The sequence below is a fragment of the Arsukibacterium sp. UBA3155 genome (assembly GCA_002364615.1).
Classification (GTDB): Bacteria; Pseudomonadota; Gammaproteobacteria; order Enterobacterales; family Alteromonadaceae; genus Alishewanella.
This window is the reverse complement of sequence record DEYP01000025.1, coordinates 287,947-403,289: the sequence shown is the minus strand read 5'-3', so window position 1 is coordinate 403,289 and position 115,343 is coordinate 287,947. Positions and strand designations below refer to the sequence as shown.

The following is a 115,343-nucleotide window of genomic DNA, read 5'->3' as shown; positions in this document are numbered from 1 at the left end:
TGTTCAGCTCGGTAGGTATTGGAAGTGAAGGCCAGTTGCTCAATGTAAACGCGGATTTAGCCGCTGCCGCCATTTGTCAGTTAGTGCAGGGTGAATTGGTCTTACTGACAGATGTTCCGGGTATTCTGGACAGCCAGATGCAGCTTATTGCCGAGCTTAGCCCCGCTGGCGCCGCTGAGCTGGTAGCCAGTGGCGTAATTAAAGGCGGCATGAAAGTAAAACTGGATGCAGCCCTGGAAACTGGCCTGGCGCTGCGGCGCAATATCATTGTTGCGGGCTGGCAACAGCCAGAGAATTTATTAAAGCTGATGCAGAACGAGCCGGTTGGCACCTGCATTTTATATTAAACCTGCCGCAGTGTGACAGTGTACTGATGGCATAACCTGGGAAACCGCCTGGCGGATAACAGCGTGTTTTATGAGTAAATTAAGTCAGCTATTGTGCTTAGCGGATTTGGACCGGACCCAACTTAGTCAGATGTTGACGTTAGCCGTAAAAATCAAGCAGAACCCGGCGCAGTATAGCTCGGCGTTGGCCGGCAAAAGCATCGCCCTGCTGTTTGAAAAGCCTTCGTTGCGTACCCGGGTTAGCTTTGATGTGGGAATTAATAAGCTGGGCGGGCACAGTGTTTATCTCGATTTACAAAATGGTGCCATGGGCGTACGTGAGTCGGTGCAGGATTTCGGCAGTAATCTGGCGTGCTGGACCGATGCGATCGTCGCCCGGGTCTTCAGCCAGAAAACGTTGATAGAGCTGGCACACAGCAGTAAAAAGCCGGTAATTAATGCCCTGAGTGATTTATATCACCCTTGCCAGGCTCTGGCGGATTTACTGACGTTACATGAGCAATTTGGTGAGCTGGACAAGGTGCATGTAGCCTTTGTTGGAGACGGCAATAATGTTTGCCATTCTTTAATGCTGGGCGCGGCAATCATGGGCATGGATTTAACCGTGATTACCCCTCCGGGTTATGGCCCTGATGCCCACGTTTTACTTAAAGCACAGCAACTGGCAGCGAAAAGTGGCGCTAAACTGATTCTGAGTCAGCATTTATCTTCTGCCGCAGGGGTAGATGCCATTTATACCGACACCTGGTTGTCGATGGGCGCTAAAGCGGATCCCAAGCAAGTTGGCCAGTTATTCGCCGATTATCAGATTAATACTGCGGTAATGCAGCGTTTAGCAGTAAAACATTTTATGCATTGTCTGCCGGCGCATCGGGGCCAGGAAGTGACCAGCGAAGTGCTCGACAGTGATTATTCACTGGTATTGCAACAGGCCGAGAATCGGATGCATGCCCAGAATGCAGTTTTAGTCAGTTTATTTAGTTGAGGTAATAATGAGTATAAAAAAAGTGGTATTGGCCTATTCAGGTGGCCTGGATACATCAGCTATTGTACCGTGGTTAAAAGATAACTATGACTGTGAAGTTATTGCCTTTGTCGCCAATGTTGGTCAGGGCGAAGAAGAGCTGGCCGGAGTTGAGCAAAAAGCCATTAACTCAGGAGCCAGTAGCTGTTATGTGGTGGATCTGCAGCATGAACTGGTCAATGAAGTTATTTATCCAACGTTAAAAACCGGTGCCGTTTATGAAGGCCAGTACTTACTGGGGACCTCAATGGCCCGCCCGGTGATTGCCAGAGCTCAGGTAAAACTGGCGCTGGAGTTGGGTGCTGATGCGCTTTGCCACGGTTGTACCGGTAAAGGTAATGATCAGGTGCGTTTTGAAAGCTGTTTTGCGGCGCTGGCACCGCAGTTAAAAGTTATCGCGCCATGGCGTGAATGGCAGTTTAACTCCAGGCAGTCGCTGCTTGATTATCTGGCTGAAAAAAAGGTGCCGACAACCGCTTCTGCCACCAAGATTTATAGTCGTGATGCCAATCTGTGGCACATATCACATGAAGGCGGCGAGTTGGAAGACCCATGGTGCGAGCCGTCTGAGCAAGTGTGGATGTGGACAAAATCACCCGAGCAGGCGCCAGACCATCCGGCTTATGTTGAGCTGGCATTTGAGCGTGGCCTGTTAACCCGGGTTAATGGTCAGCAACTTGATGGGGTGGCCGCCATTCAATTTTTAAATGAGCTGGGCTCTGAACATGGCATAGGCAGAATTGATATCGTTGAAAACCGGCTGGTGGGTATGAAGTCCCGGGGTTGCTATGAAACACCAGGCGGAACCATTCTGCTGGCGGGCTTAAAAGGGTTGGAAGCACTGGTTTATGATCGAAGCTCACTGAAGTATCGCGAAGAAATCGGTCTGGAGTTTGCTCAGCTGGTATACGATGGCCGTTGGTTTACCCCGCTTAAAGACGCGTTACTGGCCGCGGCGACATCGCTGGCAGAACAGTTAACCGGGGATATCGTTATTAAACTGTACAAAGGTAATGTTACTGTTGCGAAACGTCGGTCGGTTAACACTCTGTATTCAGAGGCTTTTGCTACCTTTGAGGGTGACGAAGTGTATGATCAGAAAGATGCTGCTGGTTTTATCCGGTTATACAGTCTGGCCAGCCGGATCCGGGCAATGCATCAACAAAAGGATTAAGTACTATGGCGATGTGGGGAGGACGATTTACTGAAGCCACCCTGAGCGAGTTTCGTGATTTTAACGACTCTCTTAGTTTTGATTATTTGCTGGCCCAGCAGGATATTGCCGCATCCAGAGCCTGGACCAAAGGCCTGCAACACGCCGGCATTATAAGTGCTGATGAAGCCAGCCAACTTGATCAGGGGTTGGCCGATCTGGCGATCGCGATAGAAGCTGATCCCCGTTTGCCATTGCAGACAACCGAAGAAGATATCCATAGCTGGGTGGAAAGCCAGCTTACCGCCAAGCTGGGGAGCGTAGCGAAAAAGTTGCATACTGGCCGCAGTCGCAACGATCTAGTCGCAACCGACTTGCGGTTATGGACTCGTTTGCAAACAGGCACGGTACGAAAATCGTTGTTGGCGGCACTGGCAGCATTGCTTGAATTTGCCGAAAAAGCTGAGCACGCGGTAATGCCGGGCTTTACCCATTTGCAGCGTGCCCAACCGGTGTTGGTTGCTCACTGGGCCCTGGCTTATGTCGAAATGTTTAAGCGTGACCTGGGCAGACTGGACGATGCGCTGGTGAGAATGGACAGTTGTCCGCTCGGTTGCGGTGCATTGGCCGGGACCGGCATAAATATCGATCGTCAGGTTCTGGCATCTGAGCTGGGCTTTGGTAACGCGGCCTTAAATAGCTTAGATGCGGTATCGGACCGGGACTATCTGGTCGAACTCTCCGCAACGGCCAGCTTGTGCATGACGCATTTATCGCGGTTGTCAGAGGATGTTATTTTCTTCTGCTCTGGTGAAGCTGGCTTTTTTAAGTTAGGTGATGCCATCAGTTCTGGTTCTTCACTAATGCCGCAAAAGAAGAACCCAGACGTATTTGAGCTATTGCGTGGTAAAACCGGCAGGGTGCTGGGTCACCTGGTAGCCATTTTACATGTTCTCAAAGGTTTGCCGTTGGCTTATAACAAAGATATGCAGGAAGATAAGCAGGGCTTTTTTGATCTGATGCACAGTTGGCAACAATCATTACTGGTATTGGCGACCGTGTTGCCTCATTTAACGGTGAACCAGCAACAATGTCGTAAAGCTGCTGAGCTTGGTTACAGCAATGCCACCGATCTGGCTGATTATCTGGTAAGCAAAGGTATGCCATTTCGGGATGCACATGAATGTGCCGGTGAGCTGGTGTTAGTGGCGTCAAAGCAACAGCTGCCGCTGGAAGCATTGAGCCTTGCTGAGTTGCAACAGGTGAGTACGTTAATAAGTGATGATGTTTATCCTGCCCTGACACTGGAAGCTGGTATGGCGCGACGGTGCGCCTTGGGCGGAACGGCATCAGAGCAGGTTATGCAGGCACTGGCGAGTGCTAAAGTCTGGTTTGAAAAAGCGGCTAATAGTCACTAGCAGGGTTAATACGAGGTAATGAAAAGCATAAAAGGCCAGCGTTATTGCTGGCCTTTTTATTGGATAGATAAACCGTAATTCTGGTGTCAGTTAATCGTGTGTAAGGTACGTATCAAAAAAGTTCAGATTCGTCCGGTTCAGCTTTCTTATCATTATCGAAATGAATTTGCTGTACGCTATTCTGACTATACTGTGTAGGTTCAGTACCAATTTTAAAAAATTCAAACGTGCTGGTATGGTCGGTACTGCGACTCAGTAAGCCACTGGCTAAATCAATCCGTACCGACGCCAGGCCAGTAGGGGGCTGTATGGGTTCTTCCGGATAACCAGGTAGCACCATTGCCATATAATCAAGCCAGGCAGGTAACGCGGTTCGGGCACCTGACTCGGTGCCGGCACTCTGATCCTGCCCCATATTGGCATGCCACTGCGCCCGGCCAAGACTGCGGTTGGCATCATCAAAGCCGACCCAGGTAGTCACTGCCGTTGCGGCGGTAAAACCGGAGAACCAGGTATCTTTAGAATCATTGGTAGTACCGGTTTTTGCAGAAATGTCACGTCGTTTTAATCGTTGAATGCGCCAGGCCGTGCCATTCCAACCGGTACCCTGACGCCAGTCGCCACCGCCCCAGACACTGCTGGTCAGTGCATCAGCAATTAAGTACGCATTCTGACTACTGACTACCTGCTCCGCTACTTGCGGTTCTACCGGATCAACCGGTTCAACCAGTTCGGCTTCAGCTGCTGGCTCCGCTGCTTCAGACTGTTGCATGGCGTTAAACAGTTCCTGTAACTGTTGCTCACTGTCAGCAGTAAGTTCTGGCGCAGCCGTCTCTGCTGTATCTGGTAGCAATTCGTTTGGAGTCTGAGCCTGGGCCAGACAATCACGACAGGCAATTTCTGGATAATGTTGAAAAATAACTTCATTCTGTTCATTCAGTACCCGGTCAACAACAAACGGCGTGACCAGAAAACCACCATTTGCAAACGCCGCGTAGCCAGTGACTACTTCGAGCGGTGTTAATGATGCAGAACCTAATGACAGGGTTTCGTTGCGAGGCAAATCATTCGCGGCAAAGCCAAATCGCTGTAAATGACGAATACTTTGGTCGATACCGACACCACGTAGCAAACGAACTGACACCACGTTTTTCGATTTAGCCAAGGCTTCCCGGATCCGGATTGGTCCATCATATACCGGGGGCGAATTACGTGGTCGCCAGGCAATACCTGCGTTATCATCCCATTGATGAATGGGCGCATCATTCATTATCGAAGCCAATGTATAGCCGTGCTCCAACGCAGCAGAGTAAATGAAAGGTTTGATATTTGAACCGACCTGGCGTTTTGCCTGTGTTGCCCGGTTAAATTGACTCTGACTGAAACTATAGCCACCAACTAACGCCTGTATGGCCCCATTTTCAGGATTAACGGCGACTAGCGCGCTACTTGCAGCCGGTATCTGGCTCAAACGCCATTGCTGCTCTTGTTGCCGCACCATAACATGCATACCTGGCGCCAGAATAGCCGCAGCACTTTTGGGTGCCACACCCTGACGCTCATCAGTTATAAAGGCTCTGGCCCACTTTAACCCATCCCATTCCAGCGTTATTATCTGATCACTGGCCAGCAACACTTCAGCGCTTTTGTCGTTCACCGTAAGTACCACAGCCGGAAATAAATCCTCAATACCTTGCTGCTCACTTAAATAGGACAATATGTCGTTATGTTCGGGGCGGTTAGTTTCGTTAAACAATGGTCTATCGGTGCTTTGTGCCGGTTCCGCCGGAGCTGTTGTTTCTGCATTTTCGGATGAGTTGATTGCTGCTAGCTCTGCTTGCCATAAAGTTGCTACTGGCCCGCGGTAACCATGGCGCTCATCATATTGATACAAGTTTTGTTGTAAGGCTTGCTTTGCCGCCTGCTGTTCGTTGCTCTGGATAGTAGTGTATACCCGGTAGCCTTCAGAATAAGCCGCTTCTTCCCCAAAGCGTTCGATCATCTGCTGACGAACCATTTCAGCAATATATGGCGCTGAAGCCGTGATCTGAGCACCATGCAATTTACTGGTAATAGGGGCTGCTAACGCAGTTCGGTATTCTTGTTCATTGATAACATCGATAGCACGCATTCGGGTAAGTACCGTATCCCGCCGTTTTTTTGCGTTTGCGGGAGAACGGATAGGATTCAGTATAGAGGGCGCTTTGGGTAAGCCAGCTATAATAGCAATTTCATCAAGGGTTAATTCGGTAACGGTTTTGCCAAAATAAACTTGCGCAGCGGCACCAACACCAAAAGAACGATGACCTAATTCAATTTTATTCAGGTAAAGCTCAAGAATTTCATCTTTTTCCAGAAGGTTCTCAATTCGGAACGCCAGGAACACTTCTTTAATTTTGCGCATGATCTTTTTCTCCCGGCTCAGGAAGAAATTACGCGCTAACTGTTGGGTAATAGTACTGGCACCCTGACTAAAGTCGCCTGAGGACGCAACCACGGTAAGGGCGCGCATTATGCCAATAACATCTATACCAGGATGTTCATAAAACCTTGTATCTTCAATAGCTAAGAAAGCCTGAATCAGCAAAGGTGGCATTTCATCCAGTTTTAAAGGGATACGCCGTTTCTCACCAAATTGTGAAATAAGCTGGCCGTCAGCAGTATAAACCTGCATCGGCGTTTGTAGCTTTACTTCCTTCAAGGTTGCCACATCTGGCAGATCATTTCGGACATAAAAGTACATCGCAACGATCGTCAGGATCCCGGCGAAAAAACCAACCAGGCAGACTATTAAAAGTTTTTTAACCCAAGACACTGAATAACCCCAATTTTTACTCCCAATTCCTTTACAACGCTGCTAGTATATATTTATTGAGTGTCGATGAAACGCTTTTTCTTGCTAAAAAATAGCGTCTGAGCTAAGAATACGACAATAATAAACATAACTATAAAATGGCCGCAGGAAGCTATGATAAAAAGCCTGTTCAGTAAACAAACACCTATGATGGTTGGCATTGATATCGGTGCTCACTCTGTCAAGGCTGTGCTGTTAAGTCAGCACGGTAACCAGTACAAGGTCGAGGCCTTTGCTGTCGAGCCGATGATCAAAGGCGCAATGTCAGATCGTGAGATCCAGGACATTGAAGCCGTCGGCAATGTGATCGGCAAGATCCGTAAGAAGATCCCAAGGTCGATCAAATTCGCCGCTGCTGCGGTTTCTGGATCCACCGTGATCAGCAAAGTGATCTTCATGGATGTGTCATTAACTGATGCTGAATTGGAAAGCCAGATAGAAGTTGAAGCGGATACCTTAATTCCTTACCCATTAAATGAAGTTAGTCTTGATTTCGAAAAGCTGGATGTGAATGAGTCCGATCCGTCCAAAGTCAATGTGTTGCTAAGCGCCGCACGGACCGAGAGTGTTGAAGCAAGAGTAGCCGCATTAGAGAATGGTGGTTTTAGTTCCAAGCTGGTTGATGTTGAAAGTTATGCCTTGAGCCGGGCTGCTGAATTATGTCTTAAACAGTTGCCAGATGATGCGGCTGGTAAGGTTGTGGCACTGGTTGATATTGGCGCCACTATGACCTTACTGAGTATTGTTGAAAAAGGTAAGACACTGTATACGCGGGACCAGGCCTTCGGTGGTGAGCAATACACCCGCAGTATTTTGTCTTATTACAATAAAAGTTATGACGAAGCTGAACTGGCTAAAGTGAGTGGTGATTTACCGCCAAACTATACCTTCGAAGTGTTGGCGCCGTTTCAGACCATGTTATTGCAACAAATACGGCGCGGCATCCAGATGTATCTTACCAGTAGTGGCCGCGATGCCGTTGACTACCTTATTGTCTCTGGAGGTACCGCGTTAATTGAAGGCATAGACAGGCTACTGATTGACGAACTTGGCATCCACACTGTGGTGGCCAATCCATTTAAAACAATCGATGTTGCCACTTCAGTTGATCGTGAACAATTAAATAAAAGTGCCCCGCAATTAATGGTTGCCAGTGGCCTTGCCTTACGGAGTTTTTCATCATGGCATATATAAATTTACTGCCCTGGCGTGAAGCTGCGCGCAAAGAAAAGCAAAAACAATATGTAACCGTACTGGCGATGACTGCAGTAATGAGTTTTCTGGTGTTTTTCCTGATTAACATGGTCTACAGCAGTATGATTGATGGCCAGTATCAGCGAAATCGCTATCTGGAAAATGAAATTAAAGTGCTCGATCAGAAAATTGCTGAAATTCGCACTTTGAATGAAACAAAACGTAGTTTACAGCAGCGAATGAGCCTGATTGAACAGCTACAGGGCAGCCGAAACCTGGGTACAGAAATTATGTCTGAAATTGCCCGGGTAGTACCATCGGGTATTTATTTGACGCAATTAGAGAAAAAAGGCTCTAATTTATTATTGATTGGTCGTAGTGAGTCAAATAACCGGCTGTCAACGATGTTGCGCGATGCTGAACAGTCAGAATTACTGGATAGTCCGCTACTTGAGTTTATTGAAGCGGGTAAAGATGAATCTCGGTTACTCAGTAACTTTAAAATGCATCTTACCGTGAAAGGCTATGAAGCGGTGCAGGATAGTGAGCCGGTTACACCCAGTGCGAGAGGTGGTGCACGATGAGCCTGAATTTCAATTTATCTGAAATCGATATTAATGATCTTGATATTGAAAACATGGGCTCCTGGCCCGTTGCAGCTAAAGTCATTTTCACCATTATTTTGGCGGCTTTAGTTGGGACTCTGAGTTATTTCTTATTAATTGACAGCAAAATTGATGAATTAAACAGTGCTGAGCGAAAAGAGACGGAATTGCGTCAAGTTTACCGTACTCGCTATGCTTCAGCAGTTAATCTCGATTTGTATAAGCAGCAGATGATTGAAATGGAAAATACGTTTTCATTCTTACTGAAGCAGCTGCCAACCACTCACGAAACCCCAGGCTTACTGGACGACATAACCTATGTTGGTACCACAAGCGGTTTAACCTTTCTGAGGATTAACTGGGAGCCGGAAATTGAAAAAGAATTTTATACTGAACTGCCGATTAAAATAGACGTGGTAGGCGACTACCATCAATTCGGTAACTTTGTGAGTGAAGTTGCCAAATTACCGCGGATAGTCAGTTTGCACGATTTCTCCATTCAAACAGAAAAAGACGAACGCTTACGTTTTAATGTTACCGCGAAAACGTACCGCTATAAGGAGACTGCGCAATGAGAAAACTCATCTTAGCAGTTTCTGTTGCAACCTTACTGTCAGGTTGCTTTGACGACTTAAGTGAAGTTCAGGCCCATATGGACTCTGTTAAAGCCAGTACTCAGCCACGAGTAGAGCCGCTGCCAGAGGTTAAAGAGTTTGAGCATATTGCTTATTTATCTCAAAATAGCCGGAGTCCGTTTTCAGAGCCACGGCCTGAAGCTGTTCAGGATCGATTCTTGCAGGTACAGGATTGTCTGCATCCGGATCCGAGACGGCGCAAGGAACCGCTGGAGAAGTATGCACTTGATAACCTGAAAATGCGTGGGACCTTAGGTGATACCGGTAATATCTGGGCGTTGATCGAAGCGTCAGATAAAACCCTACACCGGATAACGTTAAATAATTATGTTGGTTTATTTCATGGGCGGGTAATTAGTGTCGAGCCAACCCATGTAGAATTGTTAGAGTTAATCCCAGACGGGGCAGGTTGCTGGAAAGAGCGGACGACCATGGTTCAAATGGTTGAAACTACAGCAATGACGAGTAATTGATAGGTGTGCGAGTATATCATGGATAAAATAATCAAAAGAATTTCCCGAGGAATCACCGGCACCCGGCTGGCTGTGACAGCGTTATTGTTGTTCGCATTGCCTGCAGCAGCAGTCCCATTGCTGTACGATGTCAGGTATAACCCCTTGCTCACCGGCGAAACAGAGATCGAGTTTATATTCGATGAAGATCTGTACACAGATCCGAGTATTCAGGTGTTTAATGAACCAGCCAGGATAGAGCTGTATTTCGATAACTCTGACTACGAAGAAAAACTTGAACAAGTGATGATCGATAAGGCCGGAGTAAAAAGAATAAAGTCTGAATTCCTCGGCGAAGGTTTTAAATCAACAATTTATCTTGATTATCTGAAAATATACCGGACCCGGGTGCGCGGTAATGTGTTTTATATGCACATTTCTGATAATCCGACTGCTGAGCAGGTAGGTCAGGCCGCAGACGTAACACCGACCTATATTAACCGGGTGCAGGCTATAGATTTTCGTCGTGGCGAGAAAGGTGAAGGCCGGGTGTTAGTGTTCCTGCGCGAAAATACTGCAGCAGTAGATGTCAGTGAGCGTGCTGGAAAGTTAATTGTTGAATTCCATAATACTGACATTTTAGATGAGTTGTTGTATCAGCTGGATGTCATGGATTTTGGTACTATCGTTACCGGAATAGAAACTTTTAAGGAGGGCGCATCAGCCCGCTTAGAAATTGCGACCAGCGACGCCTTCACTTACACCTATCAGCAGATAGATAATATTTTCACGCTTAACATTGAGCGCGATACCACCAATCGTAGTATTCTGGGCGGCGGTCGTGAGTATAAAGGTCGTCCTATATCACTGAATTTTCAGGATATTCCGATCCGTACAGTATTGCAGATTATCGCAGATTATAACGGTTTTAACCTGGTCACCAGTGATTCGGTTACCGGCAACATTACCTTGCGTTTAGATGGTACGCCGTGGGATCAGGCGCTTGATATCGTATTGCGTGTTAAAGGCCTCGATAAGCGGATGGATGGTAATATTCTGATGGTAGCGCCAACTGAGGAATTATCAGCCAGGGAAGCCCGCGAGTTAGAAGCGAAGCAGCAGGTTGAACAACTTGAGCCACTTTATTCAGATTATTTGACCATTAATTATGCCAAAGCAGCTGATCTGGCTGGTTTACTAGCCAACCGCGAAGCCACGTTGTTGTCCAGTCGTGGCAGTGTGGTTGTAGATGAGCGTACTAACACCATTTTAATTAAAGACACGGCCAAGAATATTGAAAGCGTCCGTAAATTGATCGAGCGGTTAGATGTGCCGGTTCGTCAGGTATTGATTGAATCAAGAATGGTAACGGTACGCGACAGTGTTACCGATGAGTTGGGTATTCGCTGGGGCTTTAGTGACCAGCAGAGTACCAGTGGTGGCAACCGGGGCGTATCGGGTAATGCTTCAGGCTCAAACGCTATTTCTACTGGCCAGTTCCCGGCACTGGATGACCGCTGGAACGTTAACCTGCCTATCCAGAATCCGGCAGGCAGTATTGCATTCCATGTTGCACGTTTAGCTGATGGTACCTTGCTTGATTTAGAGCTTTCAGCACTCGAGCAGGAAAACAAAGGTGAAATTATCGCCAGTCCGCGGATCACTACCTCGAATCAGAAAGAAGCTCGAATTGAGCAAGGTGTAGAGATCCCTTATGTACAGGCGGCATCCAGTGGTGCCACCACCGTTGAATTTAAAAAAGCGGTACTAAGCCTGACAGTAACGCCACAAATAACGCCGGATAATAAAATTATTCTGGACCTGGTAATTACCCAGAATACCCGCGGTGAAACGGTTCAAACTCCAACAGGACCAGCAACCGCGATAGACACACAACAAATTCAGACCCAGGTACTGGTGGATAACGGCGAGACTATCGTGCTTGGTGGTATCTATCAGCAGCAAATACTATCGACAGTGTCGAAAGTACCTATGTTTGGTGATATCCCTTATGTTGGTGCTTTATTCCGGTCAAAACGTGATGTTAATGAGAAAAACGAGTTACTTATTTTCGTCACTCCTAAGATCCTGACTGAAGGCCAGTAAAGGCGGTTTGATTCGGGAGCTGCGCAGCAGCTTCCCGAATCAAGTCAGATTTAACTTGCCAACGAAAGGCCATTCCTGACATAATTCAGCGCTTCAAATTTTCGCGGGAGCCTTTTGGTCCTTCAATTCAACTTTTCATTGAGTAAGCTGATTTAGCACTACGACATATGGCAGAAAAACGTAATATCTTCCTTGTGGGCCCGATGGGCGCAGGCAAAAGCACTATCGGACGTCATTTAGCAGACATGCTTCATCTTGACTTCTTCGATTCAGATCAGGAAATTGAGCGCCGCACTGGTGCTGATATCGCCTGGGTATTTGATTTGGAAGGTGAAGAGGGCTTCAGAGTGCGTGAAGAAACGGTCATTTCCGATTTAACCGAATTGCAGGGTATCGTTTTGGCGACGGGTGGTGGTTCGGTGATGAGTAAAGAGACTCGCAACCGCTTATCAGCACGGGGTATTGTGGTTTATCTGGAAACCCCTATAGAAAAGCAGGTAGCTCGGACTCAACGTGATAAACGCCGTCCTTTGCTGCAAACTGAAGAAGCGCCGCGTGAAGTGTTAGAACGCCTTGCTGCGGATCGGAATCCTTTATATGAAGAGATTGCCGACTTTACCGTGCGCACAGACGAACAAAGCGCCCGCGCAGTCGCAAACCAAATTATTGAACAGTTGGGTTTTTAACGAAAAAGGGAGCTGCAAATGCAAAAAGTTGAAGTCCAACTTGGTCAGCGCAGCTACCCGATAGATATCAATACCGGCTTTAGTTCTCTTGTCGCTTCGCTGGCCGATACCCGGCAAGTCGTCATCGTTTCAAATCCTACCGTGGCGCCGCTATATTTAGCAAAAGTTAATGCCCTGTTTAGTCATTCCCCTGTGCACATCCTGATTGAAGATGGTGAAGCTTTTAAAAGTCTGGCGTCTTTTGAAAAGATTTTATCATTTTTGCTGCAACAAGGCGTCTCCAGAGACGTGTTACTGGTTGCACTGGGTGGCGGTGTTATTGGTGATCTTACTGGTTTTGTTGCCGCGAGTTATCAGCGGGGCGTTCGTTTTCTGCAAATACCCACAAGTTTATTGTCTCAGGTCGACTCTTCAGTTGGTGGGAAAACAGCAGTAAATCATCCTCTTGGCAAGAATATGATTGGTGCTTTTAAGCAGCCTGAGCAAGTTATTATCAGTACTGAAACTCTGAAGACGTTGCCTCAGCGCGAATTTGCGGCTGGTATGGCAGAAGTCGTTAAGTATGCCTTGCTGGGTGACAACAGGTTTTTAGACTGGCTATTGCAGCATAGTGAGCAGATCCTGCAGCAGCAACCCGATATTCTGGCCCAGATGATTAAACATTGTTGTCAGATGAAAGCGGATATTGTTAGCCGGGATGAAACCGAACAAGGCGAGCGTGCTTTGCTAAATCTTGGACATACCTTTGGCCATGCTATTGAAGCCTTTATGGGCTATGGCAACTGGTTGCATGGCGAAGCAGTTGCCGTGGGTATGATGATGGCAGCAACATTGTCGGCGCATCGTGGCTGGCTGAGCCAGCATGATGTGGCTCTTGTTAGCAGAGCATTGCAATGTTTCAGCTTACCGGTAGCTGTGCCTGACTCGATGCAGATTGCCGATTTTCTACCTTATATGAAAACAGACAAAAAAGTAAAAAACGGTCAAATGCGTTTTGTGCTGTTGCCTGCTCTGGGCCAAGCCAGACTGGTCGCTGATGTGACTGAAGCTGAATTAGTGCAGGTTTTTGGGTAATGGATACCTCGGTATTACAGCAAAAACTGGCTGAGCTGAATCATTTGCTGCCATCACAACATGAACTACTAAACCGATTATTGTTTCAACTGGCGTTTAATGACTTCCAGAATATTGGTCTGGTAGGGACCAAAGGCAGCGGTAAATCGACAATTAGCTTAGCTCTGGCTGAGCTTTTCTCAGATCAGGCTAACGTTGCTCTGTTAACCGGGCCGCTAGCGCCAACTGAAATAGAGGCGTTACTGCAGCAACACTGGTTTGGTCGGCAAACTGCAACAGTCTCCTTATCTGACTTGATGGCTGAACCGGTAGCAGGTGCGCAACCTTTATTATTAATCGTTGATAATTTTGACCAGCTGACTGTTCAAAGCCAACAAAAATTATTGCAGCTTGATTGCCTCGGTTTTTTTCTGATTGCTGAACCCTCAGTCGAGATGGCACTGAATTTAAGTATTAATATTCCAACGCTGCAAGATGCAAGTCAGGTACTTAAAGACCAACCCCTTGACCCACTGGCCATTGCTGAACGATTCGCAAGCAGCGCTGGTAACATGCACCTTTTGCACTCCGAGGTGATTAAAGCTGAAGAACGAAAGCCCCATTCTGTGGTGTTCTGGTTGCTGCCTGCGGTGATAGTTGTACTGTTGCTCACCGGGTTAATTAGTTGGTTACAACCAGAAACCAAAGAACAAGCAGTAGCAGACCCCATGACCAGGCGAGAAATACTGCAAGACAGTTCTGCAGCAAACAGCCCTGAGCGGATAAGCAACCCTGAGCCGATAAGCAGCCTTGAGCTGACAGCTAGCCCTGAGCCGATAAGCAGCCCTGAGCTGACAGCTAGCTCTGAGCCGACCAAAAGCATCATTGATGAGTCGGCAGGCAGCCCTGAGCTTGAAGACAGCTCTGCCACGCCAGCAAGCCGTGAGCTTAACTCTGCCCCTGAAGTTTTAAATGCTCAGCCAGAGGTAATGACTAAACCCGCAGAACCTGAAACAAGCGACATACCTGTTTCAAATGATGTTGCCAACGAAGCGGAAGTCGACGTAACCAATGAGCCCGTTCCCGACTCGACTATTGCTAGTGCGATTGACAGCAGCAGTGTTGCTGCGGCCGCAATCGATTTTCGCTATCAAGAGCTGCAATTGCTGGCATTGCCGGCAGAGTTCAGAGTATTGCAGCTAGCCGTATTGTCTTCTGAAGAAGCGTTGGCACGTTTTATCCGCACCTACCCTGACACAGACATCGTGCTGTATCAGCGCAGCTGGCAAGGACAACTACAGTGGGTATTGTTGGCTGAGGGGCATTATTCAGATGTGAGTAGCGCCCGCCAGGCAAGAACATTGTTGGCAGAACCTTTGCGCGCGGCAGGCCCGTTTATAAAGCCAGTTGGTCAGGTACAGCAAGAAATTAAGGCGTTGGCTCGATTGCGTGCTGAGTCAGAAGTGCAGGAATAACATGGTGAATGTAAAGCGTAACCGGGCTTTTCTCAAGTGGGCCGGTGGCAAATATAGCTTGGTACCTGAACTGGTTAAACATTTGCCTAAGGGGCCAGAGCTGGTCGAGCCATTTGTCGGTGCCGGCTCCGTGTTTTTGAATACCGATTATCCACGTTATTTGCTCAATGATATCAATGCAGACCTGATCCAGCTGTATCAAATTGTTCAGCATAAAGCAGACGCTTTCGTCGCTGATGCCCGCAGCCTGTTTTGTGCCAGTGCAAATCTTCGTGATAGCTATCTTGGCATGCGGCGACAATTTAACGAAAGCGTTGATCCGTATCAACGGGCAATTTTATTTCTATACCTGAACCGGCATGGTTACAATGGTTTATGCCGGTATAACTTGTCAGGAAAATTTAACGTGCCGTTTGGCAGTTATAAAAAGCCATATTTTCCAGAGGCAGAGTTGTATTATTTTGCTGAAAAAGCACAAAAAGCCCGATTCAGTTGCAGTAGCTACCAACAGGTGTTTGCCACTCTGACGCCTGGCTCAGTCGTATATTGTGACCCACCATATGTCCCTCTGAGTAAGACGGCCAGCTTTACCAGTTACGCCCGCCAGGGTTTTAATCTTGATGATCAGGCACAACTGGCCAATCTGGCAGAGCAGGCGCAGCAAAAAGGCCACAGTGTTCTGATCAGCAACCACGATACGACCTGGACCCGGAAAATTTATCAGCAAGCAGCACTTCATAGTTTAAAGGTCGGTCGGTCGATTAGTCAGAATGGCGCTGGCAGGGGGAAGGTGGCAGAATTATTTGCACTATATGACGCTACGCCAGTACCAGTGATACCGTCAGTAGCAAAGCTGCAACAAATAGCAGTGCGGCGATAATGCCCGCTATAATGTAAGGTACAATGCTTTTCGTTTGAAAATCCAGCTGGCGTTGTTTCTCTGACTGCACACCTGCAAATGCACCCAGCACGGCTTTAATTACCTGCCATATGCTGGTATTGCTTGCGGTCATTAGTTCGATTTACTACTGGCAGGCGTCAATCTGTTTAGTAGTTCAAGAAAGTCTACAAAGTGAAATTGGGTAGAACGACTGTCGCCTTTAATCCAGCTTAGCCAATTCTGTTGAACGTTATGGCATAGTTCAGTTGCTGTTGCACTGGTACCATCCTGGCACAAAGGGCTTATTTTCGCATAGCTAATGGCGGCAATGGCAAGTATCAACGCTGTTCCAATCGCTAACGCTTTACTGCTAATGGTAATTTTCATGTTAAATCCAGTTAACGCTTTAATCACTAACTGCAGAGTGTAATGGATCTGCATAGGGGTTACAAGTTGCTTATTTACTGTACGCGGACGTATCTGAACAGATCAGTTGCTCAGGTGGCCCCGAGCAACTTTTTTACTAACTACACTCAGAAGCCTTTAGAAACGGTGAAAATAACCCGGCTATCACACAGATTGCAGTCATCAATGTCCGTATCAACATAGGCGAGGCTTAACCCCGCGCCTAACACCTCTGTACTTAAACCAATACTCCAGTCCAGATAACTTGCTACACTGTCGTCGTATTCGTTGTGTCCCACATGTAAATCCAGTGCCAGATTATCGGTAAGTGCATAACTATAACCGCCATACAAGTAAAAGTAGGTTCCGGCATTGGCATAGTAATCATCGCTATAAGCAAGACCAAAGGTAAAATCCTGATAGGACAGCGAGCCATAAAGCTCATAAAAATTAGAACCGGCAAATTCTGTATTGGGGTAGCCATACCGCATTACGCCGACATCTGCGGTCCAGTCATCGTTTAACGCACCGCTCCAGCCGAGCATCACATCAAACTCAAGTGTTCCCTGACCACCAAAATCAACGCTGGAACCCCATACCGATACGTAGAAACCAGATTCGTCACTAAGGGTTAAGCCGCCCTGGATTGCTGGCGCTTCGTCTGTTTGTGAAATACCACGAAAGGCATAATCAGAGGTAAAGGTGATATCACCACTCAGTTCAACGGCGTGGCTCTGCGTACTGGTGCTGGCCAGGCCTAATAATAAACTGGCGGTAACTAAGCTGGAAAGTGTCGTTGTCATTTTCATTGGTATTGCCCTTATGTTTATTCCCTGATTAATTCATTCCAATAAGCATGCCAAATAAAAATATTGTATAAATACAGTTATTTAAGTCGTTTTTCTTTTTTCGTTAAAAAGCTAATGCGCTTTGCTGGTGCGCAACTGCTTGCTTTTTGTGCAACTTACAGCACGTGCTTTTTGCCGGTTAATTCAGTAAAGTCTCCCTTTGAAATTTATGGAGCTGTCTAATGTTGCCGTATTTAATTGCCCCCTCTATTTTATCTGCTGATTTTGCCAGGCTTGGTGCTGAGGTTGATAATGTGTTAACCGCCGGTGCCGATGTGGTGCACTTTGATGTGATGGATAACCATTATGTGCCAAACCTGACAATAGGCCCGATGGTCTGTAAATCGTTACGAAATTACGGCATAACAGCGCCCATCGATGTGCATTTGATGGTAGAACCGGTAGATAGCCTGATCCCACAATTTGCTGAAGCGGGTGCCAGCATTATTACGTTTCATCCGGAAGCATCCCGCCATATCGATCGCACCTTGCAACTTATAAAAAGCTATGGTTGTCAGGCAGGTTTAGTGTTTAATCCGGCGACACCATTGAGTTACCTGGACTATGTAATTGATAAGCTGGATGTCATTTTACTAATGTCGGTAAACCCGGGCTTTGGTGGCCAGAAATTTATTCCTGGCACACTGGATAAACTGTCTCAGGTTCGCAAAATGATTGACGCTAGTGGTTTACCCATCCGTTTAGAAGTGGACGGCGGTGTTACGCTGGATAATATTGGTGACATCGCCAAAGCAGGGGCTGATATGTTTGTCGCCGGTTCGGCCATTTTTAACACTGCGGATTACCAGCAGACGATAAACACCATGCGCCAGACCCTGGCCGCAGTGCGCAGCAAATAATTTACTGCGGGAAGTGGTCTCTTGCGGCTATAATGTCGCTCTTTTTGTATGTTTTAACCGGTTAAGGACAGTGAACCCATCATGAGTAGTAAACCAATAGTATTAAGTGGCGCTCAACCTTCAGGACAACTCACCATTGGTAACTATTTGGGCGCACTGCGGCAGTGGGATCAAATGCAGGATGACTATGACTGTCTGTATTGTATCGTCGATTTACATGCCATCACGGTGCGTCAGGATCCGGTAGCACTGCGCAGCGCGTCACTGGACAGTCTGGCGCTTTATCTGGCTTGTGGTATCGACCCGGCACGTTCAGCTGTTTTTATGCAATCGCATGTACCTGAGCATAGCCAGTTAGCCTGGGTGTTAAACTGCTATACCCAGTTTGGCGAGCTTGGCCGGATGACTCAGTTTAAAGATAAGTCAGAGCGCCACAATAACAACGTAAATGCTGGTTTATTTACTTACCCGGTATTAATGGCCGCCGACATTCTGCTGTATCAGGCTAATCAAATTCCGGTGGGTCATGATCAGAAGCAACATTTGGAATTGGCCCGCGATGTCGCGACGCGCTTTAATGCAAGCCATGGCCCTGTGTTTACCGTGCCTGAGCCCTATATTCCGCCGGTAGCTGCCCGGGTAATGAGTTTGCAGGATCCGAGCAAAAAAATGTCGAAATCGGATGAGAACCCCTGGAATTTTGTTGGCTTGCTGGAAGATCCGAAAATGATCAGTAAGAAATTTAAAAAAGCCATGACTGATTCTGAAGATCCGCCACGGGTTCGGTTTGATATTGAGACCAAACCGGGCGTCGCTAATTTGTTAAGTATTCTAAGTGGCGTGACCGGTAAAGCGGTCGCTACCCTGGAGACGGAATACGAAGGCAAAATGTATGGCCACCTGAAAGGCGATGTTGCCGATGCAGTAATCAACTTGCTGGAGCCGGTGCAAAAAGACTTTACACAGCTTCGTGCAGATCTACCGACCCTGCAAAATGTTATGCGTGCCGGTGCAGAAAAAGCCCGTAGCCGTGCTGCAGTAACCCTGGCCAAAGTAAACGATGCAGTAGGTTTCGTTGCTCCCTGATAACGCAGTTCATTCTGATACCATAATGCAGCTGGATTAGCGGAGTCAGGCATGTTGTTAATGATCGACAATTACGACTCGTTTACCTGGAATCTGGTGCAGTATTTTGCTGAACTTGGTCAACAGGTGCTGGTGAAACGTAATGACGAGATTAGTGTGGCCCAGATGGCTGCGCTGGCGCCGGATTACCTGGTTATTTCGCCCGGCCCGGGTACGCCCGATGACGCTGGAGTGAGTCTGGCTGCTATTGAATATTTTGCCGGCAAGGTACCATTACTGGGCGTGTGTCTTGGTCATCAGGCGATTGCCCAGGTTTTTGGTGGTAAGGTGTGTCGGGCGACAAAAGTCATGCATGGTAAAAACTCTGAGATCTATCATCAGGGACAGTCAGTTTTTGCCGGATTGCCCAGCCCATTAGCGGTAACCCGCTACCATTCTCTGCTGGTTGCAGCGAACAGCTTGCCAGCGGACTTGGTGACCACGGCATGGACTAATGCGCCAGGTGAGCCAGCCGAGATAATGGGCTTAATGCATAAGCACATGGCGTTACATGGGGTGCAGTTTCATCCTGAAGCTATTTTAAGCGATGAAGGCAAAGCGATGCTGAATAATTTTCTCCAGCAGCCTGGTGCTGCTGCCTGTGATAGTTAGGTTAATAGCAAATGAGCAAACAGACCGAGCCATTGAATCAGCAATTCTGGGACGACTTTATCGGGGTTAACCCTGAAGTTGCCCGACTGCAGTATCAAGTAAAAACGGGTTTGCCCACCACCCGTAAATTGCTAGCGGTCGATGCACAAGCGATGCAACAACGTTTGGCCGGGCAGCAAGCCAGGCAACAGTTTATTGAATTTGCTCAGGCCCATATGCATGACCAGGTTGCTGATCAACTTTTTCAACGACTGGGCAACATATCGCTGGTGAGCGCATCGATCTTTGACTTGGGTGAAAGTTATCATCAGGTGCTTGATATACTGGCCCACAAAGCGGTTACCATCAATCAGCTGGACCCGTTAATAAGCCAGGTGGACTGGTTAACGGAAGATTTGCTTAAACTGGTTAATCAACCGCAATACCGTAATCGCACAGCCTCAGGTTCAATGATCAAAGACGTCAGAACGGCATTACGTTTTCTTGGGGTAGAAAGTCTGCAACTGATTATACCGGTCTATGGCATGCGTCGTTGTTTACCACACGCCACCGATCCTTTTGTTGGGTTTAAAACCCGGCTGTGGGATTATACCCTGGCATGCGCTATCGCTGCCCGCAGGCTGGCTGAAGACAGCGCCGAGCTGCCGTATGCGGCGTTTTGTATTGGCTTGTTTCACCCACTGGGGCATATTGTCGTAACCCGTAATTATCTGCGAACCTATCAGCAAACCAAGCAAGAAGAGCTGCTAAAAGCCAGAGACGAGCGCAATAACGAGTTGACCGATGCGCTGGATGGACTGGAACCTGATGCCAGCTTCTTAAGTAATAGTTTACTGGAGTTTGCTGATATTCTCAGTGCTGACATTATTTCCCGCTGGTCGCTGCAACACTTGCCGTTGTGTCAGACCTTAGATCAGCTTGCTGAAGGCGTCGGTTTTAATGGTATTAGTCCGTTGGGCCGTCTGGTGCAGCAGGCGCAGGTATATGTGCAGTGGCAGCAGTTAAAGGCGGCTGGCAAAGCCAATGAGCAAGATGCGGCAGCCTGGTTTTCCGCCGTCAAGTTGACAGACGAGCAACTTAACACCCTGGCAAAAACCGATCTGAAGCGTTTAAACATCGATTTATAAACATTTTTTTTGACCATATTCATGCAAACCAGAAATGCTGTTGGCGAAGCAACATCCGGCCAGCTTCAGCTTGGCCGTAGGTCCTGACTTATTCTGACGAGCTTAATTCGCTTTGATTAGTTATTCAGTTCAGTTGCAAATCTATCTGTACCCCTTGATTTTTCTGGCTTTAGCGATTTTCACCAACAAGACAACCGCCCTAAAACCTGCAATAATGGCCGGATAATAATTGGTAGTGGCTGGGTAATTCAGCGCCGCAAACCCACCCGCTCAATATAGAGGAATGTAACATGACAACAGACATTGCAGTAAACCGGGCCTTATTTGATGAAGTGATGGTACCTAACTACGCTCCGGCAAGTGTCATCCCGGTACGCGGCCAGGGCTCACGGGTGTGGGACCAGGACGATCGCGAGTATATTGATTTTGCTGGTGGTATTGCCGTCAGTAGCCTGGGTCACTGCCATCCGGCACTTGTCGGGGCTATAAAACAACAAGCCGATAAACTGTGGCATTTAAGCAACGTGCTGACGAATGAGCCCGCACTGCGTCTGGCCAAAAAACTGGTTGATGCCACTTTTGCAGATAAAGTGTATTTTGCTAATTCAGGGGCAGAAGCCAATGAAGCCGCGTTCAAACTGGCCCGTCGTTGGGCGCTCGATAAGTTTGGTGAGCAAAAACAACAAATTATTTCTTTTGGTAAAAGTTTTCATGGACGCACCTTTTTTACCGTAACCGTGGGTGGTCAGGCATCTTATTCTGATGGATTTGGTCCAAAGCCTGGTGCAGTAACGCATGCCGAGTTTAACAACCTGGACAGTGTTAAAGCGCTGATCTCTGACAACACCTGTGCCATTGTCGTTGAGCCAATTCAGGGCGAAGGTGGCATTATTCCGGCTAAGCCTGAATTCTTGCAAGGGCTACGTGATTTATGTGATCAGCACAATGCCCTGCTGGTATTTGATGAAGTGCAAACCGGGGTAGGGCGTACTGGTAAATTGTATGCCTACATGAATTATGGTGTTACCCCGGATATTTTAACTACGGCTAAATCGTTAGGTGGAGGTTTTCCGATTGGCGCCATGCTAACTACTACTGCTATTGCCAGCCATTTAAAAGTAGGCACCCACGGCAGCACTTATGGCGGTAATCCGCTGGCGTGTGCCGTTGCAGAAGCCGTTATTGATACCATTAATACCCCGCAAATTCTGGCAGAAGTGCTGCGCAACGAGCAAATCTTCCGTGAGTGTCTGCACGAGATTAATAATCAGTATCAGATATGCACTGAAGTGCGTGGCCAGGGTATGCTGCTTGGCGTAGTGTTAAATGAAAAATACCGTGGCAGAGCACGTGATTTTTTCCTTGCTGCAGCTGATCAAGGGCTAATGGCTTTGGTTGCTGGCCCGGATGTTATCCGGTTTGCACCCTCGCTGGTGATTACTGAGCAGGACATTCGCGAAGGGATGAAGCGCTTTGCTGCGGCCGTTAAGCAGGTTGTAACAGCGTAACAACGGTCAGACCGATCATAGTATATTTATTAAAGCGGCATAAAGACCGCATCGAAATGAAGCACCGCGGGACACAATAGTGTGTCCCGTCAGGTTATAAAGCAAAAATGGAGTAAGCGACGATGATGGTGATTCGCCCAATCCGAGCGGATGATTACCCGGCGCTCTATCAGATGGCCGTTGAGTCGGGGCATGGTTTTACCTCGCTGCCGGTCAATGATGAGCTGCTGATGCGCAAAATCAGCCGTTCAGAGCAGTCGTTACAAAAAAAGGTTAGCAGCCCTGGTGATGAAGGCTATTTATTTGTGCTGGAAGACACCAACACGGGTGATGTTTGTGGTACCAGCGCACTGGAAGCCGCGGTTGGCCTGGACGATGCGTTTTATCATTATCATCTGGGCAAGGTGGTGCATAGCTCACGGTCGCTAGGTGTTTATAAAACGGTTGATATTCTGACACTGTGTAACGACTACACCGGCGTCAGTGAACTATGCACCTTATTTTTGCGGGAAAACCGCCGTGAAAAAAATAATGGCCGCTTGTTATCTAAAGCTCGTTTTTTATTTATGGCTGAATTTGCCGAACGCTTTGCTGACCGGGTTATTGCTGAAATGCGTGGTGTGTCTGATCAGAATGGTCATTCGCCTTTCTGGCGGTGGTTGCAGGAGCATTTTTTCTCGGTTGACTTCCCTACAGCAGATTACCTGACTGGTATTGGCCAGAAAGTGTTTATTGCTGAATTAATGCCAAAATATCCGATATATGTCAGCCTGTTAAGCAAAGAGGCGCAGCAGGTAATAGGCAAAGTGCATGATAAAACCCGGCCAGCGCTGTCGTTGTTGCAATCTGAAGGTTTTTCAAACCGCGGTTATGTCGACATTTTTGATGCAGGCCCGACTGTGGAAGCGAGAGTAGAGCATATTCGCTCAATTCGGTATAGTCGCAAACTACAGGTGCAGATTGGTACGCCGGGTCCAGATAGTCAGCCTTATTTAATCTGCAATACCAACTTAGAACACTTTCGCGCAACCTGGCTGCCGCTTACGGTAACGGAGCATAGCGATCAGGTTGTATTGCCGCAGGACTGCGCCGACGCTTTGGGCGTAACGGCCGGTGAGCACATCAGATTAACCAGAATATAAGCAGGGGTATAACATGAGCCACGCAGCACAATTTATCAATGGCCAATGGTTGGCAGGTGAGGGCAAGTCGTTTTCATCGCTTGACCCGGCCAAAAACCAGCAGGTCTGGCAGGGTGAAGCCGCCACTGCAGAGCAAGTCGATGCCGCCATTAGTGCTGCCCGCGCCGCTCAGTACAGCTGGGGCGATCTTAGTTTTGACAGCCGGGTAGAAGTTGTAAAGCGATTTGCTGAACAACTGGCTGCCAATAAAGAAGAACTGGCTTTGTGCATTGCCAGAGATACCGGGAAGGCGCTGTGGGAAAGCCGTACTGAAGTGGCAGCAATGATTGGCAAGGTGGATATCTCAGTCCGTGCGCACGAAGAACGTACCGGTACTAAAGAGAACCCTATGCCGCAGGGCCGGGCTTTTGTCCGGCATAAGCCTCATGGGGTAGTCGCGGTATTTGGTCCTTACAACTTCCCGGGGCACTTACCTAATGGCCATATTGTGCCCGCGTTGTTAGCAGGCAATACCGTGGTATTTAAGCCGTCAGAATTGACGCCAATGGTAGCCGAGCATGCCGTAAAATTGTGGGAAAAAGCTGGCTTGCCAGCCGGGGTGCTTAATTTATTGCAAGGTGAAGTTGATACCGGTAAGGCAATTGCCAGCCATGAAGGTATTGATGGGTTGTTTTTTACCGGCAGCTCTCGCACCGGTCATTATTTGCACCAGCAATTTGCTGGGCGGCCGGAGAAAATTCTGGCACTGGAAATGGGCGGGAACAACCCGCTAATCGTGCAGGATGTCAGCGATGTTGATGCCGTAGTGCATGATATTGTGCAGTCAGCCTTTATTTCAGCTGGCCAGCGTTGTACTTGCGCCCGCAAACTGTTTTTACCGGCGAATGCACAGGGTGATGCTATTCTGACCCGCTTAATTGAAGTAACCCGCAATATTAAAACCGGCCTGTATGACGCAGACCCTCAGCCATTTATTGGCGCGATGATTTCGGTAGCTGCTGCCAAAGGTATGCGTGCTGCCCAGCAACACCTGATTGAGTTAGGTGGTGAAGTTCTGGTTGAGCTGCAACATTTGCAGAGCGATACGGGGTTAGTGTCGCCCGGTATTATTGAATGTAGCAATGTCAAAAACTTTCCCGATGAAGAGCATTTCGGGCCACTGCTAAAAGTGTTCCGCTTTACTGACTTCGATACCGCTATTGATGCCGCCAATAACACCAGTTTCGGTTTGTCTGCCGGTTTACTCAGTGACAGTCAGGAGCTGTATCAGCACTTTTACCGGCGGATCAGAGCCGGAATTGTTAACTGGAACCGGCCCATCACTGGTGCCAGCTCAGCAGCACCTTTTGGTGGTATTGGGGGGAGTGGTAATCATCGCGCCAGTGCATATTATGCGGCAGATTACTGTGCTTACCCGGTTGCTTCAGTAGAATTAGATCAGGTGTCCATGCCTGAACAATTGTCACCAGGTCTGAGCTTTTAAGCCATAAAATCGGGGCTGCGGCCCCGATTTGTTTTCTTGCCGACATTTTGCTTAAATTACGCTATTGTAATGTTTTTAACCGCAATCAATTCAGGTAACCCATTCGTATGGTGACTGATCAACCTGGCTACGAGCATCTCATTCAGTTTTTGACGGAGCACTTGGTGCTGTTTACCGAAGAGGGAACCGTGCTGGCCAATGGTAAAACCATAGGCGTTGTGCTGGAAGAGCGAATTGCCGAACAAATTATCACCTTATGTACGCAGCATACCGAGTTGGAAATAAACCATCGCAGCATGATCATTCGTGAAGTTGACGGCATTATGTATGATTTTCAGGAAGTACTGAGCAGCGTTCTGGAAAAAAAAGCCACCCGAGAGCAAGCTGAACTGATAAACGAAATTGCATTGTTAATCAAAAACCTGTTTGACAGTGCCATCGCCAGGTTTATGGATTAGCAGCTTCGCATCAGGATTAATGCTGGCTACCCGCCCTATATTTCCGTAGAATATCCAGCCTGAAATTTCATGCCGGAGCCGGATATGCAAGCAAAAGTCAGTTGGGTTGATAACCTGAGTTTTATTGGTCGCTCAGCCAGCGGTCATGCCGTGGTATTTGATGCAAATGGTTCTGATAGCAGCGCGCCAAGCCCAATGGAAATGGTGCTGATGTCGGCCGGTGCCTGTTCGTCTGTAGATGTGGTCAGCATTTTAAGGAAAGCGCGTCAGCACGTGCTTGGCTGTGAGGTTGAGCTAAGCGCAGAGCGTGCTGAGGACGTGCCACGGGTATTCACCAAAATTCACCTGCATTTTGTGGTTTCCGGCCATGATCTTAGCGAGAAACAAGTTGCACGGGCAGTTGATTTATCTGCGGATAAATATTGTTCCGTGTCGATTATGCTGGCCAGCAGTGTTGCTGTAAGCCATTCCTATAGTGTTAACAATGCAAGTCAGACTGTCGGGTCTGAGTAATTGCCTGATAAACAATACAGCGAAAGCTGTAGTGGAGAGCGCAGAAATTGGTAAAGCCTTTCGAAAAATTGAAACTGCATGGGTTTAACAACCTGACTAAAAGCTTAAGTTTTAGCTTATATGATATTTGTTATGCCAAGACCGAGCAGCATCGTCAGGAATATATTGAATATATTGACGAGCAATATAATGCTGATCGTCTGACAGATATATTAACTGAAGTGGTTGATATCATTGGTGCTAATGTGCTTAATATTGCCCGTCAGGATTATGATCCGCAGGGCGCCAGTGTCACGATACTGGTCAGCGAAGAGCCAGTTCTGGTTGATCCTGATAATTCAGAGAATCCCGGGCCGCTGCCGGAAGCTGTGGTGGCGCATCTGGATAAAAGCCATATTTGCGTTCACACCTATCCGGAAGTTCATCCGCACGACGGTATCTGTACCTTCAGAGCGGATATTGAAGTGTCTACCTGTGGCATTATTTCACCGTTAAAAGCACTGAATTTTTTGATCCATAGTTTTGAGTCAGACGTGGTAACCATTGACTACCGGGTGCGTGGTTTTACCCGCGATATCAGTGGTACCAAGCATTATATCGATCATCCGATCAGCTCTATCCAGAATTTTATGGAAGTGGATACCAAGCAGGCGTTTCAGATGATTGACGTGAATGTTTATCAGGAAAACCTGTTTCATACCAAGATGATGTTAAAAGAGGCTGACTTAAACAATTATCTGTTCGGCATGGGCACCGACAGTATGACTGCAGATGAGCAGAAACTGATCAGTAAGAAAGTATTTAAAGAAATCAGGGAAATTTTCTACGGCCGTAACTTGCCTGAAATGAAATAATGCAAAGCACGGCCAGGCCATGGCAGCCTGCCAGGTAAACCGGTTATTTACCTAACCAGTCTGCCTGGCCTCTGGCCTGGCGTCGTTTTTGAATTATCGCTTCAATCAACGGGGTTAAAATCAGCTCCATCGCCAGTCCCATCTTACCTCCCGGCACTACCAGGGTATTGACCCGCGACATAAAAGAACCGTGAATCATTCTTAGATAATACGGAAAATCAACGTGTTTAATGCCGCGAAAACGGATCACCACAAAGCTTTCGTCCAGCGAAGGAATATCTTTGGCACTAAAGGGGTTTGAAGTATCTACGGTCGGCACTCGCTGAAAGTTAATATGGGTCCGGGAAAACTGTGGTGTAATATGATTAATGTAGTCATCCATACTGCGCACGATACTGGCCTGCACTGCCTCCCGGCTATGGCCACGCTCAGAGGTGTCGCGGATGATTTTCTGGATCCATTCCAGGTTGACTATCGGCACCATACCTATCAGTAAATCGACATGTTGCGCGACGTTATGCTGCTCGGTAACCGCGCCGCCATGCAAACCCTCATAAAACAGTAAGTCGGTGTTAGCACGCAAGTCCTGCCATGGGGTAAAGGTGCCGGGCAACTGGTTATAAGGCACGGCTTCATCGAAGGTATGCAGGTAATGTCGAATACGGCCGGTACCCGTTTCAGCGTAACTGGCAAAAAAAGTTTCTAACGCGCCAAAATCGTTGGCTTCAGCCCCAAAATAACTGATGTAGCGTCCTTGTTCTTTGGCTTTGCGCACCGCCAGATCCATTTCTGGCCGGCTGAAGCGATGAAAACAATCGCCTTCAACAAACGCGGCATCAATGCCCAATGTGCGGAATATATGCTGAAAGGCGATTGTCGTCGTGGTAGTGCCGGCGCCAGAGGAGCCGGTGATCGCAATGATCGGGTTTTTATGAGACATAGGCTGCGCCGGTAAAAAATTCTGGAGTTACCATAAAGCAACACCGCTACCGGCTGCAACCGTTATCTGGTTTATTGAAAGCGGAACGTTACAATAACCGGGTCATGATCTGAAGATCGGTAAGGCGTAGCACCGTACAGCCGCTGTTGTGCTTCTGCCGATTTATAGCGGCTGCTATAATCGAGCAACACGGGTTCAGCGGCATTGATTGACCAGTGTTCAATTGTGTGTAAATAGCCAGCCAGCTCCGGACTTGCCAGAGCATGGTCAAGGGAGCCACTGCGACCACGAAAGGCGTAAGAAAACCCGGAGTGTTGTGGATCATGTAAATACTGCCACCCGGCTTGTTCCAGGGCCCGCACCGGATCTTCCATACGGTAGGCATTTAAATCTCCCATAATTAACTGATGCGCGCTGGAGGTGCCGGTTGGGTTGGTCGCCAGCCACTGGGTCAGGGCTTTGCTTGCCTCAACCCGGGCTGCGTTCCAGCATGCCTGGCCATCGTTCTGATCTGCCTGGAGCTCATACTGCGGGCTATCATTGCGCGGGCAACTTCCTTTAGATTTAAAATGGTTCACCGCGACGGTCAGCTTGTTACCACTGGCAAGGTGCTGGAAGGTCTGAGCAACAGGTGCCCGGTTCAAACGGGTGAAGGGTGCTGCAGTTTGGGTAGCCGCTCCGCCCGCTTCGCTGATTGCTGATGGCCGGTAAATAAGCGCAACTTTGATGGCATCAGTGCCAGGTGTCTCAGCCGTTTCAACGATGGCGTAAGGTTCAGCAACAACGTTATTTAAGGCCGCCACCAGCGTAGCAATGGCACTACCACTGCCGTAACCGTTATTTTCCAGCTCCAGCAGACCAATAATGTCGGCATCCATAGTAGATAGAGCACTAATCAATTTCGCTTGCTGACGGGCTAAATCTGCCGGGGTGCGGGCACCGCGGCGGGTAGGGAACGGCTCTGCCTGACCATGACCGGTAAAAAAATTCAGCACGTTAAACACCGCTACCCGTAAGTCAGCGGGGTGTTTTGGCAAAGGTGCAGCAGGGCGTGGGTTAGTACTGATAAATTCCGGCGTGCTGGTCGGAATTAGTCGGTAACCCCGCTCATCCTGAAACAGAAAACCACTGACACCGCGTACGGTGTCACCTAAGCGCAAACTGTTGTTGGCGGTTAAACCACGTGGCGGATACGGCGTCGGCTCTGGGTTTTCCTGCCAGCGACCATCGTCCAGCACCAGCATACGACGCTGTTGCTGCTGGTCATATTGATTTGCCTCGGTACCTGGCAATTTAATTTCTGTCGGCACGATTAAGCGCTGATCCGCCAATATCAGCTCACCATAGCGGCCTAGTTGATAGCTGTCGGTTACTATCAGATCCTGTGGGAAATGCACCCACATACCTTCCAGTGCTTCCATGTTCAGCTCTTCGCTCAGTGGTAAGCTGACGACGGTGCTGCTCAGTTGCTGCCCGCTGGCACAGCGTGAGATATGGCTCAGGTCGGTTAGTGAGGTTAAGTCGTTTATCTCAGCAACGGTTCCCTGTAACAACAGCAACTCACCCTGCTGATATTCACCTGGCTCAGCCAGCTGAATGAACAGGCCCTCAGAGGTAAGCGGATCAGCATCAGCGTTAAGGCTTTGCAGCATCAGACCAGGCAGCGGTGAGTCAGGGTAAACGCTGGCAATAACCACGCCGCGAGTCACGACTTGCTGACCCAGTAACGGGCTTTGATCTGACTTGCCCTGAATAAGCGCAATGGGTTGATATGTCCCATCGCAGCTTAATGGTTCTGATTTGCTGCAAGCACCAAGGCTAAGCAGCACCGCCAATAGCGGTATTAACATTACGACGCGCATGCTTTCGCCTTATTTTTTTTGTTCACGGGCAACCGCACGATAACCAATGTCGCTGCGGTAAAACATACCGTCCCAGCTGATATGGCTGGCAAGCTCATAAGCTGCCTGCTGCGCGTCACTAACATTTGCGCCCAGGGCTGTAGCACACAGTACCCGGCCACCGTTAGTCAGTACTTTATCATCTACAAGCGCCGTACCGGCATGAAATACTTTGGCGTTGCTGGTATCAATGCCATCTAAGCCTTTAATTTCAATGCCTTTGGCGTAGCTATCCGGGTATCCACCTGCTGCCAGCACCACACCCACGGCAGCCTGCTCCGTGAACCTGATGCTGATTTGGTCCAGCTTGCCAGTAACCGCTGCCTGGCATAACGCAACCAGATCAGATTCCAGTCGCAGCATAATAGGCTGCGTTTCCGGATCGCCAAACCGGCAGTTAAATTCCAGTACCTTGGCAGAACCATCCGGCGCAATCATCAGGCCTGCATACAAAAAGCCGGTAAACACATTACCCTCTGCGGCCATGCCGCGAACTGTGGGGTAAATAACTTGCTGCATTACCCAATCATGCACGGCAGGCGTTACCACTGGTGCTGGAGAATATGCTCCCATACCGCCGGTATTAGGGCCTTTGTCGCCGTTATCCCGCGCTTTGTGATCCTGCGATGAGGCAAATGCCAGTGCATGTTCGCCATCGACCATCACAATAAAGGAAGCTTCTTCGCCATGTAAAAACTCTTCAACGACAACCCGGCTACCTGCGTCGCCAAACTTGTTACCGGACAGCATATCGTCAATAGCCGCAAATGCTTCGGCTTCTGTCTGAGCAATAATTACCCCTTTGCCGGCGGCGAGGCCGTCGGCTTTAATCACAATGGGCATGCCCAATTGCTTAACAAAAGCCTTGGCTGGGGCAACTTCGGTGAAGTTTTGGTAAGCGGCGGTGGGGATGTGGTGTCGTGCCAGAAAGTCTTTGGCAAACGCTTTTGAGCTTTCCAGTTGTGCCGCCGCCTGAGTTGGGCCAAAAATAGCCATACCCTTTTCGCGAAACACATCAACTACCCCTTTTGCCAGTGGCGCTTCCGGGCCAACGATAGTGAGCTGAATATGTTGCTCAGTAGCAAATGCCAGTAACGCCGGCACATCATCGGCAGCAATGTCGACATTGTGCAGGTTTGTTTCCAGTGCTGTGCCAGCATTGCCAGGAGCCACGAATACCTGACTAACCAGAGGAGATTGCGCGGCTTTCCAGGCCAGAGCATGTTCGCGGCCGCCGCCGCCGATTACCAATACTTTCATCGGGGTTTCCGTTTTCTATTGTGCTACAGGTTTACGAAATTTTAAGGTCATACGATCGCTCTCACCAATCGCCTGATATTTCGCTTTGTCTTCTTCACCAAGCCGCATTACTGGTGGCAGTGTCCACACGCCTTTTGGGTGATCAGCGTTGTCTTTGGGATTCGCATTTATCTCGCTGCTATCTTCCAGTACAAAACCTGCCTGTTCGGCCAGAGTGATGGTCAGCTGCTGCGGAAAATATCCACTTCTGGTCCATTCACCGTTCGCTTTTTCCGCAGGTAAACGGTGCTCAACCACTCCCAGCACACCACCCGGCTTTAACGCTTTATAAAAATCTTTAAAAATGGCTACCATACCCTCGTCACCACCCTGACCATACCAGTTATGCAGGTTCCGAAAGGTCAACACGACATCAGCACTGCCGGCTGGCGCAATGTCACTGCTGTTGCCAGGGGCAAACGCGGTCAGTTCTACCCGACTGTAGATGGGATTAGCGGCAAGCTTTTCTTTAAAGGCTGCCAGGTTTCTTTTGTAATAATCGGAACTGCTATCGGCAGGAAAATGCGCAGCATAATATTTACCATGGGCTGCCAGTAACGGGGCCAGAATTTCAGTGTACCAACCACCGCCGGGAGATATTTCCACCACAGTGCTTTTGGGGGTCACTTCAAAAAATGCCAGAGTTTGCACCGGGTTACGGTATTGGTCACGGTTTTTGTTTTGTTCGCTGCGAACATGATGGTCTGCCGCTTGTTGCAATGCATCGGTGTTGCTATCTGCCAGTACCGGCAGGGCCAAGAGTATTGCTGATAACGTTATAACTTTGCTAAGTGTTTTCATCTTCAGGCTCTCTTTGTTAAAAGTCGCGCTAGTTTAGCAAAGCAGTCGCGTAATTGCAGTGATTATCGACAAGGGGCAGTTGGCGCATTTAGATGGCCAGACTGCTAAATTTCAATCAACAAATGGCAAGGCCTATGCTAGAATGCCAGCCTTTTCGATGAAGTGTTATCGGGTTTTCCGTATGGACAGTAATGTGGTGTCTGCCTTAGACAATATAAAAGTGGTGCTGGTAGGAACGACTCATACTGGCAATATAGGCTCGGTTGCACGGGCGATGAAAACCATGGGCCTGTCGCAGCTATGTCTGGTGGCACCAAAAACTGTCCCGGATGGCCAGGCTTATGCGTTGGCAGCCGGCGCCAGTGAGATCCTGGCCGCGGCCAAGACCTTTGAGACGCTGGCTGAAGCCGTGGCTGACTGTGCATTAGTGGTTGGTAGTAGTGCCCGCTCCCGCACATTGAGCTGGCCAATGCTGGATCCGCGGCAATGTGCCAAGCTCGCCATTGCCCAGAGTGACAAGCCGGTGGCTGTAGTGTTTGGCCGGGAATCCAGTGGCCTTAGTAATGAAGAGCTACAGCTGTGTCATTACCATGTCTGTATTGCGGCTAACCCACAGTACAGCTCACTGAATCTGGCAATGGCAGTGCAAATTGTTTGCTATGAGCTAAGAATGGCCTACCTGGAGCATGAGCCCGTACCTACCGATACCGAGTTAGCAGCCTATCCGAGTTCAGAGCAAATGGAAAATTTTTATCAGCATCTGGAAACGGCGTTGCAGCACACCGGATTTATCATTAAACAGCACCCGGGTGTGGTGATGACCAAATTAAAGCGGTTGTTTAACCGGGCCCGGCCAGAAGAGGCTGAATACAACATTCTGCGGGGCATTTTAACCTCAATGCAGCGTCTGGAAAAGGTTGATAGCAATACTCAGAAGGAGTAAGGCGATGTTCGCGGGTATCAGAGAAGATATAAAAAGTGTGTTTGACCGGGATCCGGCGGCACGCAGTACCTTTGAGGTACTGACTAACTACCCGGGGTTGCATGCCATCTGGTGGCACCGGCTCAACCATAAACTGTGGCGGGCAAACCTTAAATGGCTGGCCCGCTTTTTAAGTACAATTGCCCGCTGGCTCACCGGGGTGGAAATTCATCCGGGCGCGAAGATTGGCCGGCGTTTTTTTATTGACCATGGTATGGGCGTGGTGATTGGCGAAACGGCTGAAATTGGTGATGACTGCACGCTGTATCATGGGGTGACACTGGGCGGTACCAGTTGGAACCCGGGTAAGCGCCATCCTACGCTGGCTAACGGCGTAGTAATTGGTGCTGGCGCTAAAGTGCTGGGGCCGTTACTGGTTGGCGAAAATGCCCGTATTGGCTCAAATGCCGTGGTCGTGCGGGACGTACCGGCCGGGGCGACCGTGGTGGGCATTCCGGGACGAGTCGTCGCCAAGGTCGCAGCAAAAGTGAGCGAACAGCGCCAACATCTGGCGAAGAAGTTTGGCTTTGATGCCTATGCTGTTTCTGCTGAAAACCCTGATCCGGTCGCCAGTGCAATTGGTACCTTGCTGGACCATATTCATCTGCTGGATAACAAAGTGGCCGAGCTGTGCAGCAGTGTTAACAGCCTGGGGGGCAACGTTTGTGCTGAAATGCCCGAACTGGATTTGCCGGAAGAAGATTTTAAGCGGGCTGAACAGCATGCTGCAGAGCAGCGTCGCAAAGAAGTTGAAGCCTTTGATCCCGGTATCTAGCCGCATCGTGTTACGTAATACCTGACCAGGTTACTAGGATATATACTTGACTAAAACAGTCAGGATTGTACAATAGCGCCTATGTAGTCAGGGAGCTTGATATGAGACTAACCTCGAAAGGTCGCTATGCCGTTACTGCCATGCTTGACGTGGCATTGCACGCTGGACAAGGTCCGGTGCCGCTGGCCGATATTTCTGAGCGGCAGGGTATTTCGTTATCTTATCTTGAACAATTATTCGCTCGCTTGCGTAAACAGGGTTTAGTCAGCAGTGTGCGTGGTCCGGGTGGTGGTTACCAGTTGGGTCTGGCTCCTGAGGCTATTTCTATCTCCGCTGTCATTGCGGCAGTAGACGAGTCAGTAGACGCCACGCGCTGTCAGGGTAAATCTGATTGCCAGAGCGGTGCTAAGTGTCTGACTCACACCTTGTGGCATGATTTAAGTCATCGAATAGAAGACTTTCTGACCAATATCAGCCTGGCAGCTTTGGTTAGCCAGCAAGATGTGCAAACGATTGCACAGCGGCAGAATAGTCGCAACGTTAAAAATCCTGCAACTGATATTAAAGTCAGTTGCCAGCTGTAAGCGCAATACGGAGCCAACAATGAAGCTACCTATTTATCTGGACTATGCGGCGACCACCCCGGTTGATCCGCGTGTGGCCGAAAAAATGATGCAATACCTGACGATGGATGGCGAGTTTGGTAACCCTGCCTCACGTTCGCACCGGTTTGGCTGGCAAGCAGAAGAGTCTGTGGAAATAGCCCGTAGCCAGATCGCAGAACTGGTTAACGCTGATCCGCGTGAAATTGTGTTTACCTCTGGCGCTACCGAATCAAATAATCTGGCCATTAAAGGCGCAGCTCAGTTTTACAAGAAAAAGGGTAAGCATTTAATTACTGCCAAAACCGAACATAAAGCGGTACTTGACACCATGCGTCAGCTTGAGCGTGAAGGTTTTGAAGTGACGTATCTTGAAGTCGAAAGTAATGGTCTGGTTGATCTTACCAAGTTAGAAGCGGCCATGCGTCCGGAAACTTCCGTCGTAAGTATTATGTTTGTGAATAACGAAATTGGCGTTATTCAGGATATTGCGGCCATTGGTGAACTGTGCCGTAGTAAAGGCATTGTATTTCATGTCGACGCGGCTCAGGCTACCGGTAAAGTGGATATCGATCTGCAAAGTCTTAAAGTCGACTTAATGTCGTTCTCCGGCCACAAAACCTATGGCCCTAAAGGGATTGGCGCGTTATATGTGCGTCGCAAACCGCGTATCCGTTTAGAAGCACAAACCCATGGTGGTGGCCATGAACGTGGTATGCGTTCAGGCACCCTGGCGCCGCACCAAATCGCGGCTATGGGTGAGGCATTCCGGTTAGCCAAGGAAGAAATGGCGGCTGAGCGTGAACGTATTACTACACTGCGTGATCGCCTATGGGATGGCATTAAAGATATTGAGCAAGTGTACTTAAATGGTGACAGCGCCCCACGAGTGCCGGGTATTACCAATATCAGCTTTAATTTCGTTGAAGGCGAATCGCTGATAATGGCGTTAAAAGACATTGCGGTATCGTCAGGTTCAGCCTGTACGTCGGCCAGTTTAGAGCCTTCCTATGTATTGCGGGCGCTGGGCTTAAATGACGAGCTGGCTCACAGTTCTATCCGTTTTAGTATTGGCCGGTTTACTACTGAAGCGCAAATTGACCATACCATTAAAATCGTCCACCAGGCGATTGATAAACTACGTGAAATGTCACCGTTATGGGACATGTTCAAAGACGGTATTGATTTAAACACTGTGGCATGGGTAGCGCACTAAGCGCCATCCGGCCCAACGAGGTAACAGATCATGGCTTACAGTAACAAAGTAATCGATCATTATGAAAATCCACGGAATGTGGGTTCTTTCGCCAAAGACGACCCTAGCATTGCAACGGGTATGGTTGGTGCACCGGCTTGTGGTGACGTAATGAAACTGCAAATTAAAGTGAATGAGCAGGGCATTATTGAAGATGCAAAGTTTAAAACCTATGGCTGCGGCAGCGCTATCGCCTCAAGCTCACTGGTAACAGAGTGGGTTAAAGGTAAAAGCCTGGATGAAGCTCAGCAGATTAAAAATACCGACATCGCACATGAACTGGCGTTGCCTCCGGTAAAAATTCACTGCTCTATTCTGGCAGAAGATGCCATTAAGGCGGCGATTGCCGATTATAAGCAAAAGCGCGGGAGTTAACACGGTATGGCAATATCGATGACCACAGCGGCAGCTGAAAGAGTGCAAAACTTTCTGCAAAATCGTGGCAAAGGTTTGGGCTTGCGGGTTGGCGTAAAAACCACTGGCTGCTCCGGCCTGGCTTATGTGCTGGAGTTTGTCGATGAGCTGCATGATGATGATCAGGTATTTGAAGAGCACGGTCTGAAACTGATTGTTGATGGCAAAAGCCTGGTGTATATCGATGGCACCCAACTGGATTTTGTTAAAGAAGGCCTGAACGAAGGTTTTCAGTTTAACAATCCGAATGTTAATGGCGAATGTGGCTGCGGCGAAAGCTTTACCGTTTAATAACTCCGACTGCTGTAAGGCCAATATTGCATGAATTATTTTCAGTTGTTTGATTTGCCAGCAACCTTTGAGCTGGACTTAACTGAATTAGGCTCTCGTTATCTGGCTTTGCAGCGCAAATTTCATCCCGACAAACACGCGGCCGCATCTCATCGTGACCGCTTAATGTCGGTGCAGCAAACCGCTAACATTAATGATGCCTACCATAGCCTGAAGCAACCGCTGCTGCGTGCGGAACATTTACTGGCGCTGCGTGGTTTAAAAATAAGCCACGAGCAGCGCAGTTTTACCGATCCGGTGTTTTTAATGCAGCAGATGGAACTGCGAGAGCAGCTGGAAGAGATTAGCAGTAGCGTCGACCCTGACAACGCCATTATGGCGGTAGAACAGCAGTTGCAGCAGCAGCGCAAAGTGTTGTTAAAGGAACTGGCCGCAACATTGGAAGCCAACACGGCTGAGCAAAACCAGCAGGCAGCGGAACTGGTGCGTAAACTCAAATTTTTCTTTAAACTGCAGCACGAGCTGGAGTTAATAGAACAGCAATTACAAGACTAAATTAAGCTATGGCGTTATTACAGATTGCAGAGCCCGGCCAGAGTGCCGCGCCCCACCATCATAAACTGGCAGCGGGTATCGATTTAGGTACTACCAATTCTTTAGTTGCAGCGGTTCGCAGCGGCCAGGCAAGTACTCTAAGCAATGCCGATGGCAGTGATATGATCCCATCGGTGGTGCGCTATGGTCCGGCTAAAACCGAGGTTGGCCAGCAGGCTGTTGCGTCTGCAGCAGAAGATGCCAGCAACACCATATTCTCCATTAAACGCCTGATGGGCAAAGGCTATGCCGAAACCCAACCGCTGGCAGAGTTATTACCCTATCAGTTAGTCGACCAGGGCGGTCTGGCTGCCGTTGACACCCGCGATGGGGTGAAAAACCCGGTAGAAGTTTCTGCTGAAATTCTGGCCACCCTGGCGGATACTGCCAGCCAGGTACTGGGCGGTGAACTGAATGGCGTAGTCATTACCGTGCCGGCCTATTTTGACGATGCCCAGCGCCAGGCCACTAAAGATGCGGCTAAACTGGCCGGTCTTACTGTTCTGCGACTGTTAAACGAGCCAACCGCTGCGGCGCTGGCTTATGGCCTCGACTCTGGCCAGGAAGGGATCATCGCCGTTTACGATTTAGGCGGTGGCACCTTCGATATTTCTATTTTACGCCTTAAGCGCGGTGTGTTTGAAGTACTGGCCACCGGCGGTGATTCTGCGCTGGGTGGAGATGATTTTGACCAGACTATCGTTGGCTGGATGCAGCAACAAAGTGGTCAGCAAACATTAAGCCATACTGCCAGACGCCAGTATTTAACCGTTGCCCGTAACTTAAAAGAACAGCTAACCGACAGCGCTGAAGCTGATTACGCTTTTAGTGCAGATAATCAGCAGGTATCAGGCAGCCTTAGCCGTGATAAATTTGAGCAGCTTGCTGGCCCGTTGGTGAAAAAAACCATTCGCAGTTGCCGTCAGGTATTACGTGATGCCGGTTTAACCCCGGATGAAGTGGCTAATGTTGTGATGGTGGGCGGCTCTACCCGGGTACCACTGGTACGCAGCGAAGTAGGTCAGTTTTTTGCCTCAGAGCCATTGACCTCCATTGACCCGGATAAAGTCGTAGCGCTGGGCGCCGCTATTCAGGCTAACGTGCTGGTGGGCAATAAAGCTGAACACGAGACCTTGCTACTGGATGTTATTCCTTTGTCGCTGGGTCTGGAAACCATGGGCGGCCTGACTGAGAAAGTGATACCACGCAATACCGTGATCCCGGTAAGTCGCGCTCAGGAATTTACTACTTTTAAAGACGGTCAGACCGCGATGGCTATTCACGTGTTGCAAGGTGAGCGCGAATTGGTTGAAGACTGTCGCTCACTGGCACGTTTTGAATTACGTGGAATTCCGCCGATGCCAGCTGGTGGTGCGCATATCCGGGTAACCTTTCAGGTTGATGCCGACGGCTTGCTCAGCGTCAGCGCAGAAGAGAAGTCAACCGGCGTTGCTGCAGGTATTCAGGTTAAGCCGTCTTATGGTTTAACGGATGAGCAGGTAGCCGGGATGATCAGTGGTTCAATGCAGCATGCCCGGCAGGACATGCAACGGCGACTGCTGCGTGAACAACAGGTAGAAGCTGACCGGGTGCTTGAAGCCGTTACTGCCGCAGTACAACATGACGGTGCCCTGCTTGACGCTGACGAATTAGCCGACATTAATGCAGCGCTGGCAACATTAGCCGAAGTGCGGCAGCAAGACGATACGGCAGCAATAAAAGCCGCCATTGAACATACCAACACTTTAACAGATGACTTTGCTGCCCGGCGTATGGATCAATCAATCCGGCAGGCCTTGCAGGGCCATAAAGTCGACGAGGTTTAACCATGCCAAAGATAGTATTTTTACCCCATGCTGAATTATGCCCGCAAGGTGCCGCGCTGGACGCCAGCGTGGGTGACACGGTGCTGGATGTCGCATTAAAAAATGGCATAGCTATTGAGCATGCCTGTGAAAAGTCCTGTGCCTGCACAACCTGCCATGTCATTGTCCGTGAAGGTTTTTTCTCGTTGAACGAAAGCGATGAGCTGGAAGACGATATGCTTGATAAAGCCTGGGGCCTGGAGCCCGAGTCGCGCCTGGGTTGTCAGGCCCGGATTGCCGACGAAGATCTGGTGGTGGAAATTCCGAAGTATACCGTTAATATGGTCAGTGAAGGTCACTAGGGTGAAATGATTGGCACGGTATGTTTTTTTTGGTAATTAGCGTATAATTTGCCGCCTTAAAATTTTAACCCTTTAATTGCAGGAGCCTGACATGGCCTTAGAACGTACTTTTTCAATCGTTAAACCCGACGCTGTAGCAAAGAACCTGATCGGTGCTATCTATCACCGTTTTGAATCTGCCGGCCTTAAGATTGTTGCTTCTAAAATGCTACACTTAAGCCAGGAACAAGCTGAAGGTTTCTACGGCGAGCACAAAGAGCGTCCATTTTTTAAAGCGCTGGTAAGCTTCATGACGTCTGGCCCGGTAATGGTTCAGGTATTAGAGGGTGAAGACGCTGTGCGTAAGAACCGTGAAATTATGGGTGCTACTAACCCGAAAGATGCATTAGCCGGTACTTTACGTGCTGATTATGCAGACAGCATTGACGAAAACGCGGTACACGGCTCTGATGCAGCAGCATCTGCGGCACGTGAAATTGCGTTTTTCTTCACTGAAGCTGAACTGTGCAGCCGTACCCGTTAATATCGGGTAGGTGTTAGCTGTGTAAGCTAAAAGGAAAGGGGGCGTCAGCCCCTTTTCTGCCTTTATCCATCGTCTTTCGAAATTCTTTGGATATATAAAGCGGTAATAGTGAGTTATTGATAGGTGTCAGCAGGAGTCATCAGGGTATGAACAAGCCGGTAAATCAGGTAAATTTGTTAGATTTTACCCGTCCACAAATGCAGGAATTTTTTGTGTCATTAGGTGAAAAACCATTTCGTGCCGATCAGGTAATGAAATGGATTTACCACTACTGCGTTGATGACTTCGACAAAATGACCAATATCAATAAAACATTGCGCGATAAGTTAAAAACAATAGCTGTGATAGCGGCACCCGTGGTGGTGACCCGGCAAGACAGCACCGACGGTACCATCAAATTTGTGATGGGCTTAGCCGGTGGCCAGGAAGTGGAAACTGTCTGGATCCCGGAAAAAGACCGGCGCACGCTGTGTGTATCTTCACAAGTGGGTTGTGCCCTGGATTGTACCTTTTGCTCGACAGCGCAGCAGGGGTTTAACCGAAATCTTAGCGTCAGTGAAATTATCGGCCAGGTGTGGCGGGTAGCACAGATTATTGGCAGTTACGGTGATACCGGTGAAAAGCCTGTTACCAACGTGGTGATGATGGGCATGGGCGAGCCCTTGTTAAACCTGAACAACGTAGTTCCGGCAATGGAGCTGATGCTGGAAGATTACGGGTTTGGATTGTCCAAGCGCCGGGTTACTTTAAGTACCTCTGGTGTGGTGCCGGCACTGGACCTGTTGCGTGAGCGAATTGATGTGGCTCTGGCTATTTCATTGCACGCGCCTAATAATGCCCTGCGTGATGAACTGGTCCCGGTGAATAAAAAATACCCGATGGAGCAGTTTTTAGCGGCTTCGCGCCGATATGTCGAGAACTCTAAGGCCAATGATAAGGTCACAGTAGAGTATGTTATGCTCGACGGCGTTAACGATAGTATGGAACAGGCGCATGAGCTAGCGCAGGCATTGCAAGATACGCCGGCAAAGATTAATCTGATCCCGTTTAATCCGTATCCAGGCTCACCTTATAAAAGATCGAGCAACTCGCGGATTGACCGTTTTAACAAGGTGTTACAACAACACGGTTTTACTGTTATGGTACGGAAAACCCGGGGCGATGATATCGATGCAGCCTGTGGCCAGTTAGTAGGCGATGTGATTGATCGAACCAAAAGACTGATTAAGAAGCAGCAGAAAGGCCAGCCAATACTGGTTAAAACGCTGCCGTAACCCAAGGGATGACCAGTGGTAATGCAGAAATTTTCGGTAGGGCTCGCACTGTGTGTGTCGTTAACCCTGACGGCGTGTGTGTCAGAAAGCAGTTATGTCGGCTCTGACCGCCAGGTTGGTGAGCGAAGTCTTGATAATAGTGAAGCTGCCCGCACCCGAATTTCTCTGGGCTTAAATTATTTACGTCGTGGTGATACCACCCAGGCAAAATACAACTTAGAACGGGCGAAAGCCTTCGCCCCTGATTTGCCTGAAGTGTACAACGCGCTGGCTTTTTACTACCAGAGTGTTGGCGAGCATGTTCAGGCTGAAGACGCTTATAAAAAAGCGCTCGACAAAGACAGCAATAATGCAGATGCCTACAACAACTATGGTGCATTTCTTTGCCAGATTGGTAAATATGAGGAAGCAGAAGCGTTGTTGTTAAGGGCTATTTCAAGGCCCGGTTATATTCGTGTAGCCGAGAGCTATGAAAATCTGGCACTTTGCCAGCTTGATCAGCAAGGCTACAGTAAAGCGAAAACCTTTCTCGAATCATCTGTATCTCACAATGGCACCCGCATCAGCTCACTGATCAATCTGGCTGCGATTAACTACGCAATGGGCGATAATGTGGGTGCTAAGACATCGCTGCAGCGCATTCAACGCCTGGGCCGGGTTTCAGCGCGCAGCACGCTGCTGAATTATCTGGTGGCAGAAAAGCAGGGCGATGTCAGCACCATGAAGCATGCTGAACAACTTTTACTTACCTTGTATATTGATACACCAGAAGCCCGTTTGTTATTACAGCAACGGTTATTGGAAAGTGAATTTGAGCAGTTGCGTGAGCAATACAAACTGAGTTTAATGGCAAATATTGTGCTGCCCGATAACACCGCTGTGGTAGCGACACCCAGTGACCCTGTGGCCAACCCCAGGTTAAGGGTTGTCAGACGTAAAACGGCCGAATCAAGCGCTGACGAACCTGAACAACAATTGATAACTGCACAGGATAGAAGCAATAGCCCGCAACGCCAATCCGGCTCTACATCACCCAGCACCCAGACTGAGCAGGCAACAACAGCTGCCCGTTCTAAAAGCAGCCAGGCCATTGCTGGTGTGCTTGCAACCAGCCAGTTACCGGAGCAAGACGATACAGCAGCGAACGTGCTGGCTGAACAACAAGCTGCAATAGAGCAAGCTGCCGAAGATGCGCGGCAATTAGCAGCAGAGCAAGCGGCGGCAGAAACGCTGGCGGCTAAAAATGCCGCTGAGCAACTCGCTGCAGAGCAACGTGCTGCCAGAGAAATAGCAGACAAAAAAATAGCGGAACAGCAGCTTGCGGAACAACAGCTTGCAGAGCAGCAGGCAGCTGAGACAGCCCGGCAATTGGCCTCCCCGCAGTCCGCGGCAGAAACGCCGTTAGCGCTGTCCTCACCAGAGCAAACTCTGCCGGAGCAGATTCGCCCGCAAGAAGGCGTAGCCAGACAGCAACCACAAGCAACATCAGGCCAGCAGGACGCAAGTCAGATGATTTTGGCCGCGACGCCTCCAGTAAGCCTGCCAGCAGAGACGGTTCTGGTTGAACAGGAAGCCGCCAGTTCAGCGCAGCCTGGTCAGGCGGCGAGCGAAAATGGCAGTACTGGCGAAGCCATCGTAGCAGAAACCTTGCCGGAAACTGAAGCTGCCTTTGGCGAACAGTCGCAAGTTTCAGCGCAGACGCAGGCTGATGAAAGTGCGCCTGAATTTCATCTGGTGCAGGAAGGTGAGTCACTGTATGCCATTTCTGTAACCCATAATATCCGGCTGGCAAAGCTGATGGAGTGGAACCAGTTAACCCCGGGGTCTGTCATCAAAACCGGTCAGCGAATTTGGCTTACTGAAGTCGATGATGCGCAGTTGCAGACACAAACGGTAGCGAGGCTGGCAGAGTTTAGTGAGCCGCTGGAGGTTACTGATCCTTACCATCAGGTTGCTGCGGGTGAAACCATGTTCGGGATTTCATATCGTTATAATATCCGGCTGGAACGCTTTATGGCCTGGAATAACCTGACAGAGCAAAGTAAGTTACAGGTAGGCCAGCAGGTTCTGGTTACCGATCCGGCCAGTATTGAACCATGACCACAGCAGAAGCGACAGAACTTAGCGCAGGTCAGCTATTACGTCAGGCCCGGGAGCAACGGAAACTCAGTGTTGCTGATGTGGCATTGCAACTTAATTTGCGGGTTAACCTGGTACAACAGATTGAAGCTGATCAATTGGACAGTAGCATGCTGGTTACCTTTGTTCGTGGTTATCTGCGCGCTTACGCCCGGCTGGTGAAGTTACCCGAAAATCAGGTGTTGTCTGCATTTGAGCAGCAAAACGGCGGCAGTGTTGAACCGCCGAAACCGATGCGTACTTTTTCAAATCGTGCTGAAATTCAGGCTACCGAAAACCGCTTTGTGTGGATTACCTACGCCATGGGGTTTATTTTAGTCTTAATGCTGGTGTTGTGGTGGTGGCAAACTGCAGACCCGACAGCGGAAAGTACCTCTGAGCAGGTTGTCGCGCAGCAGGTCAGCGCAGAAACACCAGCTAACGCTATTGCCAGCAGTAGCGATGCGGCAACGGAACAAAGCATGCCAGCAGCGCCGACGACTGGCGACACAACTGACATTGAGCAAGACGTTAATCCAGAAGTTACTTCAGAAATTGATGCGGCAGTCACCGGCTCTGAGCTGACTGATTACAACGCGAATGACCTTACTTCTGAGCCCACCAGCGCAAGTACGTTAGCGGTAAAAGCAGATGTCATTACCATGGCATTCAGTGATAATTGCTGGATTGATGTGCTGGATGCTGAGGGGAACCGTATCGCTTATGGCACTAAAGAGGCCGGCTATGCGATGACCGTGACCGGCAAGGCGCCTTTTGTCGTAACACTGGGAAACCCCAGCGTGGTCAAGATCACCCTGAACAATAAACCTTTTGATATGTCATCGCTGCCTGCGGGCAGGGTGGCAAAATTTACCCTGGCGGAATCTGATTAATCATGTTTGCTGACAATCCAATTACCCGACGCCTGAGCACCCAAATTCATGTAGGTACTGTTGCTATTGGGGGCGATGCACCTATTGCCGTACAATCGATGACCAATACCCGAACCACTGATGTCGAGGCCACCCTGGCGCAAATTCGGGCTATTGCAGCGGCCGGCGCCGATTTGGTACGCGTGTCGGTACCGACCATGGAGGCGGCAGAAGCTTTTAAGCTGATTAAACAGCAAGCACCTATTCCGCTGGTGGCCGATATTCATTTTGACTATCGCATTGCCTTAAAAGTGGCGGAGTACGGTGCAGATTGCCTGCGGATAAACCCGGGTAATATTGGTAAGGAAGATCGGATCCGGGCAGTAGTTGACAGTGCACGAGATCATAATATTCCGATCCGGATTGGCGTTAACGGCGGTTCGTTAGAGGCCGATATTCAGGAAAAGTACACGGAGCCAACCCCGGAAGCATTGCTGGAATCGGCAATGCGTCATGTTGATATTCTGGACCGGCTTAATTTTGATCAGTTTAAAGTCAGCGTAAAGGCCTCCGATGTGTTCCTCGCAGTTGGCGCTTACCGTTTACTGGCCAAACAAATTAAGCAACCTCTGCATTTAGGTATTACCGAGGCAGGCGGTGCCCGGGCCGGAGCAGTTAAATCGGCAATCGGCTTAGGAATGCTGCTGGCAGAGGGTATTGGCGATACATTACGGATCTCTCTGGCCGCCGATCCGGTAGAAGAAGTAAAGGTCGCTTTTGATATATTAAAATCGCTGCGTATTCGTCAGCGCGGTATTAATTTTATTGCCTGCCCCAGCTGCTCGCGTCAGGAATTCGACGTGATTAAAACTATGAACGAGCTGGAGCAAAGGCTGGAAGACATTGTCGAGCCGTTAACGGTGTCGGTGATTGGCTGTGTAGTGAATGGTCCGGGCGAAGCATTAATTTCAGATTTAGGCGTAGCCGGGGCTAACCGCAAGAGTGGCTTCTATCTGAATGGCCAGCGCCAGAAACTTCGACTGGATAACAACAACATCGCCGAGCAACTTGAGCAGCAGGTGCGGCAGTATCTGGTTGCCCGTGAGCAGTTAATTGGCATAAAACAACTGGATTAACCCGGTTGCGGTTTGGTGTTTTCCTAAACACCTCTTATAATCGCCCGGTTTTAAGCATGGCAGTGAGAATTTAATTTTGGCAAAAAATATTCAGGCAATACGCGGCATGAACGATTGCCTGCCACAGGATACGCCGTTATGGCAGCATCTGGAGCAGGTATTACGCAGCACGGTGGCTCGCTATGGCTACAGTGAGATCCGGTTTCCTATCGTTGAAATGACCGAGTTGTTTAAACGATCTATTGGTGAAGTCACTGATATTGTTGAAAAAGAGATGTACACCTTTGATGATCGCAATGGTGACAGCCTGACTCTACGGCCGGAAGGTACTGCCTGTTGTGTACGGGCCGGCAACGAGCATGGCTTGCTATATAATCAGGAACAGCGTTTGTGGTATATGGGACCCATGTTCCGGCATGAACGTCCACAAAAAGGCCGCTATCGGCAGTTTCATCAGTTTGGCCTTGAAGCCTTTGGTATTGCCAGCAGCGATATTGATGCTGAAGTTATTATGCTAACCGCTAACTTGTGGCAGCAGTTGGGGCTGGCACCTTATGTGACTTTGCAACTGAATTCGTTAGGGTCAAATGAAGCCAGAGCAAGATACCGTGATGCTTTAGTAGCCTATCTGGAGCAGCATAAGTCACAACTTGATGAAGATAGCCTGCGCCGCATGCACAGCAATCCGTTACGGGTACTCGATACTAAGAACCCGGCGCTGACTGAGGTGATCGCTGGCGCCCCGCAGCTAGCCGATTATTTAGATGCCGATTCTACAGAGCACTTCAGTCAGTTAAAACGCCGGCTCGATGCGGCCGGTATTGCTTATACCATCAATCCAACTCTGGTGCGTGGGCTCGATTATTACAATAAAACGGTATTTGAGTGGGTAACCACTGAGCTTGGTGCGCAAGGTACGGTATGTGCCGGCGGGCGTTACGATGGCCTGGTAGAGCAACTGGGTGGCAAAGCGACACCTGCAGTGGGCTTTGCGCTGGGCATGGAGCGGCTGGTGCTATTGTTACAAACGTTGCAACTGGTTAGCCTGCCAGAGACAACCGCAGATATTTATATTATGCCAATGGGCGAAGCTGCGGAACTTGCGGCCATTGGTATTGCCGAACAGCTGCGTAGCGAGCTGGCGCCAAAACGTGTTATCTTGCACTGCGGTGGCGGCAACCTGAAAAAGCAAATGAAACGAGCAGATAAGTCGGGTGCCGAACTGGCGCTGATTTTAGGTGAGGATGAGCTGGCCCGCGGCGAAATAACCTTAAAATGGCTGCGCCAGGACAAGCCGCAACAAATGTTGGCGCTGACAGAGTTACCTCAGTTACTGGCAGCAGCGGTTTAAATTAAAATAAACAGATTGGACAATCACTTGCAGGCCAATAATTCTAAGGCCTGGAAGCGGCTAAACAGATTAGACAGGATATTACGGAGTAGTAAAATTGGAAATTTACAGTAGCGAAGAACAACAGGTTGAAGCCATTAAGCGCTTTTGGAACGATTACGGCAAAGCCATTCTGGGCGGCGTGGTAATTGGTTTGGCCGGACTGTATGGCTGGCGCTATTTTCAGGCTGAACAGCGTGAGCAGGCCGAGCAGGTATCCGCTCAGTACAGTCAGTTACTGGAACAGCAGCAAAGCGAAGGCAGTGATTGGCTGGCCAGCGCGAAAGGGTTTATTGATGCGCAGGGTGATACCAGCTATGCGGTATTTGCTGCATTACTGGCGGCGCGCGAAGCGATTGATAACCAGCAGTTGGCTACCGCGGCCGAGCACTTAAGCTGGGTAATGAATAACGCTAAAGATACCCCGGTACAGGCAATTGCCCAATTGCGGCTGGCCCGGGTGCAGCGCGAGCAGGGTAACTATGCTGACGCCTTGACCACGTTAGCACTGCCAGTACCAGCAAGCTTTGAGGGCCAGCAGGCAGAATTAAAAGGTGACGTACTGCAGTTAACCGGCGAATTAGCTCAGGCAAAAGCAGCGTATCAGCAGGCGCTGGCCAGCAGTGAGCAAAGCCGGCCATTATTGCAGGTAAAACTGGATGAATTGGCACATATTACAGCCAGTTAACAAGGGGTAGGCGTGAAATTATTCGGAAAAATAACAGTGGTTGCGGTAGTGGCCCTGACGTTAAGTGCCTGTTCCAGTAAAGAAAAGCTGGTGCTGCCAGAAGTGCAAAACACTATTAAACCGCAAAAAGTCTGGCAGAGTAAAGTGGGTAAAGGCATCGGTCATTACGAATCGGGGCTAAAGCCAGTTATCGTAAACGATACCGTATATGCTGCCAGTCGTGACGGCATCGTGGTAGCGAAAGGCCTGAACAATGGTCGCACCTTATGGAGCTTCGATTTACGCAATGAAGGTACAAGCTCATTGTTTTCTCGCTTCAGCAGTGATAGCGCCCGGATAGCCGGTGGCGTTACTTTTTATGACAATAAATTGTACCTCGGTACCGAAGACGGTGAAGTATTTGCGTTAAATGCCCAAGACGGCCAGTTGTTATGGCGGGTGCCGGTAAAAGGTGAAGTGCTGGTCAGCCCGGCTGCTGCAGAGGGTTTGGTGGTAGTGGCTACTACTGCGGGTAATCTGATAGCACTTGACCCGGCAACGGGTGAGCAGCGCTGGATATTCGAAGACGAGCAGCCTGCGCTGACCATCCGTGGCCTGAGCGAGCCTGTTATTGAAGCCGGTGGCGTATTATACGGTAGTGGCACCGGCCGGGTTGGCGTGTTGATTGCTGAACGGGGTTATCAGGCGTGGGAAGAAGCAATTGCCACACCACAAGGCAGTACTGATTTATCACGACTGGTTGATGTCGACGCTAAACCCATTGTGATCGCTGGTACCTTATACACTATTGCCTTTAACGGTGAGTTAGTGGCAATGGAGTTGCGTAGTGGGCGTCAGTTATGGAAGCGCGATTATGCCAGCTTTCGTAATATGACTGTCGAAGGCACTACGTTATACCTGGTAGATTCTACCGGCGGTATTTATGCTGTCGATCGACGAAATGGCAGTGAAATATGGGGCCAGCAGGGCTTGCAGCGGCATTTTTTAACCGGACCAACCGTTTATAAAAATTATCTGGTGGTGGGTGACAATAAAGGTAATCTGCATTGGCTAAACCGAGAAACCGGTGATTTTGTTGCCCGGCAAAGCATGGATGGCTCAGGTTTTTACAACCAGCCGGTAGCAAACGAAGACTATATATTAGTGACAAGCCGCAATGGTGAGCTAGTCTTATTACAAGTGCCTTAACGGGCACTCTAGGCATATAACTGAAGGAACAGGCCTGAATGGGCCTGTTTTCTTATTTCTGAGGTTGACTGAATGTTACCTGTAGTGGCCCTGGTGGGGCGCGCCAATGTTGGCAAATCCACGTTGTTTAATCGTTTAACCCGCACCCGTGACGCTCTGGTTGCAGATTTCCCGGGGTTAACCCGGGATCGTAAATATGGTTCAGTCAATTTCGAAGGGCTGGAGTTTATTGTGGTAGATACCGGTGGTATCGATGGCCACGAGCAAGGCATTGAAGTAGAAATGGCGGAGCAGTCGTTAAAAGCCATTGACGAAGCAGATGTAGTGCTGTTTATGGTAGACGCCCGGGCTGGCGTTACCGTAGGTGACGGTGCAATAGCCGATCATATTCGCCGTCTGGAAAAACCGGTATTTCTGGTCGCCAACAAAACCGATGGTTTAGACGCGGATACTGCGGTAGCCGATTTTTACAGTCTGGGCATTGGCGAAGTGTACCCGATCGCCGCGGCGCACGGGCGGGGTGTGTCGTCATTATTAAATCATGCGTTATTACCCTTTCTGGCTGATAGCATTAAATCAGGCATTGAGGGGGATGGAGAGGCCGACGCTGGCCCGGCGCTGGAAACGCTGACCGAAGAACAGGCTGACGCTGAAGCGGCCCGGCTGCGCAGTGAGCATATTAAGCTGGCCATTGTTGGCCGGCCTAATGTCGGTAAATCAACCCTGACTAACCGTATTTTAGGCGAAGATCGGGTAGTGGTGTTTGATATGCCGGGCACCACGCGCGACTCGGTATTTATTCCGATGCAGCGTAACGAGCGCAACTATACGTTAATCGATACAGCCGGCGTGCGTCGTCGTGGCAAAATTGACGACATGGTGGAAAAGTTTTCGGTTATTAAAACGCTGCAGGCCATAGAAGAGGCCAATGTGGTCTTGCTGGTACTGGACGCCCAGCAAGGGATCTCTGATCAGGATTTAAGTATTCTCGGTTTTGCGCTTAATGCCGGCCGTTCTTTGGTTATTGCCGTTAATAAATGGGATGGCCTGAACGACAGCATTAAAGATGAAGTAAAACGCGAACTGGATCGCCGCTTAGGCTTTATCGACTTTGCCCGGTTGCATTTTATCTCGGCGCTGCATGGCTCGGGTGTAGGTAACTTGTTTGAATCGGTTGAAGAAGCGTTCGACTCCGCCACCAAACGGGTCAGCACTTCGCTTTTAACCCGCATTATGAAAATGGCCCAGGAAGATCACCAGCCGCCTATGGTGCACGGCCGGCGGGTTAAACTGAAATATGCCCATGCCGGTGGTTATAACCCACCCATTATTGTTATTCATGGTAATCAGGTTAAAGATCTGCCTGACTCTTATAAGCGCTATTTAATGAATTACTATCGTAAGGCGCTGCAAATGATGGGCACACCGGTGCGGGTTGAGTTCCGGGAAGGGGAGAACCCCTTTACCCCAACCAAGAAAAATACCGAGACGGCGCTACAAAAATACAAGCGTGAGCGTTTAATGAAGGCGCGTCAGAAAGTCGCCAAAAAAGATTAACAGCAAGGATTAACTGATGAAGTTTCGTTTCCCGGTTATCGTTATTGATGAAGATTTCCGTTCAGAAAATATTTCCGGCTCTGGCATTCGTGATCTTGCCCAGGCCATCGGCAGCCATGGTTTTGAGGTGGTCGGTTATACCAGCTATGTTGATTTAACGGCTTTTGCACAGCAAGCCAGCCGTGCGTCGTGCTTTATTTTATCAATAGATGACGAAGAGTTTGGCAGCGGCAGCGATGCTGATGTTGTTACCGCGCTGACTGAGCTCAGAGCTTTTGTCAAAGAAGTGCGAAAACGTAACGCCGATATTCCGATATTCTTATACGGTGAAACCCGCACCAGCCGGCATATTCCTAATGACGTGCTGCGAGAGCTGCACGGCTTTATTCATATGTTCGAAGATACGCCGGAATTTGTTGCCCGGCATATTATCCGCGAAGCGCAAAAATACTTAGATGCTTTAGCGCCGCCGTTTTTTAATGCGTTAATGGATTACGCCTCCGACGGCTCTTATTCCTGGCATTGTCCAGGACACTCAGGCGGTGTAGCATTTTTAAAAAGTCCGGTTGGCCAGATGTTTCACCAGTTTTTTGGCGAAAACATGTTACGGGCCGATGTCTGTAATTCGGTAGATGAATTAGGCCAGTTGCTGGATCATACCGGCCCGGTAGCGCAAAGCGAACAAAATGCCGCCCGTATTTTTAATGCTGACCATCTGTTTTTTGTGACCAATGGTACCTCTACCTCGAATAAAATGGTTTGGCACTCTGTGGTTGCGCCGGGCGATATCGTGGTGGTAGACCGCAACTGCCATAAATCGATATTACATTCGATTATTATGACCGGTGCTATTCCGGTATTTTTAATGCCAACCCGCAACCATTACGGCATTATTGGCCCCATTCCTAAGAGTGAGTTTTCACCAGAAGCGATAGCTAAAAAAATTGAAGCTAACCCGTTTGCCCGCAATGCCAAGAATAAAAAGCCGCGTATTTTAACCATTACCCAAAGTACCTACGACGGTATTTTGTATAACGTGGAAGAAATTAAGCAGGAACTGGGCTCGACCATCGACACCCTGCATTTTGATGAAGCCTGGTTACCGCACGCCAGCTTCCATGATTTTTATAAAAATATGCATGCGATAGGTAAAGACCGGCCGCGCTCAGATGAAACCCTGGTATTCGCGACCCAGTCGACCCACAAATTACTGGCCGGCTTATCGCAGGCCTCACAAATTCTGGTGCAAAACGCCACTAACAGAAGCCTGGATACCCATCGCTTTAACGAGTCGTATTTAATGCACAGTTCTACCAGCCCGCAGTACGCCATTATCGCCAGCTGCGATGTTGCTGCCGCGATGATGGAAGCACCAGGTGGCACTTCTCTTGTGGAAGAAAGTTTATTTGAAGCCATGGATTTTCGCCGGGCGATGCGCAAAGTTGATGCCGAGTTTGGCGATGATGACTGGTGGTTTAAAGTCTGGGGCCCCGAGCATTTGCCGGAAGAGGGCATAGGTGAGCGTGATAACTGGGTACTGCACGCTACGGATAGCTGGCACGGCTTTGGACCAATAGAGTCGGGCTTTAATATTCTCGACCCGATTAAAGCCACTATTATTACCCCGGGCCTGAATATGCTGGGCCAGTTTGACGAGCAGGGCATACCCGCCACTATCGTTAGCAAATATTTAGCCGAGCACGGTATTATTATTGAAAAAACCGGCCTGTATTCGTTCTTTATTATGTTTACCATTGGTATTACCAAAGGTCGCTGGAACTCAATGGTAACTGAGCTGCAGCAGTTTAAAGATGACTACGATCAGAACCTGCCAATGTGGCGCATTATGCCGGAATTTGTAGCCAAAAACCCACGCTATGAAAAAGTAGGCCTGCGCGATTTATGTCAGCAAATTCATAACATATATCGCCAGTTTGACGTGGCCAAAGTCACCACTGAGATGTACCTTTCGACCATTGAAACCGCCATGACCCCGGCAGATGCCTGGGCCAAAATGGCCCACCGCGAAATAGAGCGGGTGTCTATTGACGATATAGCAGGCCGGGTTACTGCTATGTTAGTAACTCCTTACCCACCGGGTATTCCGCTAATGGTGCCGGGCGAGCGTTTCAACGGCACTATTATCAACTACCTTAAATTTACCCGTGCCTTTAACGGCCAGTTCCCGGGGTTTGAGACCGACGTACACGGTCTGGTCCGGCAAACGGTAGCAGGGGAAAGCCAGTACTTTATTGATGTGGTTAAAGAGTAGCGCTAATACGCTAAGCTGTTAGGGTGATGTTAGTACAAAACCGGAATTGGTCTGTCTTAGCCAATTCCGGTTTTTTAATTTTTAAGGTACCCTGTTGCAACAGGCGCTGACAGCATGGATGAAACGAAAAGCGTGACCACAACTTCCCCCCTTAATAAAACCCAGGCGCAGGCCAGAGCCGATCAGGTACTGGCATTTCGTGCTGAGCAGCAACTATTAGCCGAACAAGGCGTGTTGTCATTGTCAGATGATCAAGTCGCCAAAGTTCGCGACTATCACCATGGTTTGCTACAGCAGTTGCAACAAGAGCTGAATATCGATTTAACTGACCAGGCCCGCCATTTGTCGCTGGGTATGCAAATTGTCTCTTTTCTTGGCGCTACCGCGCTTGCTGCCAGTTTGTTTTTTCTGTTTTTTCAGTACTGGGGCTACTTCTCGACCCCTAACCAGGTCGTGTTGCTGATAGCTGCGCCATTATTAACCCTGGCACTGGCGGTATGGCTACGGCGCTTTGATGCCTCGGGCTATTATGCAAAACTGGCTGCGTTAGTGTCTTTTACCGCCTGGGTACTGAATATTATTATGCTTGGCAGTATTTTTAATATCACGCCTTCGGCCAACGCTTTCGCGGTTTTTGCATTGTATGGTTTTGTGCTGGCGTATCTGCTGCATGTCCGGTTATTACTGGTGGCAGCAATACTCTGTAGTTTACTGTTTATTGGCGCGCAGTTTGGCAGCTGGATGGGCAGTTATTGGGTTAACGCCGGCGAGCATCCCGAGCATTTTCTATTGGCCAGTGCCATGTTCTTTTTGGTACCAATGTTGCTTAAACAGCCGCGGTTTGATGGCTTCGTTACTATTTATCAGACGTTGTCCGCTGTGGTATTTTTTATTGCGGTGTTGGTGTTAGCCAACTGGGGCAGCGCCAGTTATTTACCCTGGTCAACCGGTTTAATTGAAAGCGCTTATCAGGTAGTCGGGTTTGCTGGCAGCGCGCTGTTGGTGCTGTATGGTATGCGTATTCATGCCAGCAAATTGATGTTAACCGGCAATGTGTTCTTTGCCTTGTTTTTATATACCAAGTTTTTTGACTGGTGGTGGGATTGGCTACCCAAATACGTATTTTTCTTATTAATCGGCCTGACAGCGATTTTAGCCCTAACTATGTTTAACCGTTTTCGCGCTACTCAGCAGAGCAAGGCAGGGCAACATGGCTAACCCAATCTCACAAAAATTGTTATGGTTCGCCGTTGCTGTGGTGGTGTTGGTTAATGGCGTGACACTTGGCAAAGTGTTAATTAATCGCAGCGCTACCAAGGCTGAGCTGGTTTTATCCGAGCGGGAATTACGCTTGCCTTACCAATATGGTTTTGCCGGCGAAAATTCCGGTAGACGTATCAGCCTGAAATGGACCACGCCAAATCCTGAGCCGATTAGTGATGAATGGCAATATCAATACCGGCATACTAACCGGACTATTTCTCTTAACGATACTCACTTTGCCAGTTTTCAGTTTGCGCCATGTCAGCAAGACCGTTACCGGCGGCAGCAGCAACAGGCATGGGTGCTGCTGGAATTTAATGGTCAAAGCTACGCTGATTACCAGACTAAAGCAGAGCAATATTACGCGTTAATGCACCAGGAAAACCCTGAGCTTAAAGCCGACAAGCAACTTGAACAGCAGCAACGAGCGGTAGAGTTACTGCAAACAGCAAATGAACGGGCTACCCGGCTGTATGTTATTGACGCGGCAGCCAAGCCTCAGTTATTGCAAACAGCGTTGGCCAGCCGCCCAACCACAGCGGACAGCAGGCTGCTTATTGTGCCGGCCCTAATACAAGCAGGTTATAGCCGGTGCACTGATGCGAAACAGCTTAACCCCACGGAAATTATCGTGAACAAGCTGGCGGTAGAATCGCTTTATGTACCGAAGTATTTAACGCAAGCATTGCCAGATAATAATGGTGATATGGAAAGCGAGCCTCTACGGTCGACGATTCACTATGGCAAGTTACATGAGCCCTGGGTTAGCACTCTGGAGTAAGTTTTAACAGCTCCCGCTCAATCGCAAACACATGCGCATCGTGCTCGTTCATATCACGCAGGGCCTGCGCTAGTTTCAATAAGTATTCACTATTGGGGCCGCTGGGGCCTGCACTTCGGGCGATATGGGTGGCAATCGCCTCGTCACTGGCCGGGCCAAGATAGGCCTCGTTATCGGCGCTGGCTAAATACACTAAGCCTGAGGTATTAGCGTCACTCTGGTCAGGCGCATCCAGCCAGTGCAAGTCAGTAAATACCCGCAAATAACCGTTTTTCTCGCGGTGGTCTAAATGCTCAAAGGTATCAGGCGTTACCTGATACGCCATACCGGCACAGCGCTCGCCTGGTGCTTCTATCAGCGTTAGTACCCGGCCAGGGGCTTGCGGCGTGCCGCGATGATCATGCGAGCCCTGCCAGAAACGGCGCTGCCAGTTATAAATACAGGCTGGTTTGCGTTGCAGGTAAGGGAAATCAGCTTTGTAAATCAATGAGCCATAACCAAACAGCCAGACCGATTCCAGATGGTCCAATGGCTGGCGCTGTTTGTTCAGGGCAATAGTGTTATGTGACATAACTATCCTGACTGGCACTATTGGCAACAGTGTGTTTTAGAAATAAGTAGCCATGGTAACAATATACCCTGACAAATAAAGCGTATTGTTAAGGCATCTACTTTTTAAAGTGCGTAAAGGTTGTGTAAAAGCAATAGTCAATAGAAACGTGGCAGGTAAACTGTAAATATCAACGTCAACAGCTTCACGTATCAATACTGAAATCGACATGAATTCTCCTGCTGTAACCCGCTTTTTTTATTTAAAAATACTGTTAATCAGTATTATCGCAGTGCTTATGCAAAGTTGTGTGTCGACAACGCTGAGCCCTCAGAAAGAGATACCTGACTTACCTGTTAATTTCACGACCCCTTCTAAACACTTTTCAGTAGATGAGGCATGGCTTAACACCTTTACTCATAATCCCGGGTCGACCTATATCGAACAAATTGTTAGTGAGGCAATGCAAAAAAATCAAAATATCCGTAGTGAAAGCTATACCACCTATCTGGCTGAGCAACAGTTGATTATCGCAAAAAGTGATTTTTGGCCATCGTTAAACACAACGTTTAGTGCGGGTCGCAGTAACAGCGGCGGGGAGAGTAGCGGTATCAATACGCTCTTTTCTCTGGGTGCTAATTTAAGCTATGAAATCGATGTTTGGGGCGCACTATCAGACGCCGAACGTCAGGCAAAGCTTACCTATTTAAGTGCCCAGGCAAGTTTAGAGGAAGCAAAACTGCAGTTGGCCGGAAATGTCCTGATTGCCTATGCGAACGCGTCAAGAGCCGAACAACGGGTGGCATTAGCTGAGCAGCAAGTTAAAAACTCTGGTGAAAATCTCGATATTATCGAGCGCGGTTATCGCGCAGGTTTAAATGAGTCACTCGACGTATATCTGGCACGCAACGAGTTAAATAGTGATATTTCAACGTTGGCCAGCAATCAGCAAACGTTGCTTGAAAACAAGCGGGTATTAGAGCGCCTTTTAGGCCGCTATCCCAGCGGTAACATTGCCTTGAAAGCGGAAATACAATTGCCCCAGGCGCAATTGGGTTTGGGTATTCCGTCACAAGTTGTCACACGCAAACCCGCGTTGCAAGCCGATTGGTTGGCGCTACTTGCTCAAGACGCGGCGCTGGCTATGGCCCATAAAGCGCGATTCCCCGCGCTGAGTATAAGCGCGGGTATAGGAAATTCTTCGGGCAGTCTTTCAACGCTATTTTCTAACGCAAGCGCCTGGTCACTGTTAACAAACATCACGGCACCTGTTTTCAATGCAGGCAGATTAAAAGCGCTTGAGAAAATTGAATTCCTTCGTCTGCAAGCACTCGAAGCGGACTATCTGGACTCGGTGTTTAACACGCTACGGGATGTCGAAAATGCTATATCACTCGAACACACCCTGCTGGCCCGTTTTGATGCCACCAATACCGCCAAAGAAAATGCTGAGATAGCTAATCAGTTGTCGTTTGAGCAATATCAAGCCGGGCTGGTTTCTTATACCACGGTACTCGACGCTCAAGCGCGTTTGCTAACCGCGCAAAACAACCTTATTGATATCACCACCGATCTTATTATCAATCGTATTGACCTTCACGTTGCATTAGGTGCAGGCGCGAATATAAGTACAAACACTGAAGAACTGTAACCGATGAAACTATCTAAAAAAGTCATTTTACCTCTGCTGGTATGCGGCATTACTGTTATCGCTGTAGCGCTCATTTATACAAACCCACCGAGTACTGAGCGCGCTATGCCAAATGGCGCTGCCGCCTTAACGGTTGAAATATTACCGCTTAAACGTCAGCCATTTCGCATAAAACTCGATAGCTACGGTGTGGTTAAACCTCGCACAGCAAGTGCATTAATGTCGCAGGTTTCCGGCCAGGTACTGTTTGTAGATGAGGCTTTTCGCGATGGTGGTTTTTTCACTAAAGGTGATTTACTGGTCGCCATTGACGACAGCGATTACCTCGCTGAAGTGAATATTGCCAAAGCCAATTTAATTACCGCACAACAAAATTTAACTGAAGAGCTGGCGCGTGTTGAACAGGCTGCTCTGGACTGGAAGCGCTTAGGAAATGAGCAACAAGCAAGCGATTTAGTGCTACGCATACCTCAGCAAGAAAGTGCCAACGCCAATTTAATTTCGGCGCAGGCCCAGCTTAAAATAGCGCAACTCGCGCTGTCACGGACCAAAATAATTGCGCCATATAGTGGTCGAGTGATAAGCCAGGATGTTGATTTAGGAACCGTGGTATCTAGCAACACTGTGCTAGCTGAAATATACGCAACCGATTATCTGGAAGTCAGGTTAGCTATTAATAATAGCGACTTAGCCTTCGTTGAGTTACCCGAGACCAATATTGACAACTCGTCTACGGCTAAGGCGATTAATGTGACATTTACCTCTGATTTAATCGGCAAGCAAAGCTGGACCGGTAAAGTGGTGCGCACAGAAAGCGAAATTAATTCGGTGTCCCGCCAGTTGTATGTGGTGGCACAAATCAACAATCCGTTTGAACAAAATTTAGAACGCGGTTTTAGCATAAAAATTGGCGAGTATGTCAGTGCACAAATTGAAGGCAAAACAATTGAAGATGCCTTAAGTGTGCCGGTCACGGCAATTTATCAGGGCAGTTATGTGTATATAGAGCAGGATGGTGTGCTATTGCGTAAGGACGTGAAAATAGCCTGGCAAAATGACCAGTATGCGCTGATAAAATCAGGGCTGGAAGCGGGACAATTATTGGTAATAACGCCTTTAGGGCAAGTGAGTTCTGGCACCGCAGTGCGGGTTGCTGGCAATGAAAGCGCTAAACCTGCACGGGTACCTGAAAAGCGGCCCCTTGCAGCTGACAAAGGACCTGGCCCGGCAAATTCAACAAAGCAGGAGAAGTAAATGATTGCCTGGTTTGCAAAAAACTCTGTTGCCGCAAATTTACTGATGATCACCATTATTGCTGCGGGCTTATATAGCTTATCTAATCGTATTCCGTTAGAGGTATTCCCCTCTTTTGAAATTGATATCGTCAACGTTAGTGTGACGCTGGATGGCGCAACCCCGGAAGATATCGAACAAGGTATTACCATCCGTATTGAGGAGGCGGTACAAGACCTTGAGGGCATAGCAAAAATTGTTAGCCAGTCATCTGAAGGTCGTGGCAGTGTCAGTTTTGAGCTTGATAGCGCCTATGATCGACGTGATCTGCTTGCCGATATTAAAAGTCGGGTTGATGCGATAAATACCTTTCCCGCAGAAGCAGAAAACCCGGTGGTGGCATTAGCCGACCGCAAGCGCGATGTCATCACCGTAGCGGTTACCGCGCCCTATGGCGAAAAAGAAGTTCGTGAATACGCTGAAAAGGTGCGCGATGAACTACTGGCGCTTGAGGGCGTAACGCAAGTTGAATTAGACGGCATCCGTGATTACGAAATTGCCATTGAACTGAGCTTAGATAAAATAAGAGAGCTTGAGTTAAGCATTAGCCAGGTCTCCAACATCATCGATAACTCCAGTGTTGATATCTCAGCAGGCAATTTAAAAACCGACAGTGGCGATGTGTTACTGCGATCGAAAGGCCAGGCTTATCGTGCAGATGAATTTGCCAATATCGCCATTAAAACCAACAGCGATGGCTCTATCATTCGCTTAGGCGACATCGCCGACATTCAGGATGGTTTTGAAGAAACCCCGGTGCGTACCCGCTTTAATGGTCAGCAAGGTGCCTTTATTGAGGTGTACAGAATTGGCCAGCAAAGCGCAATTGAAGTGGCCGATAAAGTGAAAAAGTACGTCGATGAGCACCAAAGCGCATTGCCGCAGGGCTTTACCCTGAGCTATTGGGACGATGATTCGTTAATTGTAAAAAACCGGATTTCAACGCTAACCAGCAACGCGCTGCAGGGCGGCATTTTGGTGCTTATTCTGCTTACCTTGTTTTTGCGCCCATCCATTGCTTTCTGGGTGTTTATTGGTATCCCGGTATCCTTTATGGGCGCCTTTATTATCATGCCATTTTTTGGCATTACGCTGAATATTATGAGTTTATTTGGCTTTATTCTGGTGTTAGGCATTGTGGTTGATGATGCCATTGTCACCGGTGAAAACATTTATACGCATATGGGCAAGGCAAAATCGGGAGAGCAAGCAGCGATTGAAGGTACCCTGGAAGTCGCAACTCCTGTCACCTTCGGCGTGTTAACGACCGTTGCCGCATTTTTACCATTGGCGTTTATTGAAGGGCAGCGCGGCGATATTTTTGCGCAGATCCCGTTTGTCGTGATTCCGGTGCTATTGCTGTCGCTGATTGAGTCAAAGTTTATTCTACCCTCTCATTTGAAGCACCTGAAACTGCGTACCCAAAAAACGAAGCAGAGTAAATTTGACCATTATCAGCAAAAGTTCGCCGATGGTTTTGAGCGGGCAATATTAACCTCTTATCAGCCGGCGTTAGTAAAATGCGTGAAGTACAAATGGACCACGCTTTCGCTGTTTGTCAGTGTCTTTGCGATTATTTTAGTCCTGATTATGAGTGGATGGACCCGATTTGTTTTTTTTCCGCGAATTCCAAGTGAAACCATACGAGTAAGTTTGACAATGCCCTCTGGTACGGCATTTGATATTACCAACAAATACATTGTAAAAATGGCAGACAGTGCAAAGCAGTTGCAAGAAAAATACACCGATGCAGATACCAACGACAGCATCGTGCTTGATATCCTGGCGACCACAGGCGGTAGAGGTGGCACCACAAACGAAGGAAGTGTCAGGTTTGAAATTACCCCACCAGAATCGCGCAGTTCCAGCATCACATCCGGGCAGTTACTCAACGAATGGCGCAAGTTAATTGGCGATATTCCCGGTGCAGAATCGATTAGTTACCGCGCCGAGTTAGGGCGTTCATCCGACCCTATCGATGTGCGCTTAAGTGCTAACGATGTCATTGTACTTGAGGAAGTGGCCAATAAAGTGATTGCGCGATTGAACACCTATCCAACGGTTTATGACATTGCTGATAGCCTTTCAGACGGTAAACAAGAGCTGCAAATTGAGTTAAACAAACAGGGTGAGGCGCTGGGTTTAACCCGGGCCAACGTTTCAGGGCAAATCAGAAACGCCTTTTTTGGCTCTCAAGTACAGCGTATTCAACGTGGCCGTGACGATGTCAAAGTCATGTTAAGGCTACCGTTAACAGAGCGCCAGTCGCTTTCAAGCCTGACCAATATGCTGATTGATGTTGGCGATGGCGCAACCGTTCCGCTATCGAGTATCGCGACACTAACGCCAAGCCAGAGTCCTTCGAGTATTCGACGAATCGATAGATACCGAACCATCAGCGTGACGGCCGATGTGGATAAAAACAACACCAATATGACCGTGTTACAAGACGATTTAAATTCGTATATGGCAGACTTGGTGTTGCAATACCCGGGGGTAAGCTATGCTCTTGAAGGCGAAGCGGAAGAGCAGCGGGACTCTTTTGGCTCATTAGGCACAGGCTTAATTATTGTTCTTTTTGTTATTTATGTATTACTCGCGATTCCCTTTAAGTCGTATACGCAGCCTTTAGTAGTCATGAGCGTCATCCCTTTTGGGGCTATAGGTGCCATAGTCGGCCATTGGATAATGGGAATGGATTTAACCATTTTTAGTTTACTGGGATTGCTGGCTTTAGTAGGTATTGTGGTCAATGACTCCCTGGTGTTAGTCGACTACATTAATAAAAAACGCCAGCAAGGCATGGCATTAACAACCGCTATTTTGACCGCAGGTGCATCAAGGTTCAGACCGGTAATGCTGACCAGCTTAACCACATTTATCGGCTTGATGCCATTGTTGTTTGAAAAGTCGACCCAAGCGCAGTTTTTAATTCCGATGGCGGTGTCGCTGGGCTTTGGTATTTTATTCGCGACCTTTATCACGCTGATTTTAGTACCGATTAACTATCTGTTGTTAGAAGAATTTAAAGGTAAGTGGCAACGTTAGAGGTTAACGAGCATCACCAAAATACCCAGTGGTGATGTTAAAGCCCTTTAAACAACGTGAAAGGAGGTTTTGGTGAGTATATTGAATCGTAGATTGTTAACCGGCACCTGTTTGTTCAGCACGTTGATAATAGCCGGGTTGGTTGATGCGCATGACAAAGTTCAGACCGCAGAAGCGCAAGTGCAAGGCATAGATCTCGCTATGTTTGCTAAAGACGCATTTACTCGACAACCAAAAATAGTTGACTGTGTTACTGCCGAAGGCACTAAAACAACCTGCTATCAGCTTGTGACAAATGGTGCTCCTGCAGGACGAACACCTGGCCCTTTTTGCCCAAGAACACTCGATGATGGCGCAGAGACAAGCGGAGCATGGTTTAGTAAAGATGGTACTGGCGAGCTGGTAGACCTAACCGGAGAATTCATTCTTAAATTAGGACACTACTATAGTGACGATAAGTGGCTGGTGTATGAAGCAGCTACCAAAGAAGTGCGCTATACCGCGACTAAAGAGGCTTGCTTAGGAGCAGCAAAGCCAGATGTTGAAGCAGAGTATATGCAAAATTGCATTGAGTGTGAGCTGTCTTACCTTGATGACGATTTCTCCCGAAGTTTTCTTATTCCAACAACACCCATTCCCGCCTCCCGTCCCGGCCGTCTGCATTCTGTCGGTATCGCGTTAGATGGTACCGAACTTTCAATGGCAGCCCCTGTTGATGCAATTTTAGGTGCGTATACAATAGCTGCATTCGATGATTGTGGTGGCCACACTAACGTTCATCAAGGCTATCACTATCACGCCACCACTGGCTGTACTGACAAAATTGTCGGCGACGACGGGCACTCTGCATTAGTAGGTTACGCCTCTGATGGATATGGTATCTATGCATTAAAAAGTGCTGATGGAAAAGAATCGGAGTTACTTGATGACTGCAGAGGGCATGAAGATAAGATCAGGGGCTATCACTATCATGCTGCAAGCCCCAGCGAAAACAAGTTTATTGGCTGATTCCATGGCGAAACGGTTAAGGCTGAAGGTCCGCAGCACGGGCCGCACCCGGCAGGAAGGCCTCCTCGCAAAACTTCTCATTAAGTTTAGCCAGAGCAGTGTGTGAAGCAGGGTAATGCTTGCATAGTAACAATATTTTGCCGGATATTTGAAAATACAGCACAAGTATAGCCAATAACACAAAGCGGACAAAGTGATTAAATCGTGCGATTTATCCTAAAGGAAACCTCAAAAAACAAATTTATAACCAGCTAAACCCCCGACAACTTTGTTACCTCAGCATCAAAGCCACCCTCTGCCAGTTTAATGGCGACCTTATCTGCGGCTTTTAGCTGTTTGCTGGTTTAAAACGCATCTGTAACTCTGCCAACAAACGCAGCACAGCTCCGTCAATTGTTGCAAAATAATATACTGGGTGTAAACTTTGGTTTTATTTTGTGACAAGGGACTGACTATGGCAACTATTCAACTACTTATTGGCGGTGCAACGCTGTTCCCCAGTACCAGTAAAGAATTACGAAAAAAGCAGGCGATAGCTGGCGCTTCTGTAAAAGACAAGAGTGTGACTATTGATCGGGTTTTAGCAGCGCGGATGCGGAATGCAACGGTTGATGAAATTAAAAGACTCAGCAATATATCAATGCAGGAATTCCGAGTTATGATGCTTGGTCAGGGGATCAATGTCGCCAGATATACTGATGGGCAGCTCCGTGAGGCTATAAATAATGAGATTTTTCATTTACGAAAAATTGCCATTCATTTGCTGCAAGCAGATTTTCTTAAGTCAGACACGCCAATGATTATAGCTGGCACTCCAAAAGGCGCCTTGGGGCTGGTGGCGAAAATTCTGGGGCCTACAACGGTTGCCAGCGGTATGCCAATTGATATCACCGTATGGTGGACTCTTGGCTTAGAAGTTAGGATTGAAGCTTTACATTATTCGGACAAAAATAATCATCGAGTGATAAACCCATGAATCTGATTAAAAGTATTGGTTTATTAAGTTTATTGGTTTGCGCTGCAGCCTGTCAGGCTAAAAGCCAGAATTACATGGATTGTGAGTGGAGTATTCCAGCTGGCTTTAATCAAAAAGCTGAGTTCGAGTACAGCAATAGCGTTGACGAAGACGATTTAGAAAACTGGACACCGGCTTCGATTATGTTCACTCATGACTCAGGAACTGATGTTAATCATTACCTTCAGCTAAATAGCGATGCTGATAGCGAGGTGCTGCTTGTGGCACATACTGCACAGCCAGGAGATAGATTTAAATATTTATCATCGTATATCCGGAAGGAAAGTTTTGGTACACCATTTATAGTGGCACAGCTAAGAATTATTAAAGACGACAAAATGCTTGCGTTGTTAGGTCTTAGCAAAGCGGATGCACTTGCCATGACTAGTGGATGCGCCGAGTTTTCGCAGGTTGAGCAACATTACAATGTGCTTCAGCAAATAGAACATGGTTTCTCGGAATTTTTGAAAAGTGAACATGGTATGCAGGTTTTGGTGCCTTGATTAGGTGTTTATATACACTGCTCTTATTAATGGCCTGCATTAGTGAGGCCGCCAGCCACAATTACCTGGGCTGCAACTGGTTTATTCCGACAAGTTACTCCCAGATTGCAGATAACGACTACCGGAAAACCTCTTCCACCGATGGCAGCAATACACCGTTTAGTTCAGTGCTTTTTTCTGACGCGGAAACTGATGAGCTGCAGACCTATATCGAAATGGATCAGCTAAGCGATACTGATGTAGTGGTGGTCGCCCATCCAGAAGATGCAAACTACAGTTATAAAACATTCTTTATTCAACGCAAAACCAGGCTTGGCGATAGCATTAGCAACCATATTTTTACGATAACGAAAGATCAATCAGCAGTTTCGATGTTTTCCGTACCACAAGCTGACGGTTTACATATGACCAGTGCTTGTGTGCCGCCAACGGTAATGGAGCAACATTACGAGGTGCTGGAGAAACTTGAACAAGGTATTGAGCTATTTTTAAACTCAGATCATGGTTTAAAAGTGCTGGTGCCAAAGTCAGATTGAACCCTGCTGACTGCTATCTCAAGCAAGATAGGTTGGAACATTTTGGGTCAGATAGAAATTAATTTGAAGTGTCACTCTTCAAAGCATTTACTTTCCCTCAGAAACCCCACTCACCACTGCACTAAAACTTCCATCTGCCAGCTGGGTAGTAACAGTATCACCCGCTTTTAACTGCTTGCTGCTGGTAAGCACCTGCTGTTCGGCGTTAAAGCTGATGCTGTAGCCGCGCGCCAGGGTGGCCAGCGGGCTTACTGTGTTTAACTGGTTGCTTAAACGGCCGAGGGTTTGTTGTTGCTGTTTTAGTTGCTGGCTGATTCCGCGTTGCAGCCGTTGTTGTAGCTGCTGCAGTTGTTCGTTTTGTTGCTTAATGGCTTTAGCTGGCGATAGGTGCTGCAAGCTTTGCTGCAAATACTGTTGCTGGCGTTTAGCGTTAGCAAGCTGTTGGGTAATGATGCGGTTTAAGCGCAGTTGCAGCTCGTCTAAGCGTTGTTGCTGTTGTTGTAAGCGCCTTTTCGGGTGCAGTGCCAGTAAGCGTTGCTCCAGCTGTTTTAAATCCGGTTTTAGCCGGCTTAACTGGTTGCGCTGTGCCTGCACCAGCGCGCTTTGTAAGCGGCGTAGTCGCTCCAGTAAATGGCTTTGATCGGGCGATACCAGCTCGGCTGCAGCAGACGGCGTCGGTGCGCGGACATCGGCAACAAAGTCAGTCAGCGCGAAATCGATTTCATGACCCACGGCACTGACTATCGGAATAGGGCAGTCAGCGACGGCGCGGGCCAGCTGTTCGTCGTTAAAACACCATAAATCTTCCAGCGAACCGCCGCCACGGCCAATAATAAGTACATCCACTTCGTTACGCCGGATGGCCGTACTCAGCATTTGCAGTAATTGCCTGGAAGCCTGTTCGCCCTGCACTAAGCAAGGGTAAATAATCACTTCAATACCCGGCGCGCGGCGCTGCAGTACACTGAGAATATCGCGTATAGCGGCACCGGTGGGCGAGGTAATCACGCCAACCCGGTTAATATGGGCCGGTAGCGGCTGTTTGCGCGCTTCATCAAACAAGCCTTCAGCCTGCAGCCGGTTTTTAAGTTGCTCGTATTGTTGCTTAAGCAAGCCATCGCCGGCCGGCTCGATCATTTCTGCCAGTAACTGATACTCACCGCGGGGCTCGTACACGCTAATGCGGGCCCGAATTAATACCTGCTGGCCGTTTTGCGGTTTTACCGTAGCATTGCGGTTAGCTTGCTTAAACATGGCCACTTTAACCTGCGCTGCCTGATCTTTTAATGAAAAATACCAGTGGCCCGATGCTGCCTGCACAAAATTAGACACTTCGCCCACCAGCCACAATCGCTGAAACTGCAGCTCCAGAATCAGCCTGACTTCGCTGTTTAAGCGGGAAACGGTATATATATCGGGGTTTTGCATGAGTCACCCAGGATAAACTGCTTTAATGCTAGTTTACGTCAAGGCGGCGCCTTAACACAAAAAGAAAAAACCGATTGTTCTATCGCCACAAATCCTTTAAAATTGCGCCGCAACATTCCCTATCTTTTCATCCTTCACAGCGAGATTGTTGCAATGCTCAGGATCAAGAAAGAAGCCCTTACCTTTGACGACGTGTTATTGGTTCCGGCGCACTCTACCGTACTACCCCACACTGCGGATTTACGCACTCAACTGACCAAAAGCATCACGCTGAATATTCCTATGGTATCGGCCTCTATGGACACGGTAACCGAAGCCCGTTTAGCCATTGCGCTGGCGCAGGAAGGTGGTCTGGGTTTTATTCACAAGAATATGACCATTGAAGAGCAGGCCGCTAATGTCCGCAAGGTGAAAAAATATGAAAGCGGTGTGGTCTCTGATCCGGTAACAGCCCTGGCTGATATGACGGTACGTGAAGTACAGGCATTAGCCCAGCAGCATGGTTTCTCAGGCTTTCCGGTACTGGATAAAGAACAAAACCTGGTGGGTATTGTTACCGGCCGGGATATGAGCTTTGAAGCCGATTTACAAGCCAGTGTCACCTCTGTGATGACACCGCGTGAGCGGCTGGTTACGGTTAACGAAAACGCCCCGCGTGAACAAGCCTTTAAACTGATGCACGAGCATCGGATTGAAAAAGTGCTGGTGGTAGATGACAACTTTAAATTAAAAGGTCTGATTACCGTTCGCGACTACTATAAAGCGGCCAGTAAACCCAATGCCTGTAAGGATGAATTAGGCCGGCTGCGCGTTGGCGCGGCAGTAGGCGTCGGCCCGGGCACAGACGAGCGAATTGCTGCGCTGGTAGAAGCCGGCGTCGATATTCTATTAATCGACACTTCACATGGTCACTCGCAAGGGGTGATTGAGCGGGTGAAACAAACCCGTGCCCAGTACCCCGATTTACAAATTGTCGCCGGTAATGTGGCAACTGCTGAAGGTGCCAAAGCACTGGCCGACGCCGGTGCCAATGCCGTTAAAGTGGGTATTGGTCCAGGCTCTATTTGTACTACCCGCATTGTAACCGGTTGTGGAGTGCCGCAAATTACCGCTATTTCTGACGCGGTTGAAGGCATCAAGGGTACTGACGTTTGTATTATTGCCGATGGCGGTATCCGCTTCTCCGGTGATGTCGCCAAAGCCTTAGTGGCAGGCGCTCACTGCGTGATGGTTGGTTCAATGTTTGCCGGTACTGAAGAAGCGCCGGGCGAGGTTGAACTGTATCAGGGCCGTTATTATAAGTCGTACCGTGGTATGGGCTCCTTAGGAGCAATGGCGCAGCGTAATGGCTCGTCAGATCGCTATTTCCAGGGCAGTAATAATGCCGAAAAGCTGGTACCAGAAGGTATTGAAGGCCGGGTGGCATATAAAGGCCCGATTGAAAATATTATTCACCAGCAAATGGGTGGCCTGCGCTCGGCGATGGGTTTGACCGGTAGCCCGGATATGCTGACGCTGCGCACCAAGCCTGAATTTGTTAAGGTTACCGCCGCCGGTATGGGTGAATCGCACGTACATGACGTGCAAATTACCAAGGAAGCGCCTAACTACCGTTTAGGCTAACAACAGTCGGTTTTCACGGCGGGCCTGGCCCGCCGTCTTATTTTTCAAAGGTTGTTATGAGCAAGAACATTCACCACCATCGTATTTTAATCTTGGATTTTGGTTCGCAGTATACCCAGCTTATTGCTCGTCGTGTGCGCGAAATTGGCGTGTATTGTGAGTTGTGGGCCTGGGATGTCAGCGACGAGCAAATTCGCGAATTTAACCCTACCGGTATTATTTTATCAGGCGGCCCGGAAAGTGTTACCGAAGCCGGCTCACCAAGGGCGCCAGAGTATGTGTTTAATGCCGGCGTACCGGTGCTGGGCATTTGCTACGGTATGCAAACCATGGCCGAGCAGCTGGGCGGTAAGGTGCAGGGTTCTGATTTACGTGAGTTTGGTTATGCTCAGGTTGAAGTGATTGCTGCTAATGACTTTTTTGCCAAAATTGAAGATCATATTGGCGGCAATGGCAATGCCTTGCTGGATGTCTGGATGAGCCATGGTGACAAAGTGATCAGTGTACCTGAGGGTTTTGTTACCTGCGCTCAGACCACCACTTGCCCGCATGCCGGTATGGTCGATGAGGCACGCCAGTTTTATGGTGTGCAATTCCACCCCGAAGTTACCCACACCCGCCAGGGCCTGCGGATGCTTGAGCAGTTCGTGGTCAATATTTGTGGTTGCGACAAACTGTGGACCCCAGCGACCATTATTGAAGATGCAGTTGCCCGTTTAAAGCAGCAAATTGGTACTGATCGGGTCATTCTGGGTTTATCAGGCGGGGTAGACAGTTCAGTAACCGCCATGCTTTTGCACCGGGCGATAGGTAGCAATTTAACCTGTGTTTTTGTGGATAACGGCTTGCTGCGGTTAAACGAAGGCAAACAGGTAATGGATATGTTTGGTGACCATTTTGGCCTGAACATAATTAAAATTGATGCCGAGCAGCGTTTCCTTGATGCCTTAGCCGGTGAAAATGAACCAGAAGCTAAGCGTAAAATTATCGGCCGTGTGTTTGTTGAAGTGTTCGATGAAGAGTCGCAGAAGCTGGAAAATGCCAAGTGGCTGGCGCAGGGCACCATTTACCCTGATGTGATTGAATCGGCTGGCTCTGCCACCGGTAAAGCCCATGTCATTAAATCGCACCATAACGTCGGTGGTTTACCGGCGCACATGAAGCTGGGTTTAGTAGAGCCGCTGCGTGAACTGTTTAAAGACGAAGTACGCAAAGTGGGTCTGGAACTGGGCCTGCCATACGACATGTTGTATCGCCACCCGTTCCCGGGGCCAGGCTTAGGTGTGCGGGTGCTGGGCGAAATTAAGAAAGAATACTGCGATTTACTGCGCCGTGCCGATGCCATCTTTATTGAAGAGCTGCATAAAGCCGATTTATATAATAAAGTCAGCCAGGCCTTTGCGGTATTCTTACCGGTAAAATCAGTCGGTGTCATGGGTGATGCCCGTAAATACGATTGGGTTGTCTCCTTGCGTGCGGTGGAAACTATCGATTTTATGACTGCACACTGGGCGCATTTGCCGTATGACATGCTGGGCAAGGTGTCGAACCGGATCATTAATGAAATTAATGGTATTTCCCGCGTAGTTTACGATATCTCCGGCAAGCCACCAGCCACCATCGAGTGGGAATAGTTTTGGCGGCTTTGCTATAGCACCAAATCCATAGCCAAAACTGTTTTATTGTATGCTCCCGGAGCTGATCAAACATTATTTTAGGTAATGTTAATGTTAAATTTATTTTAAAAGGCGCCTTGGCGCCTTTTTTGTTTATCATGTTATGCTGCTGTTTTGATTTGGGGCGCAAGCGGGCGTCTGCAGTTAAGTTTATACGGAGTAACAGGATGAACCATCGTTATACCCTTATCTGGCTGCTGGTATTCGCCCTAACGGGTTGTGCTGCAAAACCTGAACTGGCTGCCAGTGCAGCAGACCATAGCAATGCCACTGCCACTGAAACGAAAACAGACAGTGCTTCCGCTGACGATAGTGTACCGACAGCCGCTGAGCAATTAAGTGCCGGCCAGCCAACCAGCATAGAAACCTCGCAGGGTACGCTGGAGCTTGAACCGACGGTGGTTGATATGGAGCGGGCAGCAGACGTCACAGCCACTGGTGACGCTGAACCTGCTCAGTTGTATTACGATCCGCTGGAAGGCTGGAACCGCGCGGTGTTTAGTTTTAATCATGTGTCTTATACCTATGCCCTGATCCCTCTGGCCAAAGGTTATGAGACGGTAGTCCCGGCGATGGTGCGCGATAAAGTCAGTAATGCTTTTTCAAATATCCGCGAGCCGCTGAACCTGCTTAATAATACCTTAAGCGGTGACTTTAAAGAGGCCGGCAGCAATTTAGGCCGCTTTGTCATTAACTCCACTATCGGCATTCTTGGCTTGTTCGATCCGGCCACTGCCTGGTTTGAGATACCTAAAGCAAAACAAAGTATTGCCGATACCTTAAGCCATTATCAGGTAGGCAACGGGCCCTATCTGGTGTTACCTATTCTGGGCCAGAGCGATGTACGTGGTGCTACTTCGGTGCTGGGCGAGGCGTTTATTCATCCGCTGAATCAGTTGGTCGACACCCCGGATTTATATTATCTGCAGGGCATTAATGTGATAAACAGTTTTTCTGATCGCGCTGACTTATACCAGACTTTATATAAACAGGCCGACGATCCCTACCTGTATTTTCGCAACCAACATTTACAAGGGCTGAAAAGGGACGAAGCTTATGTCAAACCAGAATAAGCAAAGCGGCTATATCAGCTGGCTGGCCCACACAATTGTCCAGTTACGCTGGGCTATTATCATTCTGTTTATTGGCCTGGTTGCAATGGCAACGGCTTTTTTAAGCCAGTTTCGGATAGACGCCTCGGCCGAAACTCTGCTGGTGAAGAACAATGCGCTTTATATTGAAAGCCAGCTGGCAAATCAGCGTTTTTCACCGGATGAGTTTATTCTGGTTGCTTATCAGCCTGAAGACGGCGAGCTGTTCGCTGAACAAACCTTTGCTGACATTACAGCACTAAGTGCTGATTACGCCACGCTTGAACGGGTAAGCTCGGTTACTTCAATGCTGACGGTGCCACTGCTAAGCGACGCCAGTGCCTTTACCTCTGGTGCTGATGTTGCAAGCCTGACCTGGCAACAACAGCAATATTCGCCAGCGCAGATGCGTCAGCTGCTAACCGGTCATCCGATTTTTACCGACTTACTGCTAAATAAAGCACAAACGGCTGCCGGTATTCAGGTTGTTTTTAAAGCCGATCCAGAGCTAACGGAGCTTGAGCGACAGATCCTGAGTATTCAGCAGCACACATTGAGCCGGGAGCTAACAGCTGCAGAGCAGCATGAGCTTGAACAATTAAAACAAGCTGCAGACCCGATCCGCCAGCGCTTGATGAAACAACGGCAGCAGGAAATAGAGCAGATTGAACAGTTTAACCGGCAGGTTAGCGAGCGCGCTGCAACCTATGTCGGTGGGGCTTATGTGGTAGGTCAGCATCTGGTTGATATGATTAAAAGTGATTTAACCAGCTTTGGTATAGCGATAGGGCTAATTATTGCCGTGTTACTATTGATCATCTACCGCAGCTGGCGTGGAGTGTTTTTTCCATTGCTCAGTTGCAGCGTTAGTGTGCTGTTGACCTGTGGCTTATTTGGCTTACTGGATATCCGCACCACGGTTATTTCCGCAAACTTTATTGCCTTGCAGTTAATTCTGACCTTGGCGGTGATGATCCATTTACTCGGTGCATACCGGGAGATTGCCCGGGATCAGCCAGAGTTTACCCAGCAACAACGGGTTGCCGGCATGTTGGCGCAAAAAATTTCGCCTTGTTTTTACGCCACCCTGACCACGTCGGTTGGCTTTGGCTCGCTGATTTTCAGTGGTATTCAGCCGGTGGTCGATTTCGGTTTTATGATGCTGATAGCCATGCTGATCACCATGAGTGTTAGTTTACTGTTGTTTCCGGCTTTGCTGAGCTTCCTGAAAGCCCGTCCTGAAACTAAAGATTTTGACTGGTTAGCCAGCGCGCTGCAACAGGCTGCCGGCATGGTAAAACGCCGCCCCTACCCGGTTATCCTGCTGATAGTGGCGATATTCTGTGGTCTGGCAACCGGGATTAGCCGGCTGAATGTAGAAAACAGTTTTATCAACTACTTTGCCAAAGACACTCAGGTACACCAGGAACTGGCTTTTATTGATCAGCAATTCGGTGGTTCTACTCCGCTGGATATTGTGATAACCCTTGACCCGACGCAAGCCAAACCAGATCTTGTAATTGCAGCGGACCAGCTTAATCAGTTACATCTGGCCCACGCCGCTGTCGATGCTTTTGAAGCCAGCGGTAGTGTCACGTCACTGATTAATTTCACCACGCTGGCCAGGCAGTTAAACGACGATAAGCCGCTGACTGAATATGAGCTGGATACTATATACGAGATGCTAAGCAGCAAAGTTACCGATCAGCTGGTTGGTGCCTATCTGGCTGACTCGCCCAGCCAGGTGCGGATTGCCACCCGGATCCAGGATACAACGGTTAATTTAAACCGTGAACAGTTCATGCAACAACTGCATCAGGATCTACAAACAGTGGGTCTGGCAGAGCAAGACTATAAGCTGACCAACTTGTTTGTGCTGTACCAGGATATTTTATCGCGGCTGTTTGACTCACAGGTAACCACGTTAGGGCTGGTGTATCTGGCACTGGGATTAATGCTGTTGGTCATTTTTCGCTCGGTTAAAATTGCTTTAATTGCACTTATTCCCAATGTCCTGACCACGCTGGGCATTCTTGGTTTAATTGGCTGGCTGAATATTCCCCTTGATTTAATGACCATTACTATTGCCGCCATTGCGATGGGGATTGCCGTGGATGATACCATTCATTTTATTCACAATTACCTGCAGCAGCCGGCTGGCGGTGCCCTTGAGGCGACATTCGGTCATACCGGTATGGCCATTGTATTTACGTCGGTGATCATCGCTGCCGGCTTTGCCGTGTTTGGTTTTTCGGATTTTCTACCCAGTGTCTATTTTGGGGTGTTGACCGCGGCTGCCATGTTAATGGCACTGATCACCGACCTCACCATTTTGCCTGCGCTGCTGAACCGGTTTGTCAGTAGCGACAATAGCCGCCAGCATAACGCCGCGGCCTGATTAGCAGACCTTTGTGTCAATATGCTTGTAGCCAGTCAGTTAGCTGGTTATGCTGTGGCTACCGACATTGTTAAAAGTGCAGATCAGGCTCGTGCAGTTATGAGGTTAAGAGAAACGCTGGTTGCCTACATGTTGCCATTGCTGGTGCTACCGGTGCTATTGTTTGGCTACCTGGCCTATCAATACAGTCAGCGCTATATGCAGCAACAAACCTTCTATCAGGTGCGCAGCGCGTTGGCTGCTCATCAGCAACAATTACATGATTTTATCAGTACCCAGCAAACGCGACTGCAAATGCTGGCGCTTAACCCCAATTTACATCATTACCTGCAAACCAATGATAGTGCCTTACTGACACCACTGCTCAGTTACTGGCAGCGTTTTTCGGCAGAGCACCCCAATATTGAAGCCATTAAGCTGGTGCAACTTAATGGCGAATATGCGCTGCATCTGCCCGAGATCACCGATACGATTGCGGTACCTAACCGCTTTCGAAATGAGTACTTTTCACCGCTACAAGCCATGATTGATGATCAGGGCTATTTTCTGGCGCTGTTACCGGGGAGTCGCGAACGAAAATTGTATTTTGCCAAAAAGCTTTACCTCAGCTCTATTACCGAATCACGCCGCTTATGGGGTTATCTGGTGATTATGGTCAGCCCGGATTTACTTGAGACTATTGTTAACTCTCCTTACACCAGTAACAGTGTCAACCTGATGATTAGTAAAACGGCTAATATTGCTTATGCTGCCGAACCGGTGTTGATTAACAGTGCGTTTGCGCCAACAAATTTCAGGCAAATCCAGCAAAGTATTGCTGCCGACAGCCTGCAGAGTGTGTTGTTACTTGGCCAGTACCGTGAGTTATTGGGGGCACCTTTACCGGGTAATTATCAATTGCTGTATGGGCTGGACCCCGCCCAACTGCATGGCCAGCAACGTTGGTTGTCACGGGTATTAGTGTTGCTGATGGTTTTGGTATGCCTGCTATTACCGCTGTTAGTTTATTGGTTGTTAATTAAGCATATTTTTAGCCCGGTCAAACAGCTTACAGCAGCAAAAACAGCGGTCGGACGTGGTGACTTGTCGGTATTGCTTGAAGTGAAAAAGCAGGATGAACTCGGTGACATGTTTGCGGCTTTTAATGTGATGGTACGCCAGTTACGGGTTTACCGTGAGCGGGAGCGAGCTTATAAGCAGCAGCTGGAAGACAAAGTGCTGCGTCGAACTCAGGACCTGGCCCGTGCCAACGATGATTTGGCTGGTGCGAATCAGGAGCTGATTTTAGCCCGGGAAACGGCAGAACAGGCTAACCGCTTAAAAAGCGTTTTTCTGGCAAATATGAGTCATGAGATCCGCACTCCGCTTACGGCGATTATTGGTTTTAGTGAGCAGGCATTGCAGGAAAACGATCCCGATAAACGGCAGGACTACTTAAAACGGGTGTTAAAAAGTGGTGACCATCTGCTTGGTCTGATCAACGATATTTTAGATTTATCAAAAATTGAAGCCGATAAACTTGAATTGGAGCGCGAGCAATTTGATTGCCTTGCCACCATTGATGATATTTATCAGCTGGCATCGGAGCAGGCACAAAGTAAAGGTTTAACCTGCCAGCTGAAGTGGCATTTCCCGCTACCCAAATATCTGATGAGCGATAGTCTGCGTTTTCGCCAGGTACTGCTTAACCTCAGCAGCAACGCTGTCAAATTTACGCAGAAAGGCAAAGTGGTTTTTCAGGTTAACTATGATCAGCTGGCGAGGCAGCTATCCATTAAGGTAAAAGATACCGGTATAGGAATGAGTGAAGAAGAGCTGGCCCGCATTTTCCGGCCCTTTGTCCAGGCAGATGCCACGGTAACCCGCCATTTTGGTGGTACCGGCCTGGGATTGGTGATCTCGAAAAAGTTAATGGAGCAGATGGGCGGCGATATCCAGGTTGAAAGTGTCAAAGGAATTGGTAGCTGCTTTGAAGTAATTTTGCATTGTCAGCAGCAGGACATTGAGTTGGTAAGTGACTATCAACCTTCGCAAAAGCAATCACCGGGCAGTAGTGTTTTAGCCAGTGACAGTTCAATCCGGGTACTGGTAGCAGAGGATAATCCGGATAACCAGCTGCTGCTTAAACTATTATTAGAGAAAAGTAAGGTAACCGTGGTGGTGGTGGATAATGGCCACAAAGCGGTTGAACGGGCGTTACAGGATGATTTCGATCTGGTATTTATGGATATGCAAATGCCGCTAATGGGGGGCGAGGAAGCTACCCGGCTTATTCGGCATGCCGGCATAGAAGTGCCGATTATCGCCGTCACCGCCAACGTGATGAGTGAGGATGTCGAGCGTTATAAACGAGCTGGTTGTCAGGCATTATTAGGAAAGCCGGTGGTCCAGAGTGAGTTTTTAGCGATACTGAATCGTTTTGCTAATGTTCGTAAAAATACGGAAGATGAATGGTTAGTGCGGTTAGATCAGGATCCGCAAATGCAGGCATTAAAGCAGCAGTTTGGCATGCAGTTGCCCGGATTGTTAGCAGAATTACAACAGCACTTTCAAGCTGAAGACTGGGCGGCATTGCGTTTTGCTGCCCACAGCCTCAAAGGTAGCGCCGGCAGTATGGGCTATCCACAAGTGACCCTGTTGGCAGGAGAGATAGAACAGGCGATAACCACAGAGCCTGCTGCCATTGCCACGTTATTGCGTCAGTTAACCGATCATATTGCGCAACCACCACAAATTAACCAAATTGAGTATTAACCACTGACGGGGGCGCCGATGAGTGCACAACGTGCTTTATTAATTATTCTGGAAGAGAAAATACGCTCAGACCGACTGGTATTGCCAACGTTACCCGATATTGCGCTAAAGGTTCGTGAGCGTGCCGACGACCCGCAAATCAGTTTGCAGCAAATGGCTGATGTGATTAGTCAGGATCCGGCGTTGTCAGCCAGAATGATCAAAGTTGCCAACAGTGCTTTTATGGGACGCTCTATTCAGGTAAACAGTTTAAATCAGGCGGTGACCCGGATTGGCTTGAGCCAGATAAAAAATATCGCCATCGCGATGGCCATGGAGCAGTTGTTTGTGTCTCAGCACAAGCAGGTTCAGCAGCAACTGGACAGATTGTGGCGAGACAGTGTGCAAACGGCCAGTGTGGCGGTAGCCTGTCTGCAGTTTTATAAAGCGCGCCATCGCACCTGTAAGCTGAATACCGATGTTATGGCGCTGGCAGCCCTGATCCATAATATAGGGGCCTTACCGGTGCTGATTGAAGCCGAACGTCATCCTGATGTTTTTGGCCATCCGGCATTTATGCAGGTATTAATTGATAAAATTGCGGCCATAGTAGGTTTGAAAATAATTAAAAGCTGGGGTTTTGGTGAGGAGTTTATGCCGGTGGTAGAGCACTGGCGAAAGCCGCAAAGTGAACTGGTGCCTGGCTATACAGACTTTATCCGGCTGGCCGCTATTAACCGTAATTACTATGCACCTGAGCAGGCTCAGGCCCTGCTGGCTAACTACGTCACGCAGGAGCTGGTGCCGGTGCCTGAGTTTATGCAGCAACCGGAAATTGCCGGTTGCTATCAGGATGTGCGGGCGCTGTTTCAATAGCGCCAGCGCAATGTCCGCAGCAGCTCGCTGGTCGCTAGCTACTCGCTTTGTGCAGTCTGTAACCGAACGGCAATGGCTTGCAAAGCCTGGTTCAGACTGCTGCTCATCAATAATAAATCCGCATCGAGTCGCAGGCTTAAATCTTCCCAGCCCATTTCTTCGTTCTGGCCGGTAAGCAGCTCATGGTATTTAATGCCTTTAATACTGCTATCATCACTGACATGCAGGCTTAACCCTTCAGGTTGTTGTAAGGCAATTTTTGTCACCAGCTTATCCTGCAAATGACTTTGTACGTCATCTGCGCTTAGCAGGTGATTAGTAAATTTAACTTTGGCACCTTCTTCATCAGGCGCTTTAAGCTCAGCATCATTACCCAGCGTGAAACCTTCCGGCAGTGCCTGATTCTGTAGCCATAATTGCAAATGTGAGTTTAACTTATGGTTATCCAGCCAGGGTAGCGCCGGTAACGAGCCCAGAGCTTTGCGTAACAGCGCCAGAATGTCTTCCGCTTTACCGGCACCGCCGGTATTAATCACCAGCCAGTTATGCTCCGCATCGTAGTAGCCATGGGTAAGGGTAGAGCGGCTGAATGCCCGGGGCAACAACGTCTGGATTAACTCTTCTTTTAAGCTTTGTTTTTCTTTGCGACTCAGTGGCCGTCCCTGCTCAGCAGCCATGGCGTCAATTTTTGGTTGCAACTCTTCGTTTATCACTGCCGCCGGTAATACTTTTTCCTGACGTTTTACGGCAAATAACCAGCCCTGAGCCATCGGATGGCAGTATTGCTTAATGCTGGCATGCAGCGGAAAACTAAAACCGGTTTTAACCGCTTCCTGGCCGGTGCAGGGGGCAAACTTAAACTCAGCCAGGGCATTTTCCAGTTGCTGCGGATCAGTGCTTAGCGGGGCACTTAATTTATAAACCCGGATATTTTTAAACCACATAAAAAACCTGTCCTTCTTTTAACAAGCTGGCGAGTATAACGCGGATCAGCCGTCGAGTTTCAGGTTTTTTGGGAAGCGAATATGGTAGTGCAAGCCCTGGCCCGGCTCACTGCTTACCGCTATACTACCGCCCAAGGTCTGGCGTACCAGATTGTACGTAATATGCGTACCCAGGCCACTACCGCCCTGTTCGCGTTTGGTGGTAAAGAACGGATGAAACAATTTCTCCAACTGCTCTGGCGCTAAGCCTTTGCCGTTGTCCGTAAAGCGGATATCAACATTGTTGTCTTCGTCCAGCACGGTGATCCGGATCAAACCCTCTTTCATATTTTCAAAGCCGTGAATAAGGGAATTCATCAGTAAGTTGGTGAAAATCTGTGAGATCGCGCCGGCCGGACAACGCAGAATAATGTTATCGGGGCAGTTTACTTCTATCTGATGCTGGGTCTTTTTAAAGTTAGGCTGCAACGAACGGATCACTTCATTAATATATTCGGCCAGATTAATGGTGCGAATCGCTTCACTGGCCTGATCAACCGCAATTTGTTTAAAGCTGGCGATCAGTTCAGACGCCCGGCTTAAGTTAGATTGTAATAAATCGGTACCCTGAAGTGCTTCATTAATAAACGCCTCCAGTGTTTTTGAGGTCAGTGATTTATCGTTAAAGGCGTGTTGCAGGCTAGAAAGCTTTTCGGCCAGAAAGCTGGTGGCCGTGACACCGATGCCAACCGGGGTATTCACTTCATGGGTAATACCGGCTACCAGACCACCTAATGCCGCCATTTTTTCTGACTGGACTAACCGGTCCTGAGCCTGATTTAAATGGTCAACCAGCTGTTCCAGCTCAGTTTGCTTGCTACGCAACGCCTCTTCGGTGTGACGGCGGCGCTCAATTTCTTCGCGTAAGCTTTGCTGCTTTAGTTCCAGTTCCTGTTTCTGTTGCTGCAAGTCCATCATCGCCTGACTAAGGCCTGAAGTTTTGCGGGCTACTTCCTGCTCCAGTAACAGGTTTTGCTGGTCCAGTTTTTCATTTGAGGTTAGCAATTGCTTCTGGGTATTGCCAAGCTGTGCTTTGTAGTCCTGAACCCGGTTGATCAACCGGTTGTAGGCGTCTGCCATCAGTGTTAGTTCAGAAGACTGGCTTTTATCGACATCGACCCGGGCACCATCGAGTTGATCAAGCTCCAGATCTTCAATTTGCCGGCTGATATCGGCCAGCGGCTCGGTAAGTTGTTTTCGAAACGCCATTAAAAACAGAATAATCAGGAAGGTGGTTTTCAGCATGGCATTGCCAATCAGAAAATAAATACCGACTTTAATCCGGTCAATAACCACTGCACGGCTGGAAAACAGCGTAACATCGCCTACCTGGGTAGCCCGGCCGGAAAACTCAAAAATAAGCGGAAAGGTGTAACCGAAAATGCCGGATTGTTGCTCCGTTAGTCGCACCCCTTCGCGGACTAACTGGCTGCTAAACCGTTCTTTAACATCAATGTAGCGGCCTAACTGAGTAATAACCGCACCGCTGTCGTCCCGCACCACAATACCTTCTACTGCCGGTATAGACAGCAATCCATCGGCAATTATAAGCGCTTGTGGCGTGTTCAGCTCCCAGATTGCCCGGGTTAAGCTGCCTGAAAAAGTCTGCTGAAGTGTTTCTAAGTCACTGTTAATTAAGTTTTTTGTATTGTAATACTCTGCCACAATCTGCGCGAGAGTAACAATTAACGTCAGAATAAAATAGACTGACAACACCTTGGTAAGCAGATTGCGGGACAGGCTTTTTTGCTGCATGCAATAACCTTTTTTTCACCGGATAATGTAATACTGAGTCTGACCTACCTTAACCAATAAAGCGGGCTTTTAAAATAGCTGGTGCTAAATAAGTGTAAGGGCACTGCTAAGCATGCTGCAGAGGGGTAAGCTGTCTGTTATTCAAGCGGGCTAACGCTGTGCTAATTATTGGCTTGATATTGCAATCTGGCGGCCTTCTGTATATATTTTTTAACCAACAGATGCATTTATCCAACTTTAGACAGGCAGTACTGATGGCTTTAACCGCGTTAATTTGTGACGATTCTTTACTTGCACGAAACCAAATGAAAAAATCCTTGCCCGCTGCGTTTGATGCCGAGATAGTGACGGCTACCAATGGCATGGAGGCCTTGGAAGTATTACGTGGCCAGGAAATTGGCGTGGTGTTCCTGGATCTGACAATGCCTGAATTAGACGGCGTTGGCGTACTGGAAGCGATTAAAGCAGAAAAAATGGATGTTTTTGTCATTGTTGTCTCCGCTGATATCCAGCCGGAAATGCAAAAACGAGTAATGGATCTCGGTGCGCTGGCATTTATTCAAAAGCCGGTAAATACCGATAAACTCAGCGCAGTGATGCGACAATATGGTTTGATATGACAGACTTGAGTTTTACTGAAGAGCAACGAGACTGCTTACAAGAGCTGATTAACGTAGCGATGGGGCTGGCCAGCGACAAACTGGCGCGGTTTCTTAATACCTTTGTTCATTTGCAGGTACCGGCAATTGGCTTAGTGAATGCTGCGGAAATTCCTGAACAGTTTCGTGGCCAGTATCAGGGCCAGAATAGCTCGATGATCAGTCTGGGTTTTTTCGGTGATGGCGGTCTGCGCGGTGAAACTATTCTGCTGTATCAGCTGGATAATGCCGGCAACATTGCCGCGTTACTGGGGTATGATGATGACGCGGCCAGTGAAGCTGAAATGCTGACCGATATCAGCTCAATTTTAACCACAACCTTTTTAAATGGTCTGGCAGAACAACTGGACAACAGTTTTTCTTATGCGGCACCGCGGATTATCTCTTCTCGCGACAGCGATTTTATCAGTAAGCTGGAACAAACAGCATTTCACTGGCAGCTGGCCTTAAAAGTGGATATTCGTTACGAGCTTACTGACCACAGTTTCGACTGCAATATGATTTTGTTGATCCCGGGTGAAGCCGTGTTAAAACTAAAAACGATTCTGGATCATGTGCTGGCGGAATTCTGATGAAGATTGACTGGCTTTCCGGTCCTTTATTGCAGCAACTGAACAGTGGGGTGATTTTACTCAATGCCCAGCTGCAAATTGTTTATATTAATCCTTATATTTGCCGACGAGCGGATATCCAGCTGGAAGCGATTCAGGGTAAAGACATTTTCAGTGTGTTTCCAGATGCACCAAAAGCCTGGCTTAGTCGTAAGCTGAGCAGTGTACTGAGTTTGCAAAGCCCGGCATTTAGCTCATGGGAGCAGCGCCAATATTTGTTTAAACTACCCCATCTGCGACCGGTTAGCAGTGCCAATCAGTATATGGCGCAAAACTGCAATATGTTGCCACTGACCGAACCTGCCAGCGGTGAGCACTTTGTGTGCTTACTGATTGAAGACGCTACCGATGCCTATGTTTATCAAAGCCAGTTACAGCAAAGCAATTTGCAGTTGCAGCAGGTAAACCGAATGGATGGTTTAACAGGCGTACTTAACCGGAATTACTGGCAGCAACAGCTGGAGATTGAAGTGCAACGGGCGGGCCGGTATCAGCACCCGTTATCACTACTGTTTTTCGATTTGGATAAATTTAAACGTCTGAATGATGATTACGGCCATCAGGCTGGCGATTTAGTATTAATTGAAGTGGCGAAATTGATCGGCAGCTTACTGCGTGAAACCGATTTATTTGGTCGATACGGCGGCGAAGAGTTTGCCATTATTCTGCCCGACACACCGCTGGACGGTGCTATCGAGGTGGCTAAGCGTATTTGCCGGCGGGTCGCTGCCACCCCGATTGAATACAAACAACAGCAGCTTATGACCAGCGTGAGTATTGGTGTAAGCCAGTTTAGCAGCGGCATTAGTGCCGATGAACTTATCCAGCAAGCAGATTTAGCCTTGTATCAAGCCAAGCGTAATGGTCGCAATCAGGTGGTAACGTATTATCCTGAATTAATAGATTCCCTTAAAAAGGTAAAATCGTAATGGCGACTATTTTTTGTTTGACAGACGTCTACAAGTCTGTGCATAGTGCTTGATATGAAAATAAGAACAGCAGACCTCACCACCATTATTATTACCACCAACCCTTCGGGGTAGGAGGTCGGCGGTGTGTTGTCTGTAAAAAGACCCGTGACCTCAAATGTCACGGGTTTTTTTTTACCCATTTGCAGGTGTTTACCTGGCCTTGGTCGGCAATAACAACATAACAACTAATTCGATGCGCAAGGAGTAAAAAATGAGAGTGCTAAAATTTGGCGGCTCGTCGCTGGCATCACTGCCTCGCTTTGCCGAAGTTGCGCACATTGTGCAGCGTCAGGCAGCCGCTGGCCCGGTGTGTCTGGTGTTATCCGCCCCCCAGGGCGTGACCAATATGCTGGTTGAGTTGACCGACCTCGCTTATCTGGGTTCAGACTATCAGAACGTGTTAACCGCGCTGACTGAACGTTATCAACAGCTGCTAAATGACGCCACGGCGTTATCTGCGTTGCAGGTTAGTGAAGTGCAGGCCTTATGGCAGCAGCAGTTGCATCAACTGGCGCTGCATCTGCAGGGGATCAGCCTGCTAAGACATTGCCCGGATCATATTAAAGCGCAAATTCTGGGTTTAGGTGAGCAATTTAGTGTGGCGTTAATGACCGCATTGCTTTGCGCTGACAAGGTTAAGGCAGTGGCCCTGGATGCGGTGACACTGATTAAAAGTCAGGGGGATTATCTGAACGCCACGGCTGATATTGCTGGCTCTGAACGCACCTTGCAGCAGGCTATTGCCGGGCAAGGCGCCTCGGTATACGTTATAGCCGGTTTTGTTTCCAGTAATAGCCAGGGTGAGCCAGCCTTGCTGGGACGCAATGGCTCTGACTATTCAGCAGCAATAGTTGCGGCCAGTTTGCGGGCTGAGGCCTGTGAAATATGGACCGATGTTGATGGCGTGTACAGCGCTGACCCACGGCAGGTTAAACAAACCCGCCTGATTGACCGTTTATCCTATGATGAGGCGATGGAGCTGTCGTATTTTGGCGCTAAGGTACTGCACCCAAAAACCATCGGTCCTTTGGCACGTTATCACATTCCCTGTTATATCAAAAATACCCTGAATCCGGCTGCACCGGGCACCTGCATTGATGTTACCGGCGACGGCGAAGCGCTGGTAAAGGGTATTTCCAGTCTGGAGCACCTGGCGCTGTTTACGGTATCAGGGCCGGGGTTAAAAGGCGTAGTCGGTATGGCAAGCCGGGTGTTTGCTTCGATGGCCCGGGCGCAAATTTCGGTGAGTTTAATTACGCAGTCTTCTTCTGAATTCAGTATCAGTTTTTGTGTATCACAATTACACCTTAACCGGGCGCAAAAAGCGCTGGAGCAGGAGTTCGAACTGGAACTGCAAACCGGTTTACTGCGCCCGGTCAGTATTCTGGCTGATATGGCAATTGTCAGCCTGGTGGGCGATGGTATGCGTCAGCATCGTGGTGTGGCGGCTAAGTTTTTTGCCTCGTTGGCACAGGCCCGGGTTAACGTCGTGGCTATTGCGCAGGATAGTAGCGAGCGCTCTATCTCGGCGGTGGTTGAACAAACCGTCTGTAAAGATGCCGTAAGGGTATGTCACGAAAACTTCTTCAGTCATATTCCCAGTATCGATGTCTTTCTGGTGGGGTGTGGTGTAGTCGGCGCTGAGTTGCTGGCGCAGATTGAGCGCCAGCAAGGTTTTTTGCAACAACGGCAGGTTAAATTAACGGTATATGGCGTTGCCAACTCACAGCAGTTGTTGCTGGCGAAAGAGGGCGTTGACCTGAGCAACTGGCAGGCAGACCTTACGCAAAGCCAAAGCGGTTTTTCATTGGCGGCCCTTAGCGATTTTGTCCGGCAGCAACATCTTACCAACCCGGTGCTGGTCGATTGCACCAGTGCCGAGGCGGTGGCCAGTCAGTATGTTGACTTTCTGGCTGCCGGCTTTCATGTTGTCACACCAAATAAAAAAGCCAATACGGCCAGTCTCAGTTATTATCGTCAGTTGCGCCAGGTTGCACAGCAGCAGCGGCGGCGTTTTCTGTATGAAACGACGGTAGGCGCCGGATTACCGGTTATTGATACCTTGCAGGGATTGTTAAATGCCGGCGATGAATTACTGGCGTTTGAGGGGATCTTATCTGGCTCATTGTCTTATATTTTTGGTGAATTAGAAGCGGGCGCCAGTTTGTCTGCCGTTACCAGTAAAGCTAAGGCGATGGGGTTTACCGAGCCGGATCCACGTGACGATTTATCGGGGACCGATGTTGCCCGTAAATTGCTGATCATGGCGCGTGAAGCCGGCATGGCACTGGAACTGAGTGATGTCAGCATTGAGCCGGTGCTTCCCGCCGACTTCGATAGCAGTGGCAGCACTGACGATTTTATGACGCGATTGCCTTCACTGGACGATGCGTTTCGGGAGCGGGTCAAAGCGGCAACAGCAGAGGGCAAAGTGCTGCGCTACATTGGCGAAATTCGCGATGGCAAATGTCAGGTGGCTATTAAGGCGCTGAGTCAGGATCATCCGCTGGCCAAAGTAAAAGACGGAGAGAATGCGCTGGCAATTCACAGTCGCTATTATCAGCCTATCCCGTTTGTGCTGCGGGGCTATGGTGCCGGGGCTGCAGTAACCTCAGCGGGGGTGTTCAGTGATATTATGCGGACCCTAAGCTGGCAGCAGCAGGTGTAAATACCATGAAAAATTCTACGATAGCCCGTTATTTTGCGCCGGCCTCAACCGGCAACTTTTCGGTTGGTTTTGATCTACTCGGCGCTGCATTTGAACCCGTAGCAGGGGGAGATGTAAGCGACGCTTTATTTGGGGATGTGCTGGAAATAACCGGCGAGCAGAGCGAGCTTAGCTTACAGATCAGCGGTCGTTACCACCATCAGTTGCCTGCCGACAGCAGTACCAATTTAGTCTTAACCTGTTTTTATGCCTTCGAGCAAGCAGTGGGCAAGCCATTACCCCGCTTAGCGCTGCATTTACAGAAAAACCTGCCTGTGGGCAGCGGTCTGGGCTCCAGTGCCTGCTCTATTGTTGTTGCCTGTTATGCCTTTAATGACTATTTTGGACGGCCATTGAACCAGCCGCAATTACTGCAGTTAATGGCAGAGGCAGAAGGCGGAGTCAGTGGCAGCGTGCATTTTGACAATGTTGCGCCAAGTTTGCTGGGCGGCCTGCAATTAATGTTGCCAGGTAGCAAAAATCTGTGCCGGACGTTGCCCTGGTTCAGCCATTGGCGGGTGGTATTAAGCTACCCAGGCACCGTATTGTCCACTAAAGCTGCCCGGGAGGTATTGCCCCGGCAGTTATCTTTGGCAGACAGTATTGAATTTGCCGGCATGCTGAGTCGTTTTGTCAGCGCGTTATACTGTCAGGACGAACCTGAAGCCATTGCGGCGCTGCAGGACCTAGTCGCTGAGCCGGCCCGCACGACGCTTATCCCTGAGCTGCCAGCACTGCGCCGCGCATTGACGACAAACGGAGTGCTGCACCTGGGGATCTCGGGTGCCGGACCAACCTTATTTGCGCTATGTCCAAACGACGCTACCGCCGCTAACGCTGCCGCTTATTTGCAACAGCATTATGAAAAAAATGCCGATGCCTGCACCCGGATTTGCCAATTATCAACTGCTGGCGCCAGAGCACTGGCCCTGCAACCGGCCGACGATGGCCAGAGGATGTGACAATGCAATTAACAAATTTAAAAGTGGCCAGCGAGCAGGTAAGTTTTTTACAGGCGGTGCGCCAGGGCCTGGGTCAGCAGCAAGGGCTTTTTTTTCCAACGCAATGGCCAACGCTGAATATTGACGCCTTGCTGGCAATGCCATTAGTAGAGCGCAGCTGCACTATTTTAACTGCATTAATAGGCGATGAACTGCCGCAAGCTGAACTGCTGGCGATGGTCGACCGCGCGTTTACGTTCCCGGCACCGCTAGTACAGGTCACGGATAATATCAGTGCCTTGGAGCTGTTTCATGGGCCAACGTTAGCGTTCAAAGACTTTGGTGGCCGTTTTATGGCCCAGGCGCTGGCCAAAGCGCAGCCAGAGCCGACCACCATTGTTACCGCCACCTCGGGTGATACCGGGGCGGCGGTTGCGCATGCATTTTACCGCCAGAGCGGGGTAAAAGTGGTTATTCTATTTCCTAAAGGCAAAATCAGCAGCCTGCAGGAAAAGCTGTTTACTACCCTGGGGGATAACATCACCACCCTGGCAGTTGACGGCGATTTTGATCAATGTCAGGCCCTGGTAAAGCAGGTGTTCGATAATAAAAGCCTGGTAGACGAGTTTAATATTACCTCGGCGAACTCCATTAATATCAGCCGTTTGTTTGCGCAAATTTGCTATTACTTTGAAGCGGTAGCGCAGGTACCCGCGGCACAGCGTCAGCAAGTGGTTATTTCAGTACCCAGCGGTAACTTTGGTAACTTATGTGCCGGCCTTATTGCCAAAGCACTGGGCTTACCTATCAAACGTATTATTGCAGCCACTAACAGCAATGATACCGTGCCGCGTTACTGGCGCAGTCAACAATGGCAACCGAAAGCGACCGTTGCCACCTTATCTAACGCGATGGATGTCAGTGCGCCCAACAACTGGCCGCGGATTGAGGCGTTGCTGGCGCAGGGGGTGATCGACCGCGATGATATTGAAGCGATCGCAGTAGATGAAGATGACACCCAGCTTAGCGTGCGGCAGTTATGGCAACTGGGCTATTTAAGTGAGCCGCATGCAGCCGTGGCCTACAAAGCGCTGAAACGCAGCCTGGCGCCAGAGGAGTTTGGTATTTTCTTTGGTACTGCCCACCCGGCAAAATTTAAAGAGCAGGTAGAAAACATTCTGGGCAACCCCATTCAGTTGCCACCAGCGCTTGCTGCCTGTGCTGCTGAGTCTGGACTTAGCATCGATATTGCGGCAGACTTCTCAGCCTTAGAGCAGGTGATCAGGACCTTAGACCGCACATGACAGATTGGCAGCAAATATTGGGTGAGCAAAAGCAGCAGCCTTATTTTCAGGCGCTGCTCTCTGAGGTGGCCGCGACTCGCAGCGCCGGCACCATAATATATCCGCCTCAGGCTGATGTGTTTAATGCCTTTAAACTTACCGAGCTGGCACAGTTAAAAGTGGTGATACTGGGGCAGGACCCTTATCATGGGCCGAATCAGGCGCACGGTTTGGCGTTTTCGGTACGGGACGGCGTAAAAGTGCCGCCCTCCCTGGCCAATATTTATAAAGAACTGGCAATGGAATATGCGGACTTTACCCCACCGGGCCACGGTAATTTACAAAGCTGGGCAGGGCAGGGGGTATTGTTGCTTAATACCGTGTTAACCGTCATTGCCAACCAGCCCAATTCGCATCGCAAGTTGGGCTGGGAGCAGTTTACCGATCAGGTAATCAGCGCCATCAGCCAGCATTGTCAGGGCGTGGTTTTTTTGCTCTGGGGCAGCCATGCTCAGAAAAAAGCGCGCTTTATCGACGGTGAGCGCCATCATATTCTGACCGCACCACACCCTTCGCCGTTATCCGCGCACCGGGGTTTCTTAGGTTGCGGCCATTTTCTGCAAACCAACAGCTTGCTGCAAAACAGCCACCGCGAGGCCATTAACTGGCTTTCGGTTTGCCGCTAGCACAGATATGTTGCCGCAAAAGCGCATGGCTTGAGCTAAAACAGCAACGCCCAATCAATGATTGGGCGTTGGCGTTATAACTCGATATCGGCCAGCTCTGGCTCTATGGTCCAGTCTATGTCGCATAGCTCTTTTTTCAGACGATGGCGCTCTTTTAACTCTTCAATTTCGCGCCATTTACGCTTAACAGCTTTAGGTTTTGCTGCCGGGCGTTCCAACATGTTCAGTAATTCTTCGAAGCTTTCCATAATACGGCCTCTGCTGATGTTGTTGTTATTTTCAACGAAAGTTCTACCACACTTTGTTGTAAAATAAAATAGTTAAGTGACAACAGCGTTACAGCCATGGTAAAAATTTAAATAAAAGCTCACTTAGCTTATTATGTTTGCAGGTGAGTTCAGCAGGAGCAGGCATGAAAAAAGTCGCTATTGTGACCGGCGGTAGCCAGGGTATTGGTTATGCCATCGTTGAAACGTTATTAAATGAACAATATCAGGTATTTAATCTGGATATTGTACCAGGCGAACTTGGCGAATATCGCGAATGTGACGTCAGCCAGGTAGCAACGGTAAAACATGTTATTCAGACTATTCTGAGCACGACCGGCCGCATTGATTTACTGGTATCTAATGCCGGCCGCCATATCAGCGCGGATATTGAAGCGACTGATGAAGCCACGCTGGATACCTTGTTTGCGCTTAATGTCAAAGGAGCATACGCCGCTGTGCAGGCAGTACTGCCGCAAATGCGCAGCCAGCACAGTGGTGCTATTGTGCTAATCGCCTCCGATCAAGCCCTGATAGCCAAGAAAAACTCTTTTGCCTACAACCTGACCAAGCACGCACTGGCCTCTATGGCCAAAACTACCGCACTGGATTACGCCCGTTTTAGTATCCGGGTGAATGCCGTGTGCCCGGGTACCATTGAAACCCCATTATTTCATCAGGCAATTGATCGCTACTGTGCCAACAGTGGCGCTGACAAAGCGGCGGTAGTAGCAGATGAAGCTGCAGAACAGCCACTGGGTCGCTTAGGTCAGCCAGAAGAAGTGGCGGCGCTGGTAGCCTTTCTGGCGAGCGACAATGCCTGCTTTATTACCGGCAGCCTGCAGGTTATTGACGGCGGCTATACCTGCCAGTGAACGTGCCAGTGAGAATTGTCTGATGACGAGCATAGCGCCAATGGAAATCGTCGACCCGCATCTGCATTTGTGGCAACTAAGTGCCGGCCAGTACCAGTGGCTGACAAGCGAAAAACCACGGCACTGGCCGGATAAAGCCTTATTGCAGCAGGATTACTCAGCCGAAAAGCTTGAGCTGATGCCGCCGTTTCGCTTAGCTGGCCTGGTGCATATTGAAGCAGGCTTTGATAACCGTGCGCCAGAGCGGGAACTGGCCTGGCTGGCTAAGCAACACCTGACCTTGCCCCATAAGGCCGTAGCCTTTTTAGACTGTAGTCTGGCGCTACCACAGGTACTGGCAAATTTACAGTCACTGTTACCTTATCAGCCAGCCGGGGTGCGGCATATTTTTGAAGGCGACGATGAGCGCTGGTTACATGCGCCGCAGCTGGAGCAAATCGCAGGTGCGTTAGCCGAGTATAAAATGGTGCTGGAAGTGCAGTGTAGCCTGGCCAAAGCAAAAAACGTGGTAAGAATTCAGCAGCTGGCACAGCAGTTTCCTGAGTTAAAGCTGGTGCTTAACCATGCTGGCTTAGTAAAGCCTGATAATTTTTCTCAGTGGCAAACAGGCATGCGCCAGTTGGTACCGCTGCCCAATGTCGCGATGAAACTGTCTGGTTGGGAGCTGTTAAATGCAGGTCGCTACAGTCAGGCCGACCCGGCCTGGCAACAGCAGGTGCTGGCAGCCGTGCTAAGTGAGTGGCCAGCAGAGCGGCTAATGCTGGCCAGTAATTTTCCATTATGTTTATGGCAGGGCAGTTATCAGCAACTGTGGCAACGATATTATCAGTTACTGACCAATATGGGGCTAAGCCGCACTGGCTGGCAGCAACTCAGTGCTGGCGCAGCCAGAGCCTGGTACGGACTAAATGACAACTCAGTTTTTTGATCATGGTAGCCATATTCAATCAGTCAAAGAACTTTCCGACAAAGATGGTAAATCTCTTGGTCGTTCTATAAACGAATTAGGTGAGTAGAAAATGAACCGTTGGAGAGTCTTCAATTTATGCTTGGGAATAATTTTTTTTATTGTACTCATATGGATGTTTGGGTTGAGGTTGGAGCAACTATGAACTGGCCCCTTGGGGGCGCAAACCTACCAACCTACCTGCTGGAGGTGTCGATTGAATTCCAAAAGGCATTATTTCTCCATGAGCACTGAGAAGTGGCATCGTCAGCGATTAAAAGGCTTTTGGCACTACGTTTTCTATAAAGGCATTGTTTGGTTAGGCTTGGTTGGTGGCATTATCATTTTTACATTCCAATATTGGCAGGATACGGGTTTTGTAATAGAGAATATGAAGTTTACTACCTGGTTTTCAGATTATTTAGTGCGACTTCCGATAACAATTGCTGTCGGGTTTTTTATATCGATGCTGGTGTGGTTGGAATTTGAAAATAAATACCAAAAGAAAGAATAAAGTCTGTATTTGAGAGGGAGTACCATGGGGTTGCGACTTGCGTATTACGACGCAACTGCATAAGCCAGAGGTGATTACCAACCAAAGCAAAGCGGTAAGTATGGCGGGCTGCGTTGTGATCTGGGTAGGCTCAGGTGGGCGTTTTTGTTAGAGGAGGGTTGGCTGGTACTGCTGGCGGTTTGGCAAATCAAGCTTCTGGGTGGGCGATTGATAAGTGGAAAAAGGATAGGCAATGCACTTGCTCTCAATAAAAATCAAGGTTACTTGTAAGTATCTAATTATATTATTAATCGCAGTATTGCTGAGTTATACATTCCGGGAGCTGAGACTATTATTATTAGAATTTTATCCTGTTCATGCTTACTGGCTTGAGAAACTACTATTGCTCGTATTCATGGTTTTGTTCACTATTTTTGTTATGATTCCGTTTACAAAGCTAATTGGAATGAAAATTGGTAAATAGTATTGTTTCGATAAATTAGACGAACTGAAATTTGGGGTCAGATAAAAATAAAACAGTCTTTCTTAAAACAGGACTAATTTTGATGTGACCCCATTAATCAATGGCAGGGCAGTTACCAGCAGCTATGGCTGCGCTATTATCAGTTGCTGACCAATCTTGGATTAAGCAGCACTGGCTGGCAGCAATTAAGTGCTGGCGCAGCCAGAGTGTGGTATGGGTTTAACCGGGATTAAACCGCAATATACCGCTATTTAATCTCCACCCGTTGTGAGAACACCTCTGGGGTCAGGCCTTGAAGCACCTCTGGGGTCAGGCCTTGAATTTTGACTTTAGACGCGGTTCAACTATTTTCATCTAATCGACAAGTTAATTGCAGGATGCAACGATGGCCAGACCGCTTCGCCTGGAGTTTGATGGCGCTTTTTATCACGTTACCTCCAGAGGCAACAGTCGGCATAATATTTACTTTGAGCAAGTCGACTATCAGCAGTTTCTGGATATTCTGGGAAAGGTCTGCCAGCGCCATAACTGGCGTATTCACGCCTACTGCCTGATGACCAATCATTATCACCTGTTGGTGGAAACACCTGAAGGAAACCTGTCGGCAGGCATGCAGCAACTAAACGGTGTTTATACCCAGCATGTGAATCGACGTTATCAACGCTGTGGACATATTTTTCAGGGCAGGTTTAAAAGTATTTTGGTGGATACCGATGTGTATTACAAAGCGCTGGTGCGATATGTGCTGCAAAACCCATTACGTGCCGAAATGGTTGAACAGCTTGCTGATTATGACTGGAGCAGCTATCAGGCCACAATAGGTAAAGACCCCGCGCCTGAGTGGTTGGTTGTTAATGATGTTCTGGCTCACTTTAGCAGCGATAGTGCTAACGCTACCGCAGCATTTGATACCTTTTGCCAGCAGGCTGACGAGACCTGTATCTGGGGAAAATTAACCAATCAGGTATTTCTTGGCGATGAAGCTTTTACCAAAAAACAGCTAGCGAAATTACCCGGTATTGAAGCGACTACTGATATTCCTCAGGCTCAGCGCCGACCAAGCGCTTTGCCGCTGGAAAACTATCAACAACAATATACGAATCGCAATGACGCAATACTTGCTGCACATCTGTCCGGGGCATTTAGCATGACGCAGTTGGCAAAATATTTTAAGGTCCATGTATCCACTGTTAGCAAGTTAGTGGCAAAATTCAAGGCCTGACCCTAAGGATGCTGTTAGCAAGTTAGTGGCAAAATTCAAGGCCTGACCCTAAGGATGCATTAGCAAGTTAGTGGCAAAATTCAAGGCCTGACCCTAAGGATGCACTAAGGATGTTAGCAAGTTAGTGGCAAAATTCAAGGCCTGACCCTAAGGATGCATTAGCAAGTTAGTGGCAAAATTCAAGGCCTGACCCTAAGGATGCAAGGACTGACCCTTAGAATGATAGTTTTTCAAATGAGCCGAGTTTTACAAATGGCCTGACCAATCCCAGTCGTTCATTGGGTTTTAAAGTTAGTGCTCAAGCAACTTTCGAAGCAATAGGTTGGTTTTGATAATATGAGTATTTTGCAACGGATTAAAAGCGCACCAAATTTGTTATTGCTAATTATTAGCGTTGGGTTTATTGCTCCTCTTTTTGCACTGGTGAGTTTGATTTCATCTACTTCAGATTATGAAGGGGGGCTTGTAGTTTTTTACTTGCTGAGTTCTATTTTCGCTATGATATCCTCAGTTATGCTTCTTTTAAAAGCTAGTTTCTCTCGGCTATGTTTTTTAACAGCATTCTTACTGAGTTGTTTGCCTACTCTAATTGCAGAATATAAGTATGGCTTGGAAGGGCTGGTGGCGATGGCTTGTATGGTGCTTGTAATCTTGTTTGTTCTCATATTTTACCTCTTCAAGAATAAAGAGGTTGTTAAGTATATGGATGCTTAGATATTATTTTCAAACTTTAAGAGCCGGTTTAGTTTTTTGCCACTATCCGGCTAACTCTTTTTCAGGTGATGAAACAGCCATTGCTGGCTGTTTCATCACTCTTGATTTTACCCTTTGATCTCAACCCGCTGTGAGCGCATTACTATCTCGTCATTCAGCTCAATACCAATACCGGGGGCTTCTGAAACCTGAAAAAAGCCATTTACCGGCTGCGGATCCTGAATACAGAGTTCGCGGTTCCACTTTTTAATGGCATAAGTATGGTGCTCATGGATTAAAAAGTTGGGTATCGCGGTTTCCAGATGCAGCGCGGCAGCAGTGGCTACCGGGCCGCCGCAGACATGGGCCTGAATACGCACATCAAAAATATCGGCGTAATCACACACTTTTTTGGTTTCGGTAAAGCCGCCACACAGGCCGATATCCGGCTGCAGTACGTCAATGCTCTGATCTTCCAGATAAGGCCGCACACCCCAGCGGTTATAAAGCCGCTCGCCACCGGCAATAGGCACCGCCACTTTATCCGCTACCTTGGCATGTAAAGAGTGGTTCAGGTAATTCACCGGCTCTTCAAAAAACATACAGTCGAATTCTTTGGCAATTTCACCAATCTGAATCGCCGAGGTTGCACCTGGCAGGCTGTGGCATTCAAAAATAATGTCGACTTCGTCACCCACGGCATCGCGGATAGCCTGCATTCTGGCCCGGTACAGTTTCATTTCAGTACGGGAGATAATATTAGTACGGTCGTAGTAAGTGTTGCCGTTTTTGTCGTACTGAATAGGGTCAACTTTTACCGCGTCATAGCCTTCAGCCATGGCTTTTAACGCCGCTTCAGCGTACTGCTCGGGGTGCACCAGCGCTTTGAATTCCGGGCCCCAGTCAAACTGCAGTTGTGAGGCGTAAGTACGCAGCTTGTCGTTTACCTTACCGCCCAGCAGCTGATATACCGGTAAATTAAGTGCTTTACCTTTAATATCCCACAACGCGGTATCAATGGCGCTCATGGCTGAGTAGATAACCGGGCCGCCGCCCAGGCCCCAGAAGCTTTCGCGCAGCATGCGCGACCAGAGCTTTTCGGTTTGAAACGGGTCATGGCCAATTAAAAAGGCTTCGGCCATTTCTTTTATCATCGCTGCCGCTGCACTGTGGCCTAAATCGTACGCCAGGCCGGCTTCACCGACACCGCTAATGCCTTCATCGGTATGAATACGCACAAATACCGGGGTCCAGGCCGGGCGATCCGGGCAAAAAATATCAAAGACTTCTACGCGGGTAACTTTCATCGTAACTCCTGTTAGGTTTGCAACGGTTACTGAGCAAAACCGGGGTCAAGCCGGTAGGCTTTACGCAGCATTGCCGGCCAGGCTAACTGGCCACCAGTGCTGCCGCTGTGCACCACTTTGGCTTGCTGACTAATATTATCGACTATCGGTTGGGGTACCGGTATTACCGGCTGGCCACTGGCCTGCAGCGCCAGCTGAATTTCACAGGCGCGTTGTAAATCGTAAAAGCGCATAAAGGCATCGCCCACTGTTGGGCCTACTGTCAGGCCACCATGATTGACCAGTAGCATATGGTTATGCTGGCCTAAATCGGCCTGCAAGCGGGCTTTTTCATCCTGGTTCACCGCTAAGCCTTCGTACTGATGATAAGCCAGGGAGCCTAACGAGAACATGGCGTACTGACTGAGCGGCAGCAAGCCTTGCTGCTGGGTCGCCACCGCTATGGTTTCTTTGGTATGCAGGTGAATAACGCAATGCGCATCGGAGCGCACTTCATGAATAGCGCTGTGAATGGTAAAGCCAGCCGGGTTAATCTTAAATGGTGTATCGTCCAGAATATTGCCGTCTAAATCGACTTTCACCAGGTTAGAGGCGGTGACTTCGTCAAAGGTCAGGCCAAAGGCATTCACCAGATAATGTTCAGTACCCGGCAGTCGCGCCGATAAGTGGGTATAAATTAAATCGCCCCAGCGATGATGCTCAACCAGCCGGTAGCAGGCGGCTAAATCCAGCCGCAGCTGCCACTCTTGTGCACTGACCTTGTCGCGTAAATTAAGTTTGGGTAAAGGTTGCAAGGCGTTACCTCCGGCAAGCTGCCAGCGTAGCGCTGGCAAATAGATGTTCAGAAGTCTAAGGGACTTAACAGGGGGGATCAATGGTGCTGTTTAAATAAAAATAGCGGTATTGAAGTAAAGTGGCAGCGGTATCTTCTGTTTCACCAACTTCGCTGATTTATAGAAGATACCGCCACACGTTCTCAGCTAACACGACCTTGGCTGGTCAAAACCGATAAACGGCCGCTGCACCTGTTTTAGTGGACAGGCGTTGTGGCGGCATTACCATAATATCGCCGCCGTGTTGAATAACGGTTAGCACCAGTTCTTCCAGCATATCCGGGTGCTCATTGCTGGCGTCGTATTTATCTATTTTGGCTACATTAAGCCGGTCAGCTTCGACCAGTAAGGTTGCCACCCGGCCGGTCTCAGCGGCTTGTTCAATGTCTGCCAGCTTGTCTGAGGCAAGCCCCTGATGTTCTGATTCCTTAAATTGCTGCACCATCTCTTCAATTTGCTCGTTAAAATGACTCGACATCAGCTGCCAGCATGCCTGTTGCAGCTTGTCAGTATCCAGATTACTTAAATCCGGGTTCACCCCCTGCTCTTGCAGGAAAGGGTTATGAGTGACCTCACGAAAGAATGCCTGATTTTCGGGTAGCGCGGCAAGGATAAGTGGCAGTGAAGACGGACGCGAATGATGTTCAAGGACGGCTTTATCAACCGCCCGGAAGTAACGCTCGCGGTCAATGTCAATTTCAGCTTGTTTGTCGTTGCCACCCGACTCATGAGCATAAGGATCACCGCGCTGACCCGCGGCTCCAAAACCCTGTTGAAAGCCGGTCTGATCGCCCGGCGTCAGCTCGCTGCCAAGCGCCTCTTCTTTAGTTTTAGGTACATCCGGGTGCAGGCTTATTTCAGTCAGACTGTCGCGATTACCTTCAAACAAGTTGATCGTATCGCGGGTGAGACAAAGCACCTGATAATTGTCTGCGGCCTGGGTGATCCTGATCAGTGGTGTCAGATAGGGGTGACTACAGATGAACGTCCGGGTTGAAACTGCCTGCGGTAACCTGAGCACTTTAAAAAAGTCGGCACCGCCAATCACCGCCAACCCGTTTTGTTGATGAGTCCAGAATTCCTCGTCCTCTTGTAGCTGCTCAAAAGGCTCAAGCAAGGTATCGTGGTCAGCATCAGGATGTTCTGAAATCAACTGCTGGCGCAAATCACGCAACAGATTTTTAAATACAACAGGGTTTTCATTTCGTTGCGGGAAGGCCGGGTGTGTCGGCATATATAATGAAATACACACAGGCTCGTTGATTTTCGCTAATTCAGTAACCGTATTTTTGGTTAATTGTTCAACCATTTCAGTGTCCTCCGTCGGTCGAAAAAATACCGGGTTGTGACAATGCATGTTACTGCTGCAAGGCCAATTTGTAAGTCCTTTGCTTTAGGACGAACATAACGCTAATGAGTTCAAAAAAGGGCTGACAGCGTCAGTCAGCCGTGACTATTTTTCATACCACCAGTTTTGACCATTTACCATACTCACTGCTAACCGGGCCTTTGGGAATACTCGCTACCATTATCACGGCGGCGGCTAGCAGGGTGGCGAGCATGACCAGCGTACTGGAGCTGATGACAATAGCGCAAATAAGTAGTGCCAGCGCCAGCAACAGATTAATAAAGCGCAGAGCCCGTCCGCTTTCAGCCCACGCGATAACCGAGATGGTGATCACCAATGCGCCGAGTAAGTGATGGGCATTAGCCATGGTGCCATCTACCCCCAGCAACAGACGACTGAACATAAGCAGGGCGCCAACCAGGATGCAGACCACTAACCACGGGCACAGGCGTACGCCGCCACTAAAAGCCGCTTTTATGATCTGCAATGGCGATTGTTCAAAGCTATCTTGCTGGCGGCGGCCATCATCCTCATCGGTATCACCGGTGAAAAATACCCGCAGTACCGACTGACCCTGCTGTTTGCGCCGTTTAAGAAACTGACAGGTGGCAATTAATTCATCCAGTGAAAACGGAATTTGTAATAGCATGGCGGTTGCTGCAAACAGGCACAGGGTGCACCAGGTGCTAAGGATAATCGGCTGGATAATGATAAAGGTAATGGAGATCACCCCCATTGGTACAATCAGAATACCAAACAGGATAACCAGCCAGGGCATGGTCCGCCAGCGAGCACGGGAACCGGCAACCCCAACCAGAATTTCAAGCAGGTACACCAGTGCCCCGGCGCCAGCGTCTGGCACAGGCCAGGCTTCAGATACCGACGAGGTAATAATTTCCGCCGTGCCATTTTTGCCATCAGCGGCAATGGCACCGTTAAAAAAGGGCTCCCAGATGGCATCAATATGGCCTAATTGGTATGCCGCCATGTAAGCAGAAATAAAAAAACCAATAAACGCCAGAATAATAATAGGCAGTCTTTGAAACCAGGTAGAGGGCGAATAAGACCAACCCGGGGGAATATCCGGCCCGGTCATCGCGGCCAGTGGTGATACTCCGGGTGCCGGGCGTAATAGCACAGAGAAGGCGATCACCAGACAACCAATGATGGTACTGTTCAGGTAAATGGCAGGTTCGGGCGTCCAGAATAGCAAGGGCGCAACGAGCAGCCAGCAGCCAACGGCCGCAGTGGCCCAGCGTGCTGCGGGTAAGCGCCAGGACAGCGATAAAAATGCCAGCACGATAATTGCGGCGCCAGATAACATGTCGCTGACCAGCATGGCCTGGTTTTGATAAACCAGACGAGGAATAGAGGCGATTAACCAGCAGCCCAGGGCCATGTTGAACAGGGGGCCCCAGATGTTGCGCTGGTATTCCTGTCGATACCAGTTTTCATGACGTTTTCGCAGTTTTTCGGGGTTATTGGTAAGCTCGTTTGCCTCCTTTAGCCAATCAGGTGGCCGGATACCATTATCCTGATACCAGCTGATCGGATCTTTTTTCAGCTGCTTCACCATGTTGGGTAACATGTCGGCAATGCAGTGTTTTGGTTGCCAATCTAATAAATGGTCGGCCTGACTGATGTCCAGCGCATAATGATCAGAAGCAAGCTCAATCAGAAAGGGGCGGATAAACGGCGGCTCGCCATGGTCAATGGCATCGGGCACCACGGGTTCTGCTTTAAGCTGCAGCCAGGCACCTGCTTTGGCAATAGGTTGCGGTAAACTAATGGTGCGCCAGTGCTGTTCGCCATGAATTAACTTACCCAGCTTATCCTGCAGTTCGCTATAGCTTAAGGTGTCCGGCTCACCGGCCAGAATAGTGCAGTCGTCTGGCAGGTCATTGCGCCGCTCAACACAGCGTTTAAATAACGCTGTCATATCGTCCTGATGAATAAAGGACTGGCCCGCGTCCAGATCCCCTGCATAGAGGTGCGACTTTAAGTCCCGCTCGTAGATCCTGGCCATTTGGTGGCTTAAAGTGGGGACTGCATTGCTTTCGTTATAAATACCGGCCAGATGTAAAAAGGTGCAGGGAATACCGTTACGATGCTGTCGAATAACCTGTTCAGTAGCTGCTTTTGATTCTGGATAAGCCCACTTCGGCGCTATTGGCGATTTTTCGCTGATCACTTCGCCGGGTGAAACCGGTTTATGTACCAGCATAGTACCGGAGTAAATAAACCGTTCCACGTCAAAATCTGCCAGCGCACTCAGCAGTTTGTCAGTCCCTTTCACATTGACTTCATCATACAGTGGTGACTTTTCACCGGTAAAATCAAAGTAAGCCGCCAGATGGATTACCGCCGCAATGTTATTGCCATAACGTTGGCGAATGTCGTTAAAGGCGAGCGTTAATGAATCCGCCGAGGTTAAGTCAGCAACGACAATATCGTCAGCTTTATCCTGATCCAATCCAACTACCTGATAATCCTGGCGCAGGCACTGTGCCAGCGCCGAACCAATGTTGCCGTTGGCGCCGGTAATTAACACCAGCGGTTTTTGTGCCTCATGCTCATTTGCGCCATGCAAATCAGTGACGTTAGCCTTTAAATGATGCTGATTTTTTGTAGCTGACGGTTGCGTGCTGATAAACAATCCTCCCGTTCAGGTTGCCCGCTCGCGCCAGAAGTCGGATGTATTACAACCAAGACCGTTCGCAAAGCAGTCAACATTAAAAAATTACCAATAAAGGTTAGTCCAGCTAGCGGTGATTGGCCAAGCGTCGTCTGTAAAAGTCGCTTTTAACAGTCGTTTTCCGCCATAAAAAATGGCGCTTAAAAGCGCCATTGAAATTGGGTAACGGTAGAGAATCATTCCAGACTACATTGAAAATTCAGTTAGTTCTGAGCGGCCATAAACTGCTTAATTAACGACGCAGTAGAGCTGTCGAAGTTGTCACTGGTATTGCCGATAAGCGCCTGATAAATTGGGCCGGATAACTGCTTACCCAGCTCAACACCCCACTGATCGAAGCTATTAAGTTGCCAAATCGCACCCTGGCAAAATACCTTATGTTCATATAAGGCGATTAATGCCCCTAAATAGTAAGGCGACAACTCCGGCAGTAATAAGGTATTGCTGGGTTTATTACCTGGCGATACTTTATGCGGCGCCAGTGCGCTGGCTTCCTGCTCGCTCATGCCCTGCGCCAGACACTCGCTCATCGCCTCTTCCAGCGTTTTACCCTGCATTAAGGCCTGCGTTTGGGCAAAACAATGGGCAGCCAGCCGGCTATGCTGGTCAGAAAGCGGGTGCTTAACCTTTAACGGCAGAATAAAATCGGCCGGTACTGCCAGGGCACTCTGGTGTAGCAACTGATGATAGGCATGCTGGCCATTGGTGCCGGCATCGCCCCAGATCACCGGTGCGCTGGCATAAGGCAGTGCTTTGCCATGGCGATCCACGCCTTTACCATTACTTTCCATATCCAGCTGCTGCACATAAGAAGGCAACAAGCGTAAATAATGGCTGTATGGCAACAGCGCCTGAGCCTGGCAGTCATGGCCGTTAATGTACCAGACACCCAGTAATGCCATAATAACCGGCATATTCTGCTCAAACGGGCTATTAAAAAAATGCTTATCCATTGCTTCGGCGCCGGCCAGCAGCTGCTTAAACTGCTGATTGCCAATCATCAGCGCAACCGGCAGACCGATCGCTGACCAGAGGGAGTAACGGCCACCGACCCAGTCCCACATTGGCAGAATATTTTTCTGTTCGATACCAAATTCAGCGGCAGCAGTAATATTTGATGAGGCGGCCCAGAAGTGATGGGCGATGGCCTTTTTGTCAGCACCATGCTCGGTAAACCACTGGCGGATAGCCAGGGCGTTTTGCTTGGTTTCTTCTGTGCCGAATGATTTCGATGCCACCACCACCAAAGTGGTAGCAGGATTTAGCCCCGCCAGAATATCGCTTACCACGGCGCCATCAATATTGCCGGCAAAATGCAAATTCACCGGGCTGCAGTGATAGGGGGTTAGCGCTTCAACTGCCATTTGCGGACCCAGTAGCGAGCCTCCAATGCCGACCCAGATAAGATCGGTAATCGGATTACCCTGATAACCAAGATACTGTTGCTGGTGCAGCGTATCGACCAGCGCGGCCATTCTGGCGCGGCATTCGGTAATTTGCTGGCCAATATCTTCGCCATTCAGGGTTAATGCCGTTACATCTTGCTGACGCAAACGGCAATGCCATACCGCTCGCTGCTCGGTATTATTAATATCGTCACCGTGCTGCATTTGCTGACGCAGCTTACTAATACTGCTGTCGGTTGCCAGTTGCTGCAGCGCTTGCCAACTGGTTTCATCAATCAGATTTTTGGCATAATCCAGAGTAATACCACAGGCACTGGTGGTGTAGCGTGCTGCCCGCTTCGGATCGGTTTTAAACGCGTCGCGTAAATGGCCACCTTTTGTCAGCCTGGCAAGCTGACTTAGCTTATTAATCTTACCGGGCTCTTGGGTTATACTGTCCGACATAAGCTGCTCCTGTGCTGCATCCATTCTTTATTGACCCTGACCGGGTTTATACCTGGCTGGCAATTAGCTGTTCCAGCTTACGTTGGTCGACGGCGAACTTGCGAATACCTTCAGCCAGCTTTTCTGTTGCCATCGCATCTTCGTTTAACTGCCAGCGAAACTCACTTTCAGTAAGAGCGGCTGGCTTGGGCGTGTTAGCGCCGCTATCGCGCAATTTTATATCCAGGCTGCCTGTTTGTTTACTTAGTTCATCCAGCAACCCCGGACTAATGGTTAAGCGATCACAACCTGCTAATGCCAGTACTTCACCGGTATTGCGGAAGCTGGCGCCCATCACCACCGTTGGGTAGCCATGTTCTTTGTAAAAATGATAAATATCACGCACCGACAGCACACCAGGATCGGTATCGGCGGTATAGTCTTGTTTGGTATTCGCTTTGTACCAATCGAGAATGCGGCCGACAAACGGTGAAATAAGATACGCACCTGCCTCAGCACAGGCCCGGGCCTGTGCCATGTGGAATAGTAAAGTAAGGTTACACTGAATACCTTGCTGCTCCAGCTGACGGGCGGCCTGAATACCTTCCCAGGTTGAGGCGACTTTAATCAGAATACGATCGGAGCTGACGCCATTTTGCTGATACAATTCTACCAGTTGTAGCGCCTTGGCCACCGTAGCCTCGGTATCAAACGATAAACGTGCGTCCACCTCTGTCGATACCCGGCCAGGAACCAGCTTACTAATGGCGGTGCCGACATCCACGGCAAATTTGTCGCAGGCCAATTCAAGTATGGCAGCGTTGTCATCGGCATGAGTTTTAGCATAACGGATAGCAGCTGACAGCATGGGTTTAGCAAAATCGAGCTGACTCGCGTTTAGCAAGAGTGACGGGTTAGTGGTGGCATCAACGGGCCGGAATTGCTCTATCGCACCCAAATCTCCACTATCTACTACCACGGTAGTAACCGCTTTAAGTTGACTTAATAAATCGCTCATATTGTTTAATTACCGTTTTTTTAAAGTATTTTAAGATTTATAACGCTTTCAAGCAATAAATGTAGGAATATTACTACAAAAATGCCGGGGTGTGATCGGGTTTCCCGAATAATCGTTGCACCTGATCCGCTAAATTATTATATTGCCATGGCGCGAACAGGCGCCGTTGTCGCCATTTCCCAGTTTACCGATCACCTTAGCACAGGATATAAATGATCTTACAAAGCCGGTGCTATAAAAGTAAAAAATCGATTTTATTGTAGCAAAAGCAGGTCAAACCCGGCGCGAGGCGCGTAATAACCGCTATTATTTCGAATAAGTATTACAGGTGTTATTTATGTTGATGGTTGTATCCCCCGCAAAAGATCTTGATGCCAATCCCGTTTCATTAAAACTGGCGACCACTAAGCCGGCATTATTGCCACAGGCAGCAGAGCTGGCAACACTTTGCAAGCAACTTAGCCCGGCAGAACTGAGCTCACTGATGCATATCAGCGACAAGCTGGCCGGTTTAAATGCCGCCCGCTTTAGCGAGTGGCAGCCAGATTACACCGAAAATGAGGCAAAAGCGGCGTTGTTTATGTTTAACGGCGATGTTTATCAGGGCCTGGATGCCGCCAGTTTAACCACGTCACAACTCGAGTTCAGTCAGCAGCATTTGCGCATTTTAAGTGGTTTATACGGTGTATTACGTCCGCTCGACCTTATGCTGCCTTATCGGCTTGAAATGGGCACCAAACTAGCAAATGGCGCGGGCAAAGATTTATATGCATTCTGGCAGCGGCAGATTACTGACAACCTGAATAGTCAGCTGACTGAGCTTAATACTAATGTGCTGCTTAATCTGGCATCGCAGGAATATTTTAAAGCGGTTAAACCCAAAGCACTGCAGGCCAAAGTAGTTACCCCAATATTTAAAGACTACAAAAACGGCCAGTATAAAATAATCAGCTTCTTTGCCAAAAAAGCCCGGGGACTGATGGCGCGCTACGTTATTCAGCAGCAACTCACTGATGCTAAAGCTATTAACGATTTTAACCTGGGGGGTTACCGGTATAGCCGCGACGATTCAACAGCAGATAAACCGGTATTTTTGCGCCAGCAACCAGAATAATTGTCCAAAGGTGACATAAGGCGCTTAGGCTTTGCTGACATTTTTGCTAAAATGTCAGCCTGTCTGTTGTTGAGCCTTTAGCATGAAATTTCCCGGCCTGCGTAAAATTAAACATTACTTCCCTGTATCTCAGCCAAAGCCACAATTACCAAGCTTTGAAGTGCGCCCTGAGCTGGACACCTATATTGTAGGCCTGGACCAAACCATAGTTGATGTGGTTGCCAGCGTCACTGATGATTTTTTGAATCGTTACGATATTCAAAAAGGACTGTCTAACCTGGTTGAGCATGCTACGGCCAATGCGATTTATCAGGAGTTGGTTAGCAAGCAGGCAATATCCGATCATTTTGCCGGCGGTACTATCGGCAATACCATCCACAATTATTCCGTGCTGGCCGACGATAAATCAGTATTGCTTGGTGTGATGTCCGCCAATATTGCCCTGGGATCGCCCGCTTATCATTATGTTTGTCACACCAGCTCAAAAGTGGATATGAACCATTTGCAGGGTGTTGCCGGCGATATTGGCCGGGGCATTACCATGATTACCCCGGATGGTGAACGCACCTTTGTTATTGACCCAAGCGACATGGACCAACTGGAACCGGATTATATTCCCACTGACATTATTGCCGCCGCTTCTGCTTTTGTAGTCAGTGCTTATCCGCTTCGGGCAACCAATCAGCCAATTCAGCGCGCCATGCACAAGGCGCTGGAAGATGCCAAAGCGCATGATGTTCCGGTAGTCATGAGCTTAGGTACCCGTCATCTGGTAGAGGAAAATCGCGAGCAAATTATCAGTACCATTAAAAATTACGTTAATGTGCTGGCGATGAACGAGCTGGAAGCCGAAGCGCTTACCGGCTTTGCTGATCCGCTGAAAGCAGCGGAAGCTATTTTGGACCATACCGATATGGTGCTGATCACCGCCGGTGCCGAGGGCCTGTATTTATGCGGCCATACTGATGACAGCGTAAAACGGGAAAGCAGCAACCCGATTAAGTCGGCCAGCCTGGCCGATTTTAACCAGTATGAGTTCAGCCGGCCGATGCTACGCAAATACTGTGAGCAGCCACTCAAAGTGTATTCGCATATCGATCCCTATCTGGGCGGCCCGGAGCGGATAAAAAATACCAATGGTGCAGGCGATGGCGCGTTGTCGGCTATTTTGCATGATATGGCCGCCAATCATTTTCATAAGCAGGTACAGCCGTTATCAGGCAAGCATGAAATGCCGTATCTGGCGTATTCCAGTTTTGCCCAGCTGTGTAAATATGCCAACCGGGTAAGTTATGAAATTCTGGTGCAGAACGCCCCGCGATTATCAAAAGGCTTACCGGAGCGCGAGGATAGCCTGGAAGAGGCGTACTGGGAGCGGTAAATTATTTTACGGATAAACTTAGCGGACTGAGCTGGTGTCCCGATGCACAGCCACAGAGTGTTTGAGCAAGCCAGGGATGGCTTGCGAGTTGCTGTGGCGAGCACAGCGGGATTTCCAGCTTAGTCGCTTAAACCCGGGAGCGTACCCATGACTCACGACGACACGCCGTAAATACATCCCTGTAGGCTCGTTTATAAACTTCATCCTTGAAGTTTACCCTACGGGCCAGCAAGGCAGTTTAAATTCGTTCCCTACGAATTTATCCGCCCGTACAGGGCTTCAACGGTCGTCTTAGAGTAATCCGCACTCTGCCTCAGATTACATATTAACCCTGGAACACGCTGTTCAGCATCCGGAAGGTGCCGGTGTCCGCATCCATTTCCACCGGAGCGCCATGCGGCACAATAAATTGTTTACTGATATGACCAATCATTGCGCCGCGATAGGCGGGTATATTCAGCGGCTTAATATGGTCGTCGAATATCTGATCCATGGTTAGCCAGCCAAAGCCGCCGCCTGGCCTGCAGGCAGTGCACTCACCAAAAATAAAGCCGGCAATTTTATCCAGCGCACCCATCAGTTTTAAGGTACTGAGCATACGGTCAATGCGGTAGGGTGCTTCTTCTACATCTTCCAGAAATAAAATCTTATCGGTGAAGTCAGGTAAGTAAGGTGAGCCTGCTAACGCCGTTAATACTGTTAAGTTGCCGCCCATTAACTGCCCCTGAACTTTGCCGCCGGTAATCGTTTCTATCCGATTCTGGCGCGGTACCAGTTCATCTTTGGCATTCAGCTCATTTTGATAGCGCATCTGTTCACGCTGAAAAAATACCCGCTGAAATTGTTCGGCGTTAAAGCTGTTCCAACTTCCGGTGCCATTCGGACCATGAAAGGTCACCAGCCCGGTCTGGGCATTAATCGCATTGTGCAAGGCAGTAATGTCAGAGTAGCCGAGCAGCACTTTCGGGTTGCGTTTAATGAGCGGGTAGTCGAGTAGTGGTAGCAACCTTGCAGCGCCAGAGCCACCTCGTAAACAAATAATGGCGTTGACGCTGGTGTCAGCAAACATGGCATTGATATCAGCAGCCCGTTCCAGATCAGTACCGGCCAGATGGCCGCGGCGGTTTTCAAGGTGCTGGCCCAGCTTTACCTTAAAGCCAAGTGCCTGCAGCACTTCAGTGGCTATTTGCACATCAAGCCGTTCATCTGTTGCTTTTGACGGGCTGACCAGTGCCACAGTATCGCCGGGGTTGAGCATTTTGGGCAGAACAATACCAGCATTAGCTGCGGTTGCCGTGTTGCTTATTGCAGCGCAGCTACTAAGAGGGAGTAGTCCGAGGGGTAAAGCAGTGAGGGCCAGCGCGCTGGATTGCAAAAATTGGCGTTTATTCATGGTTCAATGCCCTGTAGTAATAAATTATTCCTAATTTATGGCTATTGATAGCATGCTTTGGCAAAAAATGCAGCAAACTGGGGTAAAAATCACCAGTTTGCAGCAGCTCCAATCGGTAAAACGGTTATTTTTTTACGGTTTTCTTTGCCAGTTTTTTGGCTGCTAACTTACCGGGCTTTTTCTTTTTTGTGCCAATTTTGGCTTCTTTATGTTTTGGCCGCAGGCTATCAATCACCCGCCGTTTCAATTTTTGTTCAGTATAGCGCTCCACTTTGGCGACCATTGCCATATCATGCGCTTCCACCAGCGAGATAGCAGTGCCTTTTTTGCCCGCACGGCCGGTGCGGCCAATACGGTGAACATAGGTGTCGGCACCGCGTGGCATGTCGTAGTTAACAACATGGCTAATATCATCAATATCCAGACCGCGTGCTGCAATATCGGTGGCAATGAGCACCGGAACCTGGCCCTGGCTGAAACGCTGGACTGCCTGCAAGCGCTTATCCTGCGGCATTTCGCCTTGCAGCCAGCAGCATTTAATGCCGGCGCTTTCCAGCTGGCCGGTTAAGCTGGCCAGTCGCTCGCGGGTTTTGACAAACACAATAGCTTTGGTGACATCTTGCTGCTTGAGAATATGGGTTAGCAATGCCAGCTTATGCACGTTGTCATCAGCCAGATGCAACCACTGCAGAATTTTTGCTTTTTCTTTGCGTGATGGTACAGCTTCAATCAGTTCCGGCTCTTTTAAAGCCCGCTCGGCAAACCGTTCCAGGTTTAACCCCTCCAGCGTGGCCGAGAATAAAAAGGTCTGGCGTCGGCGCCGGGCTTCCAGCACTATCCGGTTCATTTCACCAATAAAGCCCATGTCGAGCATCCGATCGGCTTCATCCAGGATCAGTACTTCCACTTCATCAGCCTGAAAGCTCTCTTCATCCAGGTACTCGGTTAAGCGACCCGGCGTGGCAACCAGAATGTCGTTATTTTTTTCCAGCGTGTCTTTATGGCTACCGTAATTAATGCCGCCGGTAATAACCCCAACGTTAAGCTTGGTGTACTGCGCCAGCTGTTTAAATTCTTCATATACCTGAAATGCCAATTCGCGGGTGGGCGTCATTACTAGTACCCGGCAGAAGCCTGGGTCGCGCCGCGGGAAATCCAGCAGGTACTGTATAGCCGGCAACACAAAAGCCAGAGTTTTTCCGGTGCCGGTAGGCGCGCTGGCCAGCACATCCCGACCATCCAGTGCTGGCGGAATGGCCAGTTGCTGAATAAGAGTAGGCTCGGTAAAACCAGCCTGGTCCAGTGCCTGGTTAATAGAGTCGTCGAATTGAAAATCGGCAAAGCTCATAAAGGTATTCCTTGAAATGGCATTATTCAGATGACAAACCCGCTAAGCACTCAGTAAACTGTCGCCAGAGGTGAAGATGTCAGCTGGTTTTAAGTGTAAACAATTTTTTGTGGGCCATGATCAGTGCGCGATGAAAGTCGGTACTGACGGTCTACTACTGGGAGCCTGGGCCCGTCTGCCAGCTATATTCAGCACAACAGACTCTGCAGTGACTGCTGCCGCCAGTACAGTGTTAGACATTGGTACCGGTAGTGGCTTAATCAGTTTAATGCTGGCACAACGCGCTCCTGCAGCAAACATTCATGCGATTGAACTTGATGCCGATGCCGCCGGCCAGGCTAAGCACAATTTTGACCAAAGCCCCTTTGCCAGTCGCTTGCAACTTTTAAGAGGCGATATTCTAACCTATCAGCCAGCTGAACGTTACGCTTTAATTGTGTCTAACCCGCCTTTTTTTGACAATGCCTTGCTAAGTCCAGATAGCCAGCGTAACCAGGCCCGGCATACCGACAGCTTGCCGATGCCTTTATTGCTGGCCAAAGCCGCAGCGCTACTGGCACCAGGGGGAAGCTTTGCGCTGATATTGCCTGATACCGGTGCTGAAACATTCAGCCGGATAGCGCTGGAGCAGGGCTGGTTTCTCAGCGCAAGCTGTGTGGTGTTTAGCCGCTCTGATAACCTGCCCCTGCGCCGCCTGATGCAGTGGCAAAGGGAGGCATGCACGCCGGCGCAGCAACAATTGATTATTCACGAACCCACCGGCTGTTACAGCGAACAATACCGAAGCCTGTTACGGGATTTTTATCTGAAGTTCTAATGACACTCTGTTAAAGACGCCCGGCCAAATGCATTTGATTAAAGCCGCTCGGCTATTTCGGTTAATATCTGGCTTACCCAAATATTTAGCCGCTCGTCAGTTTGTTCGTATTGGTTTTCATCATCCAGCGCCAGACCGTAAAACAACTGTCCGTCGTCCGTTAGTGCTTTAGAGGCGATAAAATCGTAGCCGGCGGTGGGCCAGAAGCCAATCCGATCGGGTTGCTGTGGGGCGATAGCGTCATGCAGCATACCTACAGCATCAATAAACCACTCTGCGTAACCCAGCTGATCGCCCATACCATATATAGCGACGGTTTTACCGGTTAAGTCTATATGACTGATCTCATCCCAATGTGCTTCCCAGTCTTCCTGGATTTCACCAAAATCCCAGGTGGATAGGCCAAGTATCAGTAACTGATAATCAGCCATTCTGCTCAGTGACACGGTTTTAATATTATGCAAATCGACCACATCAGCGCCGATCAGTGCCTGAATTTTTTCTGCCACCATTTCGGTATAGCATGTGGTTGAGCCGTAAAATAAGCCTATTTTCATCGAAGTTCCGCCTGCAAGTTCTGCGGCGTATTGTAGCAGAAGCTGTTAGCAGAACCCACATCAGACATGCAGCAGAGGTGATGATGACGCTGATAACATGATGCAGCGGGGGTAACGGGTCGTTGCTCCGGAATAAAACCGGGGCTATGCCCAATGAGTGTGATCGGCTAATATAGGATGCAGCAGTATCGCCACTCAGGCAATAAATCATGAACCCGGAACAACCACCAGCCCTGGCCCCTGCCGAGCAGGCATTGATTCAACAATTTCTGGATCAGCTCTGGTTAGAGAAAGATGTCAGCCCGCATACGTTAAGTGCCTATGGCAGTGATTTGACCTTGTTCGGCCGTTACCTGGCAACGCAGCAGCAACACTTTTTAACGGCAGACAGCCAGCTGATTAATCAGTTTCTGGCTATTCGTTATCAGCAACAACTGAGTCCACGTAGTGGCTCCAGAATGCTCAGCAGCTTGCGACGGTTTTACCGACATTATCATAAGGCCGGGCGCTGCGACGTTAATCCGGTAACAGAACTGGTTAATCCTAAAATTGGACGTAGTTTGCCTAAAACCTTATCTGAGCAAGATGTTGAGGCGTTGCTGCAAGCGCCTGACTGTAATGAACTTATTCAGTTTCGCGATAAAGCCATGCTGGAACTGCTGTATGCGTGCGGCTTAAGGGTTACTGAATTAACAAGTCTGACTTTGCAGCAGGTGAGTATTAATCAGGGCGTATTGCGGGTGCTTGGCAAAGGCAGTAAAGAGCGGTTAGTGCCGATGGGTGAAGACGCCCAGGATTGGCTTAGTCGTTATTTGCATCATGCCCGTACTGATTTAGTGAAAGGCGACAGTAATTTAGTGTTTACCAGCAGCCGTGGTAGCCAGATGACCCGCCAAACGTTCTGGCACCGGATTAAGTTTTATGCCAAAGTAGCGGGTATTCAGGCAGAGCTGTCACCGCATACGCTGCGCCATGCTTTCGCCACCCATTTGTTGAACCACGGTGCCGATTTACGAGTCGTACAAATGCTACTGGGGCATAGTGATTTATCCACAACCCAAATTTATACCCATGTTGCTCAGGCTCGTTTGCAGCAACTGCATCAGCTACATCATCCGCGTGGCTAGGGTTTATCCGCTACATTAATTAGGAAGGTTTATGAAAAACTGGTTATCAGGTACCCTTACTCTGGGTGTATTTAGTTTAAGTGTGAGTTTAAGTGCCGGTGTGCTGGCGCAACAGAAAAGTGAAGCGCCAGAGCTCAGTGATATCTCCAACAGTCTTGCGCCGCTTGGCTTGCAGGTAAATGCGGTTGCCAACAGCCCGATGCCGGGCTTGTTACAGGTGTTTACCCAGCGAGGCTTGTTTTTTACCAGTACCGATGGCCGCTTTTTTATTGAGGGTAATGTCTTCGACCTACAACAATCTGAGCTGGTAAACGATGTACAGATGCGTAGTTATGTTAACAAGCAAATACCGGCTTTGGCTGACAGCTACATTGAGTATAAAGCGGAGAATGAGCAACATATTGTGTATGCCTTTACTGACCCAACCTGTGGTTTTTGTCAAAAGCTGCACAACGAAATGAAAGATTACAACAAGGCCGGCATTACTGTCCGTTATCTGGCCTTCCCCAGAGGCGGCTTAAACAGTAAAACGGCATTGGAAATGCAACATCTGTGGTGTTCGCGTAATCAGCAAAAAGCCATGGATTTAGCCAAAGATGGCAAGCGTAACCCTCCGGCGATGTGTGAAAACCCGGTGAAACGGCATTATGAGCTGGGTCAGTCTTTTGGTATCAATGGTACCCCGGCCTTAGTGTTGGCAAGTGGTCGGATAATTCCCGGTTATCAGCCGGCTGAAAGTCTGTTAAAACAGCTTGAAGCAATGTAAGCCCCAGTGGTACGCCGTGGTTTAGAGGCCGGGTGAAAAGCCAGTGACAAAACTTAGTTATGACAACAAAAGTGACATAATACAGGTATTAGGTGTGCAGTTAAAACAAATCAGCCGGCGTGAGCCAATGACCGACCAGATTATCGCGGAACACCTACACCCTGTACTACGTCGGTTGTACCAGAATCGCGGCATCAATCATAGCAATGAACTGGAGCGGGGGGCGGCTGGGTTATTGCCTTTCAGTGCTTTAAAAGGGATAGACCTGGCAGTACAGCTATTGATTACTGCATTGCATCAGCAGCAACATATTGTCATTGTTGGCGATTTTGACGCTGATGGGGCCACCAGTACTGCCGTATTAATGGCAGGTTTAAAAGCCTTTGGTTTTAAATATCTGGAATATATGGTGCCAAACCGCTTTGAATATGGTTATGGCCTGACCCCGGAGCTGGCAGAGCTGGTGGTAGCGCAAGGCGCTGAATTAATCATTACCGTCGATAATGGTATTTCGGCTGTGGAAGGCGTGGCATTGGCTAAAAAAGCGGGTGTAAAAGTTTTAGTGACTGACCACCACTTAGCTGGCAACACCTTACCCAATGCCGATGCGATTGTTAATCCCAATCAACCCGGCTGTTCCTTCCCCAGTAAGGCATTGGCCGGTGTAGGTGTCGCATTTTATTTGCTGATGGCGCTGCGGGCTGGTTTGCGTGAACAACACTATTTTACTGACAACGGCCAGACAGAACCCAATATTGCCGAATTACTGGATTTAGTCGCGCTCGGAACGGTGGCCGATGTGGTGCCGCTCGATACCAACAACCGTATCTTAGTGCATCAGGGCCTGATGCGAATTCGCAGTGGTAAATGCCGGCCTGGCATTCAGGCACTGATTGATGTTGCCAACCGCAAGGCACAGAAGCTGACGGCCAGCGATTTTGGCTTTTCACTGGCGCCGCGTTTAAATGCGGCGGGCCGGCTGGATGATATGGCACTGGGCATAAGTTGTCTGCTGGCACCTGAGCTGGGTTTAGCCCGGCAGTACGCTGCAGAGCTTGATGCGCTTAATGTCGAACGCCGGGCAATAGAACAAAGCATGCAGTTAGAGGCGCAAGCCTTTTTAAGCAAGTTATCGTTTGACGGCACTACGTTGCCGGAATGTTTATGTTTATACCGTAGTGACTGGCATCAGGGCGTGATCGGTATTTTAGCCGGTCGGATTAAAGAGCAGTTTCACCGGCCCACTATTGTGTTTGCTGAAGGCGACAATGGCGAGTTGAAAGGCTCGGCCCGATCAATACCCGGCTTACATATCCGAGATTTACTGGAAGAAATTGCCAGCCAGTACCCGGGGCTAATTAAAAAATTTGGGGGCCATGCTATGGCAGCCGGGCTAACCATCGCTGCCGAGCGCCTGGAAACCTTTCAGCTGGCACTAAGCTTAACCGCCAAAAAACATTTAACGGCTGAGCAGCTGACCGCCGTAATATACAGTGACGGTGAGCTTGAGGCGGAGTGCTTTGATCTCAATTTTGCCCGGTTATTGCAAAATGCCGGACCTTGGGGGCAGGCATTTCCTGAACCGGTTTTCGATGGTGAATTTGCCTTAGTAAGCCAGAAAATGCTGGCCGAACGGCATTTAAAACTGATGTTGCAAGGGGCAAACGGACTGCTGATTGATGCTATCTGGTTTAATGCCGATAATAAAACCTGGCCGGATGTCAACGTGAAGAAAGTGCACCTGGCTTTTCAGCTGGATATTAACGAATACCGCGAACAGCAAAACTTACAACTTATTGTGCGGCATATGACCGCACTGAGCTGAACTAAAGGCGCTCCCCGCCATTTATTAAAAATCGTCAATAGATGGCTGCACTGCCAGCCATATCTTTGCTATAATCCGCAACAATTTTTTGATCGTTTTAAGACCCAGGGCAATCCATGTTTGAAGTGAATCCGGTGAACAATAGCATTAAAGATCTGACTGAACGCACTGATGTGCTTCGGGGGTATCTTTGACTACGATGGCAGAAAAGAGCGTTTAGAAGAAGTTTCACGCGAACTGGAAGACTCTGCTGTCTGGAATAATCCGGAGAAAGCGCAGGCATTGGGTAAAGAGCGCTCGGCACTTGAACAAGTGGTGGGAACTATTGACCGGCTGGATCAGGGTCTGGAAGATGTGGCTGGCCTGGTAGAACTGGCGGTAGAAGCCGAAGATGAAGACACCTTTGAAGAAGCCAAAGTTGAATTAGCCGATCTGGAAAAGCAGCTGGCCTTGCTGGAATTTCGGCGGATGTTCTCGGGTAAAAATGATCAGAACGATTGTTATCTGGACATTCAGGCGGGTTCAGGTGGCACTGAAGCCCAGGACTGGGCCAGCATGTTAATGCGGATGTATTTGCGCTGGGGCGATGATAAAGGCTTTAAACCTGAAATTTATGAAGTCACCGACGGCGATGTCGCCGGTATTAAAGGCTGTACCATTAAATTTTCCGGCGACTACGCCTATGGTTGGCTGCGTACTGAAACCGGTGTGCATCGCTTAGTTCGTAAAAGTCCGTTTGACTCGGGCAATCGCCGCCATACTTCTTTTGCCTCAGTATTTGTGGCGCCGGAAATTGATGACGATATTGAAATTGACATTAATCCGGCCGATTTACGCATTGATACCTACCGGGCGTCGGGTGCCGGTGGCCAGCACGTTAACCGGACTGACTCTGCAGTGCGGATCACTCACTTGCCAACCAATATCGTGGTGCAATGTCAGAACGATCGTTCGCAGCATAAAAACCGCGACAACGCCTATAAGCAGCTACGCGCCAAGCTGTATGAGTTTGAATTGCAAAAACAGAATGCCGAAAAACAGGCGCTGGAAGATACCAAGTCCGATATCGGCTGGGGTAGTCAAATCCGCTCCTACGTGCTGGATGATTCGCGAATTAAAGATTTACGTACCGGCATCGAAACCCGCAACACCCAGGCGGTGCTCGATGGTAATCTCGACAAGTTTATTGAAGCCAGTCTAAAAGCTGGCCTGTAATATTTATTTTAACTTTCTCTCTCAATCAGGAAACGCACCATGTCTGACCAGCAGCAACCACAAGAAGAAATTCAGGACGTTAATAAACTGATTGCTGAGCGAAAACAGAAGCTTGCCGGTCTTCGTGCTGACGGCTTTATGTTTCCGAATGATTTTCGCCGTGACAGTATCTCTAGTGAAGTGATTGCAAAGTACGATCATTTAACCAAAGAAGAACTGGAAGCGCAGAAAATTACGGTTAGCCTGGGCGGCCGGATAATGACCCGGCGTATTATGGGCAAAGCCAGCTTTACCACTGTTGCTGACATGGGCGGTAAAATTCAATTGTATGTTGCCCGTGACAGTTTGCCTGAAGGGGTATACAACGAGCAATTTAAGAAGTGGGATTTAGGCGATATTGTTGGCGCTACAGGCCACCTTTTCAAAACTCAGACCGGCGAGTTAACGGTATGGTTAAGTGATATACGCTTATTAACCAAAGCATTGCGGCCGTTACCGGATAAGTTTCACGGTTTAACCGATAACGAAGCGCGCTACCGGCAGCGCTACCTTGATTTAATTTCTAATGAGCAGTCACGCAAAACCTTTTTAGTGCGTAGTAAAACCGTAGCTTATATCCGGCGCTTTTTTAACGACGAAGGCTTTTTAGAAGTAGAAACACCGATGCTGCAGGCTATTCCTGGCGGCGCATCAGCAAGACCCTTTGAAACCCACCACAATGCACTGGATATGCAGATGTTTTTGCGTATTGCGCCTGAGCTATATTTAAAACGCTTAGTGGTTGGTGGTTTTGAAAAAGTGTTTGAGCTAAACCGCAATTTCCGCAACGAAGGGGTGTCTACCCGGCACAACCCGGAATTTACTATGCTGGAGTTTTACTGGGCCTATGCCGATTACAACGACCTGATGGATTTAACTGAAAAGCTGTTCCGTGGCTTAGCGCTGGATGTGCTGGGCAGTACAGAAGTGCCATATCAGGGCGAAGTGTTCGACTTTGGTAAACCCTTTGCCCGCATGTCAGTAACCGACTCCATTTTGCACTATAACCCGTCGGTCACAAAAGAGCAGTTAGCCACGCGTGAAGCGGTGGCAGAGCTGGCTAAATCATTAGGCATTCAGGTTAAAGACAACTATGGCCATGGCCGTATTTTAATGGAAGTGTTTGACGAGCTGGTCGAGACCAAACTGCGTCACCCAACCTTTATTACCGAATACCCGGCTGAGGTGTCGCCGCTGGCCCGGCGTAACGATCATAACCCGGAAATTACCGACCGTTTTGAATTCTTTATTGGTGGCCGTGAACTGGGCAATGGTTTTAGTGAGTTAAACGATGCTGAAGACCAGGCTGAGCGTTTTCGCGAGCAGGTCGCTCAAAAGGATGCTGGTGATGACGAAGCCATGTTTTATGATGAAGACTTTGTCACAGCGCTGGAGCACGGTTTACCGCCGACAGCCGGGCAGGGCATCGGTATCGATCGCTTAGTGATGCTGCTGGCAGATGCTGCGTCTATCCGTGACGTTATTTTGTTTCCGCATATGCGGCTGCATCACGATAAGTAATTAGTTTTTCAAGATAAAAGCCAGACTCTGTTCTGGCTTTTTTATTATCGGGCCTGTAATGTTTACTGTTATCAGGTAACTTCTACACTATACTGTTAAAAAATCCTGTTCGGCCCGTCACGATTCTATTTCCAAATTACTGACTTTAAATGATTTTTTATTTAATGATTTTTGGCATAGGCATTGCAACAGGCATTGTAGTAATAGTTTAGTCTTAAATAGTGATACAGGTGTGTAAGTCCACATGCTGTATTTTCGTTATACATAAGCAGGAGGTTTACAATGGCAACAACTCAAACTGGTAGTAAAGCAGCTGGTAATTCTAAAGCGACTCCGTTAACTAACTCGCCTGTAACTGAACGCGCGTCAGAAGCAGCGCATCAAGCAGTTGATACGATGGCTGGTAAAGCAGCCACAGCAGAAGACTCGTTACGCAGAACTGCGGCAAGCTCCAAGGCTACTATTGACCAGAAGCAAGAAGAGCTGAAAATGCAAATGCAGGGCTCATATGAGCGCAGTAAACAATTTGCTCAGGAGAATCCGTTAGCGGCAGCAGGTATCGCTTTCGCTGCAGGCATGCTTGTTAGCGCCCTGCTGCGTCGCGGCAACTGATTATGGTTGGACCGCAGGATACGGAGCCGCAGCAAGCGGCTACTGAGCCATTACCAGAAAAAGTAATGGCTCAGCTAACTGAACTAGCCTCATTGCTTAGCCTCAGTGCCGACCAATACAAACAACAAACTCAGCTTACCAGGCAGACTGCCAGTGCTGAAATGGCGCTGTCCCGCCGGGGCTTAATGCTTGCGGCGGGGTTATTAGTGGCACTGGGCGCGGGAGTCATCATGTTATGGGGCTCGATATTGGTGTTTGCGGGCTACTTGCTATTGCAAGCTACTTCATCTGTGCCGCTCACTGCTGGTGTGTTACTTTTATTCCAGCTTGCTTTTTTGTATTGGTGTTTGCGAAATATGCGTTATTCGCTGAAGCAGATTGGCTTTAGCAATACTGTAGCTCAGGTTAAAGGGATTCTCCGATTCTCGACTGAAACTGCCGGAGGTGATAATGCTGATCGATCTGCTGACTAAAAAAGACAGGCTTAAAATACAACAATGTAACGAGGCATTTGAACAACATCAGCAGCTTCGCCATGCTTACCTTTGGCTGGCGGGGCAACGCACTAAGCAGTTTCTTGGGTCCGCTCCGGGTTTAACATTAAGTTTTAGCGCGGGTATGCTGATGCAATTTCGTCATAGTATCGTGGTGAAAACAATGCGGGGCGTTGGAGCGATAAAATGGTTACGCTTATTAACTTAGGTTCATTGTCCTGTCTTTATCTGGAGTTATTTTGATTGCTCCGCCGTCACTCGCCAGACGTAGTCGCTTGAGCGCAGAGCTTGCGCTCAAAATACTGACTGCGCTGGCAGTGATTTACACCTTTTATTTTACCCGAAGCTTATTGCTGCCAATTATAGTCGCCGCTTTTATCGCATTGTTTGCCAGCCCGGCTGTCAGGTTTTTAGTTCGGCTGAAATTGCCAAAACCTTTTTCCTCATTAATCGTACTTGTCGTCATTGTCTGCGCTGTAGGATATGGAGTTAGTCTGCTATACAGCCCTGCTGCTGCCTGGATGGAGCGACTGCCACTTTTGAGCAGCAAACTGGCGCTGCAGGTTGATGATATGGCAGGTTCGCTTGACTCTTTAAAAACCTCAGTACTATCTGAAAATGAAGACGAGAAAAACCCGATTGATTCCGCAATTGGGGCAGGTTTCGTTCCTTTGCTTTCCATGCTGGCTCAAACCACAGCAATGATGCTGTTTCAGCTGGCAACAATCATTATTCTTACGTATTTATTTCTGGTGTTTGGCGGCACCTTGCTTCGTAACATTGTGCGGGGCGCGTCGACTCTGAATGAAAAGAAAAATCTGGTAAAAATGTATCAGACCATAGAGCACGACATAAGCCGTTATGTACTGGTGATTTCCGCTATCAACATTATGCTCGGTGTTGCTACGTTTTTAGTGATGAGTATATTGGGCGTAGCGGATCCGCTGTTATGGGGTGTTTTGGCAACCGTGTTAAATTTTGCACCGTATCTTGGGCCTTTTATCTTAACCGTTTTGCTGGCTGCTGTTGGATTTGTTGAGTTTGATGTAACGGGGCAGGCACTGATGGTCCCGGCAACATTTTTGATGCTTAATATCATTGAGTCGCAACTGGTTACCCCTATGGCCTTGGGTAAACGATTTAATATGAATCCTTTGCTCGTTGTGATCTGGATGTTCATCTGGGGCTGGATGTGGGGGG

Annotated in this window: 103 protein-coding genes (2 of these 103 only partly in view); 81 read left to right on the top strand and 22 right to left on the bottom strand. The window is 48.8% G+C overall.

The window, feature by feature from the left end; genetic code table 11:
* The 4 genes from argB to argH all read left to right on the top strand — a co-directional run.
* Nucleotides 1–347, top strand: the end of a protein-coding gene (gene argB / locus B2X65_RS13745) for an acetylglutamate kinase (protein ID WP_290613456.1). The gene continues 424 nt to the left of window position 1, outside the view; the window shows 347 of its 771 coding nt (coding positions 425–771); the start codon falls outside the window, past its left edge; its stop codon occupies nt 345–347.
* Nucleotides 348–417: 70 nt separating this feature from the next.
* Nucleotides 418–1,332: an ornithine carbamoyltransferase gene (locus B2X65_RS13740; RefSeq protein ID WP_290613454.1), complete on the top strand. Its 915-nt coding sequence runs from the start codon at nt 418–420 to the stop codon at nt 1,330–1,332.
* Between the two features lie 7 nt (nt 1,333–1,339).
* The gene (locus B2X65_RS13735; RefSeq protein ID WP_290613452.1) at nt 1,340–2,545 is read left to right on the top strand and encodes an argininosuccinate synthase; all 1,206 of its coding nucleotides are present in this window, start codon (nt 1,340–1,342) and stop codon (nt 2,543–2,545) included.
* A 5-nt stretch (nt 2,546–2,550) separates the two neighbouring features.
* Nucleotides 2,551–3,942: an argininosuccinate lyase gene (argH, locus tag B2X65_RS13730; RefSeq protein WP_290613450.1), complete on the top strand. Its 1,392-nt coding sequence runs from the start codon at nt 2,551–2,553 to the stop codon at nt 3,940–3,942.
* 112 nt (nt 3,943–4,054) lie between these two features.
* Here argH and B2X65_RS13725 read toward each other — a convergent pair whose 3' ends face one another.
* Complete coding sequence (locus tag B2X65_RS13725) at nt 4,055–6,757, bottom strand: penicillin-binding protein 1A (protein ID WP_290613448.1); 2,703 nt, start codon at nt 6,755–6,757, stop codon at nt 4,055–4,057.
* A 153-nt stretch (nt 6,758–6,910) separates the two neighbouring features.
* Between B2X65_RS13725 and B2X65_RS13720 the strand changes: the two genes are divergently transcribed.
* The 9 genes from B2X65_RS13720 (at nt 6,911) to B2X65_RS13680 (ending at nt 15,882) form a co-directional block, all read left to right on the top strand.
* Nucleotides 6,911–7,990 carry a pilus assembly protein PilM gene (locus tag B2X65_RS13720; RefSeq protein ID WP_290613446.1) on the top strand — a complete coding sequence of 360 codons (1,080 nt, stop codon included), beginning with the start codon at nt 6,911–6,913 and terminating at the stop codon, nt 7,988–7,990.
* A complete protein-coding gene (locus B2X65_RS13715) occupies nt 7,978–8,574 on the top strand; it encodes a PilN domain-containing protein (RefSeq protein WP_290613444.1) in 597 nt (198 codons plus the stop codon). Before B2X65_RS13720 ends, B2X65_RS13715 begins: the two co-directional genes overlap by 13 nt.
* Nucleotides 8,571–9,170 (top strand): type 4a pilus biogenesis protein PilO, encoded by a 600-nt coding sequence (locus B2X65_RS13710; RefSeq protein WP_290613442.1) that lies wholly within the window; start codon nt 8,571–8,573, stop codon nt 9,168–9,170. Before B2X65_RS13715 ends, B2X65_RS13710 begins: the two co-directional genes overlap by 4 nt.
* The gene (locus B2X65_RS13705) at nt 9,167–9,703 is read left to right on the top strand and encodes a pilus assembly protein PilP (RefSeq protein WP_290613440.1); all 537 of its coding nucleotides are present in this window, start codon (nt 9,167–9,169) and stop codon (nt 9,701–9,703) included. Before B2X65_RS13710 ends, B2X65_RS13705 begins: the two co-directional genes overlap by 4 nt.
* An 18-nt stretch (nt 9,704–9,721) precedes the next feature.
* Nucleotides 9,722–11,788, top strand: coding sequence for a type IV pilus secretin PilQ (locus tag B2X65_RS13700; RefSeq protein WP_290613438.1), 2,067 nt, complete (start codon nt 9,722–9,724; stop codon nt 11,786–11,788).
* Between the two features lie 167 nt (nt 11,789–11,955).
* Nucleotides 11,956–12,474, top strand: a complete 519-nt coding sequence (gene aroK, locus B2X65_RS13695; protein WP_290613436.1) for a shikimate kinase AroK — start codon at nt 11,956–11,958, stop codon at nt 12,472–12,474.
* A gap of 18 nt (nt 12,475–12,492) precedes the next feature.
* Nucleotides 12,493–13,548, top strand: a complete 1,056-nt coding sequence (gene aroB, locus B2X65_RS13690) for a 3-dehydroquinate synthase (protein WP_290613434.1) — start codon at nt 12,493–12,495, stop codon at nt 13,546–13,548.
* Entirely contained in the window at nt 13,548–15,002 is a 1,455-nt protein-coding gene (locus B2X65_RS13685; protein ID WP_290613432.1) for an SPOR domain-containing protein, read from the top strand. The genes aroB and B2X65_RS13685 overlap by 1 nt, the downstream gene beginning before the upstream one ends.
* 1 nt (nt 15,003) lies before the next feature.
* Entirely contained in the window at nt 15,004–15,882 is an 879-nt protein-coding gene (locus B2X65_RS13680; protein ID WP_290613430.1) for a Dam family site-specific DNA-(adenine-N6)-methyltransferase, read from the top strand.
* Here the strand turns inward: B2X65_RS13680 and B2X65_RS17860 are convergent.
* From B2X65_RS17860 to B2X65_RS13670, 3 genes are all read right to left on the bottom strand, one after another.
* Nucleotides 15,821–16,015, bottom strand: a complete 195-nt coding sequence (locus B2X65_RS17860; RefSeq protein WP_414631421.1) for a DUF2970 domain-containing protein — start codon at nt 16,013–16,015, stop codon at nt 15,821–15,823. The genes B2X65_RS13680 and B2X65_RS17860 overlap by 62 nt on opposite strands.
* Nucleotides 16,015–16,269: a hypothetical protein gene (locus B2X65_RS13675; protein WP_290613428.1), complete on the bottom strand. Its 255-nt coding sequence runs from the start codon at nt 16,267–16,269 to the stop codon at nt 16,015–16,017. Before B2X65_RS13675 ends, B2X65_RS17860 begins: the two co-directional genes overlap by 1 nt.
* A 146-nt stretch (nt 16,270–16,415) precedes the next feature.
* Complete coding sequence (locus B2X65_RS13670) at nt 16,416–17,096, bottom strand: TorF family putative porin (protein WP_290613426.1); 681 nt, start codon at nt 17,094–17,096, stop codon at nt 16,416–16,418.
* A gap of 221 nt (nt 17,097–17,317) precedes the next feature.
* On the opposite strand from B2X65_RS13670, the gene rpe reads away from it, so the two are divergent.
* From rpe to speD, 10 genes are all read left to right on the top strand, one after another.
* Nucleotides 17,318–17,995, top strand: coding sequence for a ribulose-phosphate 3-epimerase (gene rpe, locus B2X65_RS13665; RefSeq protein WP_290613424.1), 678 nt, complete (start codon nt 17,318–17,320; stop codon nt 17,993–17,995).
* Between the two features lie 81 nt (nt 17,996–18,076).
* Nucleotides 18,077–19,081, top strand: coding sequence for a tryptophan--tRNA ligase (trpS, locus tag B2X65_RS13660; protein WP_290613422.1), 1,005 nt, complete (start codon nt 18,077–18,079; stop codon nt 19,079–19,081).
* 51 nt (nt 19,082–19,132) lie between these two features.
* Nucleotides 19,133–19,732, top strand: coding sequence for an anthranilate synthase component II (locus B2X65_RS13655; protein WP_290613420.1), 600 nt, complete (start codon nt 19,133–19,135; stop codon nt 19,730–19,732).
* An 11-nt stretch (nt 19,733–19,743) separates the two neighbouring features.
* Entirely contained in the window at nt 19,744–20,859 is a 1,116-nt protein-coding gene (locus B2X65_RS13650; RefSeq protein WP_290613418.1) for an HDOD domain-containing protein, read from the top strand.
* A gap of 290 nt (nt 20,860–21,149) precedes the next feature.
* Nucleotides 21,150–22,367, top strand: coding sequence for an aspartate aminotransferase family protein (locus B2X65_RS13645; protein ID WP_290613416.1), 1,218 nt, complete (start codon nt 21,150–21,152; stop codon nt 22,365–22,367).
* A gap of 122 nt (nt 22,368–22,489) precedes the next feature.
* Nucleotides 22,490–23,509 carry an arginine N-succinyltransferase gene (astA, locus tag B2X65_RS13640; protein ID WP_290613414.1) on the top strand — a complete coding sequence of 340 codons (1,020 nt, stop codon included), beginning with the start codon at nt 22,490–22,492 and terminating at the stop codon, nt 23,507–23,509.
* A gap of 13 nt (nt 23,510–23,522) precedes the next feature.
* Nucleotides 23,523–24,992, top strand: a complete 1,470-nt coding sequence (gene astD, locus B2X65_RS13635; protein ID WP_290613412.1) for a succinylglutamate-semialdehyde dehydrogenase — start codon at nt 23,523–23,525, stop codon at nt 24,990–24,992.
* Nucleotides 24,993–25,099: 107 nt separating this feature from the next.
* Nucleotides 25,100–25,450, top strand: a complete 351-nt coding sequence (locus tag B2X65_RS13630) for a DUF3802 family protein (protein WP_290613410.1) — start codon at nt 25,100–25,102, stop codon at nt 25,448–25,450.
* Between the two features lie 84 nt (nt 25,451–25,534).
* Nucleotides 25,535–25,963, top strand: a complete 429-nt coding sequence (locus B2X65_RS13625) for an OsmC family protein (RefSeq protein ID WP_290613408.1) — start codon at nt 25,535–25,537, stop codon at nt 25,961–25,963.
* A 47-nt stretch (nt 25,964–26,010) separates the two neighbouring features.
* Entirely contained in the window at nt 26,011–26,817 is an 807-nt protein-coding gene (gene speD, locus B2X65_RS13620) for an adenosylmethionine decarboxylase (protein WP_290613406.1), read from the top strand.
* 43 nt (nt 26,818–26,860) lie between these two features.
* Here speD and B2X65_RS13615 read toward each other — a convergent pair whose 3' ends face one another.
* The 4 genes from B2X65_RS13615 to B2X65_RS13600 form a co-directional block, all read right to left on the bottom strand.
* Nucleotides 26,861–27,757: a phosphoribulokinase gene (locus tag B2X65_RS13615; protein WP_290613404.1), complete on the bottom strand. Its 897-nt coding sequence runs from the start codon at nt 27,755–27,757 to the stop codon at nt 26,861–26,863.
* 71 nt (nt 27,758–27,828) lie between these two features.
* Nucleotides 27,829–29,619, bottom strand: a complete 1,791-nt coding sequence (locus B2X65_RS13610; protein WP_290613402.1) for an ExeM/NucH family extracellular endonuclease — start codon at nt 29,617–29,619, stop codon at nt 27,829–27,831.
* Nucleotides 29,620–29,628: 9 nt separating this feature from the next.
* Nucleotides 29,629–30,918 (bottom strand): phosphoribosylamine--glycine ligase, encoded by a 1,290-nt coding sequence (purD, locus tag B2X65_RS13605; protein WP_290613400.1) that lies wholly within the window; start codon nt 30,916–30,918, stop codon nt 29,629–29,631.
* Between the two features lie 15 nt (nt 30,919–30,933).
* The gene (locus tag B2X65_RS13600; protein ID WP_290613398.1) at nt 30,934–31,758 is read right to left on the bottom strand and encodes a class I SAM-dependent methyltransferase; all 825 of its coding nucleotides are present in this window, start codon (nt 31,756–31,758) and stop codon (nt 30,934–30,936) included.
* Between the two features lie 181 nt (nt 31,759–31,939).
* Between B2X65_RS13600 and trmJ the strand changes: the two genes are divergently transcribed.
* From trmJ to B2X65_RS13495, 21 genes are all read left to right on the top strand, one after another.
* Nucleotides 31,940–32,701 carry a tRNA (cytosine(32)/uridine(32)-2'-O)-methyltransferase TrmJ gene (gene trmJ, locus B2X65_RS13595; protein ID WP_290613397.1) on the top strand — a complete coding sequence of 254 codons (762 nt, stop codon included), beginning with the start codon at nt 31,940–31,942 and terminating at the stop codon, nt 32,699–32,701.
* Nucleotides 32,702–32,705: 4 nt separating this feature from the next.
* Nucleotides 32,706–33,515, top strand: a complete 810-nt coding sequence (gene cysE / locus B2X65_RS13590) for a serine O-acetyltransferase (protein WP_290613395.1) — start codon at nt 32,706–32,708, stop codon at nt 33,513–33,515.
* Between the two features lie 101 nt (nt 33,516–33,616).
* Entirely contained in the window at nt 33,617–34,099 is a 483-nt protein-coding gene (gene iscR / locus B2X65_RS13585; RefSeq protein WP_290613393.1) for a Fe-S cluster assembly transcriptional regulator IscR, read from the top strand.
* Between the two features lie 19 nt (nt 34,100–34,118).
* Nucleotides 34,119–35,333 carry an IscS subfamily cysteine desulfurase gene (locus B2X65_RS13580; RefSeq protein ID WP_290613391.1) on the top strand — a complete coding sequence of 405 codons (1,215 nt, stop codon included), beginning with the start codon at nt 34,119–34,121 and terminating at the stop codon, nt 35,331–35,333.
* A gap of 30 nt (nt 35,334–35,363) precedes the next feature.
* Nucleotides 35,364–35,747, top strand: a complete 384-nt coding sequence (gene iscU, locus B2X65_RS13575) for a Fe-S cluster assembly scaffold IscU (RefSeq protein WP_290613389.1) — start codon at nt 35,364–35,366, stop codon at nt 35,745–35,747.
* A 6-nt stretch (nt 35,748–35,753) separates the two neighbouring features.
* The gene (gene iscA, locus B2X65_RS13570; protein ID WP_290613387.1) at nt 35,754–36,077 is read left to right on the top strand and encodes an iron-sulfur cluster assembly protein IscA; all 324 of its coding nucleotides are present in this window, start codon (nt 35,754–35,756) and stop codon (nt 36,075–36,077) included.
* Nucleotides 36,078–36,107: 30 nt separating this feature from the next.
* Nucleotides 36,108–36,632, top strand: coding sequence for a co-chaperone HscB (gene hscB, locus B2X65_RS13565; RefSeq protein ID WP_290613385.1), 525 nt, complete (start codon nt 36,108–36,110; stop codon nt 36,630–36,632).
* Nucleotides 36,633–36,640: 8 nt separating this feature from the next.
* Complete coding sequence (hscA, locus tag B2X65_RS13560) at nt 36,641–38,497, top strand: Fe-S protein assembly chaperone HscA (protein WP_290613383.1); 1,857 nt, start codon at nt 36,641–36,643, stop codon at nt 38,495–38,497.
* Between the two features lie 2 nt (nt 38,498–38,499).
* The gene (fdx, locus tag B2X65_RS13555; RefSeq protein ID WP_290613381.1) at nt 38,500–38,838 is read left to right on the top strand and encodes an ISC system 2Fe-2S type ferredoxin; all 339 of its coding nucleotides are present in this window, start codon (nt 38,500–38,502) and stop codon (nt 38,836–38,838) included.
* A 91-nt stretch (nt 38,839–38,929) separates the two neighbouring features.
* Nucleotides 38,930–39,361, top strand: coding sequence for a nucleoside-diphosphate kinase (gene ndk / locus B2X65_RS13550; RefSeq protein WP_290613379.1), 432 nt, complete (start codon nt 38,930–38,932; stop codon nt 39,359–39,361).
* Between the two features lie 146 nt (nt 39,362–39,507).
* Complete coding sequence (locus B2X65_RS13545; RefSeq protein ID WP_290613377.1) at nt 39,508–40,635, top strand: bifunctional tRNA (adenosine(37)-C2)-methyltransferase TrmG/ribosomal RNA large subunit methyltransferase RlmN; 1,128 nt, start codon at nt 39,508–39,510, stop codon at nt 40,633–40,635.
* Between the two features lie 21 nt (nt 40,636–40,656).
* Complete coding sequence (pilW, locus tag B2X65_RS13540; RefSeq protein WP_290613375.1) at nt 40,657–42,735, top strand: type IV pilus biogenesis/stability protein PilW; 2,079 nt, start codon at nt 40,657–40,659, stop codon at nt 42,733–42,735.
* Entirely contained in the window at nt 42,732–43,646 is a 915-nt protein-coding gene (locus B2X65_RS13535; RefSeq protein ID WP_290613373.1) for a RodZ domain-containing protein, read from the top strand. Before pilW ends, B2X65_RS13535 begins: the two co-directional genes overlap by 4 nt.
* Nucleotides 43,647–43,648: 2 nt before the next feature.
* Nucleotides 43,649–44,761 carry a flavodoxin-dependent (E)-4-hydroxy-3-methylbut-2-enyl-diphosphate synthase gene (ispG, locus tag B2X65_RS13530; RefSeq protein ID WP_290613371.1) on the top strand — a complete coding sequence of 371 codons (1,113 nt, stop codon included), beginning with the start codon at nt 43,649–43,651 and terminating at the stop codon, nt 44,759–44,761.
* Nucleotides 44,762–44,837: 76 nt separating this feature from the next.
* The gene (hisS, locus tag B2X65_RS13525; RefSeq protein ID WP_290613369.1) at nt 44,838–46,112 is read left to right on the top strand and encodes a histidine--tRNA ligase; all 1,275 of its coding nucleotides are present in this window, start codon (nt 44,838–44,840) and stop codon (nt 46,110–46,112) included.
* Nucleotides 46,113–46,209: 97 nt separating this feature from the next.
* Entirely contained in the window at nt 46,210–46,839 is a 630-nt protein-coding gene (locus tag B2X65_RS13520) for a YfgM family protein (RefSeq protein WP_290613367.1), read from the top strand.
* A 12-nt stretch (nt 46,840–46,851) separates the two neighbouring features.
* On the top strand, nt 46,852–48,027 hold the full coding sequence (bamB, locus tag B2X65_RS13515) for an outer membrane protein assembly factor BamB (RefSeq protein ID WP_290613366.1): 1,176 nt from the start codon (nt 46,852–46,854) through the stop codon (nt 48,025–48,027).
* Between the two features lie 72 nt (nt 48,028–48,099).
* Nucleotides 48,100–49,584 (top strand): ribosome biogenesis GTPase Der, encoded by a 1,485-nt coding sequence (gene der / locus B2X65_RS13510; RefSeq protein ID WP_290613364.1) that lies wholly within the window; start codon nt 48,100–48,102, stop codon nt 49,582–49,584.
* A gap of 16 nt (nt 49,585–49,600) precedes the next feature.
* Entirely contained in the window at nt 49,601–51,856 is a 2,256-nt protein-coding gene (locus B2X65_RS13505; protein ID WP_290613361.1) for an arginine/lysine/ornithine decarboxylase, read from the top strand.
* A 114-nt stretch (nt 51,857–51,970) separates the two neighbouring features.
* On the top strand, nt 51,971–53,074 hold the full coding sequence (locus tag B2X65_RS13500; RefSeq protein ID WP_290613359.1) for a DUF2157 domain-containing protein: 1,104 nt from the start codon (nt 51,971–51,973) through the stop codon (nt 53,072–53,074).
* Nucleotides 53,067–53,900, top strand: a complete 834-nt coding sequence (locus tag B2X65_RS13495) for a DUF4824 family protein (RefSeq protein WP_290613357.1) — start codon at nt 53,067–53,069, stop codon at nt 53,898–53,900. Before B2X65_RS13500 ends, B2X65_RS13495 begins: the two co-directional genes overlap by 8 nt.
* Here B2X65_RS13495 and B2X65_RS13490 read toward each other — a convergent pair.
* Nucleotides 53,884–54,471, bottom strand: a complete 588-nt coding sequence (locus B2X65_RS13490; RefSeq protein ID WP_290613355.1) for a gamma-glutamylcyclotransferase — start codon at nt 54,469–54,471, stop codon at nt 53,884–53,886. The genes B2X65_RS13495 and B2X65_RS13490 overlap by 17 nt on opposite strands.
* Before the next feature lie 208 nt (nt 54,472–54,679).
* On the opposite strand from B2X65_RS13490, the gene B2X65_RS13485 reads away from it, so the two are divergent.
* The 7 genes from B2X65_RS13485 (at nt 54,680) to B2X65_RS13455 (ending at nt 63,504) form a co-directional block, all read left to right on the top strand.
* On the top strand, nt 54,680–56,101 hold the full coding sequence (locus tag B2X65_RS13485) for an efflux transporter outer membrane subunit (RefSeq protein WP_290613353.1): 1,422 nt from the start codon (nt 54,680–54,682) through the stop codon (nt 56,099–56,101).
* Nucleotides 56,102–56,104: 3 nt separating this feature from the next.
* Nucleotides 56,105–57,355: an efflux RND transporter periplasmic adaptor subunit gene (locus B2X65_RS13480; RefSeq protein WP_290613351.1), complete on the top strand. Its 1,251-nt coding sequence runs from the start codon at nt 56,105–56,107 to the stop codon at nt 57,353–57,355.
* Nucleotides 57,356–60,442: an efflux RND transporter permease subunit gene (locus B2X65_RS13475; RefSeq protein ID WP_290613349.1), complete on the top strand. Its 3,087-nt coding sequence runs from the start codon at nt 57,356–57,358 to the stop codon at nt 60,440–60,442.
* Between the two features lie 72 nt (nt 60,443–60,514).
* The gene (locus tag B2X65_RS13470; RefSeq protein WP_290613347.1) at nt 60,515–61,450 is read left to right on the top strand and encodes a YHYH protein; all 936 of its coding nucleotides are present in this window, start codon (nt 60,515–60,517) and stop codon (nt 61,448–61,450) included.
* 454 nt (nt 61,451–61,904) lie between these two features.
* A complete protein-coding gene (locus tag B2X65_RS13465) occupies nt 61,905–62,426 on the top strand; it encodes a hypothetical protein (RefSeq protein WP_290613345.1) in 522 nt (173 codons plus the stop codon).
* On the top strand, nt 62,423–62,968 hold the full coding sequence (locus tag B2X65_RS13460) for a hypothetical protein (RefSeq protein WP_290613343.1): 546 nt from the start codon (nt 62,423–62,425) through the stop codon (nt 62,966–62,968). Before B2X65_RS13465 ends, B2X65_RS13460 begins: the two co-directional genes overlap by 4 nt.
* Nucleotides 62,969–62,997: 29 nt before the next feature.
* Nucleotides 62,998–63,504 (top strand): hypothetical protein, encoded by a 507-nt coding sequence (locus tag B2X65_RS13455; RefSeq protein ID WP_290613341.1) that lies wholly within the window; start codon nt 62,998–63,000, stop codon nt 63,502–63,504.
* An 87-nt stretch (nt 63,505–63,591) separates the two neighbouring features.
* Here the strand turns inward: B2X65_RS13455 and xseA are convergent, their stop codons facing one another.
* Entirely contained in the window at nt 63,592–64,932 is a 1,341-nt protein-coding gene (xseA, locus tag B2X65_RS13450; protein ID WP_290613339.1) for an exodeoxyribonuclease VII large subunit, read from the bottom strand.
* A gap of 153 nt (nt 64,933–65,085) precedes the next feature.
* Between xseA and guaB the strand changes: the two genes are divergently transcribed.
* The 6 genes from guaB to B2X65_RS13420 all read left to right on the top strand — a co-directional run bounded on the left by guaB (nt 65,086) and on the right by B2X65_RS13420 (nt 75,329).
* The gene (gene guaB, locus B2X65_RS13445) at nt 65,086–66,555 is read left to right on the top strand and encodes an IMP dehydrogenase (RefSeq protein WP_290613337.1); all 1,470 of its coding nucleotides are present in this window, start codon (nt 65,086–65,088) and stop codon (nt 66,553–66,555) included.
* A 56-nt stretch (nt 66,556–66,611) separates the two neighbouring features.
* On the top strand, nt 66,612–68,189 hold the full coding sequence (gene guaA / locus B2X65_RS13440) for a glutamine-hydrolyzing GMP synthase (RefSeq protein ID WP_290613335.1): 1,578 nt from the start codon (nt 66,612–66,614) through the stop codon (nt 68,187–68,189).
* A gap of 209 nt (nt 68,190–68,398) precedes the next feature.
* Nucleotides 68,399–69,304 carry an MlaA family lipoprotein gene (locus B2X65_RS13435; RefSeq protein ID WP_290613333.1) on the top strand — a complete coding sequence of 302 codons (906 nt, stop codon included), beginning with the start codon at nt 68,399–68,401 and terminating at the stop codon, nt 69,302–69,304.
* A complete protein-coding gene (locus B2X65_RS13430) occupies nt 69,288–71,720 on the top strand; it encodes an efflux RND transporter permease subunit (RefSeq protein ID WP_290613330.1) in 2,433 nt (810 codons plus the stop codon). The genes B2X65_RS13435 and B2X65_RS13430 overlap by 17 nt, the downstream gene beginning before the upstream one ends.
* A 99-nt stretch (nt 71,721–71,819) precedes the next feature.
* Nucleotides 71,820–74,474 carry a hybrid sensor histidine kinase/response regulator gene (locus B2X65_RS13425; RefSeq protein WP_290613328.1) on the top strand — a complete coding sequence of 885 codons (2,655 nt, stop codon included), beginning with the start codon at nt 71,820–71,822 and terminating at the stop codon, nt 74,472–74,474.
* 18 nt (nt 74,475–74,492) lie between these two features.
* Nucleotides 74,493–75,329, top strand: coding sequence for an HDOD domain-containing protein (locus tag B2X65_RS13420; protein ID WP_290613326.1), 837 nt, complete (start codon nt 74,493–74,495; stop codon nt 75,327–75,329).
* A gap of 38 nt (nt 75,330–75,367) precedes the next feature.
* Here B2X65_RS13420 and B2X65_RS13415 read toward each other — a convergent pair whose 3' ends face one another.
* Together B2X65_RS13415 and B2X65_RS13410 are read right to left on the bottom strand one after the other, a co-directional pair.
* The gene (locus B2X65_RS13415) at nt 75,368–76,273 is read right to left on the bottom strand and encodes a recombination-associated protein RdgC (RefSeq protein ID WP_290613324.1); all 906 of its coding nucleotides are present in this window, start codon (nt 76,271–76,273) and stop codon (nt 75,368–75,370) included.
* Nucleotides 76,274–76,318: 45 nt separating this feature from the next.
* Complete coding sequence (locus B2X65_RS13410) at nt 76,319–78,067, bottom strand: ATP-binding protein (protein WP_290613322.1); 1,749 nt, start codon at nt 78,065–78,067, stop codon at nt 76,319–76,321.
* Between the two features lie 254 nt (nt 78,068–78,321).
* On the opposite strand from B2X65_RS13410, the gene B2X65_RS13405 reads away from it, so the two are divergent.
* The 7 genes from B2X65_RS13405 (at nt 78,322) to ung (ending at nt 85,925) form a co-directional block, all read left to right on the top strand.
* On the top strand, nt 78,322–78,687 hold the full coding sequence (locus B2X65_RS13405; RefSeq protein WP_290613320.1) for a response regulator: 366 nt from the start codon (nt 78,322–78,324) through the stop codon (nt 78,685–78,687).
* On the top strand, nt 78,684–79,298 hold the full coding sequence (locus B2X65_RS13400) for a chemotaxis protein (RefSeq protein ID WP_290613318.1): 615 nt from the start codon (nt 78,684–78,686) through the stop codon (nt 79,296–79,298). Before B2X65_RS13405 ends, B2X65_RS13400 begins: the two co-directional genes overlap by 4 nt.
* Entirely contained in the window at nt 79,298–80,266 is a 969-nt protein-coding gene (locus B2X65_RS13395) for a sensor domain-containing diguanylate cyclase (RefSeq protein WP_290613317.1), read from the top strand. Before B2X65_RS13400 ends, B2X65_RS13395 begins: the two co-directional genes overlap by 1 nt.
* Before the next feature lie 253 nt (nt 80,267–80,519).
* Nucleotides 80,520–82,976, top strand: coding sequence for a bifunctional aspartate kinase/homoserine dehydrogenase I (gene thrA / locus B2X65_RS13390; RefSeq protein WP_290613316.1), 2,457 nt, complete (start codon nt 80,520–80,522; stop codon nt 82,974–82,976).
* Between the two features lie 5 nt (nt 82,977–82,981).
* A complete protein-coding gene (gene thrB / locus B2X65_RS13385; protein ID WP_290613315.1) occupies nt 82,982–83,977 on the top strand; it encodes a homoserine kinase in 996 nt (331 codons plus the stop codon).
* Between the two features lie 2 nt (nt 83,978–83,979).
* Nucleotides 83,980–85,260, top strand: coding sequence for a threonine synthase (gene thrC, locus B2X65_RS13380; RefSeq protein WP_290613314.1), 1,281 nt, complete (start codon nt 83,980–83,982; stop codon nt 85,258–85,260).
* On the top strand, nt 85,257–85,925 hold the full coding sequence (gene ung, locus B2X65_RS13375) for a uracil-DNA glycosylase (protein ID WP_290613313.1): 669 nt from the start codon (nt 85,257–85,259) through the stop codon (nt 85,923–85,925). Before thrC ends, ung begins: the two co-directional genes overlap by 4 nt.
* A gap of 74 nt (nt 85,926–85,999) precedes the next feature.
* Here ung and B2X65_RS13370 read toward each other — a convergent pair whose 3' ends face one another.
* On the bottom strand, nt 86,000–86,173 hold the full coding sequence (locus B2X65_RS13370; RefSeq protein ID WP_019675643.1) for a DUF3545 family protein: 174 nt from the start codon (nt 86,171–86,173) through the stop codon (nt 86,000–86,002).
* Nucleotides 86,174–86,337: 164 nt separating this feature from the next.
* Here B2X65_RS13370 and B2X65_RS13365 point away from each other — a divergent pair, with 164 nt between their 5' ends.
* The 5 genes from B2X65_RS13365 to B2X65_RS13345 all read left to right on the top strand — a co-directional run bounded on the left by B2X65_RS13365 (nt 86,338) and on the right by B2X65_RS13345 (nt 90,925).
* A complete protein-coding gene (locus B2X65_RS13365) occupies nt 86,338–87,066 on the top strand; it encodes an SDR family NAD(P)-dependent oxidoreductase (protein WP_290613312.1) in 729 nt (242 codons plus the stop codon).
* A complete protein-coding gene (locus B2X65_RS13360) occupies nt 87,008–87,994 on the top strand; it encodes an amidohydrolase family protein (protein ID WP_290613311.1) in 987 nt (328 codons plus the stop codon). The genes B2X65_RS13365 and B2X65_RS13360 overlap by 59 nt, the downstream gene beginning before the upstream one ends.
* A 262-nt stretch (nt 87,995–88,256) precedes the next feature.
* Complete coding sequence (locus B2X65_RS13355; RefSeq protein ID WP_290613310.1) at nt 88,257–88,526, top strand: hypothetical protein; 270 nt, start codon at nt 88,257–88,259, stop codon at nt 88,524–88,526.
* Between the two features lie 848 nt (nt 88,527–89,374).
* Nucleotides 89,375–90,211: an REP-associated tyrosine transposase gene (locus tag B2X65_RS13350; RefSeq protein ID WP_290613309.1), complete on the top strand. Its 837-nt coding sequence runs from the start codon at nt 89,375–89,377 to the stop codon at nt 90,209–90,211.
* 336 nt (nt 90,212–90,547) lie between these two features.
* Nucleotides 90,548–90,925 (top strand): hypothetical protein, encoded by a 378-nt coding sequence (locus B2X65_RS13345; RefSeq protein WP_290613308.1) that lies wholly within the window; start codon nt 90,548–90,550, stop codon nt 90,923–90,925.
* 107 nt (nt 90,926–91,032) lie between these two features.
* Here the strand turns inward: B2X65_RS13345 and B2X65_RS13340 are convergent, their stop codons facing one another.
* The 6 genes from B2X65_RS13340 to tal all read right to left on the bottom strand — a co-directional run bounded on the left by B2X65_RS13340 (nt 91,033) and on the right by tal (nt 99,934).
* Nucleotides 91,033–92,211 (bottom strand): mandelate racemase/muconate lactonizing enzyme family protein, encoded by a 1,179-nt coding sequence (locus B2X65_RS13340; RefSeq protein WP_290613307.1) that lies wholly within the window; start codon nt 92,209–92,211, stop codon nt 91,033–91,035.
* 26 nt (nt 92,212–92,237) lie between these two features.
* Entirely contained in the window at nt 92,238–93,005 is a 768-nt protein-coding gene (locus tag B2X65_RS13335; protein WP_290613306.1) for a class II aldolase/adducin family protein, read from the bottom strand.
* Nucleotides 93,006–93,210: 205 nt separating this feature from the next.
* The gene (locus B2X65_RS13330) at nt 93,211–94,353 is read right to left on the bottom strand and encodes a hypothetical protein (protein WP_290613305.1); all 1,143 of its coding nucleotides are present in this window, start codon (nt 94,351–94,353) and stop codon (nt 93,211–93,213) included.
* A 151-nt stretch (nt 94,354–94,504) separates the two neighbouring features.
* Nucleotides 94,505–97,048 carry an NAD-dependent epimerase/dehydratase family protein gene (locus tag B2X65_RS13325; protein ID WP_290613304.1) on the bottom strand — a complete coding sequence of 848 codons (2,544 nt, stop codon included), beginning with the start codon at nt 97,046–97,048 and terminating at the stop codon, nt 94,505–94,507.
* A 242-nt stretch (nt 97,049–97,290) separates the two neighbouring features.
* Nucleotides 97,291–98,937 carry a glucose-6-phosphate isomerase gene (gene pgi, locus B2X65_RS13320; RefSeq protein ID WP_290613303.1) on the bottom strand — a complete coding sequence of 549 codons (1,647 nt, stop codon included), beginning with the start codon at nt 98,935–98,937 and terminating at the stop codon, nt 97,291–97,293.
* A 46-nt stretch (nt 98,938–98,983) separates the two neighbouring features.
* Nucleotides 98,984–99,934, bottom strand: coding sequence for a transaldolase (gene tal / locus B2X65_RS13315; RefSeq protein WP_290613302.1), 951 nt, complete (start codon nt 99,932–99,934; stop codon nt 98,984–98,986).
* A gap of 337 nt (nt 99,935–100,271) precedes the next feature.
* Here tal and yaaA point away from each other — a divergent pair, with 337 nt between their 5' ends.
* Nucleotides 100,272–101,048, top strand: coding sequence for a peroxide stress protein YaaA (gene yaaA / locus B2X65_RS13310; RefSeq protein WP_290613301.1), 777 nt, complete (start codon nt 100,272–100,274; stop codon nt 101,046–101,048).
* Between the two features lie 82 nt (nt 101,049–101,130).
* Nucleotides 101,131–102,429, top strand: a complete 1,299-nt coding sequence (locus B2X65_RS13305) for an inosine/guanosine kinase (RefSeq protein WP_290613300.1) — start codon at nt 101,131–101,133, stop codon at nt 102,427–102,429.
* A 325-nt stretch (nt 102,430–102,754) separates the two neighbouring features.
* Here B2X65_RS13305 and B2X65_RS13300 read toward each other — a convergent pair whose 3' ends face one another.
* Nucleotides 102,755–103,822, bottom strand: a complete 1,068-nt coding sequence (locus B2X65_RS13300; RefSeq protein WP_290613299.1) for a S66 peptidase family protein — start codon at nt 103,820–103,822, stop codon at nt 102,755–102,757.
* A gap of 124 nt (nt 103,823–103,946) precedes the next feature.
* The gene (gene srmB / locus B2X65_RS13295; protein WP_290613298.1) at nt 103,947–105,170 is read right to left on the bottom strand and encodes an ATP-dependent RNA helicase SrmB; all 1,224 of its coding nucleotides are present in this window, start codon (nt 105,168–105,170) and stop codon (nt 103,947–103,949) included.
* Nucleotides 105,171–105,300: 130 nt separating this feature from the next.
* Here srmB and B2X65_RS13290 point away from each other — a divergent pair, with 130 nt between their 5' ends.
* Nucleotides 105,301–105,987 carry a tRNA1(Val) (adenine(37)-N6)-methyltransferase gene (locus B2X65_RS13290; RefSeq protein ID WP_290613297.1) on the top strand — a complete coding sequence of 229 codons (687 nt, stop codon included), beginning with the start codon at nt 105,301–105,303 and terminating at the stop codon, nt 105,985–105,987.
* A 38-nt stretch (nt 105,988–106,025) separates the two neighbouring features.
* On the opposite strand, the gene fldB is transcribed toward B2X65_RS13290, so the two are convergent.
* Nucleotides 106,026–106,544, bottom strand: a complete 519-nt coding sequence (fldB, locus tag B2X65_RS13285) for a flavodoxin FldB (RefSeq protein ID WP_290613296.1) — start codon at nt 106,542–106,544, stop codon at nt 106,026–106,028.
* 233 nt (nt 106,545–106,777) lie between these two features.
* On the opposite strand from fldB, the gene xerD reads away from it, so the two are divergent.
* From xerD to B2X65_RS13240, 9 genes are all read left to right on the top strand, one after another.
* A complete protein-coding gene (xerD, locus tag B2X65_RS13280; RefSeq protein WP_414631424.1) occupies nt 106,778–107,671 on the top strand; it encodes a site-specific tyrosine recombinase XerD in 894 nt (297 codons plus the stop codon).
* Between the two features lie 31 nt (nt 107,672–107,702).
* On the top strand, nt 107,703–108,437 hold the full coding sequence (dsbC, locus tag B2X65_RS13275) for a bifunctional protein-disulfide isomerase/oxidoreductase DsbC (protein WP_290613293.1): 735 nt from the start codon (nt 107,703–107,705) through the stop codon (nt 108,435–108,437).
* Between the two features lie 127 nt (nt 108,438–108,564).
* Entirely contained in the window at nt 108,565–110,262 is a 1,698-nt protein-coding gene (gene recJ / locus B2X65_RS13270) for a single-stranded-DNA-specific exonuclease RecJ (protein WP_290613524.1), read from the top strand.
* Nucleotides 110,263–110,378: 116 nt separating this feature from the next.
* Nucleotides 110,379–111,477, top strand: a protein-coding gene (gene prfB, locus B2X65_RS13265; protein WP_290613291.1) for a peptide chain release factor 2 whose coding sequence is annotated in 2 segments (ribosomal slippage) — nt 110,379–110,453 and nt 110,455–111,477 — 1,098 coding nt in all. Because the reading frame shifts where the segments join, the coding sequence is not laid out codon by codon here.
* Between the two features lie 39 nt (nt 111,478–111,516).
* Nucleotides 111,517–113,037 (top strand): lysine--tRNA ligase, encoded by a 1,521-nt coding sequence (gene lysS / locus B2X65_RS13260; protein ID WP_290613289.1) that lies wholly within the window; start codon nt 111,517–111,519, stop codon nt 113,035–113,037.
* A 282-nt stretch (nt 113,038–113,319) separates the two neighbouring features.
* Complete coding sequence (locus tag B2X65_RS13255) at nt 113,320–113,649, top strand: DUF883 domain-containing protein (protein ID WP_290613287.1); 330 nt, start codon at nt 113,320–113,322, stop codon at nt 113,647–113,649.
* A 2-nt stretch (nt 113,650–113,651) separates the two neighbouring features.
* Nucleotides 113,652–114,122, top strand: coding sequence for a hypothetical protein (locus B2X65_RS13250; protein WP_290613285.1), 471 nt, complete (start codon nt 113,652–113,654; stop codon nt 114,120–114,122).
* Nucleotides 114,100–114,351: a hypothetical protein gene (locus tag B2X65_RS13245; protein ID WP_290613283.1), complete on the top strand. Its 252-nt coding sequence runs from the start codon at nt 114,100–114,102 to the stop codon at nt 114,349–114,351. Before B2X65_RS13250 ends, B2X65_RS13245 begins: the two co-directional genes overlap by 23 nt.
* A 31-nt stretch (nt 114,352–114,382) precedes the next feature.
* Nucleotides 114,383–115,343, top strand: partial view of an AI-2E family transporter gene (locus B2X65_RS13240; RefSeq protein ID WP_290613281.1) — the 5' portion only. Its footprint extends 125 nt past the window's final position; the window shows 961 of its 1,086 coding nt (coding positions 1–961); the start codon lies at nt 114,383–114,385; the stop codon falls past the right edge of the window.

Coding starts and splice junctions, on each gene's coding strand:
- fldB (WP_290613296.1), bottom strand. CDS start 106,544: ATGAAAATAGGCTTATTTTACGGCTCAACCACATGCTATACCGAAATG.
- B2X65_RS13610 (WP_290613402.1), bottom strand. CDS start 29,619: ATGCGCGTCGTAATGTTAATACCGCTATTGGCGGTGCTGCTTAGCCTT.
- B2X65_RS13365 (WP_290613312.1), top strand. CDS start 86,338: ATGAAAAAAGTCGCTATTGTGACCGGCGGTAGCCAGGGTATTGGTTAT.
- B2X65_RS13350 (WP_290613309.1), top strand. CDS start 89,375: ATGGCCAGACCGCTTCGCCTGGAGTTTGATGGCGCTTTTTATCACGTT.
- cysE (WP_290613395.1), top strand. CDS start 32,706: ATGTTCGCGGGTATCAGAGAAGATATAAAAAGTGTGTTTGACCGGGAT.
- B2X65_RS13505 (WP_290613361.1), top strand. CDS start 49,601: ATGAAGTTTCGTTTCCCGGTTATCGTTATTGATGAAGATTTCCGTTCA.
- B2X65_RS13400 (WP_290613318.1), top strand. CDS start 78,684: ATGACAGACTTGAGTTTTACTGAAGAGCAACGAGACTGCTTACAAGAG.
- iscR (WP_290613393.1), top strand. CDS start 33,617: ATGAGACTAACCTCGAAAGGTCGCTATGCCGTTACTGCCATGCTTGAC.
- B2X65_RS13425 (WP_290613328.1), top strand. CDS start 71,820: ATGAGGTTAAGAGAAACGCTGGTTGCCTACATGTTGCCATTGCTGGTG.
- aroB (WP_290613434.1), top strand. CDS start 12,493: ATGCAAAAAGTTGAAGTCCAACTTGGTCAGCGCAGCTACCCGATAGAT.
- guaB (WP_290613337.1), top strand. CDS start 65,086: ATGCTCAGGATCAAGAAAGAAGCCCTTACCTTTGACGACGTGTTATTG.
- B2X65_RS13360 (WP_290613311.1), top strand. CDS start 87,008: ATGCCTGCTTTATTACCGGCAGCCTGCAGGTTATTGACGGCGGCTATA.
- pilW (WP_290613375.1), top strand. CDS start 40,657: ATGCAGAAATTTTCGGTAGGGCTCGCACTGTGTGTGTCGTTAACCCTG.
- B2X65_RS13405 (WP_290613320.1), top strand. CDS start 78,322: ATGGCTTTAACCGCGTTAATTTGTGACGATTCTTTACTTGCACGAAAC.
- B2X65_RS13495 (WP_290613357.1), top strand. CDS start 53,067: ATGGCTAACCCAATCTCACAAAAATTGTTATGGTTCGCCGTTGCTGTG.
- B2X65_RS13630 (WP_290613410.1), top strand. CDS start 25,100: ATGGTGACTGATCAACCTGGCTACGAGCATCTCATTCAGTTTTTGACG.
- B2X65_RS13345 (WP_290613308.1), top strand. CDS start 90,548: ATGAGTATTTTGCAACGGATTAAAAGCGCACCAAATTTGTTATTGCTA.
- hscA (WP_290613383.1), top strand. CDS start 36,641: ATGGCGTTATTACAGATTGCAGAGCCCGGCCAGAGTGCCGCGCCCCAC.
- rpe (WP_290613424.1), top strand. CDS start 17,318: ATGTTGCCGTATTTAATTGCCCCCTCTATTTTATCTGCTGATTTTGCC.
- B2X65_RS13650 (WP_290613418.1), top strand. CDS start 19,744: ATGAGCAAACAGACCGAGCCATTGAATCAGCAATTCTGGGACGACTTT.
- recJ (WP_290613524.1), top strand. CDS start 108,565: ATGACCGACCAGATTATCGCGGAACACCTACACCCTGTACTACGTCGG.
- aroK (WP_290613436.1), top strand. CDS start 11,956: ATGGCAGAAAAACGTAATATCTTCCTTGTGGGCCCGATGGGCGCAGGC.
- trmJ (WP_290613397.1), top strand. CDS start 31,940: ATGGACAGTAATGTGGTGTCTGCCTTAGACAATATAAAAGTGGTGCTG.
- B2X65_RS13490 (WP_290613355.1), bottom strand. CDS start 54,471: ATGTCACATAACACTATTGCCCTGAACAAACAGCGCCAGCCATTGGAC.
- B2X65_RS13415 (WP_290613324.1), bottom strand. CDS start 76,273: ATGTGGTTTAAAAATATCCGGGTTTATAAATTAAGTGCCCCGCTAAGC.
- xseA (WP_290613339.1), bottom strand. CDS start 64,932: ATGCAAAACCCCGATATATATACCGTTTCCCGCTTAAACAGCGAAGTC.
- B2X65_RS13735 (WP_290613452.1), top strand. CDS start 1,340: ATGAGTATAAAAAAAGTGGTATTGGCCTATTCAGGTGGCCTGGATACA.
- B2X65_RS13255 (WP_290613287.1), top strand. CDS start 113,320: ATGGCAACAACTCAAACTGGTAGTAAAGCAGCTGGTAATTCTAAAGCG.
- B2X65_RS13250 (WP_290613285.1), top strand. CDS start 113,652: ATGGTTGGACCGCAGGATACGGAGCCGCAGCAAGCGGCTACTGAGCCA.
- iscU (WP_290613389.1), top strand. CDS start 35,364: ATGGCTTACAGTAACAAAGTAATCGATCATTATGAAAATCCACGGAAT.
- ung (WP_290613313.1), top strand. CDS start 85,257: ATGACAGATTGGCAGCAAATATTGGGTGAGCAAAAGCAGCAGCCTTAT.
- fdx (WP_290613381.1), top strand. CDS start 38,500: ATGCCAAAGATAGTATTTTTACCCCATGCTGAATTATGCCCGCAAGGT.
- B2X65_RS13675 (WP_290613428.1), bottom strand. CDS start 16,269: ATGAAAATTACCATTAGCAGTAAAGCGTTAGCGATTGGAACAGCGTTG.
- hscB (WP_290613385.1), top strand. CDS start 36,108: ATGAATTATTTTCAGTTGTTTGATTTGCCAGCAACCTTTGAGCTGGAC.
- guaA (WP_290613335.1), top strand. CDS start 66,612: ATGAGCAAGAACATTCACCACCATCGTATTTTAATCTTGGATTTTGGT.
- dsbC (WP_290613293.1), top strand. CDS start 107,703: ATGAAAAACTGGTTATCAGGTACCCTTACTCTGGGTGTATTTAGTTTA.
- B2X65_RS13615 (WP_290613404.1), bottom strand. CDS start 27,757: ATGTCTCATAAAAACCCGATCATTGCGATCACCGGCTCCTCTGGCGCC.
- ispG (WP_290613371.1), top strand. CDS start 43,649: ATGTTTGCTGACAATCCAATTACCCGACGCCTGAGCACCCAAATTCAT.
- iscA (WP_290613387.1), top strand. CDS start 35,754: ATGGCAATATCGATGACCACAGCGGCAGCTGAAAGAGTGCAAAACTTT.
- B2X65_RS13715 (WP_290613444.1), top strand. CDS start 7,978: ATGGCATATATAAATTTACTGCCCTGGCGTGAAGCTGCGCGCAAAGAA.
- B2X65_RS13480 (WP_290613351.1), top strand. CDS start 56,105: ATGAAACTATCTAAAAAAGTCATTTTACCTCTGCTGGTATGCGGCATT.
- thrC (WP_290613314.1), top strand. CDS start 83,980: ATGCAATTAACAAATTTAAAAGTGGCCAGCGAGCAGGTAAGTTTTTTA.
- pgi (WP_290613303.1), bottom strand. CDS start 98,937: ATGTCGGACAGTATAACCCAAGAGCCCGGTAAGATTAATAAGCTAAGT.
- tal (WP_290613302.1), bottom strand. CDS start 99,934: ATGAGCGATTTATTAAGTCAACTTAAAGCGGTTACTACCGTGGTAGTA.
- B2X65_RS13500 (WP_290613359.1), top strand. CDS start 51,971: ATGGATGAAACGAAAAGCGTGACCACAACTTCCCCCCTTAATAAAACC.
- argH (WP_290613450.1), top strand. CDS start 2,551: ATGGCGATGTGGGGAGGACGATTTACTGAAGCCACCCTGAGCGAGTTT.
- B2X65_RS13455 (WP_290613341.1), top strand. CDS start 62,998: ATGGCCTGCATTAGTGAGGCCGCCAGCCACAATTACCTGGGCTGCAAC.
- B2X65_RS13580 (WP_290613391.1), top strand. CDS start 34,119: ATGAAGCTACCTATTTATCTGGACTATGCGGCGACCACCCCGGTTGAT.
- B2X65_RS13340 (WP_290613307.1), bottom strand. CDS start 92,211: ATGAAAGTTACCCGCGTAGAAGTCTTTGATATTTTTTGCCCGGATCGC.
- astA (WP_290613414.1), top strand. CDS start 22,490: ATGATGGTGATTCGCCCAATCCGAGCGGATGATTACCCGGCGCTCTAT.
- B2X65_RS13330 (WP_290613305.1), bottom strand. CDS start 94,353: ATGGTTGAACAATTAACCAAAAATACGGTTACTGAATTAGCGAAAATC.
- B2X65_RS13395 (WP_290613317.1), top strand. CDS start 79,298: ATGAAGATTGACTGGCTTTCCGGTCCTTTATTGCAGCAACTGAACAGT.
- B2X65_RS13655 (WP_290613420.1), top strand. CDS start 19,133: ATGTTGTTAATGATCGACAATTACGACTCGTTTACCTGGAATCTGGTG.
- B2X65_RS13430 (WP_290613330.1), top strand. CDS start 69,288: ATGTCAAACCAGAATAAGCAAAGCGGCTATATCAGCTGGCTGGCCCAC.
- B2X65_RS13420 (WP_290613326.1), top strand. CDS start 74,493: ATGAGTGCACAACGTGCTTTATTAATTATTCTGGAAGAGAAAATACGC.
- B2X65_RS13465 (WP_290613345.1), top strand. CDS start 61,905: ATGGCAACTATTCAACTACTTATTGGCGGTGCAACGCTGTTCCCCAGT.
- yaaA (WP_290613301.1), top strand. CDS start 100,272: ATGTTGATGGTTGTATCCCCCGCAAAAGATCTTGATGCCAATCCCGTT.
- B2X65_RS13740 (WP_290613454.1), top strand. CDS start 418: ATGAGTAAATTAAGTCAGCTATTGTGCTTAGCGGATTTGGACCGGACC.
- B2X65_RS13700 (WP_290613438.1), top strand. CDS start 9,722: ATGGATAAAATAATCAAAAGAATTTCCCGAGGAATCACCGGCACCCGG.
- B2X65_RS13645 (WP_290613416.1), top strand. CDS start 21,150: ATGACAACAGACATTGCAGTAAACCGGGCCTTATTTGATGAAGTGATG.
- astD (WP_290613412.1), top strand. CDS start 23,523: ATGAGCCACGCAGCACAATTTATCAATGGCCAATGGTTGGCAGGTGAG.
- srmB (WP_290613298.1), bottom strand. CDS start 105,170: ATGAGCTTTGCCGATTTTCAATTCGACGACTCTATTAACCAGGCACTG.
- lysS (WP_290613289.1), top strand. CDS start 111,517: ATGTCTGACCAGCAGCAACCACAAGAAGAAATTCAGGACGTTAATAAA.
- trpS (WP_290613422.1), top strand. CDS start 18,077: ATGAGTAGTAAACCAATAGTATTAAGTGGCGCTCAACCTTCAGGACAA.
- B2X65_RS13475 (WP_290613349.1), top strand. CDS start 57,356: ATGATTGCCTGGTTTGCAAAAAACTCTGTTGCCGCAAATTTACTGATG.
- B2X65_RS13670 (WP_290613426.1), bottom strand. CDS start 17,096: ATGAAAATGACAACGACACTTTCCAGCTTAGTTACCGCCAGTTTATTA.
- B2X65_RS13300 (WP_290613299.1), bottom strand. CDS start 103,822: ATGAATAAACGCCAATTTTTGCAATCCAGCGCGCTGGCCCTCACTGCT.
- der (WP_290613364.1), top strand. CDS start 48,100: ATGTTACCTGTAGTGGCCCTGGTGGGGCGCGCCAATGTTGGCAAATCC.
- thrB (WP_290613315.1), top strand. CDS start 82,982: ATGAAAAATTCTACGATAGCCCGTTATTTTGCGCCGGCCTCAACCGGC.
- B2X65_RS17860 (WP_414631421.1), bottom strand. CDS start 16,015: ATGACCGCAAGCAATACCAGCATATGGCAGGTAATTAAAGCCGTGCTG.
- B2X65_RS13625 (WP_290613408.1), top strand. CDS start 25,535: ATGCAAGCAAAAGTCAGTTGGGTTGATAACCTGAGTTTTATTGGTCGC.
- B2X65_RS13600 (WP_290613398.1), bottom strand. CDS start 31,758: ATGAAAACACTTAGCAAAGTTATAACGTTATCAGCAATACTCTTGGCC.
- B2X65_RS13680 (WP_290613430.1), top strand. CDS start 15,004: ATGGTGAATGTAAAGCGTAACCGGGCTTTTCTCAAGTGGGCCGGTGGC.
- B2X65_RS13370 (WP_019675643.1), bottom strand. CDS start 86,173: ATGGAAAGCTTCGAAGAATTACTGAACATGTTGGAACGCCCGGCAGCA.
- B2X65_RS13355 (WP_290613310.1), top strand. CDS start 88,257: ATGAGCACTGAGAAGTGGCATCGTCAGCGATTAAAAGGCTTTTGGCAC.
- B2X65_RS13435 (WP_290613333.1), top strand. CDS start 68,399: ATGAACCATCGTTATACCCTTATCTGGCTGCTGGTATTCGCCCTAACG.
- B2X65_RS13720 (WP_290613446.1), top strand. CDS start 6,911: ATGATAAAAAGCCTGTTCAGTAAACAAACACCTATGATGGTTGGCATT.
- B2X65_RS13245 (WP_290613283.1), top strand. CDS start 114,100: ATGCTGATCGATCTGCTGACTAAAAAAGACAGGCTTAAAATACAACAA.
- B2X65_RS13460 (WP_290613343.1), top strand. CDS start 62,423: ATGAATCTGATTAAAAGTATTGGTTTATTAAGTTTATTGGTTTGCGCT.
- B2X65_RS13710 (WP_290613442.1), top strand. CDS start 8,571: ATGAGCCTGAATTTCAATTTATCTGAAATCGATATTAATGATCTTGAT.
- B2X65_RS13535 (WP_290613373.1), top strand. CDS start 42,732: ATGACCACAGCAGAAGCGACAGAACTTAGCGCAGGTCAGCTATTACGT.
- B2X65_RS13485 (WP_290613353.1), top strand. CDS start 54,680: ATGAATTCTCCTGCTGTAACCCGCTTTTTTTATTTAAAAATACTGTTA.
- B2X65_RS13705 (WP_290613440.1), top strand. CDS start 9,167: ATGAGAAAACTCATCTTAGCAGTTTCTGTTGCAACCTTACTGTCAGGT.
- ndk (WP_290613379.1), top strand. CDS start 38,930: ATGGCCTTAGAACGTACTTTTTCAATCGTTAAACCCGACGCTGTAGCA.
- B2X65_RS13545 (WP_290613377.1), top strand. CDS start 39,508: ATGAACAAGCCGGTAAATCAGGTAAATTTGTTAGATTTTACCCGTCCA.
- purD (WP_290613400.1), bottom strand. CDS start 30,918: ATGAAAGTATTGGTAATCGGCGGCGGCGGCCGCGAACATGCTCTGGCC.
- B2X65_RS13410 (WP_290613322.1), bottom strand. CDS start 78,067: ATGCAGCAAAAAAGCCTGTCCCGCAATCTGCTTACCAAGGTGTTGTCA.
- thrA (WP_290613316.1), top strand. CDS start 80,520: ATGAGAGTGCTAAAATTTGGCGGCTCGTCGCTGGCATCACTGCCTCGC.
- B2X65_RS13685 (WP_290613432.1), top strand. CDS start 13,548: ATGGATACCTCGGTATTACAGCAAAAACTGGCTGAGCTGAATCATTTG.
- B2X65_RS13290 (WP_290613297.1), top strand. CDS start 105,301: ATGAAAGTCGGTACTGACGGTCTACTACTGGGAGCCTGGGCCCGTCTG.
- B2X65_RS13305 (WP_290613300.1), top strand. CDS start 101,131: ATGAAATTTCCCGGCCTGCGTAAAATTAAACATTACTTCCCTGTATCT.